This window comes from Halolamina litorea (assembly GCF_026616205.1).
GTDB classification, from domain to species: domain Archaea; phylum Halobacteriota; class Halobacteria; order Halobacteriales; family Haloferacaceae; genus Halolamina; species Halolamina litorea.
In genome coordinates, this window is record NZ_JANHGR010000001.1 from 1381550 (window position 1) to 1493168 (window position 111619).

A 111619-nucleotide genomic window follows, 5' to 3' on the forward strand; every position below is an offset into this window, starting at 1 on the left:
TCGAACGGCTGAACGACGCCGGCCACACGACCGCGATCCTGACCGGCGGGTTCACGCCGGGCGTCGAGGCGGCGCTCACCCGTGACGGCGCCGACGTGGACCGGATCGTCGCCAACGAACTCCCGACCGCCGATGGAGCACTCACGGGCGACGTAACCGGCCCGCTGATCGAGGGGACCAAGGACGACGCGTTGACCGACCTCTGTGGGACGTACGGCGTCGACCCGGCCGACACCGTGGCGGTCGGCGACGGCGCGAACGACCTGCCGATGCTGAAAGCCGCGGGCCACGCGGTCGGCTTCGAACCCAAGGACCCCGTCGAACCGCACTGCGACGACGTCGTCACGTCGATGGACGCGCTCGGCGGACTGTTCGAGCGGACGGGACTGTTGGAGTAGCCCCGCGCGTCGCTACACGTCGAGTTCGTGTTGGACGGTCTCGACGGCCGCCTCGGCGTCGACGTCGACGCCGACTTCTTCGAACGCTTCGCCGATGGTCCGGACCCCGCGGAGCAGTTGCTCGGGCGAGAGGTTCCCCATGTTGCTCACGCGGAAGATGTCGCCGCCGAGGTGGGCCTGCCCCCCGGAGATGGAGACGCCGCGCTCGGAGACGGCGTCGAAGAACGCCGTGCTGTCGTCCCCGCGGGCGCCCTCGGGCAGTTCGATCGCCGTCAGCGTGTTCGAGTAGTCGCTCTCCTCGTTCAGTTCCGGGAAGGACTCCAACCCCATCGCCCACATCGCCTCGCGGAACGCCGCCGACTGCCGGCGGTGGCGGGTGATGCGGTTGCCCATCCCTTCCGACTCGATGTCCTCGACGGCGACCGCGAGGCCGCGGAACAGCGGGACGGCGCTGGTGAAGGGAGTCTGGTGTTGGCTCGCCTTCCGGCTGTGCCAGTCCAGGTCCTCATAGAACGGCGCGCCCTCGCCGTCGATGTGGGCGTCGACGCCGTCGGCGACGTAGAGCGCGGAGACCCCCGGCGGCGCCGCGAGCGCCTTCTGGCCGTCGGTGACGGCGATGTCGACGTTCCAGTCGTCGACGCGGAACTCGTCGCCGCCGATCGAGGTGACGCCGTCGACGACGAAGCGGGCGTCGTGGGCCTCCGCGATCTCGCCGATCCGCTCGACGGGGTTCAGGAGGCCCGTGCTCGTCTCGTTGTGGACGACGGTGACGACGGCGGTGTCGTCGGTGACGGCCTCGGAAACCGCCTCGGTGTCGATGGGGTCGCCCCAGCCGAACTCGACAGGCGTGACCTCACAGTGGCGCTCGGCGATCCGCTTGAACCGGCGGCCGAACTTCCCGTTGACGACCGCGACGAGTTCGTCGTCCTCCTCGACGAGGTTCGCCACGGCGGCCTCCATCCCCATCGTCGCCGTGCCGTTGAGGATCAGCGCCTCGCCGTCCCGGGCGGTCGCGGCCTCGTTCGGCGTCGATCGCTCGAACACGTAGGTCAGTCCGTCCTGTGCACGCTCGTACACCCGTTCGAACGCTGCAGAGCGGTGTGAGACCATCGGCTCGCTCATCGCCTCACGGGCGGCGGCGCTCATCGGTACCGGGCCGGGGTTGAGTAACAGAAACTCCTCGTCCATGTGTTTCGGTAGTTTTGCTCGGGGGTGTTAAGCCCGCTGCCCGTGCGGGACTGTGGCCCACGGACGGCCGCGCTGGCCGGCGGCGAGAGCCGACCTCGCTGAGCCGGGGCCTACGCCTCGATCTCGTCGAAGAGGGCGACGACGCGGGCCTGAACGGTCTCGCGGATCTCGCGCACTCGCTCGGGGTCGGCGCCGTCGGGGTCGTCGAGCGCCCAGTCGCGCACCTCGACGCTCTCGCCGACCTCGCCCACGTCGAGGGTCGAACAGCCCATCGTCGCCACGTAGTCACACGACTGCAGTTCCCCGATGGTGATCTCCCGCGGCGTCCGGTCCGAGAGGTCGATGTCGAGTTCGGCCATCGCCTCGATCACTTCCTCGTGGACGTGGTCCGCGGGGAGGGTACCGCCGGTGAGGATCTCGACCTCGCCCTCGAGGCCGCGGCGCTCGCGTTCGCGTTCGGCGAAGGCGGTCGCCATCTGGGAGCGCCCGGCGTTCTGGACGCACATGAAGGCGGTACAGGTGGGTTCGTCGGCGGTGGCGCTCGATTCGGTCGCTGTCGGTTCGTCGGCCGTGGTGTCGGTGGGTTCGGACATGGTGGATCTGTGAGATCGGTCGGTGGCAGTCAGTCGTCGGTCGGTGCGGTCGTCGTCGACGGCTCGCCGTCGGCGCCGGTCCAGTCGAGCTTCCGCTGGAGGTACAGCGCGGCGTGGACCAGTGCGAGCAGGACGGGAACTTCGATCAGCGGGCCGACGACGGTGGCGAAGGCCACGTCGGAGGCGACGCCGAAGACGGCGACAGCGACGGCGATGGCGAGTTCGAAGTTGTTGGAGGCCGCGGTGAAGCCGATCGCGGTCGTCGTCGAGTAGTCGGCGCCGATGCCGCGCCCCATCCCGAAGCTGACGGCGAACATCGCGAGGAAGTAGACCGTGAGCGGCACCGCGAGCAACAGCACGTCGCCCGGCGCGGCGACGATGCTCTCGCCCTGCGTTGCGAACATCACGATCACGGTGAACAGCAGCGCGACCAGCGTCAGCGGATCGATCTTCGGGACGAAGGAGTCCTCGTACCACGCCTCGCTCTTGAGTCGGGTCCCGAGGTAGCGCGTGAGGAAGCCCGCCGCGAAGGGGATCCCGAGGAAGACGACGATGGCCTCGAACACCTGCATCGGCGTCACGTCGAAGGCCGTGATGCCCGCGGCGAGCGTCTCCAGCCCGAGTAGGCCGGGAAGGTAGAGCGCGAACAGCCAGACGTAGACGCCGTAGGTGGCGATCTGGAACAGGCTGTTGAACGCGACGAGACCGGTGACGTACTCCGTCGACCCCTCCGCGAGTTCGTTCCAGACCAGCACCATCGCGATGCAGCGGGCCATCCCGATGAACACCAACCCGAGGAAGAAGTCCGGGCGCGCGGGGAGGCCGGGGACGACGCCGCCGAAGAACACGACTGCAAGCCCGAACATCAGCGTCGGGCCGATGAGCCAGTTCTGGACGAGGCTGAGCCCGAGCACCTGCCAGTTCCGGAACACCGTCCCCAGCCGGGAGTAGTCGGCCTTCGCCAGCGGCGGGTACATCATCAGGATCAGCCCGATCTCGACCAGTCGGAGTTCCTCGACGGTCCCGGGGACCGAGGGCGCGAAGTACCCCAGCCCGACCCCCAGCGCCATCGCGCCGAGGATCCAGACGGTGAGGTACTTATCGAGGACGTCCATCGACCGCGGGTCGCCACAGACCTCACAGTCGCAGTCCGGGCCGTGGGCGTGGGCCTCAGACATCGGCGACGCTCCCGTCGAGGACGGTGACCAGCGCGACCGCACGGTTGGTCGCGCGGTAGTGTTTCCAGCGGCCGTCCTTGCGCCCCTCTACGAGTCCGGCGTCGGCCAGCGTCGACAGCGCTCGGCTCAGCCCGCTGTCGGTGACGTCGACGACGGCGCCGAGTTCACAGACGCACAGTTCCTCGCCCGCGGCGACGAGGACCCGGGCGAGCGTGTAGCGCGTGTCGTTGGCGAGCGCCCCGAGCACGTCCAGTTCGCGCTCGACGGCGCTCCCGCCGCTGTCGGTTTCGAGGTCGCGTAACTCCGCGAGCCGGTCGTCGACGTCCTCGGGCCGACAGTCCCCGAGTTCGTCGTCGAGGTAGCGTTCCAAGCGGTCGGTGGCTTGTGCCATCAGAAAACGATTGAGTAAACACGCAAGTAACTGTTTCGAGTCGATCGGGGGTATATGGGCGCAATAGCACTATGTAGCCTTCGTCAGTTCGGGGTCTGACCTCGATAGTTGCGCAGCCGTGAAACTGCAGATGGGTCAGTCCTCGGCGCGGTTGTGCTCGAACGCGAGCGACTGTGGATCGACAACTGTCGGTGCGCACGATCCACTCCCGGGCGGGTACTGTCACACCGAAGGAACGCTTACGCCGTGGTCGGCTGGGTCGCCGGCATGGCCCACGACTACGAGCGGGACCGCGACGCATACGTCGAGAAGTGCTGCGAGAACGGGCGCGTGAAACGGCACGCGACGGGCCTCGGTGTGCTGAAGTCGCTACCGCGAGAGCGAGTCCGCCCGTTCGAGGACTTCGTAGCCCTGTGCCCGAAGCGCCGCGTCGCGGAACCGCCGCGCGACGAACCGCTGGGGGAGCCGCCGCAGGCCGAACTTCCGGTCCGAACGTACGTCGAGGACGACCTCCGTCCCCGTTCCGGTCGGCTCGATCCGGGCCGTGTAGGTCCCCCACGAGCGGCCGTCGACGGTACCGGTGATCTCTACGCGGTCGGCGGCGTCGGCGTCGGTGTCGACGCGCATCTCGACGCTCCGCAGTCCGAACAGGTAGCTGATCTCGTAGACGGCGCTGCTCCCGACCGACCGGATGTCGTCGGCGATTCCCCACTGAAGCGCCAACGGCGGCGGCGTCGCCCCGGCGAAGTCCGCACGGACCGCTTCGGGATCGGTGTCGGTTCGGAGTCGGGCACGCCCCCCTGTTCTGAACACCGGGACTCGGGCGAGCGCGAGCAGCGCAAGAAAGGCCACCAGCGCCCACAGCAGCGGGAGCGCGAGGTACGCCGCCGCGCCGAGGAGCCCCACGGAGACCGCCGTGGCGCCGCTGACCAGTCGCTCGATCCGGCGGTAGCGCCGAACGACGGCCACCGCGCCGTCGGGAGGGTCGGCTCGGTCGGTCACGGTCGGGCCGTCGGCGACGACCGGCCTCAGCGTTTCGGTCGTCGGTAGAGCGAAGGTTCCGTAGCGCCAACAGGAGGCCATGACTGTCGTCGCGTTCCTCTCGGTCGCACCGGCTACTGACGGGTCGATGTCGGGCGAGGTGGCGAAAGCCGTCGCCGCGCTCGACGCGTTCGACGTGAGCTACGAGACCACCCCGATGGGGACCACCATCGAGGCCGACGATATCGGCGAACTGTTCGCCGCCGCACAGGCCGCCCACGAGGCCGTCGACGGTGACCGAGTGAGCACGTTCCTGAAGATCGACGACAAGCGGACCAGCGACGAGCCGGCGGCGTCGAAGGTCGAGTCCGTGGAGCGGGAGTTGGGGCAGGACGCGCGCAAGGAGCGTTGAGCCCCGGATCGGCACCGAGCGCTCGTGGAAGATATATACCCGTACAGTGAGCTATTAGCAACGAATTAACCCAGCGAGTGGGTATCCGGATTCGAGCGCCGGAACCCCTCCCGATCGAGAGGACCGTTCCCTCCTACCACAATGTCCACGCCACCGCGGTTCAACGACAGCGTCGAGCCCCACCACCTTCGACTGAACGTCGACGAGTACGACGACATCTACGTCGTCGGCGACGTGCACGGGAGCCACGTCGAACTGGAACACCTGCTCGAGAAGCTCGCTCTCGGGCCGGACGACCTCGTCCTGTTCGTCGGCGACCTCGTCCGGAAGGGTCCTTACAGCCCGCACGTCATCGACTTGGTCCGCCAGCACGACCAGCTACTGAGCGTCCGCGGCAACAACGAACAGAAGGTGATCCGCGGCGACAAGGAGCCCGACTGGCTCCGCGAGGGCGACCGGGCGTTCTTCGAGTCGCTCCCGGTCGTCATCTCCTTCGACGACGCGATGGTGGTCCACGGCGGCGTCAACCCGGCGCGGCCGCTGACGGACCACTCGATCGAGGAACTGCTCAACATGCGCGCCCCGGACGGCGACGGCTACGACGGCCCGTTCTGGTACGAGGCCTACGAGGGTCCACAGCGGGTCTTCTTCGGCCACACCGTCCACGACGAACCGTTCGTCGGCGAGCACGCCGTCGCGCTGGACACCGGCTGTGTCTACGGCGGGACGCTCACCGCCTACGACTACCGCCGCGACCGACTGGTGACCGTCGAGTCGATGGTGACCCACGAGGACCGCCGCGACTCGAAGTTCGTCGAGCCGGGCTGGCAGTCGGTCAGCCCGACCTGAGACCGCACCGCCGCCGCGACCCGATCCCACATGCCCACCCCCCATCCCCATAGCGACGCCGATAGCACCGCACCGCGGTCGGCACAGCGCCGACCGTTGCCGACCGCGCCGTCGACCCCGGTGGTGAGTCGCCGTGTCTGAGCCGGACCTGCAGGCCCCCGAGTACTACCTCAACAGGGAGTTCTCGGAACTCGCCTTCCAGCAGCGGGTGCTCGCCGAGGGGACCGACGAGCGGAACCCGCCGCTCGAACGGCTCCGCTTCCTCGCCTACGTCACCAAGAACACCGACGAGTTCTTCATGAAGCGCGTGGGGGGGCTCAAACAGCAGATCGACGCCGGCGTGACCGAGACGACCCCCGACGGGCGCACGCCCGAGGAGCAGTGGACGGAAGTGCTGGAGGCGGCCCGCCCGCTGCTGGGCGAACAGACCGACTACTGGCAGTCGACGCTCAAACCCGAACTCGCGGCGGCGGGCGTCGAAGTCCTCGAGATGGATGCGCTCGACGACGACGAGGTCCAGTCCCTGCGGACGTACTTCGAGGAGACGGTGCTGCCGACGCTGACGCCGCTGTCGTTCGACCCGGCTCACCCGTTCCCGTTCATCTCGAACCGCTCGCTCTCGCTGGGGGTGCTCTCACGCGGCGCCGACCGGGACCTGACGTTCACCCGGATCAAGATCCCCAAGAACCAACCGCGGCTCGTCGAGGTCCCAGGCCGGGACTGCGGCTTCGTCCTCCTCGAGGACCTGATCGAGGCGAACCTCGGGCTGTTGCTTCCGAACCTCGAGATCGTCGACGTGTCGAAGTTCAAGGTCACGCGCAACGCCGAGGTGCGGCGCAACGAGGAGGTCGCGGAGGACCTCATCGACATGATCGAGGAGGTGATCGAGCAGCGGCGCTTCGCGACGGCGGTGCGCCTGGAGATCGAATCGGGGATGGCCGAGCGCTCGCGCTCGATCCTGAAGCGGAACCTCGACGTGACCGAACGGGAGGTGTTCGAGCGCGAGGGGCCGATCGACTTCGAGGACTTCTTCGAACTCGTCGAGCTCCCTCGCCCCGACCTCAAACTCCCCGACTGGTCGCCGAAGCTCCACCCGCGGCTGCGCCCCGTCGACGACCTGAACGACGAGCGGAGCATCTTCGAGGAGATCCGCGAGGGGGACATCCTCGCCCACCACCCCTACCACTCCTTCGAAGGGACCGTCCAGCAGTTCCTCGACACGGCCGCGAACGACCCGAACGTACTGGCGGTGAAAGCGGCGATCTACCGCACCGCCAGCGACTCGAAGGTGATCCAGAGCCTCATCGACGCCGCCGACAACGGCAAGCAGGTCGCGGTGATGGTCGAACTCAAGGCCCGCTTCGACGAGAAGAACAACCTCGAGTGGGTCCGGCGGCTGGAGGAGGAGGGGATCCACGTCGCCTACGGCACCGTCGGGCTCAAGACCCACACGAAGACCGCACTCGTGGTGCGCCGGGAGGAGGACGGCGTCAAACTCTACTCCCACGTCGGGACGGGGAACTACCACTCGGGCACCGCACAGGGCTACAGCGACCTCGGGCTGTTGACGGCCGACCGCGACATCGGGCAGGACCTCACCCGACTGTTCAACTTCTTCACGGGGCCGTCGCTGGACGAACGGTTCCGGAAGCTGCTGATCGCGCCGGTGACGATGCGCGACCGGTTCGTCGAGATGGTGCGCCGCGAGGCCGAGCACGCCCGGGAGGGCCGCCGGGCCCGGATCGTCGTGAAGGTCAACGGGCTGGAGGACCCGGGAATGGTCGAGGAGCTCTACCGGGCGTCGATGGCCGGCGTCGAGATCGACCTGATCGTGCGGGACATCTGCCGGCTCCGCCCCGGGATCGAGGGGCTGAGCGAGAACGTGACCATCCACTCCGTCGTCGGGCGCTTCCTCGAACACGCGCGGGTCTTCTACTTCGAGAACGCCGGCGACCCCGAGTGGTACCTCGGGTCGGCCGACTGGATGACCCGGAACCTCGACTACCGCGTCGAGGCGATCACGCCCGTCGAGGACCCGGCGCTGCGCGAACAGCTCCGGTTCGTCCTCGAAGGGACGTTCCACGACAACCGGCGCCGGTGGCTGATGGACAGCGGCGGCGAGTACGAGCGGGTCGACGCCGATGCCGACGAGCCGGTGATCGACGTACAGCAGCTCCTCATGGACGCGACGACGGCGGCCGTCGAGGAGGGCTACGGGCCGGGAATGGTCGTCGACGACACTGTGGTCGACGAGGAACTACTGATCGAGCCGATGGAGGGACTGACCGAGAGCGAGCCCGCATCAACGACTACTGTGGACTCACCATCGGCGGCCGGCGCGGGCGATTACACGGAGCCGGCGGTCGATGCTCCAGTAGATGCCGACGCGACCGAGGTCGATGACCGAATCGCATTCGAGACGTATCCGGATCGGTGGTACCGCCCCGACAGCGACGAGTACGGCTGGGCCGTCCGTACGGCCGACGGTGGACGCCGCTACTTCAAGACCGAAGCGGGGGCACTCGATCGCCTCCGACGGGAGTACAGCGACTGACCGGGAGCCGATCGGCCATCCAACGGCGGCTCGCGGCGGTAGCTGACTGAAAACCCCTTTAGGGAGTGACGCGGGAGTAAGGATATGGAGAGCATCAACCGGATGGCGGTCGAGCTGGTCGACGAGGCCCTCGACTTCGCCGACGAACTCAACGTCACGCCCTACGAACTCGACTCCGGCGCGACCGTACTCGACTTCGGCGTCGAGACCGACGGCGGCGTCGAGGCGGGCGTCCTGCTCGCCGAGATCCAGACCGCCGGCTTGGCGACGATCACCACCCGGACCGGCCGGGTCGACGGCGCGCCCGTCCCCCACGTCGAACTGTCGACTGACCACCCCGGGATCGCCCTGCTGTGCTCCCAGAAAGCGGGCTGGGAGCTCGAGTTCGACACGTACGACGGGCTGGGCTCGGGGCCGGCACGCGCGCTGGTCGGCCAGGAGACCGAGTTCCAGTCGGTCGGCTACTTCGACGAGTTCGACCTGACCGTGCTGGCCGTCGAGAGCATCGACCTCCCCGACGACGAGATCGCGAGCCACGTCGCCGACCTCGCGGGTATCGAGGAGAGCGGCGTGTTCCTGCCGACGTTCGCGCTTGGCTCCATCGCGGGCAGCGTCGCCGCCGGCGCCCGAGCGCCCGAGTCGGCCGTCTGGCAGCTGTTCGAGGCCGGCTACGACCCGACCGACGTGCTCTCGGTCTCGGGTAGCGCACCCGTCGCGCCCGTCGGCTACGACGAGAGCGAGGCGATGGCCCGCACGAACGACGCGCTCGCGTTCGGCGGCGAGGTCCACCTGACCGTCGCCCGCGACGACGCCGACGCCTTCGAGTCGATCACCTCGAACGCCGCCACGGAGTTCGACGCGACCTTCGAGGAGATCTTCGAGGCCCACGAGTGGGACTTCGAGGCGCTGCCGGAGTCGGTGTTCGGCCCCGCCGCCGCGACCGTCGACGTGGTCGACGGCCCCACCTACCGCTTCGGCGAACGGAACGAGGCGCTGCTGGCCGAGAGCTTCGGCTTCTGAGCATGCGACTCAAACCGCTGCCGGCACCGCCCGCCCCCGACGCCGCCGACGAGGACGACGAGTCGGCCGCCGACCGGCCCGTCTTCGAGGCAATCGCCGACGCCCAGTCGGCGGTGCCGCTGGTCCCCGGGTCGGAGAACGACTGCTGTGCTCGGCTGATGCGCCGCGAGGGCCACCCCAGCCGGGACGTGGCACGGGAGTGGCTGACGTTCCTCCGCGCGCTGGAGTTGGCCGTCGAAACCGAGACCGGGTTCAAGCGGACCGACCGCGAACCGACGCCCGAGAACGTCCGGTCGTCGTTCCGCGAGCGGGTCTTCGGCGCGAGCGAGGCGCTGGACGTGCTCGCCGACGCTGCGGAACCCATCGACGCCGCCGAGGCGTTCGACCGCCTCCGGGCGACCGTACCGGGCTGGGAGCGCGAGCGCCGGCGGACGTGGGTCGAACACTGGACCGACCGAACCGAGCGGGTACTCGACTGGCTGGTCGCGTTGGACCTCGCCGACCGCGTCGAGGGTGGCTACGTGGCCGCGGAGAACTGAGCGCCGCGTTACTCGGCCGACGCCTCGTCCGTGGTCGGACGACCCACCACCACGGCGCGGGCCGCCGTCCCGCCGACGTACGTCGCCGCCGCGCCGGCGCCCACCGAGAGCATATCCGGGAGGTCAGTCGCCACCAACAGCGCGACGACAGCGGTCCCGACGACGATGGCGGCGGCGGCTTCTGCGCCGATCAGGAGGGCCGGCGAGTCCCCGCTCCCCTCCGTCCGGGGGTACGCGCCGGCGAGCAACAGCGGTATCGAGACCCCGAGGCCGACGACGACCGCGTAGGGTTCGGCGGCGACCACGCTCCGGTCGACCAGGAGTACCTGCGTGAGTGTCGTGACGACGGCCGCCAGCAGCACGCCGGCTGCCAACAGCGTGAGCCGCCGCTTGGTGGCGTCCTGCATTCGTTCGAGGGTCGCCCGCGGGCGCGAAAAGGGTTCGGGCTACGTGTCGGTCGACCTGACGGTCCCGACGCCCTTGCTCCGACCCTCACGGAAGACGAACCGCTGGCCCTCCTCGACGAGGTAGGGGCGGAACTTGAACCGAACCGTAGTGGTGCCGTTGTCGCCGGGAAGCAGGCGACCGCCCTCGGGCGAGAACACGGCGGCCTCGCTTACGGTTTCGAGGTGGACGACCGGTTCGTAGCCGTCGCCGATCTTCGTCGGGTGGTTCAGGACGACTACTTCGGCCTCGAACTCCCGGACCGGATCGGGATCGGCGTCACGGGGCAGCAGCGCCATCCCGCGTTCGATCTCGCTCTCGGCGACGCCCTTCAGGGCGATGCCGACGATCCGGCCCGCGCGGGCCTTGTCGACCCGGTGGTAGTGCATCTCGATCGAGCGGACCTCGACCTCCCGGAACCCCCCGTCGGCCATCGGGCCGAGCAGGAGTTCGTCGCCGGCCTCGACCGTGCCGGCGTTGATCGTTCCCGAGGCGACCGCGCCGACGCCGGTGACGCTGTAGGAGCGATCGACGTACATCCGGAACGGCGCGTCGGCGTCGGACTCGCGCTTGGGGAGCGCCTCGAACAGCGTGTCGAGGTCGTCGAGGCCCTCGCCGCCGACGGCGCTCGTCCGGAGGAGCGGAACGGTCGTGCCGACCTCCTCGATGGCCGCGTCGACGCCGTAGCGCTCGACGGGAAGCGGGGTTTCGCCGACCTCCCGGAGCATCGCTTCGACCTCCGCTTCGACCTCGTCGACGCGCTCGTCGCTCACGGCGTCGGCCTTGGTGATGGCGACCATCGTGGGGAGTTCGGTCGCCAGCAGGATCCCGAGGTGCTCGCGGGTCGTCTTCGTCGGGCCGTCGTCGGCCGCCACGACGAGCAGCCCGTAGTCGAGTTTCTGGCCGACGAGGCCGCGGATCGTCGTCCGGAGCCACGGCTCGTGGCCGACGGTGTCGACGAAGCTGACGAGGCGGTCGGCCTCCTGTACCACCCGCGCCCGGTCGGTCTTCCGGTGGGGGTTGTCCATCCGGACCGGGCCGTGGTCGTCGAAACCGTACACCGCGTAGGAGAGGTCCGCCGAGAGCCCCCGCTCGACCTCGTGGGGCTGTACGTCGAGGAACGAGCGCGTGCCGCCCTCCCCGTCGTCTCGCTCGCCGGTGACGAGCGTGCCCACGAGCGTCGACTTGCCGTGGTCGACGTGGCCCGCGGTGCCGACGACGACGTGTTCGTCGTCCTCGCGGTCAAGCATCGCCCCTTCACGGATCGTGGCGACCCCGACGAGTCCCTCCTCGGCCCCCGCCTCGGCGGAGATGCCCCACGTCTCGACGTCCTCGATGTGGGCGTCGGCCTCCTCGGCCAACAGGGAGAGGACGTCCATCGACTCCGAGAAGGCCTCGGGGGAGATGCCTGCGATCGCCCCGTCGTCGTCGACGCCGACGACGTACGTGGCCTCGCCGTCGCCGGAGAGAACACGATGCCGGAGTTGGGCGGCCAGCGACTCCATGCGGCCCTCCCGCAGGTGCGTGTTGCGGGTGAGTCGCGTCTTGAACTCGATCTGCCCGCCCTCCTCCTCGCCGCGCTCCAAGGCCCGCTGCAGGGGGGCCCGGTCTGCGCTCATGACCCGTGATAGGCGCCGACGCGGATATATGCCTTTTCGTGTGGTGGGACACCATGCCACAGTACAGCTGCGGAACGCTCCGGAGTCCCGGAGGGGAAGCCGTTATAGGTATCGGGAGCGAACCGGGTAACAGATGTCCACCGAACTCGAGGACGGGAACGCGGCGATGGAGGGGTCCACGACCGAGGTCTGCCCGGTCGTCGACGCGGTCGAACAGATCGGCTCCCAGTGGCGACTGGTCGTGCTCCACGACCTCACCGAGGGGGAGAAGCGGTTCAACGAACTCAAGCGATCGACCGAGGCGAACGCGCGGACGCTCTCGCGCGTCCTCGACGACCTCCGAGAGACCGGTTTCGTCGAGCGCCGACTGGAGGAGGACGCCCCGGTGGCGACCTACTACTCCCTGACGAGCAAGGGCGAGTCGCTGGCCCCCGTTTTCGACGAGATCGAATCGTGGGCCAACGAGTGGGTAGAGACCTGTCAGGCCTGACCGCGGCCGCCGTCCTCGATCCGTTTTCACCTCGCTACCGGTTACCACGGCCGCGAAAGGCGTTTGAGGCGTGGCCCCGACGGCCCGCCCATGGACGAGCAACGGGCGACCGTCCGTGACGGCTACGACGCGATGGCCGAGACCTACGACGAGCGCCGCTCGGCGTCGCCGACGGCCAACGAGGGCCTCGTGGCACTGCGGGAGTCGCTGCCGGCTGATCCGCGGGTGTTGGACCTGGGCTGTGGTGCGGGCGAGGGACCGCTCGCCACGCTCCCGACGGAGGGGGCCGTCGGGCTGGACTTCTCGACTGCACAGCTACGGCTGGCGCGGGAGCGGACGGACGCCGCGCTCGTGGCCGGCGATATGACCGCGCTACCCTTCGATGACGGGCGGTTCGACGCCGTCACCGCGTTCTACTCGGTGATCCACCTGCCCGAAGACGAGCACCGGGACTGCTACGCGGAGGTGGCGCGGGTGCTGCGGCCGGGCGGGGAGTTCCTGTTCAGCATCGGCGACGACTGGGCCGGCGAGAACGACGACTGGCTCGACACCGGCGCGCGGATGGCGTGGTCGTTCCCGCCGCTGCGGGAGACCGAACGGCTGCTCGAGGCCGCCGGCCTCGAACTGGTGGAGCAGTACGGGGTTCGGAGCGAGATGGACGACGCCGAGTGGCCGTTCCTCCGCTGTCGAGTGCCGGAGTGAGCGCCGACCCTGCCTGCCGGTTCCTTTTTACTGCCCGGCGCGCTACGTCGGGTATGGCCCAGTGTGAGATGTGCGGCGCGGAGAAGTCCTCGCTCACGACGACGAAAGTCGAGGGCGCCGAACTCGAACTCTGTGACGACTGTGCGGACTTCGGCACGGAGGTCAAGACCGAGTCCACCTCGTCGGCGTCGACCAAGTACTCCGCTTCCTCCTCATCGGGCGGGTCGTCCTCCTCCTCGTCGAGTAGCGGCGGGAGCGGGGGGAGCAGCGGTGGTCGTCGCCGTCGGGACATGTTCGACCAGATGGACGAGATCGCGAGCGACTACGACGAGCGAATCCGGGCAGCCCGCGAACACGATGGGCTGAGCCGCGAGGACCTCGCCAAGGAACTCAACGAGAAGGCCTCCCTGATCGGGAAGCTGGAACGGGGTGACATCCTGCCCAGCGACGACGTGAAGGCCAAACTCGAGAAACGCCTCGGCATCTCCCTCTCGGAGGGGTCGGGCGACGACGACGCCAGTTGGGACTCCGACTCCTCGATGACTCAGACGCTCGGCGACGTGGTCGAGCGAAAGAGCGAGTAGCCGCTCCCGACCGCCACGGACCACCGGCGAACCGCCTATCTATTTGCCCGTCGGCTCCCGCCTCCCGACGTGTTCATCCTCGTCAACCTCAAAGCGTACGACTGTAAGCCCGTCAGCGTCGCCAAAGCCGCCGCCGACGTGGCCGAGGAGACCGGCGCCCGGATCGCGGTCGCCCCGCAGGCCGCCCGGATCGGCGCCGTCGCCGCCACCGGCGTCGAGACGTGGGCCCAACACGTCAGCCCCGTCGAGCACGGCAGCCACACCGGCAGCACGCACGCTGCCGCCGTCGAACGTGCCGGCGCCGTCGGGACGCTGTTGAACCACTCCGAGAACCGCCAGAAGCTGGCCGACATCGACGCCAGCCTCGACGCCGCCGACGCGGCGGCCCTCGAAACGGTGGTCTGTGCGAACAACCCCGATCAGATCGCCGCCGCGACGGCGCTCGACCCCGACGCCGTCGCCGTCGAACCGCCGGAGCTCATCGGCGGCGACGAGTCGGTCGCCACGGCCGACCCCGGAATCGTGACCGACGCCGTCGAAGCGGCAGCGGCGGTCGACGACGGCGTTGAGGTGTTCTGTGGCGCCGGCATCGCCACCGGCGAGGACGTCGCTGCGGCCCGGGACCTCGGCGCCGACGGCGTCCTCCTCGCGTCGGGCGTCGCGCTCGCCGACGACCCCGAGACGGTGCTGCGCGACCTGGTTTCGGAGCTCTGAGAACGGCCCGCAGTCCCCGCTCGCGTCAGTCCCGTTCCTCGATCACGTAGTGGTCCTCGCCCTGCTCGACCAGCGTGCCGCCCGCTTCGAGGGTGACCGTGTAGCCGGTCGGCGTGCGCTCCAGTTCGTGTGGCGCACGCACGCGGACGAGGTTGCCGATGAACTGCGCGGAGGGGGGTTTCTGGGCGGCGCCACAGTCGTAGACGGTGACCAGTTCGTCGCCCGCGTCGGCCTCGTACACCACCAGCCGCGCGTGGCGGTCGAGGTGCCAGCGTCCCTCGCCGGTCCGGGGGAGCGCCCGCATCAGTCGATGTCGGTCGCCGACTCGATGGCGGCGACGGCGTCGGCGACCGTCTGGCCGTCGGCGGTGCCGTCGAACGCTTCGTCGACGAGGTCGGTGAGCGCGTAGCGGTAGCGGCCGGCGCCGGCGTGTTCGATCACGCCGGCCTTTCGGAGCGTTCGGTTCCGGGCGTAGGCGTACTGTCGCTCGCCCGAGCCGCCGGCGGCGACGTGGGCGTCGACGGGGGCAGCGTCGCCGGCCTCGCGGTAGTGCGCGAGCATCCCCCGGGTCAGATCGTCCAGTTCCTCGATACCGCGGACGAGCGTCTCGACGACCGCCTCCTCGCTCCGGAGTTCAGCCCGACGCACGAGCAGGCTCAAGCGCTCACCACGGTCAGCAGTCGGGTCGGGCCGGCCAGCCCCCTCGTTCGACGACTCCTCCCCGCCCGTTGCCGCCGTGTCGCCGGCGTCAACAGCGGCGGTTCTCCGGTCGGCTGAGCTTCCGAGCGAGCCGCCGGTGAGGTTCGAGGAAGTCTCCATGGTGACGCCGAACTCCGACTCGGTCGGCGAGTCGCTCGTGGTGCCTGCCTCCGAGGCACCGTCGTCAGTCCCGCCGCGCTCGTTCCGGCCGCCGGCCGTTCGGACCGGCTTCAGCCCGTCAGCCCCGGCCGCGCCATCGGCATCGACATCGGCCGTCTCCGGCTTCCGCTGCTCGGTCTGTTCGGGGTCCGGATCGTTCGTCGCCGCCGTGGTCGTCGCAGCCTCGGCGGTGATCCCCTCGTGGTCGCCGTCGCTCTCGACGGGGCCGGTGTCTGTCAGCGGGTCGGTCTCCGGCTCCCAATCCTCGTGGGACAGGGGCACGTCGTCGCTCCGTTCGGTCTCGGCCTCCTCGTCGCTCTCGGCGCCGTCGGCCGCCTCGTCGCTCCGGTTCGTCTCGTCAGCGCTGCCACCGGCGTCCGCGTCGCCGGCCGGTTCCAGGTACTCCCGCTCGAGTTCGCGTTCGAGTCGTTCGATCCGGTCCTCCTTGGCGGCGATTTCGGCTCTGAGCGCCGCGTAGGTGTCGATCAGCGGCAGCGGGACGGCGCGCTCTTCCGGCTCGCGGTCGGCGGTGTCTGTGTCGTCGGTCATGGTGGTGGTCGCCGTCGCGCCGCCGTGGGGGGCGGCCGACGGCGTCGGGGCGACCGGTACGGCCGCCCGGGGTTGGCGTACCAGACCCACCGCGGCCACATAGGGTTTCCGCCGGCCTACTCGAACTCGCCCAGCGAGAACTGGCCGGATCGGCTCTCGGCCGGCGTGGACTCCGCCGCGGCGTCTTCTCCTGCCGACTCCGACTCGGTCTCGGACTCGGTCTCTCCCTCGCTCCCGCCGTCGGCGACGGTCGCCGACGCGAAGCCGTCGAGGCTGGCCTGCTCGCCCGCGGCGAAACTCAGCTTCGACACCCGGACGCCGAGCTTTCGGACCGGTTCGTCCTCGAACTCAGAGAGCAGCGAGAGGGCGGTCTCCTCGACCAGTTCGGGGTCGTCGACGGGCCCCGAGAGCGACTCGGCGCGCGTGTTCACGTCGTAGGGCGTCGTTACGGCCTTGATCCCGATGGTCCGGTAGAGGGCGTCCTTCGACCGGGCACGCTCGGCGACCGCGGCCGCCAGCGCACGGACCTTCTCCCGCATCGCCCCGGCGTCGGTCGTCGCCTCACTGAACGAGGACTCCCGCGAGAGACTCTTGGGGAGGCCCGTAGGGGTGACCTCGCGGTTGTCGACGCCGCCGGCTCGGTCGTGGAGTTCGACCCCGCGGTCGCCGAAGCGGTCCTGCAGGACCCCCGGGTCGGCGTCGGCGAGGTCGCCGGCGGTCTCGATCCCCATCTCCCGAAGCTGTCCCGCCCGGACCGGGCCGACGCCGTGGATTTCCTCGACTGGCAACGGCGCGAGGAACTCGGCGACGGAGCCGGGCGGGACGACGGTGAGCCCCTCGGGCTTGTCGTGGTCGCTGGCGATCTTCGCGGTCGCCATGTTCGGCGCGACGCCGACGCTCGCGGGCACGCCGACCTCGCGGGCGATCCGTTCGCGGACGTGCCGGCCCAACCCCTCCGCGAGCGTCCGTTTCTCGGCCGCGCCGGAGGCCCGGGGAGGGTCGTCGACTCGCTCCCAGGAGGTGCGGGCGGTCACGTCCAGGTACGCCTCGTCGATGCTCACCTCCCGGACGGTGTCGGCGCAGTCGTGGAGGATCGCCTTCACCTCGCTCGCGACCGACTGGTAGAACTCCATGTCCACCGGTCGGTAGTGGCCACGGTCGTCGTCGGCGCTCCCGAGGTCGGGCCGCTCGACGGGGGGGAGCCGTTCGACGGCCTGCGAGATCGGTTGGGCGGAGTCGACGCCGTAGGCCCTCGCTTCGTAGGACGCGGTGGCGACGGCACCGATGGTCTCGCCCTCCTCGTAGCCCATACCGACGACGACCGGCTGACCGCGGAGTTCGGGCTCCTTGAGCCGCTCACACGAGGCGTAGAAGCAGTCCATATCGACGTGAAGCACCACGCGGTCGGGGGCGTCGTCGTCGCCGGTCCCCGGGAGGGTGCTCCCGCTCATGGGCGCACTCGGGCCGGCACGGAAAAGAGGGTTTCCCGAGCGGGGTGGAACTGAAACGGCGGCGCACAGCGTTTTCCGTCGGGGCTGCGACACGCCCCCATGGCTACGCCCTCACCTCCCGAGGTGTTCGCGGCCGTCGGCGTGATCGCCGCGTTCGTCGGGCGGTTCTACGCGTGGCACCACGGCCAGCGCCGTCGCCAGCGCTCGCTCACCGCGCTGTTCGCGGTCTTCTTCGGCTTCTGGTGGTTCCTGCACTTCGATCACCCGTCCCGGCACGGCATCGCCGCCCTGTTCGTCGGTATCGGCGGCTGGACGCTGCTCAACGTCACGATGGCGGAGTTCACGCCCGACGACGTCGGGGCGACCTGAGTCACCACGTCAGCCGGCGCTGGACGCCGGCGACGACGCCGTAGAGCGCCATCCCGAGCGCCGCGAGGGCGAGGGCGGCCGCGTAGGTGAGTTCGGGGTTGGTGTCGGTCATCCCCTGTAACAACAGCACACCGAGCCCGTCGCTCGTGAGGAACCACTCGGCGATGACGGTGGCAGTGAAGCCGCCGACGACCGAGAGTTTGAGCCCCGCGAACAGTTGGGGGAGCGCGTATCGTGCCCGAGCCACCAGCACGCGGTGTCGCGGGGCGCCGACCGACCGGAGGAGGTCATACTGGCGTGCGGGCAGCCGGCCCGCCCCGTCGGCGGCGGCGAGGGCGACCGGGAAGACGGCGGCGACTGCGACCAACAGCGCGGCGGTCGTCGGGCCGACGCGGAACCAGACGAGAAAGAGCGGGACGACCGCCACGTCGGGCACCGATCGGGCGGCGACGACGTGGCTGCCGAGCAGCCCCCGGAGCCGCGGGGCCAGTCCGACGACGGCGCCCACGGCGAGGCCGAGCAGCGAGCCGCCGCCCCATCCGATGGTGAACGTGAGCAGCGTCGCCGTGCCGGCGCCGACGAACAACCCGGCGGCGTCGAGGAGCGTCCGACCCACCGCGAGCGGCGCCGGGAGGAACAACGCGAGGTCGCGGGGGAACGCACCGCTGGCGACCTGCCAGACCAGCGCCCCGACACCGAACGTCGCCGCGGCGACGACGGCGTTCGTGGCGGGGTTGCCCGGGAGGTCGGCCGTGACGGTGCCGCCGCCGTCAGCGACGCCCGCCGCTGCAGCGTCCCAGCGAACCGCCGACTCGACCGTCCGTAGGAGCCCGAACAGCGCGATCCCGAGGCCGATCAACACGAGCACGTACGCGAACAGCAGCGCGGTCTCGAACCGGGCTGCCGTCGCCTGCAGTGCGGCACCGATCCCACGGTTACCGACGAGGAACTCCGCGAGCACGACGGTCTGGACGGCGATGGGCGCCGAGACAGTCAGCCCGGTGAACAGCGCGGGCAGCGCGTCGGGCAGGCGGACGTACCGGAGCTGTTGCCAGCGCGAGGCCCCGACGACCGACAGCGTCGCCAGTCGGTCACCGTCGGTCGATCGTAACCCCTCGATCGTTGCCAACGTGACCGGGAAGAACGTCACCAGCACCGCGATGGCGGCCCGAGAGGCCGCCGTCGGGCCGAGCACGAGCACCAACACCGGCAGGAAGACGACGACCGGCACCAGCCTCACCACGACGAGGAACGGGTAGCCGAGCCGGCTCGCGGCCGGGGAGAGCGCGATCGCGGCGGCGAGGGCGACGCCGACCGTGACGCCGATGGTCCAGCCGACGGCGACTTCCGCGGCGGTGTACGCGACGCTCGCGGCGATCGAGTGGGCGTTCGCGCCGAACGCCGCCGCGACGGCGACGGGGGAGGGAAGAAGCAGGTCAGGGAGACCGAGTACGGCAGCCGCGCCGGTCCACAGCACGAGCGCGGTTGCGACCGAGGCGAGGGCGAGCAGCCCTCCAGAGGACCATCGGGACACCGGCCCGTCAGCGCCAGTCGTCCGTGTAGTCGGCCGAGACCTGTCCGGCGAAGGAGCCGACGGCCGCGGCGTCGCCGTCGAGGTACGCGTTCGACCACGCCGCCTCGGCGTCGGCCTCGCCGGAAACGAACCCGGCCGCTGCGAGCGTCTGTTGGACGGACTCCCAGTCCGGACCGGCCTGCCAGCCCCAGCCGTGTTCGCTGACCGCGTCGGTCAACATGAGCTTCGCCACGGTTCCCTCGATCTTTCGGATGCCCAACTCGCGACCGCCCTCCAGTCGCGGCTCGGCGTCGATCATGAGGTCCATCGCGGCGGGCGGGTCGTTCGCCGCCCAGGCCCAGCCACGCGCGATGGCTCGGAGCGCCCCGCGGAGCGCCTCACCCTGCTCCTCGGCGAACGTGGGGTTGGCCGCGACCAGCCGGCCGGTCGAGGCGACGTGATCGGAGAGCCAGAGCATCGAGGCGTCGTAGCCGTCCCGCTCCATGGCGATCCCGTCTGGGAACGCCCCGAGGGCGGCGTCGGCGTCACCCGAGAGCAGCGAGGAGGTCAGCCCGCCCCAGCCGACGCTGAGGAACTCGACCTCCCCAAGCACGCCCGCGTCGTCGAGCAGCGCCTTCAACAGTGCGAGGTTCGACGACGAGGAGGCAGCGGCCACGGTCTTGCCCGCGAGGTCCGACGGTTCCTCGATGGCGCCGCCGAACTGCTCGGCGACGGTGTAGACGACGCTGTTGGGCCCCTGTTGGGCGGCGGCGTAGCTCCGGATCGACACGTCGCCGTTGCGCGCGCCGAGCACCGACGCCGCGCTGGTCAGTCCGATCTCGTACTTCCGCAGTCCGACCTGCTCGGCGGTGGTCGAGCCGCCGGAGCCGGATTCGATCGAGAGCGAGACGCCCTCCTCCTCGTCGAACCCCTTCTCCGCGGCGACGAAGTTGCCCGCGTGAGTGCCGTTGGCCTTCCAGTCGAGCAGCAGGCGAACCGTCGTCGGCTCCGGCGTCCCGCCGAGGACGGCCGAGCGGGCGTCGAGACAGCCACTCAGCGAAGCGGCGGCGCCAGCCCCGAGCGCGCCGAGGAACGCCCGGCGGCCCTGTCGGCGGTTAGTCATCGGTCGATTCGGCCGGCGTTCGGCGCCCCGCGCGGTCGAGAAACTCGGTGATCGCCGGGGAGTCGTCGAGGTACTCGTCAGTCCAGACCGACTCGGCGTCGACGGGGTTCTGTAGCGCGTTCATCTCGGCCATACGGTCGACCAGTTCGGCCCAGCGGTCGCCGTCGTGGGTGCCCCACCGCTCGGCGAACGTGTCGTACTCGACGAAGCGGTCGAGCATCCAATCGAGCTTGCGGCGCTCGATCTCCCGGGTGTAGGCGAGGTCGGCGTTGCGGTCGACGACGGCGTCGATGGCCGCCGTGGGGTCCGCGACGGCGTCGGCCCAACTCCGGGCGCTGGCGCGCAGGAACGCTCGAACCGTCTCGGGGTTCTCGGCGGCGTACTCGGGGTTGGCGACGATGGCCATCCCGTAGATGGGGAGCTCCAGTCCGATCGAGAGTTCGTGGGCCTCCTTGTCGTACTCGCGGGCCAACTCCTCGCCGTTCGTGACGACGCCGACCGCGGCGTCGACGGTGCCGTCGAGCAGCTTTCGCTGCGGCCGGTGGTGGGTGTGCTGGTCGACGCCGAGCAACTGCACCGAGTCCCGGATCCCGGCCTCGCGGAGCAACATCCCCGCGAGCAGCGAGGTCTTCGTCGCCGTCGGCGCGAGGGTCTTGCCGGCGAGCTGTTCGGGCGATTCGAGGGGCCCGCCGAACTCCTCTTCGAGCGTGAACACGGCCGCCGGGGTCCGGTGGGTCGCGCCGGCGACGGCGACGATGTCGTTGCCACGGCTCTTCGAGAGGACGATTCCCGAGCCGCCGGCCCACGCGAACTCACAGGAGCCGTCGGCGACCCGTTCGGTGGCGAACGGCGAGCCCGTGCCGACGCCACCTCCGCGCGCGCCGAGCATCCGTACGTCCAACCCCTCGTCCTCGTAGTAACCGCGCTCGGCCCCGAGGAAGAAGGGCGCCTGGAACCCCGTCGGCTCCCAGTTGAGTTGGAAATCTACTTGGTCCGACATGGATCGAGCTTGTGAGAGCAACCACTTAGTGGTTTCTGCTGAACCTTTATAAGTAACCGTTGGGAGCGAGCCCTTATCACGGTCGACGGGTAAGAGACACCAGATGAAGACGGTCGAGTATCCGGCGCTCGGGGCGGCCGACGAGCCGTTGGTCGATCGGTACGCCGTCGGCCTCGGTACCGACGCCGCGCGAGTGCTCGCCTACCTCCGCCTGCGGCTCGACCGACCCGACACCGCCGGGGAACCGGCGACGCGACTCGATATCCGGATCGGGACCGGGCTGAGCCGTGGTGCCGTCGGCGACGCGCTCGACCGGCTTGGTGATCTGGGGCTGGTGAGCGAGACGTCCGTTCGACGCCACGAGAGCGGCCGTCCACCACAAGCGTGGACGACCGATGCGTCCGTCACCCCCCGCCGGGCCTACGAGTGCCACGCCAATCGGCTCCTCGATCAGACCGGAACCGCCGCCGACGAACCGGGATCGGGCCCCGACAAGCCACCGACGGCCGACGGCGACCCGTTCTCGGTCGCGCTGAACTGGCACCCGAACGCGCTCCACGCGCCGTTGTACGCCGGACTCGCCGGTGACCACTATTCGGACGGGGGGTTGGAGGTGACGTTCGATCCCCGAACCGGCTCGGGGGCGGCACTGGACGCGGTCGCGGCCGGCGAGGTCGACGCCGCCCTCGTCGGCGCGGCGACGTTCGTCGCGGCGGCCCCCCCGGATGTGGTCCCGCTCGGACTGCTGTACGAGCGCGCGATGGCGGTGCTGTACGCCACTCACGACTCCTTCGGGGGCCCGTTCGAACGGGTCAGACAGCTCCGGGGCCGGCGGGTGGGGATGTCCGTCGGCTCCGAGACCGCGCGGCTGGCGCGGCTCCTGCTCTCACAGGTCGACACGCTGGAAGCGGTCGACATCGTCGACATCGGTGGCGAGGAACGCGAGGCGCTCCGCTCGGGCCGGGTCGACGCCGTCACCGGCCAGATATCCGACCCCGACCGGATCACCGACGGGACGGTGGAGACAGTGCCCGTCGCCGAGCAGTTCCCCCTGTACGGGCCCGTCCTCGTGGCCCGTGAGGCGACGCTGACCGAGCGACCGTCGGCGCTCCACGCGTTCCTCGTGGGGACGATGTGTGGGTGGGCCGACGCCGCCGACTCGCCGGGCGAGGCCGTCGCCAGCGTCCCCGGCGTCGACGCCGACGATACCGGGGCTCGGACGACTGTGGAACGAGCGATCGAGGAGTTCGGTTTCGACAGGTCCCACGGCTGGGGTGTGCACGACGAGGACGGCTGGCTCCGCCTCCGAACCGCACTCGCCCAAGTAGAGGGCTCGTAGCCGGTCGCTACGGGCCGGTTCTCGCCGATAGCGGCCACAAGTGCTTTTCAGCGCCCCCGTGAAGCCGACCTATGCCGGTCATCATGCACGCGCTCCCGGAGGCCGACTGGGCCGCCGCCGAGCGTGCCGGGGAGTACCGCCCCGCCTCCCTCGACGAGGAAGGGTTCATCCCGCTACAGGACCCTGCCGACATCGTCGCCCACACGAACGAGCGCTACGCCCGCGAGGAGCGCGACGACATCGGCGTGTTCGCCGTCAGGAGCGAGACGCTCGGCGACGCGTTGCGCTACGAGGACATCGACGGCGGGCGCCGGCCACGGCTCTACGGCTCGGTCGCGCCCGACGGCGTGGCCATGTGGGGGCACTTCCCCCGGGACCGCCACGGCTTCCACCTGCCGGAGTGGGCGGTCGATCTGGTGGCGGCCGATCGGCTCCCGGAGGAAGCGAACGGGGAGTTCCGCTGAGAACGGTCGTCGGCTACTTCAGCCGTTCCTGTAGGAAGCAGGGGTGGGCGGCGGTGACGCCGTCGACCTCGAGGATGTGGTCGTTGATCACTTCCCCGAGAGCGTCGCCGTCGGCGGCCCGGATCTCGGCCATCAGCATGTGGTCGCCCGAGGAACTGTAGAGCGACTCCACGGCGTCGAGTTCCTTGAGATCGTTCGTGGCGTCGACGTACTGCTCGGAGTCCACGTCCATCCCGACCAGTGCGATCGACTGCCCGGTCAGCTTCTTGGGGTCGACCTCGGCGGAGTAGCCGACGATTACTCCGTCCTCCTCCAACTGACGTACGTACTTTCGGACCGTGGGTTTCGAAACGTCGGCGCGCTCGGCGATCTCGGAGACCGACGCCTGCGCGTCCTCTTCGAGGATCCCCAAGATCCGATCTGCCGTAGCCGACGCAGTCATGGAGTAGGGTTCGGCGTGAGGGGAAAAATGCCTTGCGAAGCCGAAAGCGTGAGTCGACTGGGACGAACCGTAGCGGCAGGAACCGCTACTGTGCCCCGGTGCTCACTTGTGGTCGTCGATGAACATGTCCGCGGATCGCTCCCACTCGTAGGAGTCGTCGAAGTACCGCTCGGCCAGCGGCTCCTCGGGCATCTCACCGATCTGCTGTTTCTCCTGCTGGTAGGACGGGCGGTCCTCGTCGACGTAGAACTTCCCGGTGAGCACCTCGCCCTCGTGGAGGGCTTCCTCGGTCTCACGCATCATCGCGGCGGCCTCGTCCCGGTTGGTCGGGTCGAAGTCGTAGTCGTCGTTCTCGTTGACGTCGATGTAGGGGACGTACTGCTTGGCGTCCTTGTTCCAGGTCGGACACTGGGTCAGGAAGTCGATGTGGGCGAACCCGTCGTGCTCGATGGCCTCCTTGATCAGCTCCTTGGCCTGGTTGGGGTTTACCGCGGCGGTCCGTGCCACGAACGACGCCCCCGCGTTGAGCGAGAGCGAGAGCGGGCGGACCGGCTCCTTGGCCGAGCCGTGGGGCTGGGTCTTGGACTTGTGACCCTTCGGGGAGGTGGGCGAGGTCTGGCCCTTGGTGAGGCCGAAGATCTCGTTGTTGAACACGATGTAGGTGAAGTCGTGGTTCTCCCGGGCGGTGTGCATGAAGTGGTTCCCGCCGATCCCGTAGCCGTCGCCGTCGCCACCGGCGGCGATCACTTCCAGTCCGGGGTTGGCGAGCTTCGCGGCCCGCGCGACGGGCAGTGCGCGCCCGTGGATGGTGTGGAACCCGTAGCTGTTGAAGTAGGAGTTCAGCTTGCCCGAGCAGCCGATACCCGTCACCGTCAGGGTCTCGTCGGGCGTGCGCCCGGCTTCCGGCAGGGCACCCTTCAGCGCCTTCAGGACGCCGAAGTCACCACAGCCCGGACACCACGTCGGCTGGGGCTCGATGCCGGGAGTGTACTCCTCCTGTTCGATCTCTCGCTGCTCGCCGATTGCGCTGAATGCACTCATTGTCAGTCACCTCCCGCGGGAACGAACGTCGTCTGGTGCTCCGTCGCCTCCTCGCCGGCGAGGGTGTTGTGGAACCCTTCGACGACCTCCGCGGGCTCGAAGGGGTTACCGTTGTACTTGAGCAGGCTCGACAGCTTCGGGCCGTACTCGCCGAGCTGTTTCTGGGTCAGGCCGCGGAACTGCGCGGTGGAGTTCATCTCGACGACCATCACGCGGTCGACGCTCTCGATGAACTCGCGGACCTCGGTCTCCGGGTACGGCGCCAGTTCGCCGACGGAGAGCGCCTTGACGGACTCGCCGTCGTCGTTGAGTCGGTCGACCGCCTCCTCGACGGTACCGACCATGCTGCCAAAGGCGAGCACGCCGTAGTCGGCGTCCTCGGGGCCGTAGGTCACGTTGAGGCCGTCGCCGTTGAGGTCCTCGCGGATCGCTTCGAGCTTCCGGGTCCGCCGGTCGACCTGCGCGACGCGGTTGTCCGGGTCCTCGGAGATATGGCCGGCCTCGTTGTGCTCGTTACCGGACGCGAGGAAGCGCCCGCCCTTCTGGCCCGGCACCGAGCGCGGCGAGACGCCGTCCTCGGGCTCGTGGCGGAAGCGGTGGAACTTCCCGCCGGGCTCGTGGGGTGCCTCGGCGATCTCCTCCTCGGTGAGCACCTTCCCGATGTCGGGGTTGGGCTCGCGGTCGAAGTGACTCGCGGGGACGTTGCGGTACTCCCCGGAGAGCTTCTGGTCGTAGAGGATGATCGACGGGATCTGGTACTCGTAGGCGATCTGGAACGCCCGTCGCGCGTGGTCGTACGCCTCGGCGGGGTCCGCCGGCGCGAAGACGACGCGGTTCGAGTCACCCTGCGAGGTGTAGAGGACGTGCTCCAGGTCGGCCTGCTCGGGCTTGGTCGGCATCCCCGTCGACGGCCCCGCTCGTGCCGCCTCCAGCAGCACGATGGGCGTCTCGGAGATTTCCGCCAGCCCGAGGGGCTCGGACATCAGCGCGAAGCCGCCGCCGGACGATCCGGACATCGCCTTCACGCCGGTGTGGGCGGCGCCGATCGCCAGCGCCGCCGCGGCGATCTCGTCTTCGACCTGCTCGGAGATCCCGCCGACCTCCGGGAGGTTCTTGGACATGATGGTGAACACTTCCGTCCACGGCGTCATCGGGTAGCCGGCGATGAACCGGCAGCCCTCGTCGAAGGCGCCGTAGGCGATCCCGTCGGAACCGTTAACGAGCACCTGCTCCTCCTCGTGCTCGCCCTCGGGGCAGGAGACCTCGATACCCGTGAGGTCGTACTCCTCGTGGACCTTCTCGTAGGCCGCGTTGAGGATCTCGACGTTGGGTTCGAGGATCTTCTCCGGCATCGCGTCGGCCATCAGCTCCTCGATGGCTTCGACGGGGATGTCGGCGATGGCGCAGGTGACGCCGACGCCGGCGGTGTTGCGCATCACTTCCCGACCCATCTCGCGGGCCATCCCGCGGAGGTCGATCGGGAAGACGTGCCAGTCGTTCTCCTCGGCACGCTGTTCGAAGTTCGGTACCTCGTCGGCGTCGAGCAGTCCGGAGTCGTAGACGATCACGCCACCCTCCCGGAGGTCGTCGAGGTTCTCCGAGAGCGGCTTGATCTCCTCTTTCCCGTAGTAGGCGTTCTCCTGTGGGTTACGGGCGAAGGAGTCCCCCAACGCCAGCAGGAAGTCGTAGCCGTCCCCACGCGAGGTCACGTCCTCGGGGGCAGCCCGGACTTCCGTGTACGTGTGGCCGCCGCGGATCCGCGACGGATAGTGTCGGTGGGTGAAGACGTCCAGCCCCGACCGCATCAACGCTTTCGCGAAGTTCTGGCTGGTCGAAGCGATCCCGTCACCGGAACCCCCCGCGATCCGCCAGATGAGTTCGTCATCAGTCATGAGTGGTACGGCGACCAGCGTGTGGTCGCGTCTTCATGGGCCTTTCAACGCCGAGCCCAAAGCACTTGCTATGAGTTGTCAAGAAAAGACCGTTACAAACCTTCGAGCGGGGACAGAAAGGGAACGGAACCGAACGACAGTTCGTCGTTAGTGACCGGCTTCTTCCTGGTCCGGCAGCCCTTCGAGGTAGCGTGCAAGAAGCAGGATCCCGAGGACGATCACGGCGCCGCCGGCAGCCTGCAGCGGCTGTGCGAGCGCTTCGTTGTGCAGCCACATTTCGGTGCCGAGTTCGACGCCGGCCAGCAGCACGCCTAGCCCGGCGGTCATCGCGCCCGTGATGAGGTAGGGCATCGAGGACTCGTTGTCGATCATGACCGTACTGGGGGCGCGGAGCGATAAATAACGCACGGACACGTCGCAGCCACGACCCCCGGCCCGCCGGGTGGTAAATCTCCGATGGATCATGGAATTTAAGTATTGAAACGGGATGAAGAAACTCATCGGAAGATGAAACGACTCCCCCTCGTGCTCTCGGTGCTACTCGTGACTGCCGCCCTCCCGGGGCTGGGCGCCGGTGTCGCCGACGTCGACGCCGACGGTCGCCCGCTCGCCGATGCCGGTCTCGACCAGTCGGCGACGGTCGGTGATACCGTCTACCTCGATGGCGGCGGCAGTCTCGACCCCGACGGAGAGATAGTCAGCCACGAATGGACGATCAGGACCCCCGCCGGGGACAGAATCACTCCCTCCGAGCCGGAATCCGTCACCACTCGGTTCGTCCCCGACGAACCCGGACGCTACCACGTCCGGTTGACTGTCACCGACGACGACGGCCGAACGAAGAACGACACGCTCTACGTCGACGTGGAGCAGTCCGCGCCGGTGCCGGCGACACCCACGCCGTCACCCTCGCCGTCCCCCACGCCGACCCAGACGCCGACTCAGACGGCGCCGGCCACCACACCCGACGGGACACAGCCACCGCCGACGGCTCCGGTCTCGACCCCCGTCGACCCGCCAGTGCCACAATCGGACAGTAACGAATCCGAGGCGGCATCGTCGAACTTGCCACCATCGGGCGACGTTTCCGGCCCATCGTCGGTGACTTCCGGGTCGAGGGTCACGTACACGCTCGACACCCTGGACCGTGACGGGAACGTTACGGACAGCTGGTGGCTCCCGACGACACTCGCTACAGGCCAGGCCTCCCGGTCCGACCTTGCGGGGAACGCGCGGACGATCACTGTGGACGGTACCCCCGGTACGACGGTCGAAGTCGCCGCCATCGTCGTCGACGACGATGGCGCGACGACGACGGTAACGAAGGCTGTTGACGTGGTGAACACCCCGCCGAGCGCCTTGATAGAGGGCGACGGGACGGCAGTTGTGAACACGACCAAGGAGTACCGGCTGCGCGCGACTGATCCCGACAGCGAAATCACGTCGGTCAGCCTGACGAGTGGTTCGGGGGCTGTCGAAGCGACAGCACAGATGCCGTGGGCCGGGCCGACATCGAGTGGCGAGTGGGCCCGTTCGTTCCGCTTCACGGATATTCCCGAGGAGGATGGGACGGTTACGTTCGAAGCGACCGTTCGGGACGAATTCGGGGGTGTGACGACGGTGGAGAAGTCCGTTACGGTGGTTAGTAGTGGTAAGACGCTTCTACAAGAGCCAACCTCCCAGTCCCCACCCGAGATCATCTCCATCGACGCCTACACCGCAGACGAGGCAGGCCTCAACGACGGCCAGGTCCGACTCAGCGCGACTGCCCGGGACGCCGATTCGGACAAACTTACCTTCAACTGGCAGATCGGGGATCGGGCGCTCCTTCGAACAGCCGACGACGGCGACCCTGCTCGTGGGAACGTCTCTTACGCCTTCACAGACATGGACTTCGACGGGAACGGGATCGAAGTATCCGTCACCGTCTCGGACCAGTACGGTAACCAACGAACTGCGAGTACACGCATCGAGCTACAGAGTACGAGGAGCAACGGCGGTGTCGTCGGTCGGAGCCAACCTATCGAGATTACCAGTGTTCAAGGTCGAACGGTCAATGGCCGCTACCAACTCTGGAACAGACACTCGAGTGAGGAGATCATCATTAACTACGGCGACGACTACACCGAAACGGTCACCCTCAGCGACACCGCCGAGGTCCAGTTCTCCCACCGGTACGAGTTCGCTGGGCGGTACTCGATCAGTATCAACCCGGGCTGGTCGCCGGACGTCTCACGGACGATCGTCGAAGTGGATGCCCAGACGTACGAAGAGTACTCTTACGAGCGTAAGTCGACGACGATCCAGCGGACGAGAGCCGCAGAGAGCCCCGGCGAAGATTGGACCCGCGACGGGATCGCCCGGATCGAACGCGAGCAGACCGGTACGGAGACGATGCGAACTCTCGCGGACGGCAGGAGGGCGATGGCCGATCTCGGTGACGAGTGGCGACACGTCGGAACCGTAACTGAGTACCACACTGAGCGTCGGACGAGGGAGTCGACGACTTCTCCCGGTAGTGCGTGGGATCTCGCGACGAGGAACGTGGACGAGAAGCGAGTGTTCGACGGCTGGCAACGAACGACCATCCCCCATCGGGGGCTGTTGAGTAACCGCTGGGAGTACGTGAGAGCGGTCGAGAAGTCGGTCGACCGGACGGTAACTAAGCGGTCAACCGATCGACCCTCTGGTGCTGGCTGGAGTCGTGAACAACGGGTCGGAGAGGTACAAGTCGGGTTCCGAACGGCGTGGGTTGACTATCGGTTCCATGCGGATCGGGACTGGGAGTACCGCGGCTCGAAGCGGTACGTTAGTCGCTACGAGGAGGAAACGGTCTGTGTCGAGGAGATCGATCTACGCTACTTCACCCACTGTGTCGAGGAGCGTACGGTCCGCCAGCCCGTGTACGACTACCGGTACGAGTACGACGTTCCCCAGTACGACTCGGTGTATGAGTGGGAGCGGACGGTCCAAGAAACTGAGTACGAGTACCGCTATCGGGCCCCGACCTACACGACAGAACCTGTCCACGAGTACGAGCGGGACGTCCGTGTCGGAACCGACTACGCCCAGTGGGAGCGGCCCATATACGACGAAACCGATATCTACCGTTGGAAGAAGACAGAGGAAACGTGGGAACGGTCGACCTCGTTCAGTAAACCGAAAGGGGACGTGCGAAACCTCGAACGGAGCGTCAAGGAATGTGGCGGGTCACGCGATGCGGACGAGCCACCGATCTGTGAAGGAGGTGGGCAGTAATGCGCAGGGGAGCCCTCGTGGTCTGTTTCGTCGTACTCGCGGCGGGCTGTGCGGGGGTGGGTCCACTCCCGACGCCGGGAGACAGTGGCGGCCGGACCGCAACGCCGGCGGTTCCAGAAGAGCCGACGACACCTTCCTCGGCGCGGTACAACGTCGACGTCGAGGAGATCGAGAACCGCATCCACGAGCAGATGAACGAACGGCGAGTGCAGAACGGTCTTGAGCCCCTCACCCGCAACGAGTCACTCGACGCTGTCGCACGCTACAAGTCGTGGGATATGGCACAGCGAGATTACTTCAGCCACGTGGGGCCGAACGGGACTTCGCATGTCGACGTCCGGGATCGGTTTAGAGCTCGTTGTGCGTACTTCGGACAAAATCTCCATTCTCAAAGATTCACTTCTGGAGACGTGTACCCATATCCACAGTCTGAACTCTCCGATCAGGAGCAAATCGCCACAGATTCCGTCAACTCCCTCATGAACTCCTCCGGCCACCGTGAGAACGCGCTCTCGCCGGACTACGATTCCCAGGGAATCGGCGTCTTCGTCGACGAGAACGGCACCGTGTTCGTCACGCAGGAACTCTGCGGGAGCGGTTAGTCGTTCCGCGGGCTGCTCGGGTGGTACGGCGTGTCGTACTCGCCCGGGCGGTCGTCGAGGCGGTCAGGGTTGATCCGGCCGCCGAGCAGCATGAAGTCGAGCACCGTGAGGTAGAGCATCGCCTCCACGACCGGAACCGCACGCGGCGGCAGAACCGGGTCGTGGCGGCCGACGACCTGGATCTCCTTCTCCTCGCCCGTCTCCCAGTCGACGGTACGCTGGGCCTTCGGGATCGAGACCGGCGGGTGCCAACTGACCTCGCCGTAGATCGGCTGGCCGGTCGTGATGCCGCCCTGAATCCCACCGTGGTCGTTGCCGACCGGGACCGGGTCGCCGTTGTCGTCGAACTCCCAGTCCTCGTTGTACTCGCTGCCCGCGGTGGTCCGTGCCTCCCGACCGATGCCGTACTCGAAGTCGTTGACGGCGGGGATGGAGTACATCGCCTGTGCGAGCCTACTGGGGACGCTGTCGAACCGCGGCGCACCGAGGCCCCGCGGGACCCCCCGACACTCGAAGTAGACGGCGCCACCGATGGAGTCACCCTCCGTCTGGTACTGGTCGGCGAGATCGCGCATCTCTTCGGCGGCCTCCGGGTCCGCACACCGGACCTCGTTCTCCTCACTGTGTTCCAGTATCTCCTCGAAGGTGACCGGGCCCGCCTCCACGTCGCCGATCTGATTGACGTGGGCTTTGATCTGCACGTCGTGATCGCTCTGTTCCAGCACCTGCTTGGCGATAGCGCCGGCGGCGACCCAGTTCACCGTCTCGCGGGCGCTGGATCGGCCGCCGCCGCCCCAGTTCCGGGTGCCGAACTTCGCCGAGTAGGTGAAGTCACCGTGGCTCGGCCGTGGCGCGGTGACGAACGGCTCGTACTTTCCCGAGCGAGCGTCCTTGTTCTGGATCGTCATCCCGACGGGCGTTCCCGTGGTGTAGCCGTCCTGCAGCCCCGACTGGATCGAGACCTCGTCGGGTTCGCCGCGGCTGGTGGTGATCATCGACTGGCCGGGCTTGCGCCGGTCGAGATCGCGCTGGATTACCTCCTCGTCGAGTTCGACGCCGGCGGGGACGCCGCTGACGGTGCAGCCCATCCCCGGGCCGTGACTCTCGCCGTAGGTGGTCACCTGAAACAGGCGACCGAAGCGATTGCCGTTCATGGGCGGACGTAGAGAGCCGGGCTTATAGTCGTTGCAGAAGCGGGCCTTGTGTGGTCAACGCCGCGGAGCGCGCGCTGGTGGTTCCGCGGTTCAGCGGAGGTCGCTCGCACGGGCCGCGCCGAACGGTACCAGCATCTCCTCGGGCGTCATGCCGCCGTGGACGCCGATCTTGTCGTCGGGTTCGTGCCACATCGGCGACTCCCGGTGGACCGCAAGCAGGTCGGGCGCGCGGCGGTCGAACAGTGCGCCCGGGTCGGCGTGGTTGCTTCCGAACAGGCCGCGCTCGCGGTACTCCGCCTCCGAGAACGTGAGTACGTCGCCGTCGGCCACGGCCTCGACGTGGTCGCGCAGTTCCTCGACGTGACCGTCCCGGACGTGGAACTGGACGTTCCGCGGCCCACCCATCGGGGGGATCGGCTCGCCGTCGTCGCCGCGGGCGAGGCAGTCCTGTACCTCAGGGACCGAGAGGTCGACCGCGACCGACTGGTCGACGTTCGTGTGCCCGTGATCGGCGGTGACCAGCACGGCGGTCTTCTCGGCGGTTTCAGCGTCGAGAGTGTCGATGAACCCCGTCCGGATCGCTTCGGTGACCATGCGGGCCTGTGCGTCGTAGCGGTGGGTCGCGGTCCCGGTCCGGTGGGAGACGCTGTCAACGTTCGGGACGTACGCGGTGGCGTGGGTCGGGCCGTCGCCGTCGGTGACGACGTCCCGGAGCGTGACGGCCATGTCGGCGACGTTCCAGTAGCCGTGGGTCTCGGCACCGGCGGTCGTGAGTTCGGAGGAGGCCGAGCCGGCGATATGGCCGGGTTGGGTGACGTGGGTGTCGATCCCGGCGGCCTCGGCGTCGTCGTAGATCGCCTCACCCTCGAACAGGTCCCGGGGGTTCGCGAGCGGGTAGCGTTCCTGTACGGGCGTACCGTCCTCCAGCAGGAACGGGAGCGTCTGGATCGACTCGTCGATCGAGTCGAGGTACTGGTGCCAGCCGAGCAGGCCGTGCTCCGCGGGGAGCAGCCCGGTGTGGAGCGTCGTGATCGCGGCGGCGGTCTCGGAGGGGTACGTGGAGGTGAGGGGAGTGACGGTCCCCGAGGCCTCGAAGGCGTCGAGCAGCGGGAGGTCGTCGGCGAGGCGGTTCCACTGATCGAGACCGAAGCCGTCGATGACGAGCAGGACGACGTTCTCGATACCGTCGTCGAGCAGGCCGGCGAACGCCTCGTCGGGGAGGTTCCGTGGGAACGCCGGGGAGAGGATGGAGAGGGCGCTCTCGGGGGTGTCGGCGAAACAACGGTCGCGGTAGGCCGGGAAGACGTAGCCGTCCTCCTCGCGGGCCGCACGGAGGTCGGGTGTGAACTCGGTCACGGCCTCAGTCACGGAGCGACGGCCAAAGAGCTACCGACAACGATCGGAACAGTTCCCGTCAGCGGCCCCTCGCATTCGCCGGCGCGTCTCCGGGGTCAGGCGTTCGTGACCGTCGCGCCGAGGTCGTCGAACACCGTCCAGAAGTCCGGGAACGATACGTCGACGTGTTCGGCGTCGCTGATGGTCGTCGTCCCCTCGGCGACGAGGCCGGCGACGGCCAGTGCCATGGCGATCCGGTGGTCGCCGCGACCGTCGACTTCCGCGCCGACGAGGTCGCTCTCGCCGCCGTGGACGGTGAGCGTGTCCTGCTCTTCGGTGACCTCGGCGCCGAGCTTCCCCAGCTCCTCGGCCATAGCTGTCACGCGGTCGGTCTCCTTCAGCCGCACGTGCTCACAGTTGACGATCCGAGTGTCCCCATCGGCGACGGCGCCGACCGCGGCGATGGTGGGGAGGAGGTCCGGGGTGTCGGCCACGTCGACCTCGATCCCGGAGAGGTCGCCACCGGCGGAACGGAGTTCACCGGCGTCCTCGTCCCAGTCGATCTCGGCTCCCATTCGGTCGAGGATCTCGACGATGGCCGTGTCGCCCTGCGCGCTCGGGTGGGCACCCTCGACGAGGACGCCCTCGCCACCCTCGTCGGCGGCGACGGCGCCCGCGGCGGCGAGGTAGGAGATCGAGGAGAAGTCGCCGGGGACGCTGTAGCTGCCGTCTTCCGGGCTGTACTGCTGGCCGCCGGGGACCCGAAAGCCCGAATCGGTGTGCTCGGCGTCGACGCCGAACGCCTGCAGCACTTCGAGCGTTATCTCGACGTACGGCGCTGACTTGAGTTCGGTTTCGAGGTCGATCGCGATCCCCTCCTCGGTGACAGCGCCGGCCATCAGCAGCGCGGTGATGAACTGTGAGGACACGTCGCCGGGCATCGAGACGGTGCCGCCGGGGAGCGCGTCGCCGACGACGAGCGGCGCTTGCCCGTTCCGTCGGGTGCTCTCGGCCCGGCCACCGAGGTCCTCGATGGCGTCGAGCAGCGGGCCGTGGGGGCGCGACCGGAGCGAGTCGTCGCCGGTGAGCACCGTCAGCCCGTCGGCGAGCGCGCCCGCGGCGGTGACCAGCCGCGTCGTCGTGCCGGAGTTCTCGCAGTTGATCACGTCGACGGGCACGTCAGGGCGCCCGCCGAACCCCTCGACGCGGAGGGTGCCGATGTCGAGGCGCGAGCGGTCGACTTTCCCGCCGAACGCCGAGACCGCGCGCATCGTCCCCCGGGTGTCGGCGCTGACCAGCGGGTCCTCGACGGTGGCGTCCTCAGCGTAGCCCGCGGCGAGGATGGCTCGGTGGGTGTAGCTCTTCGACGGCGGCGCGCGGCAGCGTCCGGCGACCCGGGAGCGCGAGACGTGTTTCTTCATGGCTCCGTCTGTGGCCGCCGAGGGGATGAGTCCACCGGAGGTCCCCCGGCGGGATAGCCGGCTCCGGAACGGACTTGTCCCTTGCCACCAAGCCGCAACTATGTCGATGGCCAACTACAGCCTCTACGACCGCGAGGAGCCCGACCTCTCAGGGTTCGAGCGAGAACTGTACGACACCGTGAACGCCGACGCCCCGTGGGCGCTGGTCGAGCGCTTCGCGGACTTAGAACGGGTTTCCGGCAGCGACGAGGAGGTCGAAGCGGCCGAGTACGTCACCGATCGACTCGCCGACTTCGGCGTCAGCCACGAGCGCTACGACCCCGAACTCTACCTCTCGATTCCCGGGAACGCATCGCTCGCGGCCGCCGGCGAGTCCTTCGACGCCGTCAAGACCGTCTCCTTCGGCGGCGGGAAGGCCGCGGGCGAGATGGTGGACTTCGCCACCGGTGAGGCGAGCGTCGACGACCTGCTCTCGACGGACCTCGGAGAGGTCGGCGACATGACGGGGAAGGTCGCGGTCCTCGACGGGCTACTCCCGATCGAAGCGATCGGCGAACTGGACGAGGCTGGCGTCGAAGGCGTGGTTGTCGTCCACCCCCACGAGCGCGAACCCCACGAGGGGATCGCGACGCCGATCTGGGGCGGCGCGCCCGAGCCGGGAGAAGAGCACCGTATTCCGGACGTCCCCGTCGTCGTCGCCGCCGCACCCGTCGGCGAACGACTGCGTGAACACGGCGAGGGGACCTCGATCGCGCTCACCGCCGAGACGGAGACGGGCTGGTTCGACTGCCCGGTGGTCGAGGCCCGGATCGACGCCGGCGCCGACGACGCCGCGGACGACGACTTCGTGCTCGTCCACGGCCACTACGACTCCTGGCACGTCGGCATCGCCGACAACGCGACGGGCGACGCGGCGCTGCTCGAACTCGCTCGCGTCTTCGAGGAACACGCCGACGAACTCTCGCGGGACGTCCGGATCTGCTGGTGGCCGGGCCACTCCACCGGGCGCTACGCCGGGTCGACGTGGTACGCCGAACAGTTCGGCCTCGATATCGCCGACAACTGCGTGGCGCAAGTGAACGTCGACTCCCCGGGCGCCGTCGACGCCACCGAGTTCGAGGACATGCTCTGCTGGATGCCCGAGGCCGACGAACTGGCCCGGAACGCCGTCGCCGACGTGAGCGGGAAGGACGCCACCGAGGTCCGACCGCCACGCGCGGGCGACTACTCGTTCAACAACCTCGGGGTCACGGGCTGCTTGATGCTCTCCTCGAACATCCCCACCGACGTCCGCGAGGAGCGCGGTTACCACGCCGTCGGCGGCTGTGGCGGCCACAGCAACGCGTGGCACCTGAGCACCGACACCCTCGACAAGGCCGACCCGGACGTGCTCGTTCGGGACATCCGGATCTACGCCACGATCGTCGCCCGACTGGCCCGCGAGGACGTGCTCCCGCTCGACTTCCGACACACGCTCGAACAGCACCGAGAGACCGTACAGGAGTACGATGCCGCCGCTGGCGAGGCGTTCGACCTCTCCGCCGTCAGCGATCGACTCGCCGACCTCGAAAACGTCACCCACGCGTACTACGACCGGATCGACGCCGGCGAAATCGATGCCGACGCCGCGAACGAAGCGATCCTCGGCCTCTCACGAGCGCTCGTCCGCGTGGACTACACCACGGAAGGCCAGTTCGAGCAGGACCCGGCGACCGACCGCCCCTCCTACCCAGGGCTCGCCGCCGCCGCGGAGCTGGACGACCTCGACGCCGACGAGCGGAAGAAGCAGGTAGTCGCCCTCCGCCGACAGCGGAACCGGGCCGTCACGCTACTGGACGAGGCGTTCGACGCGCTCCCGTAGCCCGAGTTCAAGTAGGAAGGCGGGACCACTCCCGCCGTGATCTGAGAACCGCCGCGGGACGGTTCGCGGGTGCGTGGCTACCCGTTCCGCGTCACCGATTTTCTGCCACCTGTTCGCCAGCGATGGCGGGCGAGAGCCACGCGACTACGCCGCTCTACTCCTCGGCGGCGTCGACGCCCGCCACGTCGGCCATCGCACCGGCCAGCACCTGCGCCGCGTTCGCGCAGTCAGCCCAGTTGGTCCACTCCCGGGGGTTGTGGCTGATGCCGTCCTGTGAGGGCGCGAACAGCAGCGCAGCCTCGGTTACGTCTGCGACGTGCATCGTGTCGTGGGCGGCGCCGGAGTGAAGGTCCATCGTCCCGATGCCGGCCGCGTCGCCCGCACGGTGGGCGGCGGCGCGGAGCGATTCGCTCATCGGCGTCGGTTCGAGATCGAACGGCCGCGAGAAGCTCGTTTCGACACCGCGGTCGGCCTCGACGATGGCGAGGCTCGATCGAGTCGCCTCGACAATGGTCTGCATCGACTGGTACTCGACGTCCCGGATGTCGACGCCGAACTCGACCTTTCCGGGGACGACGTTGGTCGCGTTGGGCGACACCGAGAGCGAGCCGACCGTCCCGACCGCGGTCTCGCTCTCCTCGGCGACCACGTCGTTGGCGGCGGCCTCCACGTCGAGGACCACCTCCGAGGTCGCGGCAAGCGCGTCGGTTCGCTCGTCCATCGGCGTCGCCCCGGCGTGGTTCGCTTCGCCGAGGATCTCCGCCTCGCAGTGGGTGATGCCCGTGATCGTCGTGACGACGCCGACCGGGACGTTCTCGCGCTCCAGCCGGGTGTCCTGCTCAATGTGGAGTTCGTACCACGCCTCCCAGTTGCCCGCGTCGAGTCGCCCCTCGCCGCGGAAGCCGATCCGTTCGAGCGACTCTTCGAGGCTGACCCCCTCGTCGTCCTCGATGGCGAGCGCCTCATCGACCGTGCGCTCCCCGACGGCCACCGAGGAGCCGAGCAGCCCCTCCGAGAATCGCTGTCCCTCCTCCTCAGTGAAGGAGACGACGACGAGCGGCCGCGCCGGCTCGACGCCGGCGTCCTGCATCGCTCGAACGGCCTCCAGCGCGGCGTAGACCCCGAGCGGGCCGTCGAAGATCCCGCCCTCCGGGACCGAGTCGACGTGGCTCCCAGCAGCAATCGGGGCGGCGTCGGGGTCCGCGGAGTCAGGGGTCCACGTGCCGGCGATGTTGCCGACGGCGTCGACAGTCACGTCGAGTCCCGCGTCCTCCATCCGTTCGACGAGCGTCTCCCGGGCGGCGCGGTTCGCGTCGGTGCCGGTCAGCACTGTCCGGCCGCGTCCTTCCTCGACCTCGATCTCACCGTGTTCGGCGTTCGTCTCGATGTCCGCCCGGAGGCGATCGGCGTCGACGTGCATACCCGTCGGTGGCGTCGGCGTCGCCTTACGTGTACCCCTCGCGGCGAACGAACCGGGGAGCCGAGAGGGCCGGAGCCGTGGTGCTTAACCCCGACGGCCACCTGCATTCGGCCGAATGGAGAACGCCGGCGTCGACGCCTTCACGCACCTCGGGCCGGCGGTTCGGGCGGCCCTCTCCGAGCGGGGGTTCACCACCCCGACCGAGCCACAGCGCCGCGCGATCCCGCCGCTCGCCGCGGGGGACCACGCGCTGGTCATCGCCCCCACCGGGACTGGCAAGACCGAGACGGCGATGTTGCCCGTGCTGGACCAGATCGCGGCCGCCGAGGAGCGCCACGGTATCTCGGCGCTGTACATCACGCCACTCCGGGCGCTGAACCGGGACATGCTCGAACGGCTGGAGTGGTGGGGCGAGACGCTCGACCTCGAGGTGGACGTGCGCCACGGCGACACCACCGACTACCAGCGGAGCAAGCAGGCGAACGACCCGCCGGACGTGCTGATAACCACCCCCGAGACGGTGCAGGCGATGCTGACCGGGAAGAAGCTCCGGAAGGCCCTCTCGGACGTACAGCACCTCGTGATCGACGAGGTCCACGAGCTGGCGGCTTCGAAGCGCGGCGCCCAACTCACCATCGCCATGGAGCGCGTCCAGGAGCTTTCGGGCCCGTTCCAGCGGATCGGGCTCTCGGCGACCGTCGGCGACCCCGACGAGGTGGCGAAGTTCCTCACCGGCTCAGTCCGGGGCGAGGAACGAACCGACCGCGACTACCGGATCGTCGAGGTCGACGCCGGCTCGAAAGTCGACCTGTCGGTCGTGAGTCCCGAGATCACGAGCGCCGACAAACGGCTCGCCGGCGAACTCGCGACCGAACCCGAGATCGCCAGCCACGTCCGGTTCATCCGGGACGTGGTCGCCGAGAACGAGTCGACGCTCGTGTTCGTCAACACCCGCCAGACCGCCGAGGCACTGGGTGCCCGGTTCAAGAGCCTCGACGCGCCGATCGGGATCCACCACGGCTCGCTCTCGAAGGAGGCCCGGATCGAAGTCGAGGAGGACTTCAAGGCCGGCGAGATCGACGGCCTCGTCTGTACGTCGTCGATGGAGTTGGGGATCGACGTGGGCCGGGTCAACCACGTCGTGCAGTACGGCTCCCCCCGCGAAGTCGCCCGCCTGCTACAACGCGTCGGGCGCGCGGGCCACCGCCGCGGGCAGGTCTCGCACGGAACTGTCGTCGTCTCGGACGCCGACGACGCCGCCGAGGCGATGGTCATCGCCCGCCGAGCGAAGGCCGGCGACGTGGAGCCGGCGGGCATCCACGAGGGGAGCCTCGACGTGCTCGCCAACCAGATCGTCGGCCTGCTGATGGACCAGAGCGAGATCGACGCCCGGGAGGCCTACGAGCGGATCACCCGCGCGTACCCGTTTCGGGACCTCCCCGAGGAGACGTTCCGCGAGGTGGTCCGGGAGCTCTCCTCGAACCGCCTGCTCTGGCTGGAGGAGGACCACGACCGCATCGAGAGCTCCGGGGGGACGTGGCAGTACTACTACGCGAACCTCTCGATGATCCCCGACGAGGAGAGCTACGAGGTGTACGACGTCTCCTCGCGTCGCGGGATCGGCAGCCTCGACGAACGCTTCGTCGTCAACTTCGCCGAGCCGGGATCGGTGTTCGTTCAGCGCGGCGAGATGTGGCGCGTGGACCGCGTCGACGAGGACGAAGAGCGCGTCGAGGTCTCGCCGGTACAGGACCCCGGCGGCGAGGTGCCGACGTGGGTCGGCTCCGAAATCCCCGTTCCCGCCGCCGTCGCGAACGAGGTGGGCGAACTCCGCGAGATCGCGGGGCGGCAGTTCGCGAACGGCGCGGGCCTGTCGGCAGTCGCGTCGGACTTCACGAGCCGCTACCCCGTCGACGCCGCGACCGCGGAGGTCGCGCTGGACCCGGTCGAGCGGCAGGTCGATGTGGAGGCACCTGTCCCGACCGCGAACCGGCTGGTACTGGAGTCACAGGGTCGAACGGTCGTGCTCAACAGCCCGTACGGGCACCAGGTCAACGAGACGCTGGGCCGGATCTGCTCGGCGCTCGTCGGTCAGCGCACCGGCTCCTCGGTCGGGATGGAGGTCGACCCCTACCGCGTCGAGTTCGAGGTGCCAAGCGGCGTCGGCATCGCCGAGTTCCACGACGTGCTGCTGGAAACGGACCCCAGTCACGTCGAAGCGATCCTCGAACTGGCGCTGAAGAACGCCGACGCCCTGAAGTTCACCCTCTCCCACGTCGCCGCGAAGTTCGGCGCGCTCAAGCGCTATCAGGGCCGCGGGCGCTTCGGCGGTGACCGCCTGCTCGCCGCGCTGTCGGACACCCCTGTTTACGACGAGGCGCTCCGACAGGTGTTCCACGAGGACCTCGCGCTCACCGAGACGAGGGACCTCCTGAGCGAACTGCAGGCCGACGACGGCGACGTGGAACTGGCGACGGCCCGCGAGCGCACGCCAATTGGCGCCGGCGGACGCTCGGCGGGCGGGGAGTTCCTCGTCCCCGAGGGCGCCGACGCCAGCGTGATCCAGACGGTCCGGGACCGCTTGGAAGGCGACCGAGTGTTGCTGTTCTGTGTCCACTGCAAGGACTGGAACCGCCGACAGGAGGTCGGGAAGATTCGTGAGCCGATCAAGTGTCCCAAGTGTGGCTCGACCCGGATCGCGGCGCTGAACCCGTGGGCCGACGAGGTCGTCAAAGCGACTCGCGCCGAGGAGAAGGACGACGAGCAGGACCGCATGACGCGCAAGGCGTTCAAGTCGGCCAATCTGGTACAGGAACACGGCATGAAGGCCGTTCGGGCGCTCGCGGCGAGGGGGGTCGGGCCGCAGACGGCGGCGCGGATCATCTCGAAGTTCCGGGAGGACGAGGCCGACTTCTACCGGGACATCCTCGAACAGGAGCGCCAGTACGCGCGGACGAAGTCGTTCTGGTGAAACCGGTCCCGGCGAGTGAGCGTCGCCGACGTCATGTCGGCGAGGACGAACCCATGACGCTATCGTGCAAGACCATCCACGGCACGCGACCGGCGATCCACGTGGTCGTCGTCCGGCACCCCGATAGCGTCGCTCCGGCAACGCTTTGGGGCACCCGCGCGCAGGCCCGGCCATGAGCGACTCCCTCCGTCTCACCGTCCGCGCCGCCGAGAAGCGCGACGCCGGGCGCGGCATCGCCCGCCTCCCCGAGTCGGCTCGCCGGAAGCTGGGCCTGCTCTCGGGGGACACCGTCCTCGTCGAGGGCGAACGCGAGACCGTCGCGAAACTCTGGCCGGCCCGCGGCGACGTGCCCGACGGCGTCATCCTCATCGACGCCGACAGCCGCGCCAACGCCGGCGTGAAAGTCGGTGACACCGTCCGCGTCGCCGCCACCGACCTCCCCGAAGCCGACTCGGTCACGCTCCGGGCGCCGGCGGCGCTCGGGACCGTCGACGTGGAGCGCGACACGATCGAGCGCCTCGTGACCGAGGACGTACGGAACCGACCGGTCGCGCCGGGCGACCAACTCCACCTCGAACGGCTCTCAGGCATCGGCTTCACCGTCGACGGGACTGACCCTGACGGCCGGGTCCGCGTCACCGACGACACCGAGGTGCGGGTCGTGATCGAGGGCGAATCCACACCTGACCAACTCAGCGGGACCAGCCGATCCAGCGAGTCAGATGACGGCCCCGTGCGTATCGACGTCGGCGGGGGCGACGAGGCCGACGACGCTGACAGCGCTCCCACGGGTGCCAGCGAGGACGTGTCGGGCGGCGCCGTCGAGGTGTCCGGGGCGGGCGGGGCCTCGACTGGCGTCGCCTACGAGGACATCGGCGGCCTCGACGACGAACTCGATCTGGTGCGCGAGACCGTCGAACTGCCGCTCTCGAACCCAGAACTGTTCGCACGGCTGGGGATCGACCCGCCGAAGGGGGTGCTGTTGCACGGCCCGCCCGGCACCGGGAAAACCCTGATCGCCAAAGCCGTCGCCAACGAGGTCGACGCCACCTTCATCAGCATCTCCGGCCCGGAGATCATGAGCAAGTACAAAGGCGAGAGCGAGGAGCGCGTCCGCGAGGTGTTCGAGGCCGCCCAGAAGGACGCGCCCGCGATCATCTTCTTCGACGAGATCGACTCCGTCGCGCCCAAACGCGAGGACGGCGGCGACGTGGAGAGCCGCGTCGTCGGCCAACTGCTCTCGCTGATGGACGGGCTGAACGCCCGCGGGGAGGTGGTCGTCATCGGCGCCACCAACCGCGTCGACGAGATCGACCCCGCGCTCCGCCGCGGCGGCCGGTTCGACCGCGAGATCGAGATCGGCGTCCCCGGCGAGACTGGCCGACGAGAGATACTCGACGTCCACACCCGCAACATGCCGCTGGCGGACAGCGTACGGATCGACCGCCTCGCCGAGCGGACCCACGGGTTCACCGGTGCCGACCTCGCCTCGGTGGCCAAGGAGGCGGCCATGTCGGCGCTCCGGCGCGTTCGCCGGCACGAGACCGAGTCCGCCGACCCGGCGACGGCCATCGCGGCCGCCGACATCGAGATCACCCGCGAGGACTTCGAGTCGGCGCTCGCGGCCGTCGAACCCAGCGCGATGCGGGAGTACGTCGCCGAGTCCCCCGACGTGGGGTTCGACGACGTGGGCGGCCTGGACGAGGCCAAGGAGACCCTCGAACGGGCCGTCGCGTGGCCGCTCTCCTACGGGCCGCTGTTCGACGCCGTCTCGGCGTCGCCGCCCTCGGGGGTCCTGCTCCACGGCCCGCCCGGTACCGGGAAGACGCTGCTCGCTCGGGCCATCGCCGGCGAGAGCGGCGTGAACTTCCTCCAGGTGGCGGGGCCGGAACTGCTCGACCGCTACGTCGGCGAGAGCGAGAAGGCCGTCCGCGAACTGTTCGAGCGCGCCCGGCAGGCCGCCCCCGCGGTCGTGTTCTTCGACGAGATCGACGCGGTCGCCATCGCTCGTGGCTCCGGCGGCGACTCCGGCGTCGGCGAGCGCGTGGTCTCTCAGCTACTGACCGAACTCGACCGCGCCGCCGAGAACCCCAACCTCGTCGTGCTGGCGGCGACGAACCGCAAGGACGCCCTCGACCCGGCGCTGCTCCGACCCGGACGCTTCGAGTCCCACGTCCTCGTTCCCGCGCCCGACGAGGCGGCGCGGCGGGCGATCCTCCGGGTCCACATCGAGGGGAAGCCGCTGGCCGACGACGTGGACCTCGACGGGATCGCGGCGGCGATGGAGGGCTACACGGGCGCCGACGTGGCTGCGGTCGTACGCGAGGCGACGATGGGGGCCGTCGAGGACGTGGCGAACCGCTACGACGGCGAGGAGGCCAACGAGCACGCCGACGAGATCCTGCTGACGGCCGCCCACTTCGAGCGGGCGCTCGAACGGGTCGACCCCTCGATCTAACCGCGCCGGTGTCGGGCCGTTTATCCCCGTCGCCCCGAACGTCCGAGCAATGGCGTTCGGACTCAGCAGACAGGCCACGCTCGCCGCCGGCGCGGTCGGGCTGACCGTGCTCGGCATGACTCTCGGGACGGTGTTACTGCTTGCCACCGGCCGCCGTGACGCCGGATGGTTCATGTTCCTGCTCTCTTTCGGCGCGTGGATGTTCGCCGCCGTCGCCGGCATGCTGTTGGTCTGGGAGTCCGGCTATCTGGACCGATAGCCAGCCACGGCTCGCGACCACGCACGGCCCCCGTGTCGTTCGTCGGCACCCCGTGTCGCGGCCCAGCGGACGCTGCCGCGGTTCCGATAGGCCAAAGTACGACCCGGCCGGAGCCGACGCCATGGACGACCACGACCACGGCGACGACGCGGGGCGCGTAACCGCACCGATGCAGGAGTTCACCACCGGACAGGTCGGCGTCGGTCTCGCCGTGCTCCTCGTCGGCCTCGTGCTGACGTTCGGCCTGGCACTCGGCCTGGTCGGCATCTGACTCGGCCGTTCCACCCTACGGCGCCGCTCGGTCCGACCGACTAACGCCGACTTTGACCACGTCCCCGAGCGTCGCGTTCACCGTTGCCCGGCGGACGAACGACTCGTCGCCGAGCAACACGACCGTCGTCTCCTCGTTCGGTTCGACGACGCGGTAGGCCGTCGCGTTCCCGCTCCCGTTCTCGTTCCCGGACCAGACCCCGCCCTCCCGGGTCGCCTTCGCGTCGAGGTAGCGCCGGAAACTCCGCTCGAACTCGGTGGCGTTGGCGGCGTCGTCCCAGTGAAGCGTCCACGCCGTCGCGGTCCGGTTCCCCCGCTCGAACGTGATCCGTCGGTCCTCACCCCACCCGGCAGCGGCGTCGACGGCCGCCGATCGGTTCAGTTCCGTCCGGAGGGCGATCCGCAGGAACAGTTCGCCCTGCCGGTCGCGGTGTCGCTCCGACCAGTTCCCGGTGTCGCCGGTCGTCACCGTCAGCGACTCGACCGGGTCCGTGGAGTTGTGGAGCACCTGCTCGCTCGACCGCGGCGGGGAGCGATGCACCGAGGCGAGTTCCCCCGGTGAATCGACCCGGTCGGCGACGTACTCGGCGCCGAGGACGTAGCGCGCGAGGTTCAGTCGCTGGTATGCCGAGCCGTTACGGTAGGCCGCCCGCAGGGAATCCTCCCCCGCGCGTTCGGGGAGGAACTGTTCGACGTAGTCGTCCTCGACGTACTCGGCGGCCCCCTCGATGACGAGGTAGTAGGTGAGCCGGCCGTCGTAGTTCATCCCGCCCCTGACCGCCGGGTCGACGAACCACACCGAGTCGGCCCAGCCGCGCCGGAACTGCACGACGTGGACGAACTCGTGAGCGACGGTCACCTCGGCGGCGACAGGGTCCGAGAGCGTCTCCTCGTTGACGTGGACCGAGTTGCCGTCAGACGCGGCGTAGGCGGCGAGAGTCAGCCGCTCGGAGTCGTTCCGGGCCGGTGGGTCGATGCCGAGCGCCGCGCGGAACGACGATCGGCGGGCGTCGAGGACGCTCGTGGACATCTCCGATGGCGGTTCGACGTACACCACCGGCCCGTCGACGCGCTCGCCGGTGAGTGTCGTCACGCGCTCGAACACGGTCGTGGCGTCGAACGGGAGGTCGCCGAGGACGGTGACCGAAGTCGAGGGCGTCGACGGTTCGTCACTCTCGGTCGCCGCCGGCGTCGTGGCGTCCATCACCCCGCCACAGCCGGCGAGGACGATCAGGAGGGCACAGGCGATGGGGGCCAGTCGCATGGCAGAACGTACAGGAGGTCGACCAAAAGGGTTCGGTGGCGACGGCTGCGCGAGTCAGTCGAGTTCGCGGGCAAGCACGTCCCGGAGGTCCGCGATCCCTGCGGCGTCGTACCGGATCGACTCCTCGCCGACCGTGATGGAGAGGTCGCCCGTCCCGGTCGCCGTTCCGAGTTCCGTCACCGTGGCGTCGTCGCCGACCGCCTCGGCCAGCGCGTCGGCGTCGGTCGTCTCGACCACGATACGACCCGGCGTCTCGCTGAACAGCGCCGCGTCGTCGTCGACGGCCGCGTCGACGCCGGCGGCGTCGGTGACCATCTCGGCGAGCGTCACGGCGAGCCCACCGTCGCTGGTGTCGTGAGTCGCGAGCGTCGAGTCGAGGTCGGCGACGCGGACGAGTGCGTCCACGAGGGCGCCCGGGTCGGCGGGCAGCCCGGGGAAGCGGTCGGAGCCGCCGAACGCTTCGAGCAGCAGCGAGCCACCCAGCGCGTTCGGGTCGTCGCTGCCGATCCCGGAGCCGGCGACGTACGCTGCGGGCTCGACGAGCACGAGGTCGCCCTCGCCGGAGACCGTCGCCGGCGGGGCCTCGTAGCCCTCCCGCGTCCCGAGCACCGCGAGCGTCGGCGTCGGCGCGACGGGGCCGGTCTCGGAGTCGTTGTACAGCGAAACGTTCCCGCCGACGACGGGGACCGAGAGGTCTGCGCAGGCTTCGGCGAGGCCGTCGACGGCCGCCGCGAAGCCGTCGTACGTCTCGGGGTCCTCGGGGTTGCCGCCGTTGAGGCAGTCGACCGCCGCCAGTGGGGTCGCGCCCTTCGCGGCGAGGTTGGTGGCGTTCTCGACCGCGACGGCGCGGGCGCCGGATTCGGGGTCGGTGTCGGTCCAGTGGGGGTTCGCGCCCGAGGAGAGCGCGATGGCGTGTTCCTCGTCGGCCTCCCCGGTCTCGTGGAGCGCGAGCACGGCGGCGTCGTCGCCCGGCGGCGTCGCCGTTCGCAGGCCGACCTCGTGGTCGTACTGGCGGTAGACCCACGCCTTGCTCGCGGCGGTGGGGTCGGCGACGACGGTCTCGAAGGCGTCTTCGAGGTCGAACTCCGGGAGGTCACGCTCGGGCGCGGCTGCCGGCTCGCGGCCGAGGTCGTTCATCGGCGCGCCCTCGGCGAGGTACTCCGCGGAGGCGTCGACGACGGTCTCGCCCTCGAAGCGGCAGACGTAGTTCCCCTCGACGACCTCGCCGATGTCCGAACAGCCCAGGTCGAAGCGCTCGGCGATCTCGGCGACGCGCTCGACGTTCTCCGGGGCGACCTCGTAGCACATCCGCTCCTGTGACTCCGCGAGCAGGATCTCGGTCGCGTTCATCCCCGGCTCTCGCCGGTGGACCGCTTCGAGGTCGATGTCGGCCCCGAAGCCGCCCTTGGCGACCAGTTCGGAGGAGGCGCCCCCCAGTCCGGCGGCGCCGAGGTCGCGGGCGGACTCGATCAGCCCCTCGTCGATCAGCGCCTCGTTGCACTCGATCAGGAGCTTCTCGGAGTACGGGTCCCCGACCTGCACGGCCGGCCGGTCCTCGGTTTCGGCGTCCTCGGCGAGGTCCTCGCTGGCGAAGGAGGCGCCGCCGAGTCCGTCCCGACCCGTGGCGTTGCCCAGCAGGACGAGTCGGTTGCCGGCCTCCTGCGCTTCGGCGGTGACGAGCCGGTCGGGCGTCGTCTTCCCCACGCAGGCGACGTTGACGAGGGGGTTGCCGATGTGACCCTCCTCGAAGGCGACGCTGCCGGCGACGGTCGGGACGCCGATGGCGTTGCCGTAGTCGGCGATCCCTTCGACGACGCCGTCGAGAAGGTAGCGGGAGTGTTCCCGGTCGAACGGGCCGAAGTAGAGCGAGTCCGCGAGCGCGATGGGGTAGGCGCCCATCGAGAGCGTGTCCCGGACGATGCCGCCGACGCCGGTGGCGGCGCCGTCGTACGGATCGACGTAGCTCGGGTGGTTGTGGCTCTCGATCCCGAAGGTCAGCAGTGTGTCGGTCCCGGGGACCCGGACGACCGCGGCGTCGTCGCCGGGCCCGATCTCGACGTGCTCGCCCTCGCTCTCGAACGCCGAGAGCAGCGGGCGCGAGGATCGGTAGGCGCAGTGTTCGCTCCAGAGGTTCTCGAACAGGTGCTGTTCGGCCCGAGTGGGCTCGCGGCCCAACTCCCCGACGACGAGTTCGTGGTCCGCATCCGCGAGAGGCATTCAGCTGTGTGGTCAGCGTCGGGGTGCAAAGGGGTTTCGTTATGCACGTTCGTGGGTCAAAGACGGTGCCCCCTCGGCCGGATCAGACCGACAGGAGCGGGACCATCGCCAGCACGCCGGCGAGGAACCCCCCGACGAGTTCCCGACGGCCGTGACCGTCGAGGCCGGCGCCCGTATCGAGGGCCTCCGGGATGAACTCCGTGACCACGAGGTAGATCATCGCCCCTGCCGCGAAGCCGTAGCCGAACGGGAGGAACGCCCTGGCCCACCTGACGAACGCGAACGCGATGACGGCGCCGATGGGCTGGGGGAGACTCGAGAACACCGCCGCGCCCACCATCCGCCAGTTCGAGAGCCCCATCGCCCGCATCGGGATGGCGATGGCGGTGCCCTCGGGGACGTTGTGGATGGAGATCGCGACGGTCATGAACACGGCGAGCACGGGAACGGCGATGCCGAGGACGGGGATACCGCCCTCCAGCCCCAACTCCGCGAACGAGACGCCGACGGCGACGCCCTCGGGGAAGCTATGGACGGTGAGGATGCCGAGGATCAGGAGGAGCTTCTTCGGGTCGCCCTCGGCGAACGCCTCCGCCTCCATCCGGTGTTCGTCGTGACCGTCGTGGCTGTCGTGATTCGGCCCGTGCTCGTCGTGTTCGTCATCGTCGTCGCCGAGTTCCACGCCGTCGAGCACCCGATCCGAGACCTCCACCAACACGACCCCGGCGAACACGCCGACGACGAGCATGAGCGGCAGGTCCGACGTGTAGGCGAGCCCCTCGTTGAGCAGGCCGAACATCGACGCCGAGACCATGATGCCCGACGCGATACCCCAGAGGCCGACGTTCCAGCGGTCGCTGAACTCCTCGACGAAGAAGAAGGGGATCGCCCCGAGCCCCGTCGCCAGCGCGGTGAGTAGCCCGGCGACGAACACCAACACGAGACTGGCCGTCTCCACCATACTCGCAGTTGGGAACGGCGGAAGATGAGGGTTCCGGATTCGCGAAATAAATTTGGCGTTCCTAAAAATTCGGCACTATTCCGCCGGTATCGGGGTCTCGCGCTCCGCCTACCGGTCCCCTTTTGAACGATAACCGCCAAGAACGGCCATGCTTTCGGTCGAGCTTCACTGCCACTCGGAGCTCTCCCACGACGGCCGGGACCCGGTGGATCTGTTGGTCGAGCAGGCCGCCGCCGTCGGCATGGATGCCATCGCCGTCACCGACCACGACGCCATCCAGGCCAGCAAGGACGCCGCCGCGCTGGCCGGGGAGTACGGCCTCGTGGGCATCGTGGCGATGGAGGTCACCTCCGCGGCCGGCCACGTACTCGCACTCGGGATCGAGGAGGAGATACCCCCGGGGCTCTCCTACGACGAGACGCTCGAACGCATCCACGAGCAGGGCGGGATCGCCATCGTTCCCCACCCCTTCCAGAGTTCGCGCCACGGCGTCGCCGCCCACATCACCGACGAACAGCTCGCCAGCGCCGACGCCATCGAAGTGTACAACTCCCGGCTCCTCACTGGCCGGTCGAACCGACAGGCCGAGCGCTTCGCCACCGCCCACGGGCTGCCCAAGACCGCCGGCAGCGACGCCCACATCTCCGAGATGGTCGGGCAGGCGGTCACCGAGGTCGGCGCCGAGGAGCGATCCGTCGAGGCGATACTTGACGCCATCGCCGATGGCCGCACGAGCGTCGTGGGCCAGAAGACGCCGTGGCGAATCTCGTTCCGGCAGGCAGCCGGCGGCGTCAAGCGCCGGCTCCAGCGCGGCGCGCGGGAACTGTTCTGATGGTCGACGACCTCCGCGGCGCCGACGCGGCGACCGTTCGGGGAGCGATCGAAACGAGCGACCCGCTCCCCGGCACCGCGGGCTTCGCCGGCGAGGTCGACGGTCGAATCGTCCGGGACGTACTGGGCCGGCAGCCGATCTACCTCGACACAACGGGCGACGACTGGAGCTTCGACCCGAACGACCTCGACCGGCCCGAACTGCTCGACGCCGGCACCGTCGTCGACGGGGGCGAGGGGCGGCAGGTGTGGTCCCTCCCCGACCTCGAGGTCGAGACGGACTCCGACGCGGCCGTCGACGCCGTTCGTGAGGCCGTGCTGACGAGCGTTCGGGAGCCCGGTTCCGAGGGGCTCGCAGTCGCGTTCTCGGGCGGCGTCGATTCGGCGGTCGTCGCCGCGGGCGTGTCGGAAGCACCCTGCTACGTCGCCGGCTTCGCCGACGCCGAGTCCCACGACGTGGCCGCCGCGCGGGAGGCGGCCGAGGCGATGGGCCGGGACCTCCGGGTTGTCGGGTTCGACCACGCCGACATCGAGCGAGCGGTGCCCGAGATTGTTCGCGCGACGGGGCTGGCGAACGCGATGGACGTGGGGATCGCGCTCCCGCTGTACTTCGTCGCCGAGCGCGCCGCCGCCGACGGCTACGACCGACTCGCCGTCGGGCAGGGGGCCGACGAACTGTTCGGCGGCTACCGAAAGGTGGTGACCCCCGCCGAGGACCACCGCGTCGCGGCCGAGACGGTTCGTGGGGCCACGCGGGAAGTGATCGCGACGCTCCCCCAGCAGCTACCGCGGGACGTGCTGACGCTCCGCGCCGCGGGGGTCGAACCGGTCGCACCCCTGTTGCACGACCGCGTCGTCGACGCCGCCCTCCGATTACCGGCCGACCTGCTCGCCACCCCCGACGAGCGGAAGGTCGCGCTGCGTCGGGCCGCCGACGGCGTGGTTCCGGAGCCCGTTCGCTCGGCGGAGAAGAAGGCGGTACAGTACGGCACCTACGCCGCGCGGGAACTGGACCGGCTGGCCCGGCAGGCCGGCTTCAAGAAGCGGATGGAGGACCACGTGGGGCAGTACATCGACGCGCTCGTGGCCGGCGAGGCCTGAGGCGGGCCCCGACGGGCCGAACCGGGGCGAACGCGTTTTCGGGAGTCCCGTGCCGTATCGGCCGTGTAGGAGAAACTGCCCGGGAGCACGCTGCTCGACTGGGCGACCGACGTGGGCAGCCGACTGACGACGTTCGACATCCAGTACTTCGCCGAGGAGGACATGCGCGACGCGTGGGAGTGGGTGAACGAGGACGAACTGCCGTTCGCGTTGGGTTCAGTCCTCAGTGGCGTCGATCGCTCGGAGCGCCAGCGCCCGCGTGTCGTCGTCGATGTCGCTCTCGTGCAGGTCCTCACGGTCGTACCACTCCCACGCGTCGACGCCGGCCTCGCCCGGGGCGGGGTCGATCTCGCGGGAGGGGACCGTCGCGAAGTAGACGTGGTCGATGTGTTGGTGAAACACCTGCCCCTCGTCGCCGTCGATGTCGTAGAGCAACTGCTCGCGGGGTCGCGGGAGGGTCTGACCGGCGGGGGCACCGACGGGGTCGGTGTCGTCGAGCAGCGTCGGTTCCAGTCCGGTCTCCTCACGAGTCTCGCGGAGGCCGGCTTCGTGGGGGAGTTCGTCCCGGTCGACGTGGCCGCCCGGCGGGACGTGGATCCCCAGTTTGGGGTGGAAGTGTAGCGCGGCGGCGCCGTCGTTGACGACGTAGACGGTGGCGGTGAAGTGGCGCGTGGTCTCCATGGCTCGGGGTTGCCGCCGCGGGCTTTCGGGGTTGTGGTTCGGCGCCGGTACGGCCGCAGCGCGTTGCCGAGTCGGTGGGGCAGTGGTGGCCGTTGACGCCCGCCGCGAACGCAGTGAGCGGGCCGACGAACGACCGCAGGGAGTGAGGAGGCTTTTGATCGAGCTTTTGCCAGGGCCCCTCTGGGGGCCCGCAGCAAAAGGTCGAGTTGCAAAAGGTCGTTCGGAAGAACTACCTTCGATGCCCTCACAGGCGTGGGTATGGCACACGACTCTTCGTCGGACCTCGGCCTCGGCGTCGGCGTCACCCTCTCGGTGGTCGCGCTGCTGGCCGCGGCGTGGCTTGCGGTGACCGACCCGAGCGCGACGTTCGAGAGCGGCACCCACGAGGCGGCGGTCCCCTTCGCCCTCGCACTCGGGGGCGGCATCGCCGCCATCGCGGCCATGCACCTCTTCTGGGGCGAGTAACCCGGGAAACCGTTAAGACCGGGAATCTCCTACGGGAAGGTGAATGACTGACTACACAGAGGAGGAGGCGCGCATCGTCGCCTATCTACGCCACAGCGTCTCCTCCGGGGACCGGTACTTCCGGGCCAAGAACATCGCCGAGTCGATCGGCCTCTCGGCCAAACAGGTCGGCAGCCGCCTGCCGACGCTGGCCGAGAAGTCGGAGGACGTGGAGATCGAGAAGTGGGGGCGCTCGAAATCCACGACGTGGCGGGTCACGCCGCAGGGCTGAGACCGCGCGGTCCCCACGAGTCGTCGCGAACCCCGCCTTCTCCGCCGTCAGTTTCCACCTGCGTCGCCGGGCCACCGGGCTCCGGAGTCCCCATCCGTTATGACCCCCCGTCTCCTAGCCCGGACCATGACCGTCCGTGTCGAGCGGACCTTCACGTTCGAGGCCTCGCCCGAGGACGTGTGGGCGTTCATCGCCGACCCAGAGAAACGAGCCCAGGCGATCAGCGTCGTCGAGTCCTACGAGATCACCGACGAGGCGAACTACAAGGCCGTCTGGCACGTCAGCCTCCCGATCCCTGGACTCGGAGCCACCGTCCCCATCGAGACCGAGGACGTGCGACGTGACCCGCCAACGGAGGTCGAGTTCGTCGGCCGCTCGAAGGCCCTCCGCGTCACCGGAACCCACGTCATCGACTCCGACGGCGGGACGACGACGCTCCACAACGAGTTCGTCGTCGACGGCCGGATCCCGGGCGTCGAGCGCTTCTTCAAGAAGAACTTCGAGGCGGAACTCGACAACCTCGAAGCCGCCCTCCGGGAGGAACTGGAGCAGACAGTATGACCGACGGGATCGGCGTCGCCGACGACGCGATCACGATCGCGCTCGCCCAGCACCGGGTGAAGGCCAGCCGCGTCGGCGCCAACGTCGACCGTGCGGTCGCCGCGATCGAACGTGCGGCCGCCGACGGTGCCGACCTCGTCTGTCTGCCGGAACTGTTCAACGTCGGCTACTTCGCCTTCGAGAGCTACGCCCGGAACGCCGAGGGGCTTGACGGGCCGACGCTCGACCGGATTCGCGATGTGGCCGCCGACCACGGCGTCGCTGTGCAGGCCGGCAGTATCGTCGAGGACCTAGAGGCCAGCGCCGCCGCCGGCTTCGAGACGCCCGCGCCCGACGGACTGGCCAACGCCTCGGCGTTCGTCGGCCGCGACGGCGAAGTCGAGGCCGTCTACCGCAAACAGCACCTGTTCGGCTACGACTCCGCGGAGACCGAACTGCTCACGCCCGGCGAGTCCCTGTCGACCGTCGAGTTCGAGGGGTTCACCGTCGGAATGACGACCTGCTACGACCTGCGGTTCCCCGAACTCTACCGTGACCTCGCCGACGAGGGCGTCTCGCTGATCCTCGTCCCGAGTGCGTGGCCCTACCCGCGGGTCGAACACTGGCAGACGCTCCCCCGGTCGCGGGCCATCGAGAACCTCGCCTACGTAGCGACGGTCAACGGCGCCGGCGAGATGGAGGGGGACCGACTCGTCGGCCGTTCGACCGTCTACGACCCGTGGGGGACACCGCAGGCGACCTGCGACGACGACCCGGCGCTGGTGACCACGGAGATCGCTCCCTCGCAGGTCGAGGCCGTCCGTGAGGAGTTCCCGGCGCTTCGGGACCGTCGGTAGCGCCCCGTTCGGGACTGGTCGCCCCCGTGACGTCCCGGTACCCGTGCCTTTATGTCGCTCAGTCAGGTAGCCTATACCGTCGACCGATACGGCGCTTTTCTCGCCGTCACGTCGACAAGCCAACAACAGCCGCTTGGTCGTGTGGCGAGGGGTCCGCCACCCGTCGAAGCCTCGTCGGGCCGCTTACGGGGGCCACCGGTCCGACACATCCGCCTCCTCCGCCTTTCGCTCACTCAGCGACGGCTCGCGTCCGTCCGTCGCCCGGTTGCTGCGGCCTCGTACACCGCGTCCATCACGGCCACGTCGGTCAGCCCGTCCCGTCCGTCTGGTTCGGGCGGCGTCCCGGTCAACACGCAGTGGGCGAAGTAGTCGAACTCCTCGACGGTCTCGTCGGCGCCGATGCCCGAGAGTGTCACGTCCCCGGCGTCGGTGCTCACCCGAACGGTCCGCTCACCGTTCGGGACGAACGCGTTCTCGATCCGGATCCGGCCGGACTCGCCGACCAGTTCGAGCCACGAGTCGGCGTCGCCGCTGAAGCTGGCGGTGAACTCGCCGGTGGTCCCCTCGGGGAACTCCGCGAGGAAGTGGACGTGTTCGTCGGCCAATCGCGGGCTCTCGGGGTCGTCAGGCCGGTCACCGAACGGCTCGCTCGCCCGGGCGGTCGCGTCGACGGCGACCGGGTCCGACCCGAGCAGGTACCGCGCCGTGTTGAGCGGGTAGACGCCGACGTCGACCAGCGCGCCGCCGCCGGCGAGTTCGGCGTCGAGACGCCACTGGTCGGGGCCTTTCGAGCCCGCGAGCACGGGGAAGGTGAACTCGCCCATCGCCTTCGTCGGCTGGCCGATCCTACCCGCCGAGACGAACGAGCCGAGCGCCCGGATCACCGGATCAGCCTGCATCCGGTAGGCCGTCATCAGCGTCACGCCGGCGTCGTCGCAGGCGTCGACGGCCGCCGCGGCGCGCTCGGGCGTCGCTTCGAGGGGCTTCTCACAGATCACGTGTTTCCCCTGATCGGCCGCGGTGCGGATGCCGTCGAGGTGGAGTCGGTTCGGGGTGGCGACGTAGGCGGCGTCGTAGGCGTCGACGGCCTCGCCCTCGGCGTAGCCCTCGTAGGTCAACGCGGCCGCGTCGTGCTCGGTGGCGACGCGCTCTGCTTTCTCGGGGTCGCCCGAGACGACGGCGCCGACGGTCGCGTAGTCGCCGCCCTCGATCGCGGGGATCGAGACGTTCCGCGCGTAGTTGCCGAGGCCGACGACGGCCAGCGAGACGGTTCCCTCGGGATCGGTGTCCCAGTCGCGTGTCGAGGCGGCATCGACGAGTGCTTGGAGGTCCATACTCGGCCCTCGGCGCGGTCCGGGAAAACCGTTGGCGAACCGGGGGGAGAGCTTTGGACCCTCGGAGCACAGCCCCGGGCATGGAGCCCGTGAATGAGGCCGATCTGGAATGGGTCACGACCGAACACGGCGAGACGGCGTTCCGCCGGAAGAAACTCGCCGCGGCCGCCGCCGGGGGCGCAGGTGGGGCAGAACCACCAGCCACGGACCCCGAACTCGGCTGCAGCCTCTACGAACTCCCGCCGGGAAAGCGCTCGTGGCCGTTCCACTACCACACGGGCAACGAGGAGGCGTTCTACGTCCTCGCCGGCGCGGGCACGCTCCGGGCGGCAGACGACGAACACCCCCTGGAGGCCGGCGACTTCGTGGCCTGTCCCGCCGGCGCCGAGGGCGCTCATCGGCTGGTCAACGACGGCGACGAACCGTTGCGGTACCTCGCGTTGTCGACGATGCGCGAACCGGACGTGACGGTCTACCCCGACAGCGACAAGATCGGCGTGTTCACCGGGGCAGCACCGGGTGGTGAGGGCGACCGGGACGTGTCGGGCTACTACGAGCGCGGGGCGAGCGTCGACTACTGGGACGGCGAGGCCTGAGTCGCCGGATGCCGGGCACCGAACACTCTTTGTCGCGTGGTCGTAGAGTGTAGCTATGAGCGAGCGGCTTCAGTCGGTAGGCGAGAGCGGCGAGCGGGTAGACCCGGCCGACGCGTTCGGGTTGGTCGCCAACGAGACGCGGCTGTCGATCCTGGAGGCGCTCTGGACCGCTGACGCATCGCCGGTCCGGTTCTCGGAGCTCCGAGAGGCCGTCGGGATGCGCGACAGCGCACAGTTCAACTACCACCTCGACAAGCTGACCGACCAGTTCGTCCGGAAGCTCGACGAGGGGTACGAGCTCCGCCACGCCGGCGAGAAAGTGGTACAGGCGGTGCTCGCGGGCTCGTTCACCGAACATCCGACCCTCGACCCCATCGACGTGGGCGACCCGTGTGTGAACTGCGGCGCCGACCTCCGGGCGACCTACGAGGACGAACGCCTCGCGATCACCTGTCCCGACTGTGGCTACGGCCACGGCGAGTACGCGTTCCCGCCGGGCGGCCTGACCGACCGCGACGACGAGGAGGTCCTCGCGGCGTTCGACCAGCGCGTCCGGCACCTCCACTGTCTCGCCAAGGACGGCGTCTGTCCCGAGTGCAGCGGCCGGATGGAGACCACCGTCGAGCGCGCCGACGACTGCTGTGTCGGCAGCAGCCTCACCGCGACCCATCGCTGTTCGCAGTGTAACCACCAACTCTGTTCGGCGGTGGGGCTGGCGCTACTCGACGACAGCGAGGTCGTCGGATTCCACCGCGAACACGGCGTCTCCCTCTCCGAGCGGCCCTACTGGACGCTCCCGTGGTGTGTCACCGACGACCCGATCACGCTGGCCGGCGAGGACCCACAGCGCTTCGAAGTCGCCATCGACTGCGAGGACGAGACGATGACGGTCACCCTCGACGACGACCTCTCCGTCGTCGAAACGGCACGTTCGGACTGATCGGGCGCCCCCCGGCCCCAAAACCTATACCGCGACCAGACAGCCACGCTACATGGCGAATCAGTCCCCGCCAGCCGTCCGTATCGACGGCCTCCACAAGCGGTTCGGCGACGTGACCGCCCTCCGCGGTATCGACCTCACCGTCCGGCGCGGCGAGGTGTTCGGCTTCCTCGGCCCCAACGGCGCCGGGAAGTCGACGACCATCGACTGCCTGCTCGACTACCTCCGACCCACCGAGGGTCGCGTCGAGGTGTTCGGTATCGACGCCCAGCAGGAGTCGGGGCGTGTCCGGCAGCGCGTCGGCGTGCTCCCCGACGGCTACGACACCTTCAGCGAGTACACGGCTCGCCAGCACGTCGAGTACGCCATCGAGTCGAAGGGTGCCGACGACGACCCCGACGCACTGCTCGACCGGGTCGGCCTCGCCGGCGACGAGGAGCGCGTCGCCGACGACTTCTCGAAGGGCATGACCCAGCGGCTGATGCTCGCGATGGCGCTCGTCGGCGACCCCGACCTGCTCGTCCTCGACGAACCCTCGACCGGGCTGGACCCCAACGGCGTCCGGCTGATGCGCGAAATCGTCCGCGAGGAGGCCGAACGCGGGACGACGGTGTTCTTCTCCAGTCACATCCTCGATCAGGTCGAACGGGTGAGCGACCGCGTGGGCATCCTCGCCGACGGCGAACTCGTCGCCGTCGACAGCGTCGAGGGGCTCCGCGGCGCCGGCGCCGTCGCCGAACTCACGGTCCACTGTGACCCGTTGCCGGCCGCGGCCGTCGAGGCTACCGCTGAACTCCCCGGGGTAGACCGCGCGAACGCGGAGGACGGCCGGCTGAGCGTCACCTGTTCGGGGCCGGCCAAAGTCGACGTGCTCGACGCGATCCGGGACCACGGCGCGGGGGTACAGGACTTCGAGGCCGACACCGGTTCGTTGGAGTCCGTGTTCGCGTCCTACACCGGCGCCGACTACGAGGCGGTGGCCGGGAACGGTGACGGGGGCGGTGATACCGCCGCGGCCCCGGAGGTGGGCGAATGAGCCTCCGAACTGTCGCTCGGAAGTACGCCGCCGACACCCACCGCACGAAGTCGGCGTGGGTGGTGACGGCGCTGTTCGCGGTCGTGTTCGGCTTCATCGGCTGGTCGAGCGGCTACAGCTACGGCGGCGAGGTCAACCCGCTCGTGGCCGGCGGCATCACGAACGCCGCGGCCGTGTTGGTGCCGCTAGCGACGCTCGCACTCGGCCACGGCGCCGTCGCCGGCGCCCGCGAGTCGGGGTCGCTCCGCGTGCTGCTCGCCTACCCACACTCCCGCCGTGACGTGGCGGCCGGCGCGTTCCTCGGCCGTCTGGGGCCGATCCTCCTCGCGGTCACCGTCGGCCTCGTCGTCGCGCCGATGACCTACGCGCTCCGCGTCGGGCAGCTCCCGAGCGCCGATTACCTGACGCTCGTCGGCTTCGTCTACCTCTGGACCCTGTTCGCGACCGCGCTCGCGGTCGGCGTCTCGGCGCTGGTCACGACGGGTCGCCGCGCCATCGCCGGCGGGCTCGGGACCTACATCGGGTTCCTGTTCGTCTGGGACTGGCTGCCCTCTGAGATCGTCCGCCGAACGGTTCCGCGCGACCAGCGGTACCCGCGTCCGGAGTGGGCGCAGCTGTGGACGTCGCTCGACCCCGTGTCGGGCTACACCGACGCGACGCGGCTGCTCCGGTTCCGCCCGGACGAACCGCTGGCAGTCTTCGAGACGATGCCGTTCTTGGCGGCCGTCATCGCGGTCTGGGCGGTCGTCCCGATGGCGCTGGCGCTGTGGCGGTTCCCGCGGACGGACCTCTGAGGCCGCGCCGACATCGGGGTCGTCGACGACGGCGCGCAGCCAATCGGTTTATACCGTCTCGGGTAATCGTAGCGCCAACGACGGATGCAACTAGTTTTTCTCGCCCACGTCGGCGTGTTTGCTCTCGCCGCGGTCGGGTGTCTGGTCAGCGTGCCCCGCGCACTCGAGATCCGTCACCCGCGAACCCGGCAGGGGATGGTCGGGCTCCTGCTGTCGGTGACGCTCTGGGCGGGTGGCTACGTCGGCTACCTGCTCGCGCCGAGCGACTGGCTCCGGGCCGCGTTCTACACACTCGGGTTCGTCTTCGCGTTCGTCGCCGTCGCCGCGTGGTTCTTCTTCTGTGCGGCCTACACCGGCCGGCCGCCCGAACGGATGCCCTACCGTCGGCTGCTCGTCGGGGCGTTCCTCGCGCTGACGGCGCTCAAACTCTTCAACCCCTACCACCACCTCTACTTCACGACCGCGTGGACGGTCGAACCGTTCCCGCATCTCGCGATCAACCACGGCCTGCTCTACTGGATCGTTCTGGGACTCTCCTACGCCGTCACCGCGGTGGGTTTTTTCATGCTGGTCGAGCGCTTCGAGCAGACCGGCGCCGACAGCCAGCCGCTGCTCGTGCTCGCGGTGGTGACGGCCGTTCCGGCGGTCGCGACGGTCATCGGCGAGCAGGTCGACTGGCTGCTGCCGCTGATGTACGAGCCGCCGGGCGTGGCCGTCTTCTCGATCGGTACGCTGTTCGTCTACTTCCGGCGCTTCGAGGCGGTCCAACTGACCGGCGAGCGCGCGGAGCCGTCGGTCTTCCTCGACCGCGACGGCCTCGTTCGGGACTACAACCGGGCCGCGGAGTCGCTGTTCCCGGCGCTCGCCGGCTCGGTCGGCGAGCCGATCGAGTCGACCGTCGCGCCGCTGGCCTCCCGGGTCGACGACCCCGGGGTGGTGTCGGTCGACGACGACGGCGACGGCGACCGGTACTTCCAGATCGCCTCCACCGCGTTCACCTCCGGCGGGGTCACGACCGGGCGGCTGGTAACGCTGACCGACGTGACCGAACGGGAGCGCTACCGCCGCCGGCTGGAGGAGAAGACCGAACAGCTCGAGGCGCTCAATCGGGTCGTCCGCCACGACATCCGCAACGACATGGCCGTCATCAACGGCTGGGCCGGGACGCTCCACGAGCACGTCGACGAGGAGGGTGACGAGGCGCTCGAACGCGTGCTCCGGAAGTCCGAGCACGTGATCGAACTCACCGAGACCGTCCGGGATTTCGTGGAGTCCCTCTCCGGGGAGGCCGTCTTCGAGCCCGAACCGACCGACCTCCATCGCCACCTCGACACCGAGGTCGCGGCCACCCGGGAGACGTTCCCGGAGGCGACGATCCGCGTCGACGGCGACCTCCCGACCGTGACGGTGCTGGCGAGCGAGATGCTCTCCTCGGTGTTCCGGAACCTCCTCGAGAACGCGGTTCGCCACAACGACAGCGACGCCCCCGAGGTCACGGTCAGCGCCGTCGACGCCGGCGACACCGTCCGCGTCCGGATCGCAGACAACGGCCCGGGCGTCCCCGACGAGCAGAAGGAGACCGTCTTCGGCAAGGGTGAGAAGGGCCTCGACAGCCCCGGTTCGGGGATCGGCCTCTACCTCGTCCACACGCTGACGGAGGGGTTCGGGGGGCGCGTCTGGATCGAGGACAACGAGCCTCGGGGCGCCGTCTTCGTCGTTGAACTGCCGAAAGCCGACGACGCCTGAGTCGGACGGTCGCCGGCGCTACTCGTCGTCGTAAGCGGAGAGGAGAGTAGCGAGATGTCTCCCTATTCGGTCGCCGGCGCTACTCGTCCTCTCCGGTCTTGATGTCCGCGCTCAGGCCCTGTGCCATCTCGATCTCCTTCGAGTTGTTCAGGGTCCACGCAGTGCGCTCGGTGACGGCCTCGATGACCTCGCGGGCCGAGGGGTAGCCGTTGCCGGACTTCTTGACGCCGCCGAAGGGGAGTTGGACCTCCGCGCCGATACAGGGGAGGTTCCCGTAGGCGAGGCCGACCTCAGCGTTGTCGCGGTAGTAGTTGATCTGTCGGTAGTCCTCCGAGATGATCGCGCCGGAGAGGCCGTACTCGGTGTCGTTCTGGATCTCGACGGCCTCCTCGATGTCGCCGCTGTACTTCAGCAGGGCGACGTGCGGGCCGAAGACCTCCTCGTGGGTACAGCGCAGGTCCTCGTAGGGGTCGGCCTCGTAGACGAACGGGCCGACCCAGTGGCCGTCCTCGTGGCCCTCCGGGATCTCGCTGTCGTCGAGCTCCTCGCGGTCGACGAGCACGTTCACGCCCTCGTCCTTGGCGAGTTGGTTGTAACGCGAGACCTTCTCCTCGTGTTCGGTCTCGATCAGCGGGCCCATGAACGTGTTCTCGTCGAGGGGATCGCCGACGGCGACCTTCTTCGCGTTCTCGACGAAGCGCGTCTTGAACTCGTCGTACACGTCCTCGTGAACCACGAGACGCTCGGAGGAGACACAGCGCTGGCCGGTCGTCTTGAAGGAGGACATCGTCGCCGCGTGGACGGCGATGTCGAGGTCGGCGTTCTCGGTGATCACGATGTTGTTCTTCCCGCCCATCTCACAGGCCGCGAGCTTCCCCGGCTCGCCGCCGACCTTCGAGGCGATCTCGTGGCCGACCTCGGCGCTGCCGGTGAAGAGGACCGTATCGACGCGGCTGTCCTCGGTGATGGCGGCGCCGGCGTCGCCGAAGCCCTGCACCATGTTGAACACGCCGTCCGGGAGGCCGGCGTCCTCGAACATCTCGGCGATGACCTGCCCGCACCACGGCGTCTGCTCGGCGGGCTTCCAGACGACGGTGTTGCCCTCGACCAGCGTGACGGCCATGTGCCAGAACGGGATGGCGACCGGGAAGTTCCACGGCGTCACGCAGCCGACGACGCCGCGGGGTTTGCGCCGCATGTAGGCGTCCTTGGCGGCGATTTCGGAGGGGACCACGTCGCCGTTGGGGTGCCGGGCGTCGCCGGCGGCCCACTCGACCATGTGCCAGGCCTCGGTCACGTCGGCTTTCCCCTCGGAGATCTCCTTGCCACACTCCTTGGAGACGATCTCGCCGAGTTCCTCGTGGCGCTCCTTGAGTTCGTGGTAGATGTCCCAGAGGTACTCCGCGCGCTCGATGCGGGAGAGCGAGCGCCACTCGTCGAAGGCGTCCTCGGCGGCCGCAAGCGCCTCGTCCACGTCGGCTTCGGTGCCGCGCTGGAACGTCCCGAGGCTCTCGCCGGTGGCGGGGTTCTCGCTGGTGAACGTCTCGCTGCCGGTACCGTCGACCCACTCGCCGTCGATGTACTGTTGGTAGGTGTCGCTCGACATGTGTCGGGGAGGTCCGGCCGTTGACGTGATAAACCCTGACGGTTGGGAGCGAGCATCGGCGCTCGACGGACAGACCGGTTCAGAACGCAGCCGACTGCGGGCTAGTCGCCGCGCTCGGCGGCGTCGGCGCGCTTCTCGATCTCGCCTTTGAGTTCGGCGGCGGCGAAGGTGTGGTCCGGCCGGACCGAGACGAAATCGAGGAACTCCCGCGCCTCGAGCAGTTGCGTCTCGTCGTAGTGCTCGAGCGCCGCGTCGACGGCGGCCTTGGCGCCGATCAGCGGTTCCAGCGCCGCGAGCGCACACGCGAGGTCGTAGGAGCGCGCCGCCGCCATCGACGGCCCGCCGTCCTCGTCCTCGCGGACGTTCGTGGCGTCGATGACGTACACCTCGCCGTCGACGACGAGGACGTTCTCCGCCCGGAGGTCGCCGTGAGCCAGCCCGTGGTCGTGCATCGTCCGCAGCGCGGCGAACACGTCCGGGGCCAGTCGGCGCTCCTGGGCCTCGGGCACGTCGTCGAGCACGTCGAACTCGGGGAGGTACTCCATCACCAGCACGCCCATCCCCTCGACCTCCAGCGCCTCGACTGGTTCGGGGACGTTCAGCCCTACGTCACGGAGCCGCTCGGTCGCGTCGAGTTCGTGTTCGGCCATCTGGTAGGGCGTGCCGTAGTGCCCGAAGAACCCCTCGGTCCCCGAGGAGAACGCCCCGAGGTTCCGGGTCGCGGTAAAGAGCGCGTGGACCAGCGAGTTCTGCTCGGTCACCAGCTTCACGAAGTACTCGTCGTCGAGCACCAGCGGAGTCGAGAGCCAGTTGTCCGCGTCGAGAAAGCGGACGTGCACCTCCTCGCGATCGTAGCGGTCGGCCAACTCCCGGACGACGGACTCGATCAGGGACCACTCGGGCTGGCCCCGGACGAGCTTCCGCAGTTCCATCGAGCGAACGTTGGGCCCCGACCAGTATAAACGGCGGTGGCCGACCAAGTTCGAACCGTCCGAACCACTCAGACTGTTCAGAATGTGTGGACATTTCTGACAGTCCGAACGGCGCCGACGGTGAGGGTCGGACGGGTCGTGGACGGGCACGACGCCGGGTCCGGGGAAACGGCCGCGTCGACCGCATTTCGCGGGGGAGGACAGTCAGTCGTTGGCGAACGCTTCGGCGACCAGCAGCGGGAACACGAGCGTCGCTTCGGCCTGGACCTGCGTGTAGTTCGTTCCCTCCTCCTTGATCTTCCCCCACGAGACCGCCTCGTTGGGCGGCGCGCCGGAGAGCGAGCCGTCGCCCTCCATCCCGGTAGAGATGTAGACGGCGTAGTCGGCGCCGCCACGGAAGAGGTTCGTCATGATCGCGTGGTGTTTCGGGATGCCGCCGCCGACGACCAGCAGCCCCGTGGTGTCGGCGAGCATGCCGTTCTCGATCAGGTCGTCGTAGTCGGCCATGATCTCGATGCCGATGTCGGTGTCGTGCTGCTTGCGGTAGTAGTAGAGGAAGTTCCCGACCTCGGCGTCGTTGAGCGCCGGGCAGTAGATGGGCACGTCGTTGTCGGCGGCCTGCTTGAGGACGGAGTCGGGGTCGTCGAGGGTCTCGCCGAGTTCGCGGGAGAACTCGGTGGGGGTTCGGACCTTCTCCTCGGCGAAGAAGTCGTCGAAGAAGTCATAGAGGTACTCCTCCAGCCAGACGTAGCGATCCGAGGGGACGTAGATGTTGCCGAGTCGGTTGATCCCTTCCTCGCGGAGCGCGGCCTCGTCGGCGTCCCACTCGCCCATCTTGAACGGCTTGGCGGTCTTGATCACGTCCTCGGTCAGCGAGCCGGAGGTGGTGATGATCACGTCGACGAACCCCTCGCGGACGAGGTAGGCGACGACCTCCCGCAGCCCCGAGGAGATGATGTTCGAGGTAAGCGTGAGGTAGATCTGTGCGTCGTTCTCCTGCATCTGCTTGGCGATGTCCACGGCCTCGGCGAGGTGGGTCGCCTGGAAGCCGGTGGTCGCGTAGGCGTCGAGCATCTCGCCGAGGTCGAACTGACCGCGGAAGTCGTAGCCGCGCACGTCCTCGCCGGCGATGTCGGCCTCGCTGCCGGGGACGACGTGGTCGTGGCTGTCGTCTTCGTCCATACCGGCGGTAGCTGGGGGGGACTCTTGAACTGCGTGGGTTGGGCCGGCGGCGGGACAGCGGCGGTGGGAAAGGAGTCTGCCGCGAGGGGAACGCCGAAACCCCCCGCTCGCGTACCCCGACCGTGCACCTCACGATCCGCCGGTTCGAGCGCGTCGACCGCGACGCCGTCGACGACGTCGTCGAGAGCGCGCTCCGCAGCGCCGACGCCTACTTCGAGGACGTCCCCGCGCTGGAGGACGGCGACATCATCGCCGAGTACGTCGACGCCGGCGGGGCGTTCCTCGTGGGCGAGCGCAACGATGTGGAGGCGAGCGAGATCGTCGCCACCGCCGCCTTCCGACCGCCGACGGGCGTCGCCGCGGTGTTCGTCGACGACGACGGCTCGACGGCCGAGGTAAAGCGGATGCACGTCCACCCAGACCACCACCGCGAAGGGGTCGGGCAGCGGATGTACGACGAACTGGAGGCTCGGGCACGCGAGATCGGCTACGACCGGTTGGTCCTCTCGACGACCGGCCGGCAGACGGCCGCTCACGCCTTCTACGAGTCGAACGGCTTCGGCCGGATCGGCTCGACGACGGCGGCCGTCGCGGACACGACGCTCTCGATCCTGGTCTTCGAGAAGTCACTCGACTGAGTCACGACGGCCAGCGTCTGCACGGCCGTCGCTGCTCGCGGCGACGACACGGCGGACTCGGCAGTGGTTATGCCCGGTCGGCGGCGTTCACGTAACAGTCCGCGTGTACGGGCGACGCCTCGTCAACCCCGATAAACGGCGCGAGTGGGTCCGCCGCGTCGACGACGTGGGACTCCTCTGCATCACTGACCCGTTGTAGACAGTACGGACACCGGTAGTCTTCAACCATCCCCACCAGCCCCACCGAACCCAGTCGGATAACTGTGGTCACGGGACGACACGATGGCGGCGACTCCCGCCCGAGCGCGCCCACGGTCCGTACGAGCGACATCTTGATACCGCTGGTAGTGTCAGTTCCAAGGAGATGCCCGCCATCCGAACCGACGGCCTGACCAAGTTCTACGGCGACGTTCGCGGAGTCGAGGACCTCACCCTCTCCGTCGAGGAGGGGGAGGTCTTCGGCTTCCTCGGCCCGAACGGGGCCGGGAAGACGACAACCATCAGGACCCTCATGGGCTTTCAGTCGCCGACGGAGGGGTCGGCGACGGTGCTCGGCGCCGACGTGACCGACGCCGCCGCCCTCAGGGAGGCTCGGGCCCGCGTGGGCTACCTCCCAAGCGAACCCGGCTTCGACGAGCGCGTGACCGGTCGCCGACTGCTGGCCTACCACGGCGCGCTCCGGGGCGACTCCCGGAGCGAGGAACTGCTCGAACTGTTCCACCCGCCGCTCGACCGTCCCGTCGGCGACTACTCGCGGGGGAACCGACAGATGCTCGCCATCGTCATGGCGTTCATGCACGACCCGGACCTCCTGATCATGGACGAGCCGACGTCGGGCCTCGACCCGCTGAAACAGGAGACGTTCCTCGAGTTCATCCGGGCCGAGAGTGACCGCGGCACGACCTTTTTCTTCTCCTCGCACGTCCTGAGCGAGGTCCGGAAGGTGTGTGACCGGGTGGGGATCATCCGACAGGGTCAGTTGGCGGAGCTCTCGTCGGTCGACTCCCTGCTCTCCCGGAGCGGCAAACGGGTCCGGGCGACCGTCGACACCCTCGACCACGACGCCTTCGACCTCCCGGGCGTCCACGACCTGACCGTCGGCGGCGGCTCGCGCCGGAGCGGGGACGGCGGCTCGACGACCGTCTCGTTCACCTACACCGGCGCGTACGAACCGCTGCTCGAACGGCTCCTCGAGTTCGACCTTCAGGACCTCGCCATCGAGGAGGCGCCCCTGGAGGACGTGTTCATGCGGTTCTACGACGAGGGGATCGACGAGCGCGTCGAGGCCGTCGAGGACGGCCGGGACGGGGAGGCAGAGGATGCTTGACACCGCCCGCTACGAGGCCGAGCGGCGCTTGACCGGTTCATTCGTGCTCGCGGTCGGGCTGGCGGCGTTCGCCGGGATGATGACCCTGATCGCACCCGGCGTGATCGGCGAGGTCGACCTCGAGGCGCTCGCCGAACAGCTCCCGCCGGGCATGGTCGCGGCGTTCGACCTTCGGGTCATGGGGACGATGGCGGGGTTCATCGCGCTCGAACTGTACGAGTTCCTCTGGCTGGTCGGCCTCGGGGCGTACATCGCCTACATCGGCGGCGGGACCATCGCCGGCGACGTGGCGACCGGGCGGATGGACACCCTGCTGTCGGCACCGATCTCCCGGGAGCGACTGCTGGTCGAGAAGTACCTCGCCCTCCTCACGCCGATCCTGTTGGCGAACGTCGCGGTGTTCCTGACCGTGTTCGCGGCCTCGCGGGTGGTGAACGAACCCATCGCCGCCGCCGACCTGCTGGCGGTCCACGCGCTCTCGATCCCGTACTTCCTCTGCTGTGGCGCCTTCGGTGCGCTCGCGTCGGTCATGACCGCCGAGCGTGCCGTCGCCGAGGGGATCGCCGCCGGGGGCGTCGTCGGCGCGTTCCTGCTCGAAACGATCGGCGCCGGGGCGAACGTCGACTGGCTCGGCACCCTCTCGCCGATGCGCTACTACGACCCGCTGGCAGTACTGACCGCCAGCGAGTACGACGTGGCGGGTGCAGGCATCCTGCTGGCGGCGGCGGCGGTGATGCTGGTCGCCGCCGCCGTGGTGTTCCGGGAGGTGGATATCGCGTGAGCGCCGACTCCGACGGCTCGGCGCTCCGGACGGTCGCCCGCTTCGAGGCCGAGCGCCGCCTGCGGACCGCCGTCGTAGCCGCGGCCGTGCTCTCGGCGTACGGCGTGCTGTTCGTCTGGGTCGGCCCGGAACTGGTCGGCGGGGAGGAGATGCAGGCGCTGCTCGACGCGATGCCCGCGGTGCTGACGGCGATGCTCGGCTTCGAGAGCCTCGCCTCCCTCTCGGGGCTGCTCGCCGGCGAGTACTACACGTTCGGCTGGCTGGTCGGTCTTGCCGGCTACGTCGCCTACAGCACCGCCGGCGCGGTCGCCGGCGACGTGGAGCGCGGGCGGATGGATACCCTGCTGTCGGCGCCGGTCTCGCGGCCGACGGTACTCGTGGGCTACTTCCTCGCGCTGTTGGTCCCGATCGTCGTCGTCAACGCCGTCACGGCGCCCGTGTTGTACGTCTCGGCGGTCCTCTTCGACGCGACGCTATCCGCCGAGCGACTGGTCGCGTTCCACGTGCTGTCGATACCGTACCTCCTCTTCTGGGCCGGCGTCGGCCTGCTGCTCGGGTCGGTGACGGATCGGAGCCGTGTCGCCGGCCGGGTGGCGCTCGCGCTGGTGTTCGGGTCGTGGTTGGCAGAAGCGGTGTTGGACGTCACCGACTACGCGTGGGTCGGGGCGGTCCTGCCGACGCGGTACCTGGATCCCTCCGGGATACTCGTCGACGGCGAGTACAATCTCGTGGCAGCGGCGGTCCTGCTGGCCGGGACGGCCGTGATCGTCGGGCTGAGTCGTGCAGCGTTCGCTCGGCGCGACCTCTAACTCTCGGCGGAAGCGGGGGTCTCCTCGTCGTACTTCTCGCCGAACTCCCCGATCAGGTTCCCCACCTTCGCGTACCAGTCGTTGAGGGTGCGCTGCATCTCGCCCGCGATCTCCTGGGCGTCGCGCGGGTGGTAGACGTGGTGGTAGCCACCCTGCTCGTAGTTCACCTGCTCCTTCTGGAGGAAGCCGGCGGTGAGCAGCCGCTGGACCGAGCGGTAGGCCGTCGAGCGCTCACGGTCGACCGCGTCGGCGATCTCGTCGACGGTCAGGCCGCCGCCGCGCTCGTTCAGCAGGCGGAACACCTCCTTGTCGATCCCCTTCAGGTCGTGGAAACACTCCAGCAATCCCTCACACTGCATGTCCGAGCGGAGCATCTCCTGCATCGAGTCAGCCATGTCTATCTAAGTGTAGCGTTCGGACGCTCAAAAGTGTTTGCATAGTCGGCACAATACTGCCGGATACGCGGCGGGCTCGCGCCGGCGTCGGCATGGCTGTCGCTGGGGTATCGATCACTCCGAAAAAATCACGCGGAATGGCGTTCAGTCGGCCGTCGAGGTCGTCGTCGTCGTCGACTCGGCCCGGAGCTCCCGGATCGAGCTAACGACGACTGCGCCGGCGACCAGCACCGCGGCGCCGACGATGATGACCAGCGACACCGTCTGAAGGACCGGGACGTCGATCGCGTTCCCGACCTGTCGGACCGCGACCGCGATCGAGCCGAGCAGCAGCATCACGCCGAAGTACACCTTGATGTCGTCCTCGTTCACCAGGTCCGTCGCTGCCGCTCCCAGGCGCGCACCGAGTGCGCTCCCGGCCAACAGCGGCACCACGATGGTGAGGTTCACCGCGCCGTCCATGGCGTACAGGAAGCTCCCGATCCCGCCCGAGAACACGATCTCGAACAGGTCGGTCCCGACCGCAATCGGGACCGGCACGCCGATCAGGTAGAACAGCGCGGGCATCCGGATGAAGCCGCCGCCGACGCCGAGGAAGCCCGACAGCAGCCCGGTCGCGAAGGCGACTCCCAGGATCAGCCACAGCGAGACCCTGATGCCGCCCCGGAGCTTCATCATCGGCGGGATGTTGTAGGACTGGATCTTCTTGGCGATGTCTGGGATGTCGTCGGCGTCGATCTCGCCGTCGGCCTCGTCGTGGTCGGGGCTGAGCCCGCCGCCGTCACCGTCCCCCATCGCCGTGTAGGTGACGAACAGGCCGATCCCACCCAGGAGGAGCACGTAGATCACGCTCACGACGGTGTCCGCGAGCCCGAGGTCCTGGAGGAAGTGCAGGCCGATCTTCCCGACCTCGATCCCGCCGGTCGTCCCGGCGATCATCAGCACCCCGAGCTTGTAGTCGACCTGCCCCAAGTCACGGTGTTTCAGGGTCGCAATCACTGAGGTCGCGAACACGAACGCGAGGCCGGAGGCGACCGCCACGTCGGTCTCGTACCCCATCACCATCAGTGCGGGCGTGACGAGGAACGACCCCCCCATCCCGAAGAACCCGAACAGGAGGCCGATCAGTACGCCGAACCCGGCGAACAGCGCGAGAAACGTCACGCTCACGCCGAACAGTTCCATCATTCTCCGCTCACCATCTTCACGAGCGTCGGTCCGAAGAGCCGCTCGAGCGCTCCGTACCCGATGTACAGAATGATGGCCTCGAGCAGTACGACTCCCATCACCAGGCCTGCACCCTGCAGGCCGGTGGCGTTCTCAAGCCCGAACATCGATCGTCCCTCCACGCAGTCTTGTGCAGTTCATGGGTTTCTACTCACATCGACGTAACCGGGTGACCTATTTAACGGTTTTGGGATTACTGTGCAATACTGGCCCCCTCCTCGTTCCCGACGGTCAGGGAAGTATCGCCGCAACGCCGTAGGCGAGACCGAACGCCAGCACGAACGAGCCGGCCCACGCGCCGACTGTAACCACGATCTTTCGCCCGCTGATGGCGTCACGGCCGCCGACGGCGGCGCCGCTCCCGATGATCGCACTCACCACGATCTCGTTGAACGAAACCGGGACGCCCAACAGGACGGCGGTCTGGGCGATCAGGAACGACGGCACGAGCGCCGCGATCGAGCGCCGCGGGCCGAGCGACGAGTAGTCTTGGGCCAGCGACTTGATCATCCGTGGTGCGCCCGTCCACGACCCGACCAAGATGCCGAAACCACCGCCGACGAGCACTGCGAGCGTCGAGACTGTCTCGATGCCGTCCAGCAGCGGGAGGAGTGGACCGACTGCGAGCCCAACCTGGGATCCGCCCGCGGAGAACGCGACCAGCGAGCCGAGCCCGAGCAGAACGCGACTCAGCCCCGCGGAGGGATTGCGCTGGATATCGATCGAGACCGCGGCCGCGACGCCGACGAACGCGAGCAGAGTGACTAGCAGGATGCCGGCCCACCCGAGTCCGATCAACCCTCCCACAACGGAAGCGATGGAGCCACCCCCCCGGCTCGAACCGAGGAACGCGAACTCGATGTTCATCGTCACCGCACCGACCAGCCCCGCGAGGGCCGCGACGCTGAACCGCTCGGGAACGTCGGGCCGCGGGAGTACGCTCGCGATGGCGTACGCGATGCCGCCGCCGACGAAGGGGGTAAACACCCAGACGGCACCGATCTGCGTGTACTTCGGCCAGACGGGCTCGCCGCCCATGGCCAGCCCGATCCCGATCACCGATCCGGTGACGGTGAACGCGGTCGCGATCGGGTAGCCGGTCTTGATACCGACCGCCATCAGCCCGGCGCCGATCACGAGAACCCCGATCACGCCCGACAGCGGGAGACTCACGCCGCCGACGAGCCCACTTCCGACCGCTTCGGAGACGTTCGCGCCCTGTGTTACAGCGCCGGTGAAACCCAGGATGCCGACCACGAACGCGGCCCGCATGGTGGATATCTCGTTTGCGCCGACAGCGGGGGCAAACGGAGTAGCACCGCTCGAACCAGCGCCGATGACCCACGCCATGAACAGACTGGCGATACCTGCTGCCACGAAGAGGGCGATGAATGCGAGGTCCATCGAGGAAAACGAGGGGTTAGTTCGACCCGCGCGAGCGGATGTACCCCTGGCCGTACGCGCCGAGGAACATCCCGGCGATCGCCCAGAGGATCGGGAGGTTCCCGATGCCGACGCTGGCGTAAGCGGCCCCGGGACAGATCCCCGAGATCCCCCAGCCGACGCCGAAGACCACGCCGCCGACGATGACGTTGCGGTCGAACTCTTTCACTCGGCGAGTGTACTCGCTCCCGGTCAGGGGCGCAGTGCTGTCGAGGCGCGTCGCGACGGCGAAGACGATCCCCGTCACGACCGCGGCGCCACCCATCACGAACAGGAGGCCGAAGTCCTCGAACTGCAGGAAGTCGAGGACGACCTCCGGGCGGGCCATCCCGCTGATGGCCAGCCCCAGCCCGAAGATGAGCCCGCCGGCGTAGATCGCCGCCGTGAACAGCGGGTGTCGGCCGGCGTCGCTCATGGCGACACCCCCACGGCCTGCACGAGCTGTGCGGTCCCGATGGCGAACGCCATGAACGTCGCGACGTTCACCAGCGACGTGTTAGAGACGGAACCGACGCCACAGACGCCGTGGCCCGACGTACACCCCTTCCCGAGTCGGGTGCCGACGCCGACGAGGACGCCGCCGCCGAGCAGTCGCCACCACTGGACGTCGGTGGTCCACGCGCCCGCCTCGGTCGCGAGCCCCGCCGTCGACGCGAACGAGGGCATCGCCGCGGTGAGTTCGGGGCCGAGGAGGAAGCTCCAGAGCGCGGCACCGCTGACGATCCCCGCCGTGAAGACGACGCGCCAGCCCCGCGACTGGACGTACTTGAACCGGTTGAACCGGTCCACGTCCGAGACGTACGACAGCGTCGACTCGAGGAACGTGCTCGCGCCGGCGATGATCCCCGTCGAGAGGTAGATGACCGAAGCGCCGGCGCCCACGAGCAGCCCCCCGAGGAGGTACGGCAGTACCCCTCGCGGGAAGAGCTCACCCGCCGCGAGCAGCGGTGTCAGCGCCGTCATCAGTCGGTCATCGCCTCTTCGCTGGCGGCACAGTTGTTCGGCCCGAGTTCGAGTTCGAACGCCGTTTCGTCGTCGGGCGCCTCACGGCCGAGGTTCGAGGCGATGATCTCCTCGTAGTTCGCCGGCCGCGGGGGCATCCCGTCGACGATGAACTCGACGAACGACTCCTCGTCCATCGTCAGCGCGTCCATGCGCTCGACGAGGTCGCCCAGTTCGGCGGTGTAGGTGCCGTCGTCGTTCGGCGTCGCCGAGTCGCTGAAGTGTGCCGGTGCGATCACGGTGTCCTCCGGCAGCGGCAGGACCTTCTCCTGCAGGCTGTCGTACAGCGTGCGGGCGGCGTCCTTGGCGGCCTCGGGGTCCTCGAGGTCCGGCCGCGCGACGCTCTCGGTGAACAGACCGTCGCCGGTGAACAGCACGTTCCCGACCTTGTAGGCCGTCATGCCGGTCGTGTGGCCGGGTGTGTGGACGACCTCGATCTCGGCGTCACCCACGGAGAGCGTGTCGCCGTCGGCGACGGTCTCGTACTCGCGGTCGTAGTCGACGCCGCGTGCGTCCGCCGCCTCGGGGATCACCGCGGTCGCGCCGGTCTCGTCGGCGAGGTCGCGGATGCCCGAGATGTGGTCGGCGTGGATGTGGGTGTCGACTGCGTAGGTGAGGTCGACGCCGAGGGTCCGGGCGTCCTGGACGTACTCGTCGGTGAACGCTCGGAGCGGGTCGATCACGGCGGCCTCGCCCTCGGAAGCGACGAGGTAGGCGAGACAGCCACTGGAGGGTCGTCGGTACTGTGCGACGGTCGCGTCGGCGTCGGTCTCGAGCTCCTGGTACTCGTAGATCCGCGCCCAGCCCTTCATCCCGCGCTCGAGGTGGTCGACGTCGAACCCCTCGTCCTGGAGGTTCTCGGCGATCATCTCGCTGGAGCCGCCCTTCGCACAGAGGACCGTGATCCGGCGGTCCTCGGGCAGCTGTTCCTGCAGCTCCTCGGGGATCCCGTCGAGGAGGTCGAAGTAGGGGTGGTTGATCGTCTCGGCACCCTCGATGCGCCACTCCGCGAAGTCGGCCTCGGAGCGCACGTCGAGGAGGAACACGTCCTCGCCGGCGTCGATGCGGTCTTTCAGCGCTTCGGGCGTGATCGACGCGACTGCAGCGTCGGTCGTGGATTGATCGGACATCGTCGTTCCCGAGTACCGGCCGCCCCGCAATAAGGGTTTGGATAGATTTTCGCTAACTACACAAGACCGGTACAGCGAACACGGCCATTTTGACTCTTTATTGTTTGTTTACGCGCTAGCGTGCGATGCTTCGGCGGCCCGGTTGTGCGCAGTTACAGAACAGCTATCGATATGCTTTTACCGCCGGGTCCAATATTGGGCGATGAAGCCAAAACCATGACCGAGTACGACATCACCGAGACCCTCGACGTGAAAGGAGAGAACTGCCCGATGCCCGTCGTCAAGACCAAGCAGGCCATCGACGGCCTCGCCGGCGGCGACGTGCTCGAGGTGGTGGCCACCGACTCCGGGAGTATGAGCGACCTGGGCGGCTGGGCCGACACGACCGAGGGCGTCGAGCTTCTCGAACAGGAGGAGGGTGACGGCGTGTACAAGCACTACGTGCAGGTGACCGAATGAGTACCGACACGACCGGCGGCGACGCCGCCGCGGCCGAGGACGCCCCGACCCGTGCGGAACTGGCCGCGCGCGTCGAGGAACTGGAGGAGTCGCTGGCGGCCGTCGAGGACGACGGCGAGAAGAAGATGTCCATCATCGCCACCAAGGGCACGCTGGACATGGCCTACCCGCCGCTGATCCTCGCCAGCACCGCGGCCGCGTTCGGCTACGACGTGACCGTGTTCCACACGTTCTGGGGGCTGGACATTCTCCACGAGAAACACTCGAAGAACCTCAAGATGAGTTCGGTCGGCAACCCCAACATGCCCGTACCCAACGCCATCGCGGCGCTGCCCGGGATGGACCGCATGACCACGCGCATGATGGAGGGTCGCATCGAGGACAACGACACGGCCACCATCGAGGAGCTGCTGGAGACCAGCCTCGACATGGGCGTCGAGTTCCAAGCCTGTCAGATGACCATCGACCTGATGGACTACGACGAGGACGACTTCTTCGACGGCGTCACCACCGGCGTCGGCGCGGCGACGGCGATCCAAGACATGGCCGACGCCGACATCCAGCTCCTGATCTAACGCCCCCTTTTACGGCGCCCGGGCGACCAGCAGGAACGTCTCGGGCCGACTCGCCCCGAACTCGACCTCGAAGCCGCCGGCTTCGAACTGTTCGATGGCGTCCTCCAGACCGTAGCGCTCCGACACCGGCGGCCCGGCCTCACCCTCGCCGTCGGCGGCCCAGTCGGCGATGCCGATACGCCCCCCGCTGGCGACGACGCGGGCGAGTTCCGCGATCGCCTCGTCGGTCGCGAACTCGTGGAACGTCATCGTCGAGAACGCGCCGTCGAGTTCGTCGTCGGCGAAGGGGAGGTCCGCGACGCCCGCGGTGACGAGTTCGACGTTCTCGGGGACCCCGGACTCCCGGTGGTACTCGTGCATGGCCTCCTGTACGTCGACGCCGTAGACGGTGCCGGCACGCTCGGCGACCTCGCGGGTGTAGAAGCCGGTCCCGCTCCCGAGGTCAGCCAGCGTCGACGAGTCTGTCGGCGAGGCCGCCCAGACCAGTTCGTCGACGGAGACGTATCTGAACCGCGTTGCCGGGTCTTCGAGCGCCGACGCCTTCTCGGGGTCGAACGTGTGGTGTCCCATCGTCGAGAAGGCGGGAGCGAGGGACCATAGGGCTGCCGACGGGAGCCCGAGGAACAGATTTATGGATGCGTATTGTGTAGTGATGCACGTAATGAACAATACCATCTCGGCCGACGAGGTCGCACGGCGACTTCAGGACGAGTCCGACGACCTGTTCGTCCTCGACGTCCGCAACGAGGACGACTTCGAGGAGTGGCAGATCCCGGGAAGCACGAACCTCCCGGTGTACGACGAGCTACTCGACCACGAGTTCTCGACGTTGGAAGCCCACCTCGACGAACTGCCCGAGGACCGCGAGATCGCCATCGTCTGTGTCGGCGGAGTCACCTCCTCGCGCGCCGCGGCGGTGCTGCGCGACAACGGCTTCGAGGCCGCGTCCGTCGCCGACGGGATGAACGGCTGGGGCCGGGTTCACCGCGCCTACGAGGCCGACGGCGTCGAGGGCGTCGTCCAGATCGTGCGGCCCGGGACCGGCTGTCTGTCCTACCTCGTCCACGACGGCGAGTCTGCCGTCGCGGTCGACCCGAGCCAGTACGTCGACGTGTACCTCAACGCCGCCGAGGAGCGTGACCTCGACATCGTCGCCGTCGCGGACACCCACGCCCACGCGGACCACGTCTCGGGCGGCCCCGATATCGCCGCCGAGCACGACGTGCCGTACTACCTCCACGAGGCCGACGCGGGGGATCGAGACGACGTGACGACGGTGACTGACGGGGACTCGATCCCGGTCGGGAGCCGCGAACTCGACGTGCTCTACACGCCGGGGCACACTCCCGGCAGCGTCTCGTTCCAGTTCGGCGACGGCCTGCTCTCAGGTGACACGCTGTTCCTCCGGAGCGTCGGCCGCCCCGACCTCGAGGACAGCGACGAGGACGCCGTCCGGACCGCAGCCAGCGAGCTGTTCGACAGCCTCAACGGCCTGCTCGCGCTCGACGACGACGCCGTCGTCCTGCCCGGCCACTTCACCGACGAGACCTACCGGCCGCTCCAGACCGACCTCGGCGCGCTCCGGGACGAGACGACCAACGAACTGTTCAGCTACGCCGCCGACGGCGACCGTGAGTCGTTCGTCGAGACCATCGTCGAGAGCCTCGCCGACGAGCCGGCCAACTACAACCAGATCAAGCAGATCAACTGGGGCAACGAACGCGCCGGCGAGGACGCCGAGGCGCTCGAACTCGGCCCGAACAACTGCGCGGCCAACTGAGCGTGCCCGACCGCTTCCGCAACACGGCCCAGCCCGACCGTGACTGGTGGGAAGCGCTCTGGGAGGACCCGGCTCGAGTCGTCGAGCGTCTCGGGGTATCGACCGGGGACCGCGTCGCCGACGTCTGTGCCGGTGACGGATTGTTCACGCTCGCACTCGCGGAACGGACCGATGAGGCGGTCTACGCGGTCGACCTCGATATCGACCACCTCTCGACGCTGGAAGGGAGCGCCGAGGGAGCCGGGCTATCCGTCGAGACGGTCGAAGCCGACGCACGCCAACTCGACGACGCGCTGCCGGAGCCGGTAGAGTTCGTCCTGCTGGCGAACACGTTCCACGGCGTCGCCGACCCGACGGCGTTCGCCCGAACGGTCGCGACGACCCTGACAGACGGCGGGCGGTTCGCCGTAATCAACTGGCGTGATCAGCCCAGAGCCGAGACGGCGGTACTGGGCGAGCGACGCGGCCCGCCGACTGACCTGCGGATGCCGGCCGGCGAGACCATCGACGCCGTCGGCGACGCGGGGTTCGAACTCGACGCGGTCATCGACCTACCGCCGTACCACTACGGTGCCATCTTCTGCCCGGCCCCCTGACCGATCGGTCACAACACATAAGGGGACTGCAGCGGTATTGTGCGATATGGTCTATACTCTAGACGAGACGGTCGATGGTGCGTTCGACGACGTAGTCGAGACGACGATCGACGCCCTCGACGACGAGGGGTTCGGTGTCCTCTGTGACGTGGACGTCCAGGCGACGTTCGCGAAGAAACTCGACGCGGAGTTCCGCCAGTACCGGATTCTCGGGGCCTGCAACCCGCCGCTGGCGAAGCAGGGTCTCGAGGCCGACGTCCGCCTCGGCGCGCTGTTGCCCTGTAACGTCGTCGTCTACGAGACCGACGAGGGCGACGTGGGCGTCAGCGCCGTCGACCCGGAGACGCTGCTGTCGGTCGTCGACGACCCCGAACTCGACGAGATCGGCGCCGAAGTGCGCGAGCGCTTCGAGCGCGTGCTCGATGAGGTGAGCGCCTAACGCAGATGGCCGACGGCTCGCCCGAGGACGACGACGAGACGGGGCCCGCTCCCCACGAGATCGGAGCGGGGCTGTTGGACGAGGAGATGGGGCCCAGTTCCGCGATGGCCCACCTCTACCGCGGGGAGGTCCACCGGATGAAGTTCTGGCGCGAGCGGCTGGACCGGACCACCCGCTGGGCGGTCATCGTCGTCGCCGCCCTCATCACGTGGGCGTTCGCCAGCCCGAACAACCCCCACTACGTGCTGCTCGTGGGAGTGGTGACCATCGGGGTGTTCCTCACGATGGAGGCCCGTCGCTACCGCGGCTACGAGATCTGGCGGACCCGCGTGCGGATTCTCCAGGAGAACGTCTGGTCCTACGGGCTGGACCCGTCGCTGGGCGTCGACGACCCCGAGTGGCGCGAGAAGCTCGGGCGTGATTACCGGACGCCGACGGTGAAGATCAGCGCCGAGGAGGCCATCGCCCACCGACTCCGCCGGATCTACCTCCCGCTCTCGGGCGTGGTGCTCGGCGCGTGGCTGCTGCGCGTGACGGCGTTCACGAGCGAGCCACTCCCCGCGAGCGCGTCGATCGGGATGATCCCCGGCGTCGTCGTCATGGGCGTCGTCGCGGTGGTCTACCTCGGCGCACTGTTCGTCGCCTGTCGCCCCCGGACGTGGCACGCGAAAGCCGAACTCCGGGCCGAGGAACTGCGGGAGCGGCAGGGGTAGTCACCGACGGACCCAGTCGGGCCCTCGGGCGGTGGCTCAGGCGTCGTTCCCGTTCCCGTTCTCGTTCCCGTTCGCGCTTGCCGACCGTGTCTCGGACGGACAGAGCACCACGTTCCGCTCCCGCGACTCGTAGACGCCGGGTCGATCCTGCTGGGTGAAAAAGGAGACCAACACGACCGCGTCCTGGTAGTCGTGGTTGTCATCGTTGAAGTCGAAGAGGTAGATCGCCTGGTTGTCCCGAAGCGAGATCGAACCGTTCTCGACGTACGGGTCGACGTACGCCGCGGCGGACTGCTGTTCGTCGGCGCCGCCGAAGTCGGGGGCGTCGTCGCCGTCGCGGTACACCCGGACGTTGTCGGTGTTGTCGGTGCTACTCACTCGGACCCAACTGGTGGTACAGCCGAAGAAGAAGGAACACTGGCGCTGCTGGCCCGCGGCCCCGATCTCCAGGCTGGTCCCCGACTCCTGTCGGGAGACGCCGTAGGCGCCGACCAGCGTGTCGCTGTCGCCGACCATCCGCCACGCGTGTTCGAGGGCGTCGTCGACGCTGACGGTGACGTTCACGTACGCCTCCCGGTTCGGGGCCGACCAGCCGGTGCCGACGAACTTCACGTTCGCCGTGTAGGGGGCGGTGGCCCGGACCTCGGCGCCGTCGATGACGAACTGCCCGCGTTCGATCGGTACCGTCTGCGTCGAGAGTTCGTAGCCGGTACCGCCGTCACCGCGGTAGGTCAGGGTGATCGACGCCGAGTCGGCGTCGCCCGCACAGAGCACCGACTCGTTCAGGTCGAGGGTGAGCCGTTCCCCGACGCTCCACCGACCGTCGTTCAGCGCGCCAGCGTCGCTCTCGGTGGCGGGAATGCTGACGGTCCGCCCGCCGACATCGACCGTCGTCGTCAGCGCGTCGGCGTCGACGGGGTCGCCGCCACGGTGGACGACCTCCAGCGTGTGTCGGGTCTCGTTGCCCTGGATGGCGACCTCGACGCTCTCCTCGCTGGCGGCGAACGGCGGCGGCGCCTGTAGGGAGTCGCTGATGCCGAGGGCCATCACCCCGACCGTGGCCGCCAGCGCAACGATGATCACGATCATGAGGGCCGCGCCGATGACGGGCGAGATCGCACGGTCCTCTGACTGGGACGGCATAGGGGTGAACAAACAGTCAACCGCCATAACTCCCCGTGGCGCAGTTCTCAGGAACGATACGGGTGCACGGGACGGCAGAGCCCCGGGCCGCCACGGCGCGGAGTTGTTAGGAATCAAGTACTACCGACTTTATACCTGACGGGGCGGAGCCACCACCAGAGAGCGTGATGCCGGCAATCCAGACACATCGCGTCTCCAAGCGATACGGGGACGTCACGGCGGTCGACCGGGTCGACCTCACGGTCGAGAAGGGAGAGATATTCGGCTTCCTCGGCCACAACGGCGCCGGGAAGTCGACGGTGATCAACATGCTGCTCGACTTCGCGCGGCCCACCGAGGGCCGCGTCGAGGTGTTCGGCATGGACGCCCGCGAGGAGAGCGTCGCCGTGCGGGAGCACATGGGCGTGCTGCCGGAGGGCTACGACGTCTACGACCGCCTCACCGGTCGCCAGCACCTCCAGTTCGCCGCGGAGTCGAAGGGCGTCGAGGTGGAACCGGTGGCGCTGGCCGAGCGCGTCGGCATCCGGGACGCCATCGACCGCCCGGCCGGCGGCTACTCGAAGGGGATGGCCCAACGGCTGGTGCTCGGAATGGCCCTGATCGGTGAGCCCGACCTGTTGATCCTCGACGAACCGACCTCGGGGCTCGATCCGGGCGGCGCCCGACGGATGCGCGAGATCATCCACGAGGAGAACGAACGCGGCGCGACCGTCTTCTTCTCCAGTCACATCCTCGAACAGATCGAGGCGGTCTGTGACCGCGTGGGCATCATGCACGAGGGGCGGCTACAGGCCGTCGACACCATCGACGCGCTGCGGGACGCCGTGGCGGGCGGGACGAAGCTCCGCGTGACCGTCGACGACCCGAGCGAGGCCCACCTCGACACGATAGAGGGCGTCGACGGCGTCGACGCGGCATGGATCGAGGACGAGGCGTTCTCGGTCACCTGTCCGAACGACGTGAAGATGGACGTGCTGGTCGCGCTCGACGACGCCGGCGTCGACGTGCTCGACTTCTCCACCGAGGAGGCCTCGCTGGAGGACCTGTTCGTGGAGTACACTCGCGAGGGAGGGCAGTGAGTTGGGCCGTCGTCGCCCGCAAGGAACTGCGGGACGTGCGAGGCTCGCGGCGCACACGCTGGCTGCTCGGCGCGGTCGCGTTGCTGTTCGTCGTGGGCGGGTACCTGCTCCCGATATCGGGGTCCCCCGAGCCGACGAGCGCCGACTACGCCTCGTTCATGGTGAGCGTCGTCGCGCTGGTGGTGCCGCTGGTCGGCCTGCTGCTCGGCCACCGAACCATCGTCGGCGAGCGCGCCTCGGGCCGGCTGACGCTGTTGCTCTCGCTGCCGTACGACCGGCTGGACGTGGTGGTGGGGAAGTTCCTCGCTCGCACGGCCGCGCTCGGCGCCGCCATCGCCGTCGGCGTCGTCGCCGGCGCCGCGCTGGTGAACTACCCGTTCGGGAGCTTCGAGGCGGGGACCGTCGGCGCGTTCCTGCTCGGGACGCTGCTGTACGGCGCCGCGTTCGTCGGCGTCGGCCTCGCGGTGTCGACGGCGACGACCTCGACGGCCGTCGCCAGCAGCGCCGCGTTCGGTGTCTTCGTCCTGTTCGTCGCGGTCTGGTCGCAGCTCCGCGGGGTGTTCCTGGCGCTGCTCGACTATCTCGGACTCGCCGACGGCACGATGCCCGACTGGGCGCTGTTCCTCTACGGCGCCGAGCCGGGGATGAGCTACCGCCGGCTCGTCGACGGCTTCTTCGCCGGCGTCGAGACGGGTCCGTACCTCGGTCCCGAGGCACCGTGGTACCTCGGGGAGTGGGTCGCCGCGGCCCTGCTGGCCTGCTGGGCGCTCGGCCCCGTGACGCTCGGCTACCTGCGGTTCCGGAGTACTGACCTATGACTCGGTACAGTCACCGTTCCGGATCCGGACCGGCGACCGGCCGACTGACCGGGGGTCGCCGATGAGTTGGCGCGCTATCGCCCGGAACGACCTCCGCGGGGCGCTCGCCACCCGCGGGGTCTGGACGCTGACGGCCGGACTGCTCGCGCTGTTCGCGGGGCTGGGTTACGCCATTCCGCGACTCGCCGGCAGCCCCGAGGTGCCGTTCTCTGCGTACCTCGACCTGCTGGTCGAAATCATCGTCCCGCTGTTCCCGCTGATCGGCCTCGTACTCGGCTCCCGAGCGGTCGTCGCCGGCCGGGCGTCGGGGACGGCCACGCTGGCGCTCTCGCTGCCGAACTCCCGGCGTGACCTGGTGATCGGCAAGTTCGTCGGGCGCGCGGCGGCGCTCGCCGGCGCGATCGCTGTCGCGGGCGCCCTCGCCGGCGCCTACCTCGTCGCTAGCTACGGCGACTTCGCGGCCGGCGACTTCCTGCTCGTGCTGCTGGCGACGTTCGGCTACACGCTGGCGTTCCTGGGACTGGCAGTCGGCCTCTCGACGGGCGTCGCCAGCCCACGCCGGGTCATCGGCGCCGCCTTCGGCGCGTACGTGGCGTTGGCGATGCTCTGGACCACGCTGGTCGACGCCGTGATGCTCGTCGCCTTTCGGTTCCGGGCGCCGATGGAGACGCCCACGTGGGTGGAGTTCGCCCGCTTCGTCGAACCGGGGACGAGCCTGCGCTACCTGCTGGCGACCGGGATGGGGGTCGGGACGGCACCCCCCGACGCCGTCGTCGGTACCGAACCGTTCGTCTCGACGGCCGGCGCGCTGACGGCGGTGATCGCTTGGACGGCGGTGCCGGTGCTCCTGGGCTACGCTCGCTTCGAGCGCAGCGAACTCTGAAAAGGCGGTTTTCGGGCGAATTAGGCGCGCTCGAAGCGATGGCGGACGATCCGGCTGTCGTCGTCCCACTCGAAGTCGTCGTGGGACATCTCGAGGATCTCCTTGTAGTGGTCGAGGTCCCGGGCGCCCTCGGCGCGGGCGTCCTCATCGGTCATGTCGCCGAGTTTCCGCTCGGTCACGTCGACGATCTCGAAGGTGACGCCGTCGATCTCGAAGGTGTCGCCCTCACTGGCGTAGGCCTGCCCGCGGTGGATCTGGGTGACCTCGCCCTCGAGGGCCTGTTGTCGCATTCGTTCGCTCGGGATCAGTTGTGCGGAGTGGTCGCTGCTCATCGTCGGACGTGGGGTCTCGCGGCGTAAATACCTCAGGACGGCGGAGAGCCAGCGGCCCGGAGCGCTCCCGGCGCCGACCGCCGCGGTCGCGGGACGTAAGCCCCCCCGGTGCCTACGGTGGGTATGAGCGAAGCGTACGAGAAGCCCCACCGACTCGACACCGGCGACGAACTGGACGCCCTCGTCGCCGAGTGTGACGTGCTCCTCGTGGATTTCTACACCAAGGGCTGCACGCTCTGTCAGTCTATCGAGCCGATCGTGGGCAACGTCGCCCGCGCGACGACGGCGACCGTGGCGATGCTGAACCCACAGACCGACCTCGACCTCGTCGACGAGTACGACATCAAAGGCGTACCGACGCTGCTGCTGTTCGAGGACGGCGAACTCGTCGGCCGGATGGCCAGCGGCTTCGAAGGGACCGAGGTGGTCGTGACGTTCGTCACCGAGAACAGTTCGGCCGAGCGGCGGTAGGGCTCTCCTCGCCGACGACATCCCTCGAACCACCGCGGGATTCATGGCCACGGACCTCCTACTCCGGTGTATGCACGGAACCGGGGTGACCGCCAGCCATCCCTACTGATCGCGCCGTCGTCGCCAAGCGCGTCGACGAAGGCGAGGCCGACCTCGAAGAGATCGCCGAACTGGCCCGCGCGGCGGGCTACGACGTCGTCGGTGAACTCACCCAGCGACGTACGCAGGACGCCGCCTACCACTTCGGCGAGGGGAAAGTCGACGAACTCGCGGCCCTCGTGCGTCGGACCGACGCCGACGCCGTCGTCGTCGACAACGAGATGGGCCCGTTCCAGACGTACAACATCGGCCAGAAACTGCCGGAGGGCGTCGACGTGCTCGACCGTTTCACCCTCATCCTCGAAGTGTTCGGCCAGCGCGCCCAGACACGGAAGGCCCAACTCCAGGTCGAACTCGCGGAACTGCGCTACGAACTCCCCCGGGCCGAGGCCAAAGCCAGCCTCGCGAAGCGCGACGAGCGGCCGGGGTTCATGGGGCTCGGGGAGTACGACGAGTCCCGCGAACAGGACATCAAGAACCGCATCTCGCGTATCTCGGAGGAACTGGACCGGATCGCCGAGAAGGAGGAGAAGCGCCGGTCCCAGCGCCGCGATCAGGGGTTCGACCTCGTCGCCCTGGCGGGGTACACCAACGCCGGGAAGTCGACGCTGCTCCGGCGCCTCGCCAGCGAACTCGATGTGGACGAGAACGAACAGCGTCACCCGGATTTGGACACGACCGCCGAGTCCGAGGACAAACTGTTCACCACGCTCGGGACCACGACCCGGAAAGCCGACACCGGCACCAGGGAGGTGCTGCTGACCGACACCGTCGGGTTCGTCTCGGACCTCCCCCACTGGCTCGTGGAGTCGTTCAAGTCGACGCTCGATTCGGTGTACTACGCCGACCTCGTGCTGCTGGTCGTCGACGCCTCCGAGCCCGTCGAGGCGATGCGCGAGAAGCTCGTCACCTCCCACGACACCCTCAGCGACCGCAACGAAGCGCCGATCGTGACGGTGTTCAACAAGGCAGACAAGCTGAACAAGCCCGAGATCGACCGCCGCAAGCGCGCGCTCTCGGCGCTGGCGCCCGCCCCCATCGTCGTCTCGGGGAAGACCGGCGAGGGCGTCGACGCGCTCCGGCGCCGGGTCGAACGAGAGCTTCCGGATTGGGAGCGCGAACGGCTGCTCCTCCCCGTGACCGACGAGGCGATGAGCGTCGTCTCGTGGATCCACGACAACGGGAACGTCCACGAGGAGAGCTACGGCGACGAACAGGTGACCGTGGAGTTCGAGGCGCCGCCGGCGGTGGTGTCGAAGGCCCGTTCGAAGGCCGCCGACGTGGAGCGCCCGACCGTCGACGCCGACGCCGGCGGGGCCTGAGGATCGTTTCGGCGGCTACGTTCTTCGAAAAACACAATATTCGGGGCGGCGAGCGTCGTCGTGGATGCCCGACGATATCCCGATCGAGTGGCCGCTGTACGGTGCTACACCGTCCCGGGCCGGCCGCGGGGCCGACACCGACGGCGGCCCCTCGGGGAACGAGTGGCGCTTCGAGGCCGGCGGGCCGGTGTTTTCGTCGCCGGCAGTCGCCGATGGGACCGTCTACGTCGGCAGCTACGACACCCATCTGCACGCCATCGACGCCGAGGACGGCACCGAACGCTGGCGCTTCGGGACCGGCGACTGGGTGAACTCCTCGCCAGCCGTCGCCGGCAACAACGTCTACGTCGGGAGTAACGACGGCTCCCTGTACGCGGTGGACTCAGCGGAGGGAACCGAACGCTGGCAGGTGGAGACGGGCGACCCGGTTTACTCGTCGCCGGCGGTCCGCGACGGCACCGTCTACGTCGGGAGCCACGACGGTTGCGTCTACGCGACGCCCGTGTCGGAGTAGTCGACGCCGCGCCAGTCTGTCAGTCGCTACAGCTCCCGCTTCTCCTTACTCACGACCTCGACGCCCGAAATCTCGGTTCCGGGGTAGCCGCTCGCTTCGACCTCGTCGCTCTCGTCGACGACCTCCTTCTCGGCGGCTTTCACCATGTCCCAGACGACGCCGAGCCCGGTCGTCACGCCCTGAATCGCCTCCATCTCGCAGCCGGTCTTTCCCGTCGTCTCGACGGCGACTTCGAGGTCGATCCGGCCGTCCTCGACGGCGAACTCCGTCTCGACGTTCGTGATCGGGATCTGGTGACACATCGGGATCGTCTCCCAGGTGTGTTTGACGGCCTGAATCGCGCCGATCCGGGCGGTCGCGAGCACGTCGCCCTTCCCGAGTGCGTCGTCACGGACGGCGTCGATCGTCGACTCGGTCAGGTGGATCTCCCCCCGAGCGACCGCGCGCCGGCCGGTGTCGGGCTTCTCGCCCACGTCGACCATCTGCACGTCGCCGTCGTCGGTGGTGTGGGTCAGTTCGTCGCCGGAATCGGCGCCGGTAGCGTCACCGGCGGCGTCTGAATCCTCACGCATCGTCGTCCCCTTCGAGGGCCACCGGGATGGTCTCTTGGAGTTCCGTCGCGCGGAGGCCCTTCCCGCGGTCGAGCAGTTCGGCGGCGCGGCCGTTGACGTAGCTGCCGACGCAGGCCGCCTCGAACGACTCGGCGCGGGCCAGCAGCGCGGCGACGACGCCGGCGAGCGTGTCGCCGGTGCCCCCGACGGTCATTCCCGGCGTGCCGGCCCGGCAGCGCCGCACCGTCTCGCCGTCGGTGATCACGTCGACCGTCCCCTTCGCGAGGACGGTGTGGCCCAGTTCGGCGGCGAGGTCGCGGATCTCCTCGGCCGCGGCAACGAGGTCGTCCGTCTCGGGACCGCCGAGTTCGGCCAGTTCGGATCGGTTCGGCGTGAGCAGCAGTTCGGCGTCCGTGTCCACCTCGGGCACCAACGCCAGCGCGTCGGCGTCGACGACCGCGGTGCCTGAGTAGTCGGCGAGGAACTGCCGGGCGGCTTCCTCCGTCTCGGGATGGCGGCCGAGACCCGGGCCGAGAACGACGGTGTCGTCGTGGCGCTCCGCAGTATCGACGAGCGCCGGGACCTGCGCGGGCGTGAGGTGGTCCGCCGCGTCGTCGGTGTCGCCGCCGTCGCCGTAGGGCTGCACGATCAGGTCCTCCGAGTAGCCGGCGATCGGTTCGAACACCGACTCGGGACAGGCGACGAACGCCAGGTCGGCACCCGCGGAGAGCGACGCGCCGGCGGCGAGGGCGGGCGCGCCGGTGTAGGGCCCGCCGCCGATCACGAACGTCCGCCCGCTGTCGCCCTTGTGGTCGCCGACGCCGCCGAGGACGGCTACGTCGCCCGGTCCGACGACCTCCTCGGCCGCGGCCGGGATGCCGATATCGGCGACGGTCACGTCGGGGTGGTCGGCGAGACCGGGTTTCAGGTCGTGGAAGGTGACGACGTGCTCGGCGTCGACGGCGCCCGGTGTGGCGTCGCCCGAATCGGGGTCGACGCCGGAGGGAACGTCGACGGCGAGGACCGGCGCCCCGGCGTCGGTGATCGCACGGGCGACGCTGGATTCAGGCTCCCGGAGGTCGCCGGTGATCCCCGTGCCGAGCATCGCGTCGACGATCAGGTCGGGGTCGTCGAGGGCGAACTCGCGGGAGTCACCGACGGCCTCGGCGTCGATCCCGGCGCTGTCGAGAGCGTCCCAGTTCGCCCGGGCGACGTCGGTCGTGATGCTCTCGGGACGGCCGAGCAGGTGGACGCGAACGTCGCGGTCCGTGAGGAAGCGCGCGGCAACGAGCGCGTCGCCGCCGTTGTTGCCGCGGCCACAGGCGAGCGCTACGCGGTCGCCCGGGTCGGTGAGGTCGCGGACTCGCCGGGCGACGGCGTTGCCCGAGGACTCCATCAGCGCGCGCAACGGGACGCCGAGCGCCGAAGCGTTGCGGTCGACGGCGGCCATGCGTCGGCTCGTGATCATGTCGGCGGCTTCGGCGTGGGGCGGATTAAGGGTAGTGGGGAGTTCGGTCCGGCGACGGCGCCGGAACGCATACCCGACCCGCGCCCTGACGGGGGGTGTGAAGCAGTACCCGCCGATCCCGACCGTCGGCGATGACGACGCCCCGGCGTTCGCGGGACACCGCTGGCTGCTAGAGGCGGTCGAGGGGTCGCCGCTGCGGTTCCAACTGCAGGCGTCGGGCGCGATCCGGTTCGGCGGCGAGCGCCGGGTGTACCGGGACGACGACGCGGTGCCGAGGGAGTGTCGTCGGGCGGTTCAGCACGTCCGCGAGCGACTGGATCGGGAGGCCCTCCGCGCTGCCGTCCCGGACGTGACGGCGCTCACCTTCGTCGGCTGGGCGACCCACCGCGAGCGGATCGACTACGAGTGGGCGCGGCTCCCGCCGTTCCTCGGCTTCGACGTACTCGCGGCCGACGGCGGCCCTCGGCCGCCCGACGCCGTCGAGAGCATCTTCGACCGATTGGGGCTCGACCCGATCAACGCGGTCGAACGGGAGGTCCACGGACGGGATTTCGACCCCGACAGCTACGCCTTCCCGGCGTCGGCGTGGTACGACGGCCCCGTGGCCGGGGTGTTGATCCGGGACAAACACGGCGGGTGCGCACGCCTCCCGAACGACGAGCTATCGGTGGCTCCCGCAGAACCGATCGGTGCGGAGGACCCGGAATCGCTGGCCGACGCGGTTGCGACCGAGCGCCGGTTCGAACAGGTCGCCACACGGCTCCGTGACCGGGGACAGGAAGCGACCGTCGACCGACTGTGTGACGGGCTACTGGCGGACGTGTACCGGGAGGAACACGGGCGGCTGTTCACCGATGGGAACATCGAGGAGTCCGCCCTCCGGACCGCCGTCGTGCGGCGAGCACAGCGCTACCTCGGCGGCTGAGTCGCGGGCGCCGAAGACTCCGGAGCCGTCAAGAGCCGTCCCAAACGGCGGCTGTGGGGTCTGTCGCGGTCACGAGGCGATCGATGGCGTCGGGTGAGAGTGCGACCTCGTAGAGCCGGGCGTCGTACAGTCGGCCCTCGTAAGTCGGGTCGTGGACGCCCGCGTCCCGGTTCCGGTAGTGGTAGCCCAGCGCCGCGCCGATCTCGTCGATCCTGAGCGGGTAGTCGTCCTCGGTCTCGTCGACCCGTTCGCCGTCGACGTACAGGCGGGCGCGGGACTCGTCGTAGGTGTAGGCGACGTGCTGCCAGCGGCCGTCCGGGATGTCGGGGGTCGGGACGGCGGTGTAGGCGCGGCGCTCCTCCTGATCGGGGTCGTACACCATCCCGTGCAGTTCGCCGCGTCTGAGTGCGACCACGAGGTGGTCCCACTTCAGGAGGATCTGCCAGCCGGCGCCGCGGTCGGTCGGCTGCATCCAGAACGCCACCGTACAGGCCTCCCGCGTGCCGAACGCGGGGGTCCGGAGCTTCCCGTCGTCGATCGCGTAGCCGCTTGCGAGCAGGCCGTCGGTCCGCTCGTCCCCCTCGTCGGGGATGCTCTCGGCGACGGCCGAGGCTTCGCCGAACGGTGGGGTGGCGTCGCCGACACCGGTGAACCCGGCGTCGGCGTCGAGGTCCTCGATCCGCTCCCGGCAGTCGCTCGCGCCGGCACGCACCGCCGCGATCCGATCTGCGGCCCACGCCGCCGCCTCGCCGTCGTTCCGGAGGACGGCGTGGAGCCGACCGTCGTCGTAGACGAACAGGTACGCCTCTCGCTCGTCGCCGCTCCGACAGACGATGAGGCCGTACTCCGGCACCGGCCCCACGGCGAGGTCTCCGTTCCCGTCGACGGCGACCTCACGGAGCCACCCCGGGAACGTCGAGGCGAGCGTCTCGAACAGCGACCGCGAGAGCGTGAACGTCACGTCGGCACCCGCACCGGCCCGTGAACGGATCGGACCCAGTAGGGAAGGGCGAGCGATCTGGGGGAACGTCCCCTCGATCTCGTCGGTGTTCCGGATCGACGACCCGAGGTCAGCGAGCAGGCCGACCGCGTCGGCGTTGCCGATGGACGAGACGTCGGCGCCCCGGATGAACGTCACGTCGATCACGCTCTCCTTCCAGAGCGGGGCGAGCGCCGGCGCTGCCGTCGAGATGGCGTCGGCGTCGCGGTCGAACGCCCGGGAGCGTTCGAGCGCCAACACCCCCGCAGTCGTGGCCTCGTACCCGCCGTCGACCGCCCGGGCGAGTTCGGTGTCGAGCAGTTCCTCGACCGCTCGGTCGACCGTGGACCGCGAGGCGGCGACGCGGTCGAGCAGGTCGCGCTTGTCGAGCGGGCCGTCCCGCAGGTGGTCGAGGATGGCTGATCGCCGCCGGGCGGTGTGGAGTATCGTCGTCATGGGGACGTGGCAGGACGGTTCCAACGCCATGTCGGAGGGACATAAGTTCGTTGACGGCACAGTCATCGCGTGACGAACTTCGCCACCCGATGACCTATCGGGTGTTCCCCACCGAGAGCCGGGATGCCAACGTGGCCGGACCCAGTTCCGGGGTGCCGAATCTCCGACGGACCACCGAAGCGACCACCCCGGGAGGGTTCCGTACGCCGTCTCGCAATAGCTGTATGTACCATCGGTTCCTCGACACACTCGTGAACACGAGTGGACGCTTCGGGCTGGCCGGCGCCATCGTCGCCGCCTCGGCGGCGGTGGGGGTTCTCGCGGCCCCGTCGCTCCCGGCGGAGATGGCGACCCACTGGAACGCCGCGGGGCAGCCGGACGACACACTGCCGAAAGCAGCCGCACTGGCAGTTCTCCCGGCTGTATCGATCGGGCTTCTCGCCCTCTTTGCGGCGCTGCCCCGGATCGACCCGCGGAGGGAGAACGTCGCGTCGTTCCGCGCGGCGTACGACTGGTTCGTGGTGCTGCTGGTCGGCTTCCTGAGCGTCATCCAGGTCGGCATCGTCGCCTACAACCTCGGCTACCGCTTCCCGTTCGTCTCGCTCGTACTGCTCGGGGCTGCGGGGCTGCTCTACTACGCCGGCGTGCTCGTGGGGCGGGCCGAACAGAACTGGTTCGTCGGCATTCGGACGCCGTGGACCCTCGAGAGCGAGGAGGTCTGGGAGCGGACCCACGAGGTCGGCGCACCGCTGTTCAAACTCTGTGCGGCGTCGACGCTGCTGGCCGCGGTGTTCACCGACTGGGCCCTCCTGCTGACCGTCGCGCCGGTCCTCCTGACGGTCGTGATCACGGTCGGCTACTCCTACCGACTCTCCCAGCGCCTCGAGGCCGAGTGATTTCGGGGCAGGGGAACGTATTTGCCGGCCGCTTCGCAAGCAGGGGGCATGCCAGACCGGTGTGGGTACGACCTGAACCTCCGTGCCGCCGAAGAACGGTGCGCACGGTGGCTCGCGACCGAGTACGACTACATCCACGACGACTCACCGGTCGAGGAGGTTCAGGCCTTTTCGGACCTCCCGCGTGACGACGACGGCCGGTGGCAGTGTCCCCGGGTTCCCCGAGAGGGGGGCCGCTGCGTGCTCCACGATCAGGACGCCAGCGACGCCGATGTCCGGGCGGCGGTGTTGGCGACGCTCCGCGGCGAGTACAGCGCCGAGGAGTTCGGCGTCGACGCCCCGGACGGCGACTACCGCACCCTCGCCTCGCGGATGCTGGGCGTCGAACTCGACACGCTCGACCTCCACGGCTGCCGACACGCGGCGCCGGACGTGCCCGCCCTCGACCTGCGGTGTGCAGACATCGACACCCTCAGGCTGGGCGACGCGACCATCGACGCCCCGATCAGGCTGGACGGCGCGACCCTCGGCTCGTTGTCGGGCATAGGGGCCGACATCGGGGGGTCGCTGGGCGCGCGGTTCGTGACGGTCGAAGGCGACCTGACGCTCGACCGCGCCACCGTGGACGGCCGGGTCGACTGCCGGTTCTCGCGGATCGGGGGTGACGCGTCTGTCGCTCACACGACCGCCGGGAGTCGCTTCGACTTCGGGTTCAGCCACGTCGACGGCGTGGTCGACGCCGCCGGCGGGGACTGTGGCGGGCGGTTCACGCTCAAGGAGGCGGTCGTCGACGCGGTCTCGGCCGCCGGCGTCGCCGTCTCGGGGGCCGATCCGGAGAGCGACATCCCGGGCCTCCAGTTCCGCGGGCTAACGACCCGGCGGTCGGTGGACCTGACGGGCGCCGACTGTGTGGGGCAACTGATCGGCTACCGGATGGCCATCGGCGGCGATTTCGACGCGAGCGGGGCGACGATCACCCAAGGCGTCTCGTTGGCGACGCGGACCGGAACCCGGCTGGGCGAAGCGACCATCGACGGCACGCTCTCGTTCAGCGAGGCGCGGATCGACGACGAGACCAAACTCCGCGGGCGCGACCGGCGTGACGCCACGCTCGCGGTCGGCGGCCGACTCGACCTCTCGGAAGGGACGTTCGAACAGCTACAGGCGCTCCCGAACATGACCCACGACCGCCTCTCGGTGGTGGACTGCCGCGGGGCGACCATACACGAGGGCGTGCTGGCCGGACATGATTCGGGGGAGACGGTGCTCTACGACCTCGAAGAAGCCGAACTGGGGGACGTGCAGATCAGGCCCGGCGGCGCGTCGGCGCCGGCGATGCTTTGGCTCGACCGCACGGCGTTCGCGGGGTTCACCTTCGTCGACGAGGCCCGGCGGGGGTTCGAACGCGCCGACTGGACGCTGATCGACGAGTCGCCGGAGCGTCGCGAGACAGTCGCGTTCGCCCGCGCGTTCGGGGACGCGACCGAGTACGCGCGGGACTTCGCGGCGCTGTGTGTGGCCCGCCCCCGCCTGCGCGAGTGGCTCGCGGAGACCGATCCACCCTACGACGCCGAGTCGCTCGCGAGCGCCGTGTTCGACGGCGCCGGCGAGCGCGCGTTCGAACGCGTCGCGAAGAACGGCCCCGAGAACCCCGAACAGCTGGGTGTGGCACCGTTCCGGCGCGAGCGCTACCGCGTCGGCGTCGCCACGCTCCTCGCTCGGGCGGTCCGTTCTGACGACGAGGACGACCGACGGCTCGCGGCGACGGTGGCCGACGGCGCGGGCGACGCCCTCGCCGCGCTCGCCGGGCGGGTCGACGGCGACACCGACCCCGAGAGCGTCGACACCGCAACGCTCCGTGACGCGTTGGCTGACGCGCTCGCGGACCCGGACGCGGCCTCCCGGTCGCTGGAACAGCAGGAACTGACGTACATCGAGGCTCGAAAAGGGGCCGACGACGTGGGCGACAGCAGCACCGCGGGTAACCTCTTCGTGAACGAACGCCGGATCAGGCGGGAGATCCACCGGCGTGAGGGGGACTGGGTGGATTTCTACGCCAACCGGACCTTCGACTGGGTCGCCGGCTACGGCGAGCGGCCCCGCCGTGCGCTCCGGTCCTCGCTCCTGCTCGTCGGCGGCTTCGCGGCGGTCTACTGGGTGCTGTGGTACCTGTTGCCCGGCTTCTCCTCGCCGACCTACGGGGGCGTCGACGGCGCGCTGTTGCTGAGTTCGGCGTCGTTCACGGCGTTCGTGTTGGGGGGGACGACCGTCGAGGCCGTGCCGATCCGACTGTTGGCGAACGTCGAGGCGCTGCTCGGCGCGTTCATGATCGCGCTGTTCGTGTTCACGCTGACGCGGTCGCTCCACCGGTGACGGTCGTGCCGACGGCGTCCGATCGACAGTCGTAACACGGCCGTCGTCGACCGACCGGGCATGAGCGACTCGAAGACCGTGTACCTCGTGCGCCACGGGCAGACGCCGTGGACCGCGGCCGAGCGCGTCCAAGGGTGGGCGCCGGTCCCACTCACCGAGGCAGGACGCGAACAGCTCCGGGCGACGGGCGCGTACCTCGACGACCGACTCCCCGACGAGCCGGTGGGCATCGAGACATCGGACCTCCGCCGCGCGAGCGAGAGCGCCGAGGTCGTCGCCGACTGTCTGGGCGAGCGGGCGACGATCACCAGCCACGAAGCGCTCCGTGAGCGTGACTTCGGCGTGCTCCAAGGCCTCGACGACGACCGCTACCACCGAGTCAAGCGTGACCACACCGGCGACGGCGCTGACTCGCTCCTCCGGGCACCGGAGCGGGGCGAGTCCTGGCGCGCGGTCGAGACACGCACGCTGGAACGCTGGGCCGATATGCTCGACGAGATGGCCCTCGGCGAGTCCCGGGTGCTGGTCTCCCACACCGGGCCGCTCTACTGCATCCTCGCGGCCGTCTCGAACCGCCGGCTGGAAGCCGAGATGCGCGCGACCGACCTCCCCGAGGGTGGCGCCTTCGAGGTCGCCATCGAGGACGGCGAGAGCCGACTGGTCGGCGAGGGATGGGCGCCCGAGTGAACGAGGCCGGAGGCTCAGACTTCGACGACCCCGTTCGATAGCTCGCCGATCCCCGCGATCTCGATGGTGACTTCGTCGCCCGGCGTGAGCGTGAACTCGCCCTCGGGGACGAGCGACGTCCCGGTGAGCAGCACACCCATCTCCGGGACCGCGTTGTGGGCACGCCACGCTGCAGCCAGTTCCTCGCAGGTGCGGGCCATCTCGGCCGTCGAGGTGGCGTCCTCGTACACCGTCTCGCCGTCGCGTTCGATCCGCATCGACATCCCGAGATCGTGGGGGTCGTCGACGGCGTCGGCGCCGACGACGCAGGGGCCGATCGCACAGCAGCGGTCGTACACTTTCGCCTGCGGGAGGTAGAGGGGGTTCTCGCCCTCGATGTCGCGGCTGCTCACGTCGTTGCCGACCGTGTAGCCGACGATCTCGCCGTCGTAGCACACCAGCCCCAGTTCGGGTTCGGGGACGTTCCAGTCGGAGTCACCGCGGACGCCGACGGCCTCCCCCGGACCGACGGTCCGACTCGGCGTCGCCTTGAAGAATATCTCCGGCCGCTCGGCGTCGTAGACGTCGAGGTACACGTCGGCCATCCCGCTCTCCTCCTCCCGGGCCTGCTCGCTGATCTCGTAGGTGACGCCGGCGGCCCACACCTCCTCGGGGACCAGCGGGAGCGCCGCCTCGGCGTCGTCGGGGCGCTCGACGGTCGGCGCGTCGGCGACGAGGTCTGCCGTGAGGGCATCGACGCCGGTGCCGGCGACGTTCGCGGCCGCCGCGAGGTCCCGGAACGTCCGGAGCCGGGGTTTGACCGCAGTGAGGTCGTACGCGGCGGTTCCCGAGGCGTCGTCGACGGCCAGCAGCCGCGACGCGTCGTCGCCGTCCTGTCGGTAGTACTGCATGCGGGGGCCGAGGGGCGACGCCGGCATAAATCCCCGTCGCAGGGGAGGGTTTTTGCTCCCATCCGCGGAACGGCCCCGTATGACCGAAGTCGACGACGGTGCGGGTGAGCGGACGGTGATCCAGTTGGCGTCGTGGGACGATCGTTTCTGGGCGTGGCTGATCGACGTGATACTCGTCGGCGCCGTGGTGTCGGTGTTCTCGGAGGGGGTTTCGGGGCTCCCCTTCGGGCTCTCGTTCACGCTGCCGACCGTCGGCGCGAGCGGGGCCGCGTTGTGGCTCTACTGGACGGTCCTCGAGGGGACCCGTGGGCAGTCCGCCGGAAAGCTCGTGATGGACGTCGCCGTCGCCGACCACGGGGGTGGGGAGATCAGCTACGTGCAGGCCGCGGTGGAGAGCTTCGGCAAGGCGTTCCTGCTCCCGCTGGACGCGCTGATCGGCTGGATCGCGATGGAGGGGGAGTACCTCAGGCTGTTCAACCGCCTCTCGAACACTATCGTCGTCGAGCGCCCCGACGACGACCGAATCCCTCCGGGCGTCGAGTACGTTCCGCCGGAGGGATAGCCGACACGCGCCGGGCGGCTGACCCGGCCGGTCCGGGCTAAAGGATTATCACTGAACCACCACAACACGGAGTCATGACTGAGTACGCGAACTTCATCGGCGGCGAGTGGGTCGACGCCGAGGGCGGCGAAACGTTCGAGACGTACAACCCCGCGGCCCCGGACGAGGCCGTCGCCACCTACCCCGAGTCCGGCGTCTCCGAGACCGACGCGGCCGTCGCGGCGGCCGTCGACGCTGGCGAGGCGTGGGGCGACACCCCCGGACCCGAGCGCGGTCGGGTGCTTTCGCGGGCCAGCGCGCTGCTCGCCGACCGCAAGGAGGATATCACCGACCACCTCGTGCGCGAGGAGGGGAAGACGAGGCCCGAAGCCGGGGGCGAGGTCCAGCGCGCTATCGACATCTTCGACTACTACGGCGCGAAGGCACGGGACCTCGGCGGCGTCGTCAAGGGTTCCAGCGGCCGGAACACGACCCTCCGGACGAAGAACGAGCCGGTGGGCGTCGCCGGCCTGATCACGCCGTGGAACTACCCGGTCGCCATTCCGGCGTGGAAGATCGCCCCCGCACTGGCGGCGGGCAACGCCGCGGTCATCAAGCCCGCGACGCTCGCGCCGGGCTGTACCCACGAGATCGCGGAGGCGCTCGCGGAGGCGGGGCTCCCCGAGGGCGTGCTGAACGTCGTCACCGGTCCCGGCAGCGAGGTCGGTGACCGACTCGCGAGCCACCCCGACGTGGACGCCGTCTCTTTCACGGGCAGCACGGCGGTCGGGAACGCGGTCCGGGACGCCGCCGCCGAGGACGGCAAGCGCGTCCAGTTGGAGATGGGCGGGAAGAACCCCACCGTGGTCTCCGACACGGCGGACGTGGCGGAAGCGGCCGAGATCGTCGCCGCGGGCGCGTTCGGCGTCACCGGGCAGGCCTGTACGGCCTGCTCGCGGGCGATCGTCTACGAGGACGCCTACGACGACTTCGTCGAGGCCGTCGTCGACGCCGCCGAAGCGATCGAACCGGCACCCGGCCTCGGCGACTCGGACATGGGCCCGCAGGTCAGCGAGTCGGAACTCGACGCGACCCTCGACTACGTGGACGTGGGGCGGACCGAGGCGACCATCGAGACGGGCGGCAACGCGCTCGCCCACGAGGGTCACTTCGTCGAACCGACCGTCTTCTCGGACGTGGCACCCGACGCCCGGATCGCGCAGGAGGAGATATTCGGCCCGGTGCTCTCGGTGATCCCCGTGAGCGGCTACGAGGAGGCCCTCGACGTGGCCAACGGCGTCGACTACGGCCTCTCGGCCAGCATCGTTACCGAGGACCACTCGGAGGCCAACCGCTTCGTCGACGACATCGAGGCTGGCGTGGTGAAGATCAACGAGAAGACCACGGGCGTCGAACTGCACGTCCCGTTCGGCGGGATGAAGGCCTCCTCCAGCGAGACCTACCGCGAGCAGGGCGACGCCGGCCTCGACTTCTACACCATCTCGAAGACGGTGTACGACAACTACTGAGGGTCGGGTCGGAGCCGGCACAACGCCTTTGCCGTCGCCGCGAGACGACGACGGCATGGATATCGAGACGCTCGCCGACGAGTTCGACCGGCGGGACTGGCAGGAACTCGAGGAAACCGACGACCCGGTCCGGATCGCCATGGTCGGTGTCGGCTGGTGGACCCGCGAGCAAGCGATGCCGGCCGTCGAGAGCGCCGCCCTCTGCGAGACGACCGTACTCGTCAGCAGCGATCCGGAGAAGGCCAACGAGGTCGCCACGGACTCAGCGACCGTCGAACGCGCGATCACCTACGACGACTTCCACGAGGGCGTCGCCGCCGACGCCTACGACGCCGTCTACGTCGTCACCCCGAACGCGCTCCACCTGCCGTTCGTCGAGACGGCCGCCGAACTGGGGAAGGCGGTCCTCTGTGAGAAACCGATGGAGGCGACCGTCGAGCGCGCCGAAGCGATGATCGAGGCCGTCGAGGCGCACGACGCGACGCTGATGGTCGCCTACCGGATGCAGACCGAACCCGCCGTCCGCCGGGCAAAGGGGTTCATCGACGAGGGGCTGATCGGGAAGCCGGTGTTCGTCAACGGGAACATGACCGAACCGATCCTCGACCTCGTCCCCGACCCGGACCAGTGGCGCCTCGACGGCGACCTCTCGGGGGGCTGTGCGACGATGGACATCGGGATCTACCCGCTCAACACGGCACGCTTCCTGCTCGACGCCGACCCAGAGCGTGTTCGGGGGAAAGTGGCATCAGTGAACCCCGAGTTCGACGACGTGCCAGACGAGCACGCGGCGTTCCAACTCGACTTCCCCGACCACGTGTTCGCGGTCTGTACGGCCAGCCAGAACGCCCAGATGGCCAGCCACATCGAGGTGATCGGCACCGAGGGTCGGATCCGGGTCGAACCGGCGTTCTACCCGTGGGACGACCGCGCGCTCACCCTCCAGCGCGGTGAGACGACCATCGACGTTGGCTTCGAGCAGGTCGACCAGATGGAGGAGGAGTTCGAGTACTTCGCCCACTGCCTGCTGACAGACACTGAGCCCCATCCCGACGGCGAGCACGCGCTGCGGGACATCCAGACGATCAAGGCGGTGTACGAGGCCAGCGAGCGCGGGGAGACGGTCGAACTCTGAGCGGCGCCGGCTATTCACAGCGATAGCTGCGTACGAACCCTTTTCAGTGGTCCCGGGGGAAGCGACGAGCGTGACGGACGATTACGCCCTCGAAGGGATCGAACTCGCCGACGACAGCTACACCGTCGAACAGGGCCTGATCCGGACCAAGTTCCGGGCCCTCGACGAGAACGGCGAGGTGGTGCTCCGGGGGAAACAGAAGATGCTGAAGCTCAAAGAGCAGTTCCCGTTCGTCGACGAGAACGGCGAGGACGTGTTCGAGGTCAACGCCGGCGGCATCCTCGACGTGGCGGGCGACTACACGCTGACCGACGCCGTGACCGACGAACCGGTCGTGGTCCTCGACAACGACTACTCGATCATGCAGGACACCTGGAAGATCCGCGACGCCGACACCGAGGCGAAACTCGCGGAGATCAACTCCCGCGGCGCGCTGACGACGCTCGCCCGGAACGTCGTTCCCTTCGGCGAGCTGATCCCTCACAAGTACGAGATCACCGACGCCGACGGCGACCACGTCGGGAGCATCGAGGGCCAGCTCTCCCTGCGCGACCGCTACGAGGTGACCATCGACGACGCCAGCGACGTGCCGACCGAGCCGGTCGTCGCCGCCGCGATGGTGATCGACGCGATCCAGGGGAACTGACCGTCGACTCCCCGTCAACCGTCGGGCGCGATCCGATCCCGGCGCTAACACTTTCTCCCCGCCACCCGAACCCGGCGAGCATGGTCCACTCCACGTGGGGCGACTGGTTCGTACGCGAGGAGGTCGAAGCCGCCGACCCCGGCGACGGCGCGATCGGATGGTACCTCGGCTGTAACGGGTTCGTGCTGCGGTCGGCGTCGACGACGCTCTACGTCGACCCGTACTTCGGCGAAGGCGACCCGCCGAACCTGATCCGGATGATCCCCGTCCCGGTCGACCCCACCGACGCGACCGACTGCGACGCGGTGCTCGCCACCCACGAGCATATCGACCACATCCATCCGCCTTCCTACGGCCCGTTCGTCGAGGACCTCGGCGCCGACCTCTACGCACCCAGCGCGTCCTACGAGTCACCCGACTACGAGGGCGACCTGCGCGCACCCGACGAGCAGCGCCGCGTCGTCGCAGAAGGGGCGGACTTCGAAGTCGGGGACTTCACGGTCCACGTCCGCGGGGCGAACGACCCCGACGCCATCGAGCCGGTGAGCTACGTCGTCGAACACGCGTCGGGGACGTTCTTCCACGGCGGCGACAGCCGGCCCGCGCCGGAGGCGTTCCCCGCCGTCGCCGACGAGTTCGACATCGACGTGGGCGCGCTGGCGTTCGGCTCGGTCGGGCATATCTACGAGCCGGAAACGGGCCATGGCGAGCGCACGCGCTGGTACATGGACGAAAACGAGATCATCGAGGCGGCGAACCAACTCGAACTGGACCGACTCCTCCCGAGCCACTGGGACATGTGGCAGGGCGTCGGTGCCGACCCGAAAGTGCTCCACGAACACGCGGCCTCCCACGCGTACCCGCGGACGCTCGACGTGCCCCACGTCGGCTGTTCGTTCCGGTTCGGGGACCCGGGCATCGGCCGACTCGGCGTCTTGGGCGACGAGTAGTTCGGTATTCCCCAGCCGGCTCTCCCGACGCCGTCGACGCCGTCCGGCGTGGGGGTTTTTACTGTCGGCCCACGGAGAGGAAGGCTATGCCACCGACTATCACGAGGATCGAGAGCCGAGAGTTCGAGTACCCGCTGGAGGACGTGGGCACCGACGAACACGGCTTCAACCTCGTCTACGAACCCGGCGAGACCACCTACCGGAAGCTGTTCGGCGTCAAAATCCACACTGACACGGGGGTCACCGGCGAGTACGTCGGCGGAAACTCCCCGGCGGCGGCCCAGTACAACATCATCGCGAAGTACCTGATCGGCAAGAACCCCCTCGAACGCGAGAAACACTGGTCTGAGATCAAGCGCGCGCTCCGGAAGTACGACCGGATGGGGATGGGCCCTATCGACATCGCGCTGTGGGACTTCGCGGGCAAGTACTACGACGCGCCGATCCACGAACTGCTCGGCACCTACCGCACCGAGATGCCCGCCTACGCGTCGACGTACCACGGCGACGACGCCGGCGGCCTCGACTCCCCGGAGGCGTTCGCCGACTTCGCCGAGGACTGTCTCGACGCCGGCTTCGGCGGCTTCAAGATCCACGGTTGGGGCGGCGGCGACTCCTCGCGCGACCTGGACCGGGAGGTCGAAGCCGTCCACGCCGTCGGCGAGCGCGTCGGCGACGAGATGGACCTGATGCACGACCCCGCCTGTGAGTTGGAGACGTTCGCCGACGCGCTCGAACTCGGGCGGGCCGTCGACGAACAGGACTTCTTCTGGTACGAGGACCCGTTCCGCGACGGCGGCATCTCCCAGCACGCCCACCGGAAACTCTCACAGAAGCTCGATACGCCGATCCTCCAGACCGAACACGTCCGCGGGCTGGAACTCAAGTCCGACTTCGCCGCCAACGACGCGACGGACTTCCTCCGAGCGGACCCCGAGTACGACGCCGGCATCACCGGCGCCATGAAGGTCGCCCGCGTCGCCGAGGCGTTCGGCCTCGACATCGAGTTCCACGCGCCCGGGCCGGCCCAACGCCACTGCATCGCCGCCTGCCGCAACTCGAACTACTACGAGATGGCGCTGGTCCATCCCTACTGCCAGAACACCCAGCCGCCGGTGTACGAGGGCGACTACTCCGACATGATGGAGGCCGTCGAGGGGGGGACCGTCTCGGTGCCCGAGGGCCCCGGCCTCGGCGTCGAGTACGACTGGGACTACATCGAGTCGAACACGACGGGACAGGTCCACACCTACGAGTAGTTCTTTCTCGCCGGCTCCCCTCACGGGGAGACATGTCGAGTGACACGAACGCCGACACCACCGGACTCGGGGTACTGCGAACGGTCGGCAGCTACGTCAACCACGACGACGTGCTGGTGCGGTTCGTCTCGCTGTGGCTGCTCGTGGCGACGGTCTTCACGCTCTCGTGGGTTGTGAGCTACTACCTCCTCCCGCAGGGGCTGCTGCGCGGCGGGAACCCCGTCGCTGAAGCCGAGTACGCCGGGAGCGTCAGCCGAGAGTTCCTGACGCTGTTCGGCTGGAACGTCGCCGTCTCGCTGATCGCGGTCGCCGCGAACACCCTCCGGTCGGTGAACACGCCGATGGGCTACGTGATCGAAGTCGTGCAGGCACCGCGGTACGGAGCGGTCTGGGGTACCGGCTCGCTCGCGATCGGGAGCGGGGAACGGATCGTGCCGTCGTTGGCCGTGCTCGTCGAACGCAGCGGGCCGATGGAGATCACGGCGGTCGTCGCCATCGTCGTCTCGACCCGCGGGCTGATGCTCTGGCACCAACGGTCCGGGCCACGCTGGCGCGAGGAGTTCGAACGCGTCCGGTCGCCGCAGGACTGGTCGTTGGACCGGCGCGAGTGGGCGATGCTCGTGGGCGGGTACTCGCTGCTCGCGGTCGCGTGCTACCGCGAGGCGGTGGCTATCGCGGCGGTCGCCGGCTGATCGGTACCGGCAGGGACCGGGAACCGCCGACGGTTATTTCGTCTCTTGGACACAATCGTAACTGCATGAGCTCGGAGAAAGTCATCGACCTGCTGCGCAAGGCCTACGGCGACGAGATGGAGACCGTGATGAACTACCAGACGAACGCCATCGTCCTCGACGGCGTCCGTGCCGAGGAGATCAAGGAGAGCCTCCAGACGGACATCCAAGAGGAACTCGGCCACGCCCAACAGCTGGGCAACCGACTCAAGCAGCTCGACGCCCGACCGCCCAGCTCCGCCGACTTCGTCGCCCGGCAGGACTCCCTCCAACCCCCCGAGGACTCGACGGACGTGCTCTCGGTGATCCGGGGCGTCCTCGACGCCGAGGAGGACGCCATCGACACCTACCGCGCGCTCATCGCCGCCGCCGAGGACGCCGACGACCCGGTGACCGAGGACCTCGCGGTGACGGTCCTCGCCGACGAGGAGGCCCACCGGACGGAGTTCCGCGGCTTCGAGAAGGAGTACGCGAACGAGTGAGGAGTGGGCGACGGCGGGGTTGTAACGGACCGACCGGGGCCGGAACGGAAGCGTAACTTTACCCCGCCTCGCTGAACGATTCGCTACTACCAATGTCCACCGAGGTGCAGATTCAGGAAGCGCTGCCCGACCGCTCACTCACTGTCTCGGAGGCCGAAGCACTCGTCGACTCTTCGGACGACGACCCGGTCTGGCCCGTCGCGATACGTGCCGACGAGGCGGGGGACAACGAGGTGCTCGCCCTCCTCGCAGAGACGCCCGAGACCGTCTACGCGCTCGGGTTCGACCCCGAACGGACCGTCTGGGTCGCCTTCGAAACGTGGGAGTCGACCGAAGGGTTCGACAGGGGGCAGACGGACGAGACGGTCCGTGAGTGGGTGACGAGCCACCACCCCGACGTCGTCCGGGACGACATCTGGAACCCCTCCGCGTAGCGTCGAGTGTCGGGGAGTGGTCCGTTCGCGGATGGTGCTGAGCCGGGACGCCGCGGTTTGTGTTAGTAGAGCTCGTACCGGGCCGCGGCCTCGTCGACCAGTCGTTTTTGGCGGCGGAACGTGACGGAGAAGGATGGGCGCTGCAGGAACCCTCTGCACCCCGTGACAACTTAGTATCAGTCAACAGGTCGGCCCCGTTCCCGCTCCTCCTGACTGGGATTCACTGGAACAGACATGGACGACCTCGAACCAATCGCACCCGACGAAGCACTCGAACTGTACATCGACCATCGCCGACGCGAAGTGGCCAAATCGACGCTTCGCTCACACAAGTCCCGGCTCGGCCACTTCATTCGCTGGTGTGAGGACGAAAAGGAGCTCACCAACCTCAACGAGCTCACGGGGCGACTTCTCCACGAGTTCCGTCTCTGGCGCCGGAACTATGACACCGAAATCAAGCCAGTCACCGAGAAGACTCAGATGGATACGCTCCGCGTGTTCATCCGCTTCCTTGAGACAGTCGACGCAGTCAAACCCGACCTCAGCGAGAAGGTCCTCTCCCCCGACCTCGATGCGAACGAGAACGTTCGAGACGAGCGTCTCACAGCAGAGCAGGCAGAAGCTGTCTTGACCTACCTTGGGAGGTACAAGTACGCCTCGCGGGCACACATCGTTCTCACACTCCAGTGGCACACCATGCTCCGTCGAGGCGCAGTCCGAACGCTTGATTTGTCGGACTACCACGCGGAGGAACAGTCACTAGAGGTCCGACATCGGCCAGAGTCAGGAACGCCAATCAAGAACAAGGAGGAAGGAGAACGATTCGTCGCGCTGTCGACGGAGGTTTGTGGATTGCTGGATGACTGGATAGACACTCGACGCCCCGACGTTGTCGACGAATACGGGCGGGAGCCGCTCATCGCCACATCGAGTGGCCGCATGCACGCTACCACGCCAACATCGATTGTGTACAACTGGTCGCGACCGTGCAAAATCGGCATCTCCTGTCCCCTCAATCGAGACCCGGATGACTGCGAGGCGGCGGACTACACTCACGCATCGAAGTGCCCGGAGAGTGTCTCGTCACATGCGGTTCGTCGCGGAGCGATAACGAACCACCTTGCTTCCGATGTTCCGGTCGAAGTGGTCTCAGCACGTGCGAACGTCGCTCCAGCGACACTCGACAAGCACTACGACCGTCGTGATGAGCGAACGAAGATGGAGCAGCGTCGAAAGTACCTCGACAACCTCTGAGGGGGTATCCAAACCCCCGTTCATCCCCCGAATCAGCTACTAGGAATTCCGAACCAGTACCGCAGAATCGACGTGAATAGTTCAACCAGTGAATACTAGTCAGTTCGACTACAACTTTCGTTGAGCCCGGATGAGTAGGAATGTTGTCTCGTTGAAACTACCTTCAGCAAACAGCTATAGTATCTACCCCGCCCTAAGTACACTGTATTCAAAATACACTGATTTTATCCCACTTCGTAATGAGTTATTGACATCAGGGTAGACCATCTAATGGCTGAAACTACTCCGGTGGCCGAAGAACTCCCTCGGCTGAACGATTCACTGTTCATTCCCTGTCTCCAGCGGGATTACTGTTGGAGCCAACAGCAGGTAGAGATGCTCTGGGACTCTCTATTACGTGGGCTCCCGCTCGGGTCTATTTTAGTCTGGGACAGAGCTGTCAACGAACGTGAAGACCCTGCGTATAAATTCATCAGGCACTACGTTGACGAGAGGGGATATTCACATGAGGAAGAGGTCCGCCGCTACAGCAAGCGACTCCCCGGATTCCCAGACTCCTACACCCTCATTCTTGATGGTCAACAGAGGCTGACTTCGTTCTATATTGGCCTCTATGGGAGCTACACGACGCGAATCCATGGCGCGTGGAAGAAAAATGCGAGTTCCTACAATCGTCGCCACCTATATTTGGACCTCCTATCTGGAGAGGAGGGTGACAACCACGACCGTGAGTTGGTTTACGAGTTCGACTTCAGAAAGAGTGGAGGGCTGAACAGTGCTGGCGATAGATATTGGCTAAGAGTGGGGTCTCTCTTGGAAGCTGGCTCCGGACTTACGGAAGACGCCTTTCTCGATGAGAGTCAATTCGTTGAACAAGTCGAGGGTGAACTCCCATCATCACTTAGCGACACTGAACGCTCTGACGCGATAGACACTGCGGAGCAACTCTGGTGGGGAGTAAACCAACGAAATGCCATCCTCTATGAGAGAACGTTAGCTAACGAAAAGACTGCCCGCGAACTATTCATCCGACGAAACAAAGGCGGTATAGAGCTCTCGGGAGTGGATATTCTGCTTGCACTTCTCACTGGGTACTGGGAGACGGTGGAAGAAGAAGGCACGCCGACAGACGCGAAAAACGAGATTGAGCGATTCACCGAACGTCTCTCTGGAAACGAGCGACTCTCCGAGGAGGGGTTCACATTCGGTAAGCGGTTCACGCTCAGAACTCTGTTACTGCTATCCGGCGAAACACCGTCGTTCAGGAGGGATGGGAGATATGACGGCGAGCTTCTCACCGAGGCAGAGGACATATTCCGTGATGAAGAGTTTGAGGAGGCAGTCGTGAATGCGTTTGAACTCGCTGCAGACCTCGGATTCCACGACGCCGCACTTTCCAGTAAGACTGTCGTCACCCCAGTCATCCAATTCCTCTACGAGAGCGACTACGATACATCGGGAGAAAACGAGAAAATCCACTACTGGCTAGCTACGACGGTTCTGAACAGTATCTTCGGCGACATCGGGTCACAGCAAGTGCTGGAAACTGCGCGACAACACATCTGGGAATCTGATGGTGATGAGTTCCCCGCGGTAGACATCTTGGAAGAGTTGAGTGGACGGGGGGCTCCGACACAGCTTGACGAAGGGAGACTTGACCAATTGCTGGACGAGATTGGCTATCAGTCGGGGTCTCGGCGAAATGTGTTGCTCACGCATCTCTATCGGGGGGAGCGGCGGGCTGGTCACGCAGAATACGAGGTAGACCACATATTCCCCCGAAAGAAACTCGGAGACAGGGACTACTTAGAGAATCACGGTGTCGAGCCAGAACAGGTCGAGTGGCACAAGGACCATCGAGACCACATCGCGAACCTACAGCTGCTGAGTAGTGAGGGGGAGAACCAATCGAAGAGTGACCGCGACTTCAGTGATTGGTTAGAACGAGTTGAGGAAGGCGAGGTCAAGAGCCTGTCCGGGACGAATGAATATTTCGAGACCCATCTGATTCCACAGGATGAGGCGAAACATGAGTACCCCCAATTTGAAAGCTTCTTAACGGGTGAATCGGGACGGAAGCGGTTCATGAAGCACGTGCTGAAAGAGACATTACCGCTCAGCAGTTCGGCATAATAACGAGAGTAACTCAGACTACCAAATACAGTAGATTCAGGCTGATGTAGCAGTCCCTGCTACTGTTTCGACGGGCCCGGGTGACTGAAGTTCAGTATCGGTCGATGCTGGATTGTGACTGTAGACCCGAAGCCGACTCCTCCTCTTCCTGATTCCACTTGTTCAGACCTTCAACAGCCTCATCACTAACTTGCACCTTTGCAGCGCTGGAGGAAGAATCGGGACCCCACAAGCCAAAAACACGCTTCCCGGACTGATACTCATCGTACTCTTCCGGTAGGAGATATACCCAGCCAACCTCTTCGTGTTCGCTGCCCCGGCGCCCACAGATTAGAGAAGTCTCCGGATAGCCTACCGGCTCAACTGCGATTGCATAGTTGGTGTTTCTCGGGGGATGGTCTTGACATCGAACAATTGCCATAGTACCATTTGCACGGTGAATATCAAGAATTCAGTGGGTCGGTTCGAATTGTGAGCGAGCACTCGTACGAAAGACGGTGGTCCAATAGTCAGAACATGAAATGACAGGTACTATTCCTGCATCAACCTCCGGAGGTTTTGCTGAGTGTTACTTGTCTCATCGGTCTAAAAGTCGGTTCCGTCTGCGATACTTCTCATTGAATCCATCAGACCTCGATACACCGGTGAGATTTCCGATATCGCGAGGTCGCTGCGGCTTGATTGTTTTTCAAACACCACACCGCTGCCGTCCTCAAACTGCATCATCAGATAGTGGCCGCCGCTACCATCGCTGAATTCTTTGAACGAGCTCAGTTTCTGCTTGAATTCCTCAGCATCACTTCCCATGGTCATATGTGGTAGTGCTAATAACTCATATCATGGCAGGGTATCAACTCGACAGTATGGAAGGTCCTCCTCGTCAGGGAGAAAATCAGAATTGAGCTTCCGCTATTCACTGACTGGCTACACCACGGCCACTATCGGTTCAGGAGAACGCTATTCGCCATATCCCCGACCCATTTTGCGGCTCATCTTCATCATCTCCCTCCGAACCTGCATTTTCTCTTGCTCGGTACGGTGGTCGTAATGCTTTTCGAGGATTTTCTCGGATACGTCACAGCGTTCTGAGAGGACCGTCTGCGGAACTCCCCCCTTGAGCTCGGCCGTGATGTATCCTTTCCGGACCGGGTGGGTACTCAGGCTATCGGGGCACTTGAAGGCCCAATTGTTCCGCTGTGCACCTTCACACTCACGCGGGTCTCGGCCATACGGACATCCGCTTCCAGTAGCACACGGGCGAGTCCACGCGTAGAAGTAATTCCGAATCGTGGATTTCGAAAGTCGCCCGTGCACAGTCGTTAGCAGTGGCTCTCGGTCGAAATCGTCAGTCTGGTCGACCCGCTTGTCTTCGAGATAATCGTCCAGCACTTCACACAGCCGGGAGGAGATACTGACGTTCCGTTCTCCTTCCTCCCCGTTCTTCAGCGTCGTTCCCGTTTCCGGCCGGTGTCGCAACTTGAGGTAGCCACCCTCTCTCTCGGGAACGTAGTCATCAACGTCGAGGGAGTGGACACCCCCTAGCCGTGCTCCACTTTCCGCACACAGGAACCAGACAACGTGGTGTAGGCTTGCGTACTCGTACCGGCCGAGCCAGTCCAGAATGTGTTTAGCGGTCTCCGAGTCCAAGAATTCCTCACGAACTTCGTCGCTTCGGCTCAGTTTCGGGATGATGACGTACTTTCGGAGGTTCGGAGCAACGACACCCCACGACTCGCATCGCTTGATGAAGACTCGAAGAATCTTCTGTTGGGTCTCCTCAGATTTCGGGGCGAGCTTCTCTACTTTCGTCGGAGCCACCTCCCGTCGCCATACACGGTACTCCGCGATGTCACTGCCCGTGAGCTCGCTCATATCATCGATTCCTCGCACCTCGTCGCACCAGACGAGGAAGTGATTGTACAGGGACGAGCGGTGAGTGTTTGCGGTCCCGTTGGGGAGGTTACGAGTTCGGAAATATTTGTCAATGGCATCTCGGGGAGTCATTGACTCCAGCGACGGCGTCGAGGTCATCGAGGACAGCGACGGAGACATCTTCTCCACCAACTCCTCCGCAAGTTTCGTCAGGTCGTCATTAGCCGCCTGTTCAACATTCTCGATTGGAGAGTCGTCAGCGGCGCTCATTCCTGCGCCACCCCATTGAAAGACTGCGGCACTTCACAGAAGGTCGTATCACGGCCGAAACCGGGGAATTTGTTCGTTTTCATCAATAGTAGAGACGGCTGTTTGGGATATAAATTCACCTAGTTTTCAGACTCCAAAAGTAGTCAAACTCATATAGTAGAAGAGCAACGAATTTCAAAACTAGAAGAGACTAAATAGGTGAATCAGTGACTGTATCCCCGGTCCGCGGCCGAATCTCTCCTCTAAGAAAGGTCTCCACGAACGGGTACTCGCCACGTAAGAACTCTACCAACAGTTCTTATTCTACTTTTCGGGCTCGAAACTCACGTAAGAATTCCATCGCCAACTTCCCTCATCGAATCCTTCGGCGAGTGCCTCACAGAGGTCGTCTGGCAAGAGACGATGTGGGTTCTCGTCAGTCATAGTCATCCCAAGATTGGGCCTGTTCAAGGAAGTCTCCTCGCCGCACCCGCGTAAACAACTCCTCTTCCTCAGATACTGGTTTGTGCTCTTCACACCATGCGTAGAGCTCTGGTTCGCGTGGGATGACGAGACGTGCGACGTGTATCTTCAATCCCTTGTCGCCCACGACGGCGCCACACACGCCGCAACGTAGGTCATCAGGCCACTCAATATCGGGCAGGTCGACCATACATCCCCTACGTGCTCAGGCCCGATATATGTCAGCTTACTGTATTGAAACACCACTATCTTCCTTATTGATTGACTGTCGCTGCGTTCTCGACTGCCGGACTTGCGTGCACTCCACGTTCAACAGAGCCTTTCCAACACGTCTCCTATCTAGAGTGATAGGTAGGGCTCTCAACCTTCGCTCGCAATTCGGGAGAGCTACGTCTGCATGTGAGGTGCGTTACTACACCAAGATGTGCCTATCCCGTGGGACCGCTACTTACGGGGGAACTGTGAGAAGTTACGCATAGACGGGGGTGTGTCTATGGGTAGTAGTCGGAAACCATCACCAACCCTCTCGAACCCAATCACGGACCCTTCGAACCATACCCTTTGGTGGGCTCTTACATCCTGTTCTCACGGGGTTCGACACAAACCCTTTGCAGAGGGTTCGCGCACCTGTGAGTATGAGATTCACGCCAGAAACTATCGCGTTCATTGAGGCCATCGACGCGAATGACGGGCGCGCATCCATGCGCGAGATTCGAAACCGAACCGATTTGACCAGCGGTCAACGCCAACACCAATTTAGAAAGCTCGAAGACGCCGGGTATATCGAGGTAGAGTACACTGATTGGGGGTCGTCGTCGACGGCTCCGATGAAAGTCGCTGTGTTGACTGAGGAGGCAGTAGAGGCTAAGAAAGCCGGGTGGTATCAGTCGCGCGCCGAGAAAGTTCGTGACCGGACGAACGTCGATGTAGCCGACCTTGCAGTCTCTGTCGACGAGCTCGAAGACAGAGTCGAGATGACACAGACCTACGTCTCGGAGAGACTGTACGATAAGCTTGAGGCGCTCGAAAGGCGCGTCGACGAACTGGAGGCGGCGAGTGGTTGAATCGAACCACAAATAGCGCTGTTTGTAGGATTAAGTGAGTCGGGGGTAATCGCCACGTATGGATATCCATCATAATCCGTCTCTCGACCAACGGGAGCCACGAGACGGCGATTTAGCGTTGTTCGAGGGCTTGGAACCGGGAGACACGGTCTCGTTCTTCGAGTGGCCCGTGGAGCCACTCACAGTCCTTGCTCGCGAAGAGGATGCGAACGTTGGCGAGCGAGTACGGGTTAAAGCGGAGGGGAGCGAATCGTTCCTGTACGAAGTAGACGGCTATCTCTGGCATTACGTCCCCGAGGAGGAATATGCCGGCGAGGATAATCCATTCCCCGTCGAGAACCTCGTCTACGATTCTACGGATTGAGGAAGGTAGCTAGACCTAGGCCACTCACCGATAAATAGCGATGGGAGTAACCGAAATAGAAGGATAGGAGACCATGAGACCCATCTGTGAAGCAAGACCATCTACGAGATGGTGAAGCATCCCCAATTGGTCTGAATCAAGTTCCTCCGAGTTTCCGAGCTCGCTAGGGTCGTTGGTGATTGTATCTACACGTGCAATAAGGGTACAATTTGGAATGTCGCGCTTTTCATACTTCGCCATTAGTTCGACAGGTTTCCCTTCGAGTTTCTCCCCATCCAGTATTGACCAGACGGTGTGCTCTCGGTTCCCATCCAAGGGGAACAACTCCGCAATTATCATGTTCTCATACTCTTCTGGGAGAATAGCGGAGAACATATCCAGAAATGCGTTGAATGCCTGTTCTCGGGTATTCCAATCCATTTCTGCGAACTTTGAATCGTCGTCGAAGGCTCCTTCCATGTCAAAGGACTCAATTCCAAGGCTATCGAGTTTCTGCATCGTACTCATCATCGATACGAACCCACCGAGGAGGTCAAGGCTGGTGGATACGTCGGAGAGTTCCATATCTGCCTGAACACGGATGATGTCACCTTCGGAGATACGGTCTCGGAATACGCTTGTGTACATCCGTTCCCGAGCACTCTCGCCGGACATCTCTGATTCTCTCATAACCGACTCCAAGTCGTGGAACCAGTCTCCCTCTGCATCTTCAAGCTCTGATTCGAGAAGAGTGAAATGGTAGTGGTGAAGTCCCTTCACCGATTCCGACCGCGAGGTGTCGGCCTCGGTTCTCGTTATTTCTCCTTCGACATCCGCCCCGATGTTGAATATCGAAGCCATCAGCCGAGCTCGAAGGCTCTCAGATTCTTCCTCAAGCTCCTCCTTCCCCTCGATTTGTTCCTTGATGTAGCCGCCGCCCATACGGGCTGATATTGACTTCACTTGGTCCATATCAAGATAAACGAAACCGGGGACATATCGTGGAGTGAGACTCTCTCTGCCATCTTCATCGGACATATAGTGACTTGTGTGTTCGAAAATACATGAAACTTAGTGACGTGGTTGCGAAAAAGAATCGTCAGCCTGCTTCAGACGGTGCCCCAACCCCGGCATCGTCGAATGAGGGCGGCGTGAAGTTATATGTTGCAAATCGAATATTTCACAAATACCTTGATACTGGTCTCGTGCAACGGTTGAGGTGTGACAGAACCAAGATACGGCGACGACCTCGAACGGTTCCGCGCGGGAGTCGAAGAGAAGACTGGACAGGAAATCCACCCAGACACAGAGGTGGGAGACCACATCTGCTGGTTCTTCCTCAATATCCCGCTGGAACTAAACGGTGAAACATTCGACGCCGAGGTAGACTTCGACCTCTCCGAAGCCGAGGTGCATCCGATGTATGCTGAGATTTATGTCGAGAGTGGCACCGACCGAGAGAAGATACTCTCTGAGGCAGGTGGAACTCGTATTGAAAGTGGTGACGTAGCCCTCTACGAATACTATCTCGATGAGGGTAAGGTCGAGGGTATGATGGCCAACCTACGTGATGCCCATACCGAAGTCTACGGAAAGTAATCTCGCCGGAGGAGAATTACGACAACAGTCGCAATGACCCAGACGACCGCACTAAACACGGAGAACAGTTAATCCACTAATTGACGGTATCCTTATCTGAACCCCGAATGTGGAATCGCTGTGGGCCTCGATTCACTCGTGGTACCGTTGGCCTCGCTGTTTGTGAGTACGTTGGTAGCGACTATCACCTACCTAAGATATATCGAGTATCGGAATAGCGTTCAGAGGTCTCTATATTCGGAGTTAGTTGGCGATACATACGAATATGATTATTTTGAGGAGAAACGACAGTTCACTGTTGAGAACATAGATTTAATCGGTAATCGGAGTCCCACTACGTGGAAAACGATGGTCGTTATTCAGTTCGAATTTGAGGAGTTTCCTTGGGACCAGCACGGCAAGGACTACTCAGATGAGGCAAGAGAGGACTTACTTCGGCTATTCTCAATAGCTACAAAAGATAACTATACGGCTGACGTTGAATTCATGGATACGTACAGGTCTCCCTCGATGCTGGTGACTCTCCCCACGACAAATCTATTCAAAATACGTCACGTTCTGAGAAAGTCTGAGTTCTTAATGGGGGACATAATGGAACACTATGAGCAATATCCCATCAGTCAGGGCCGTTTACTTGATTATGCAAAAGAGCACATCGAATTCTTGCTACAACACGGGGAGGATGAGGATGAAGAGACCAGTGTATAAAGAATCGAACTGTGAACGGAATCATAGGGTCCGATGCTATAGCATCCGGTAATCAGAGGGGTCGTCGGAAAGCTCCTCAAGCCGACTCTTTCGGATTCGTACGGTGAACTCTGCGCGCCCTGACCGAAGCGTCTGTATATCGGATACGACACATTCCAGTGGTTCTTCAATCGTGTCTATCGTCATCACCGTTCCTTTCGAACTACTTGGGTATTCTACCCCATTCTCGTCCAGAATCTCGGTTGCCTCCAACTGATTCAAACTCGGTGCGTTGTGATTTCTCCACGACGTAATCGTTATTTTGTCACCTATGTTTGGCTGGAAGTTCCCCTGAAATCGTATATCAACTGATTGGAACAGTGAGCCATCTTCTCCTTCCCCCCACACATCAGACTCCCTATCATCTTCATTTACAACTCGATAAATACTCGTGGCGACCGATTCTACATTGTCCTCAGTAATCGTCTCAGACACAAGGTCGGCCAGACTCGGACTGTGGTCAAACACGTAACTGTGGTCTACGCCGTGGAGCAACGGGAGAATCACATCGCCTTCCTTGATATGCTTCTTTACCAGACCGTTGAATTCCCACTCCGAGGTGCCCTCGAAGTAGCTTTCTGAACAAACGACGATTCCATAGCGTGAGTTGCTGAAGCCTTCATCGATAGACTCTCGGATACTATCTCCCAGTGACATCGAGATGTCGTCTTGCCATACGTCCAATCCCATCGTCTGCAACTCCTGAGTAAGTTGCTTAACGACTTCCCGCGAATCGTCGTGTGCATATGAAATGAATACGTCCTTCATCGAATCAGCGTCCGGCATAGTTAGTCATAGTTCTGTCATCACATAAGCATCGGTACTATTGAGGATTCAGGGATACGGAGACATATCTCCAATGATGGTTCGAGAACCTGACCCAGATAGATATGTTATACTACTTTTAATTAAGTGTATTTGTCCATGTCGAAATCAGCTTGCACTCACGAACTTTGGAGAAACAACAGACAAGTCGGTATACTCTCTTACTGGTTCTCACGAGCTAGCTCTGAAGCCAGCTTCCGAAACGGGTTTGATTTCAGGAAGGCCACTGTATCTGTCTTGGTTGGCTCAACACCTTCATCGGTGATGGTGTAGTCTACATCCCCTGCTGCCTTCAACAGGCGGAGAGTCTGTGTATTCGCCCCCTCAACCGCATAGAGGTCATCTGTGAAGTCAGCGGCCTCCTGCTTGAACTGCTCCAGAAGTAGCGTTCCGATTCCCGTTCGTCGGAATGTAGGGAGTGTGAATATCTGCCTGAGGACCGCCACCTTTCCGGACCGCGTATCTTCGGCCGGTTCGGCGGTCCACGTCAGGTATCCCACTGCCGTTCCATCGTGATACGCGAGGAATGCGTTTGCGTGCTCTGGCTTGTAGAGACTGAACGTTGTGTCCTCGTTCTTCGCCTCTATATTCAGCAGTTGTACTGCGGCCTTTTGTTCCCTAGTTTCGACAACAGTGACTTGCTTGTTTTGTCTGACACTATCAACCTCCCCAACACATGCATCACTCAAGAGGTCGTTCGGGTCCTTGTACACGCCATTATCAAGCATCGCTGCGACGATGTAGTCACAGTCCTCGTTTGAGCAGTTGAGAACTGAGACATCCCCCACGTGACCAAGGTGTTCGTAGAACGGTGGCGTCTCTTCACCACAGGCTCCGCACGTGAACACGGGCAGTCGCTCTTCCTCCAATGTGAGGTCGCGCCCGAGCGGCTCGTCACAGGCTATACAGGCGTGCATCTCTCCATATCTCGTCGCGCTATTCGACCGCTCTCCACAATCAGGACAGACAATCAGCTCCACAGTCTCAACCGACTTTGAGCTAGTAGTCAACTTCTGACACCCGTCTGATGCTGACATAATAGACGTTAGCCGACACGATGAGATAACGTTGCCCACTTTCGCT

The 111619-nt window shown here is 67.3% G+C and carries 116 protein-coding genes (1 of these 116 only partly in view); 66 read left to right on the plus strand and 50 right to left on the minus strand.

The genetic code is table 11. The annotated features are described in order from the left end of the window. Nucleotides 1–398 carry the 3' portion of a phosphoserine phosphatase SerB gene (gene serB / locus NO998_RS07220; protein WP_267646433.1) on the plus strand. Its footprint begins 241 nt before the window's first position, so only the last 398 of its 639 coding nucleotides appear in the window; its start codon lies beyond the left edge, outside the window; the stop codon is at nt 396–398. Nucleotides 399–410: 12 nt separating this feature from the next. Here serB and NO998_RS07225 read toward each other — a convergent pair whose 3' ends face one another. The 5 genes from NO998_RS07225 to NO998_RS07245 form a co-directional block, all read right to left on the minus strand. After that, entirely contained in the window at nt 411–1586 is a 1176-nt protein-coding gene (locus NO998_RS07225; protein ID WP_267646434.1) for a pyridoxal-phosphate-dependent aminotransferase family protein, read from the minus strand. 110 nt (nt 1587–1696) lie between these two features. Then, nucleotides 1697–2092, minus strand: coding sequence for an arsenate-mycothiol transferase ArsC (locus NO998_RS07230; protein ID WP_267647195.1), 396 nt, complete (start codon nt 2090–2092; stop codon nt 1697–1699). A gap of 116 nt (nt 2093–2208) precedes the next feature. Next, nucleotides 2209–3357: an ACR3 family arsenite efflux transporter gene (gene arsB, locus NO998_RS07235; protein WP_303648147.1), complete on the minus strand. Its 1149-nt coding sequence runs from the start codon at nt 3355–3357 to the stop codon at nt 2209–2211. Beyond that, complete coding sequence (locus tag NO998_RS07240; RefSeq protein ID WP_267646435.1) at nt 3350–3748, minus strand: ArsR/SmtB family transcription factor; 399 nt, start codon at nt 3746–3748, stop codon at nt 3350–3352. The genes arsB and NO998_RS07240 overlap by 8 nt, the downstream gene beginning before the upstream one ends. A gap of 369 nt (nt 3749–4117) precedes the next feature. Beyond that, the gene (locus NO998_RS07245) at nt 4118–4750 is read right to left on the minus strand and encodes a hypothetical protein (protein WP_267646436.1); all 633 of its coding nucleotides are present in this window, start codon (nt 4748–4750) and stop codon (nt 4118–4120) included. A 79-nt stretch (nt 4751–4829) separates the two neighbouring features. On the opposite strand from NO998_RS07245, the gene NO998_RS07250 reads away from it, so the two are divergent. The 5 genes from NO998_RS07250 to NO998_RS07270 all read left to right on the plus strand — a co-directional run bounded on the left by NO998_RS07250 (nt 4830) and on the right by NO998_RS07270 (nt 10103). Then, nucleotides 4830–5141 carry an MTH1187 family thiamine-binding protein gene (locus NO998_RS07250; RefSeq protein WP_267646437.1) on the plus strand — a complete coding sequence of 104 codons (312 nt, stop codon included), beginning with the start codon at nt 4830–4832 and terminating at the stop codon, nt 5139–5141. Nucleotides 5142–5282: 141 nt separating this feature from the next. Next, on the plus strand, nt 5283–5990 hold the full coding sequence (locus tag NO998_RS07255) for a metallophosphoesterase family protein (protein ID WP_267646438.1): 708 nt from the start codon (nt 5283–5285) through the stop codon (nt 5988–5990). 133 nt (nt 5991–6123) lie between these two features. Next, nucleotides 6124–8544 carry a polyphosphate kinase 1 gene (ppk1, locus tag NO998_RS07260; RefSeq protein ID WP_267646439.1) on the plus strand — a complete coding sequence of 807 codons (2421 nt, stop codon included), beginning with the start codon at nt 6124–6126 and terminating at the stop codon, nt 8542–8544. A gap of 84 nt (nt 8545–8628) precedes the next feature. Beyond that, complete coding sequence (mch, locus tag NO998_RS07265; RefSeq protein WP_267646440.1) at nt 8629–9564, plus strand: methenyltetrahydromethanopterin cyclohydrolase; 936 nt, start codon at nt 8629–8631, stop codon at nt 9562–9564. A 2-nt stretch (nt 9565–9566) separates the two neighbouring features. After that, the gene (locus tag NO998_RS07270; RefSeq protein WP_267646441.1) at nt 9567–10103 is read left to right on the plus strand and encodes a double winged helix-containing putative transcriptional regulator; all 537 of its coding nucleotides are present in this window, start codon (nt 9567–9569) and stop codon (nt 10101–10103) included. 8 nt (nt 10104–10111) lie between these two features. Here the strand turns inward: NO998_RS07270 and NO998_RS07275 are convergent, their stop codons facing one another. Continuing rightward, nucleotides 10112–10510 carry a hypothetical protein gene (locus tag NO998_RS07275; RefSeq protein ID WP_267646442.1) on the minus strand — a complete coding sequence of 133 codons (399 nt, stop codon included), beginning with the start codon at nt 10508–10510 and terminating at the stop codon, nt 10112–10114. A gap of 39 nt (nt 10511–10549) precedes the next feature. Then, a complete protein-coding gene (locus NO998_RS07280) occupies nt 10550–12166 on the minus strand; it encodes a GTPBP1 family GTP-binding protein (RefSeq protein WP_267646443.1) in 1617 nt (538 codons plus the stop codon). A 133-nt stretch (nt 12167–12299) separates the two neighbouring features. Here NO998_RS07280 and NO998_RS07285 point away from each other — a divergent pair, with 133 nt between their 5' ends. The 4 genes from NO998_RS07285 (at nt 12300) to tpiA (ending at nt 14656) form a co-directional block, all read left to right on the plus strand. Then, the gene (locus tag NO998_RS07285) at nt 12300–12656 is read left to right on the plus strand and encodes a winged helix-turn-helix transcriptional regulator (protein WP_267646444.1); all 357 of its coding nucleotides are present in this window, start codon (nt 12300–12302) and stop codon (nt 12654–12656) included. A gap of 90 nt (nt 12657–12746) precedes the next feature. After that, a complete protein-coding gene (locus NO998_RS07290; RefSeq protein ID WP_267646445.1) occupies nt 12747–13358 on the plus strand; it encodes a class I SAM-dependent methyltransferase in 612 nt (203 codons plus the stop codon). Nucleotides 13359–13411: 53 nt separating this feature from the next. Further along, nucleotides 13412–13942 (plus strand): multiprotein bridging factor aMBF1, encoded by a 531-nt coding sequence (locus tag NO998_RS07295; RefSeq protein WP_267646446.1) that lies wholly within the window; start codon nt 13412–13414, stop codon nt 13940–13942. A gap of 69 nt (nt 13943–14011) precedes the next feature. After that, a complete protein-coding gene (gene tpiA / locus NO998_RS07300; protein ID WP_267646447.1) occupies nt 14012–14656 on the plus strand; it encodes a triose-phosphate isomerase in 645 nt (214 codons plus the stop codon). Between the two features lie 25 nt (nt 14657–14681). Here the strand turns inward: tpiA and NO998_RS07305 are convergent, their stop codons facing one another. From NO998_RS07305 to dinB, 3 genes are all read right to left on the minus strand, one after another. Beyond that, a complete protein-coding gene (locus NO998_RS07305; protein WP_267646448.1) occupies nt 14682–14960 on the minus strand; it encodes a hypothetical protein in 279 nt (92 codons plus the stop codon). Next, nucleotides 14960–16063, minus strand: a complete 1104-nt coding sequence (locus tag NO998_RS07310) for a hypothetical protein (protein ID WP_267646449.1) — start codon at nt 16061–16063, stop codon at nt 14960–14962. The genes NO998_RS07305 and NO998_RS07310 overlap by 1 nt, the downstream gene beginning before the upstream one ends. 116 nt (nt 16064–16179) lie before the next feature. Beyond that, nucleotides 16180–17514 (minus strand): DNA polymerase IV, encoded by a 1335-nt coding sequence (gene dinB / locus NO998_RS07315; protein WP_267646450.1) that lies wholly within the window; start codon nt 17512–17514, stop codon nt 16180–16182. Between the two features lie 99 nt (nt 17515–17613). Between dinB and NO998_RS07320 the strand changes: the two genes are divergently transcribed. Next, on the plus strand, nt 17614–17883 hold the full coding sequence (locus NO998_RS07320; RefSeq protein ID WP_267646451.1) for a hypothetical protein: 270 nt from the start codon (nt 17614–17616) through the stop codon (nt 17881–17883). A 1-nt stretch (nt 17884) separates the two neighbouring features. Here the strand turns inward: NO998_RS07320 and NO998_RS07325 are convergent, their stop codons facing one another. Genes NO998_RS07325 through NO998_RS07335 form a run of 3 tightly spaced genes read right to left on the minus strand, consistent with a single transcriptional unit; the run spans nt 17885 to nt 21519 of the window. Beyond that, nucleotides 17885–19417 (minus strand): ABC transporter permease, encoded by a 1533-nt coding sequence (locus NO998_RS07325; RefSeq protein WP_267646452.1) that lies wholly within the window; start codon nt 19415–19417, stop codon nt 17885–17887. Nucleotides 19418–19424: 7 nt separating this feature from the next. Further along, nucleotides 19425–20519 carry an ABC transporter substrate-binding protein gene (locus NO998_RS07330; protein WP_267646453.1) on the minus strand — a complete coding sequence of 365 codons (1095 nt, stop codon included), beginning with the start codon at nt 20517–20519 and terminating at the stop codon, nt 19425–19427. Further along, nucleotides 20512–21519 carry an ABC transporter substrate-binding protein gene (locus tag NO998_RS07335; protein ID WP_267646454.1) on the minus strand — a complete coding sequence of 336 codons (1008 nt, stop codon included), beginning with the start codon at nt 21517–21519 and terminating at the stop codon, nt 20512–20514. The genes NO998_RS07330 and NO998_RS07335 overlap by 8 nt, the downstream gene beginning before the upstream one ends. Nucleotides 21520–21622: 103 nt before the next feature. On the opposite strand from NO998_RS07335, the gene NO998_RS07340 reads away from it, so the two are divergent. Next, on the plus strand, nt 21623–22858 hold the full coding sequence (locus NO998_RS07340) for an ABC transporter substrate-binding protein (RefSeq protein WP_267646455.1): 1236 nt from the start codon (nt 21623–21625) through the stop codon (nt 22856–22858). Between the two features lie 71 nt (nt 22859–22929). After that, complete coding sequence (locus NO998_RS07345) at nt 22930–23322, plus strand: DUF952 domain-containing protein (protein ID WP_267646456.1); 393 nt, start codon at nt 22930–22932, stop codon at nt 23320–23322. 13 nt (nt 23323–23335) lie between these two features. Here the strand turns inward: NO998_RS07345 and lrpA1 are convergent, their stop codons facing one another. From lrpA1 to NO998_RS07365, 4 genes are all read right to left on the minus strand, one after another. Continuing rightward, entirely contained in the window at nt 23336–23764 is a 429-nt protein-coding gene (lrpA1, locus tag NO998_RS07350; RefSeq protein WP_267646457.1) for an HTH-type transcriptional regulator LrpA1, read from the minus strand. A 102-nt stretch (nt 23765–23866) separates the two neighbouring features. Further along, on the minus strand, nt 23867–24805 hold the full coding sequence (locus tag NO998_RS07355) for a thiamine pyrophosphate-dependent enzyme (protein WP_267646458.1): 939 nt from the start codon (nt 24803–24805) through the stop codon (nt 23867–23869). A 2-nt stretch (nt 24806–24807) separates the two neighbouring features. Further along, nucleotides 24808–26697 carry a 2-oxoacid:acceptor oxidoreductase subunit alpha gene (locus NO998_RS07360; RefSeq protein WP_267646459.1) on the minus strand — a complete coding sequence of 630 codons (1890 nt, stop codon included), beginning with the start codon at nt 26695–26697 and terminating at the stop codon, nt 24808–24810. 147 nt (nt 26698–26844) lie between these two features. Beyond that, a complete protein-coding gene (locus NO998_RS07365; protein WP_267646460.1) occupies nt 26845–27069 on the minus strand; it encodes a hypothetical protein in 225 nt (74 codons plus the stop codon). A 135-nt stretch (nt 27070–27204) separates the two neighbouring features. On the opposite strand from NO998_RS07365, the gene NO998_RS07370 reads away from it, so the two are divergent. Both NO998_RS07370 and NO998_RS07375 read left to right on the plus strand, forming a co-directional pair. Further along, nucleotides 27205–29955: a PKD domain-containing protein gene (locus tag NO998_RS07370; RefSeq protein ID WP_267646461.1), complete on the plus strand. Its 2751-nt coding sequence runs from the start codon at nt 27205–27207 to the stop codon at nt 29953–29955. A gap of 17 nt (nt 29956–29972) precedes the next feature. After that, complete coding sequence (locus NO998_RS07375) at nt 29973–30557, plus strand: CAP domain-containing protein (RefSeq protein WP_267646462.1); 585 nt, start codon at nt 29973–29975, stop codon at nt 30555–30557. Here the strand turns inward: NO998_RS07375 and aroC are convergent. The 3 genes from aroC to aroA form a co-directional block, all read right to left on the minus strand. Continuing rightward, nucleotides 30554–31711, minus strand: a complete 1158-nt coding sequence (aroC, locus tag NO998_RS07380) for a chorismate synthase (RefSeq protein WP_267646463.1) — start codon at nt 31709–31711, stop codon at nt 30554–30556. The genes NO998_RS07375 and aroC overlap by 4 nt on opposite strands. Before the next feature lie 90 nt (nt 31712–31801). Next, nucleotides 31802–33067, minus strand: a complete 1266-nt coding sequence (locus NO998_RS07385; RefSeq protein ID WP_267646464.1) for an alkaline phosphatase family protein — start codon at nt 33065–33067, stop codon at nt 31802–31804. Nucleotides 33068–33162: 95 nt separating this feature from the next. Then, complete coding sequence (gene aroA / locus NO998_RS07390) at nt 33163–34467, minus strand: 3-phosphoshikimate 1-carboxyvinyltransferase (protein ID WP_267646465.1); 1305 nt, start codon at nt 34465–34467, stop codon at nt 33163–33165. A gap of 100 nt (nt 34468–34567) precedes the next feature. On the opposite strand from aroA, the gene NO998_RS07395 reads away from it, so the two are divergent. Further along, a complete protein-coding gene (locus NO998_RS07395) occupies nt 34568–36328 on the plus strand; it encodes a M28 family metallopeptidase (RefSeq protein ID WP_267646466.1) in 1761 nt (586 codons plus the stop codon). Between the two features lie 154 nt (nt 36329–36482). Here the strand turns inward: NO998_RS07395 and NO998_RS07400 are convergent, their stop codons facing one another. Then, on the minus strand, nt 36483–37748 hold the full coding sequence (locus NO998_RS07400; protein ID WP_267646467.1) for a Zn-dependent hydrolase: 1266 nt from the start codon (nt 37746–37748) through the stop codon (nt 36483–36485). 115 nt (nt 37749–37863) lie between these two features. Between NO998_RS07400 and NO998_RS07405 the strand changes: the two genes are divergently transcribed. From NO998_RS07405 to NO998_RS07420, 4 genes are all read left to right on the plus strand, one after another. Beyond that, nucleotides 37864–40719 (plus strand): DEAD/DEAH box helicase, encoded by a 2856-nt coding sequence (locus NO998_RS07405; RefSeq protein WP_267646468.1) that lies wholly within the window; start codon nt 37864–37866, stop codon nt 40717–40719. A gap of 172 nt (nt 40720–40891) precedes the next feature. Further along, a complete protein-coding gene (locus tag NO998_RS07410; RefSeq protein WP_267646469.1) occupies nt 40892–43177 on the plus strand; it encodes an AAA family ATPase in 2286 nt (761 codons plus the stop codon). Nucleotides 43178–43226: 49 nt separating this feature from the next. Next, nucleotides 43227–43436: a hypothetical protein gene (locus tag NO998_RS07415; RefSeq protein WP_267646470.1), complete on the plus strand. Its 210-nt coding sequence runs from the start codon at nt 43227–43229 to the stop codon at nt 43434–43436. A gap of 52 nt (nt 43437–43488) precedes the next feature. Next, entirely contained in the window at nt 43489–43707 is a 219-nt protein-coding gene (locus NO998_RS07420; RefSeq protein ID WP_425601455.1) for a DUF7550 family protein, read from the plus strand. A 15-nt stretch (nt 43708–43722) separates the two neighbouring features. Here the strand turns inward: NO998_RS07420 and NO998_RS07425 are convergent, their stop codons facing one another. From NO998_RS07425 to NO998_RS07435, 3 genes are all read right to left on the minus strand, one after another. Continuing rightward, a complete protein-coding gene (locus NO998_RS07425) occupies nt 43723–44970 on the minus strand; it encodes a hypothetical protein (RefSeq protein ID WP_267646472.1) in 1248 nt (415 codons plus the stop codon). A 54-nt stretch (nt 44971–45024) separates the two neighbouring features. Next, on the minus strand, nt 45025–47187 hold the full coding sequence (purL, locus tag NO998_RS07430) for a phosphoribosylformylglycinamidine synthase subunit PurL (RefSeq protein ID WP_267646473.1): 2163 nt from the start codon (nt 47185–47187) through the stop codon (nt 45025–45027). Between the two features lie 82 nt (nt 47188–47269). After that, the gene (locus tag NO998_RS07435; protein WP_267646474.1) at nt 47270–48148 is read right to left on the minus strand and encodes a ZIP family metal transporter; all 879 of its coding nucleotides are present in this window, start codon (nt 48146–48148) and stop codon (nt 47270–47272) included. Between the two features lie 148 nt (nt 48149–48296). Here NO998_RS07435 and NO998_RS07440 point away from each other — a divergent pair, with 148 nt between their 5' ends. Together NO998_RS07440 and NO998_RS07445 are read left to right on the plus strand one after the other, a co-directional pair. After that, nucleotides 48297–48980, plus strand: coding sequence for a PHP domain-containing protein (locus NO998_RS07440; protein WP_267646475.1), 684 nt, complete (start codon nt 48297–48299; stop codon nt 48978–48980). Then, the gene (locus tag NO998_RS07445; protein ID WP_267646476.1) at nt 48980–50080 is read left to right on the plus strand and encodes an asparagine synthase C-terminal domain-containing protein; all 1101 of its coding nucleotides are present in this window, start codon (nt 48980–48982) and stop codon (nt 50078–50080) included. Before NO998_RS07440 ends, NO998_RS07445 begins: the two co-directional genes overlap by 1 nt. A gap of 216 nt (nt 50081–50296) precedes the next feature. On the opposite strand, the gene NO998_RS07450 is transcribed toward NO998_RS07445, so the two are convergent. Further along, nucleotides 50297–50761: an NUDIX hydrolase gene (locus tag NO998_RS07450; protein WP_267646477.1), complete on the minus strand. Its 465-nt coding sequence runs from the start codon at nt 50759–50761 to the stop codon at nt 50297–50299. Nucleotides 50762–51019: 258 nt separating this feature from the next. On the opposite strand from NO998_RS07450, the gene NO998_RS07455 reads away from it, so the two are divergent. The 4 genes from NO998_RS07455 (at nt 51020) to NO998_RS07470 (ending at nt 52894) form a co-directional block, all read left to right on the plus strand. Next, nucleotides 51020–51226 carry a hypothetical protein gene (locus NO998_RS07455; RefSeq protein WP_267646478.1) on the plus strand — a complete coding sequence of 69 codons (207 nt, stop codon included), beginning with the start codon at nt 51020–51022 and terminating at the stop codon, nt 51224–51226. Nucleotides 51227–51269: 43 nt separating this feature from the next. Then, nucleotides 51270–51497 carry a DUF7123 family protein gene (locus NO998_RS07460; protein ID WP_267646479.1) on the plus strand — a complete coding sequence of 76 codons (228 nt, stop codon included), beginning with the start codon at nt 51270–51272 and terminating at the stop codon, nt 51495–51497. Between the two features lie 126 nt (nt 51498–51623). Next, nucleotides 51624–52058 (plus strand): SRPBCC family protein, encoded by a 435-nt coding sequence (locus NO998_RS07465; protein ID WP_267646480.1) that lies wholly within the window; start codon nt 51624–51626, stop codon nt 52056–52058. Between the two features lie 29 nt (nt 52059–52087). Beyond that, entirely contained in the window at nt 52088–52894 is an 807-nt protein-coding gene (locus NO998_RS07470; protein ID WP_379821616.1) for a nitrilase-related carbon-nitrogen hydrolase, read from the plus strand. Nucleotides 52895–53127: 233 nt separating this feature from the next. Here the strand turns inward: NO998_RS07470 and gfo6 (NO998_RS07475) are convergent, their stop codons facing one another. Continuing rightward, complete coding sequence (gene gfo6, locus NO998_RS07475; protein WP_267646482.1) at nt 53128–54228, minus strand: D-xylose 1-dehydrogenase Gfo6; 1101 nt, start codon at nt 54226–54228, stop codon at nt 53128–53130. An 80-nt stretch (nt 54229–54308) separates the two neighbouring features. On the opposite strand from gfo6 (NO998_RS07475), the gene NO998_RS07480 reads away from it, so the two are divergent. The 5 genes from NO998_RS07480 (at nt 54309) to NO998_RS07500 (ending at nt 59340) form a co-directional block, all read left to right on the plus strand. Continuing rightward, nucleotides 54309–54824, plus strand: coding sequence for a cupin domain-containing protein (locus tag NO998_RS07480; protein ID WP_267646483.1), 516 nt, complete (start codon nt 54309–54311; stop codon nt 54822–54824). Nucleotides 54825–54879: 55 nt separating this feature from the next. After that, the gene (locus NO998_RS07485) at nt 54880–55764 is read left to right on the plus strand and encodes a winged helix-turn-helix domain-containing protein (RefSeq protein WP_267646484.1); all 885 of its coding nucleotides are present in this window, start codon (nt 54880–54882) and stop codon (nt 55762–55764) included. A 52-nt stretch (nt 55765–55816) separates the two neighbouring features. Further along, nucleotides 55817–56800, plus strand: coding sequence for an ABC transporter ATP-binding protein (locus NO998_RS07490; protein WP_267646485.1), 984 nt, complete (start codon nt 55817–55819; stop codon nt 56798–56800). Then, the gene (locus tag NO998_RS07495; RefSeq protein WP_267646486.1) at nt 56797–57594 is read left to right on the plus strand and encodes an ABC transporter permease; all 798 of its coding nucleotides are present in this window, start codon (nt 56797–56799) and stop codon (nt 57592–57594) included. The genes NO998_RS07490 and NO998_RS07495 overlap by 4 nt, the downstream gene beginning before the upstream one ends. Nucleotides 57595–57678: 84 nt before the next feature. Then, entirely contained in the window at nt 57679–59340 is a 1662-nt protein-coding gene (locus tag NO998_RS07500) for a sensor histidine kinase (RefSeq protein ID WP_267646487.1), read from the plus strand. Nucleotides 59341–59419: 79 nt separating this feature from the next. Here NO998_RS07500 and NO998_RS07505 read toward each other — a convergent pair whose 3' ends face one another. The 3 genes from NO998_RS07505 to NO998_RS07515 form a co-directional block, all read right to left on the minus strand. Further along, entirely contained in the window at nt 59420–60946 is a 1527-nt protein-coding gene (locus NO998_RS07505) for an aldehyde dehydrogenase family protein (RefSeq protein ID WP_267646488.1), read from the minus strand. Between the two features lie 101 nt (nt 60947–61047). Then, nucleotides 61048–61878: an RIO1 family regulatory kinase/ATPase domain-containing protein gene (locus NO998_RS07510; protein ID WP_267646489.1), complete on the minus strand. Its 831-nt coding sequence runs from the start codon at nt 61876–61878 to the stop codon at nt 61048–61050. Nucleotides 61879–62082: 204 nt separating this feature from the next. Then, nucleotides 62083–63060, minus strand: a complete 978-nt coding sequence (locus tag NO998_RS07515; RefSeq protein WP_267646490.1) for a deoxyhypusine synthase — start codon at nt 63058–63060, stop codon at nt 62083–62085. 122 nt (nt 63061–63182) lie between these two features. On the opposite strand from NO998_RS07515, the gene NO998_RS07520 reads away from it, so the two are divergent. After that, a complete protein-coding gene (locus tag NO998_RS07520; RefSeq protein WP_267646491.1) occupies nt 63183–63698 on the plus strand; it encodes a GNAT family N-acetyltransferase in 516 nt (171 codons plus the stop codon). A 67-nt stretch (nt 63699–63765) separates the two neighbouring features. On the opposite strand, the gene NO998_RS07525 is transcribed toward NO998_RS07520, so the two are convergent. Next, nucleotides 63766–63927, minus strand: a complete 162-nt coding sequence (locus NO998_RS07525; RefSeq protein WP_267646492.1) for a hypothetical protein — start codon at nt 63925–63927, stop codon at nt 63766–63768. Nucleotides 63928–64062: 135 nt separating this feature from the next. On the opposite strand from NO998_RS07525, the gene NO998_RS07530 reads away from it, so the two are divergent. The 3 genes from NO998_RS07530 to NO998_RS07540 are packed head-to-tail and all read left to right on the plus strand — an operon-like array spanning nt 64063 to nt 66615. Beyond that, complete coding sequence (locus tag NO998_RS07530) at nt 64063–65025, plus strand: ABC transporter ATP-binding protein (RefSeq protein WP_267646493.1); 963 nt, start codon at nt 64063–64065, stop codon at nt 65023–65025. Then, nucleotides 65018–65806, plus strand: a complete 789-nt coding sequence (locus tag NO998_RS07535) for an ABC transporter permease (protein WP_267646494.1) — start codon at nt 65018–65020, stop codon at nt 65804–65806. The genes NO998_RS07530 and NO998_RS07535 overlap by 8 nt, the downstream gene beginning before the upstream one ends. Next, a complete protein-coding gene (locus tag NO998_RS07540; RefSeq protein WP_267646495.1) occupies nt 65803–66615 on the plus strand; it encodes an ABC transporter permease subunit in 813 nt (270 codons plus the stop codon). Before NO998_RS07535 ends, NO998_RS07540 begins: the two co-directional genes overlap by 4 nt. Here the strand turns inward: NO998_RS07540 and NO998_RS07545 are convergent. The 7 genes from NO998_RS07545 to NO998_RS07575 form a co-directional block, all read right to left on the minus strand. Beyond that, complete coding sequence (locus NO998_RS07545) at nt 66612–67010, minus strand: helix-turn-helix domain-containing protein (RefSeq protein WP_267646496.1); 399 nt, start codon at nt 67008–67010, stop codon at nt 66612–66614. The genes NO998_RS07540 and NO998_RS07545 overlap by 4 nt on opposite strands. 144 nt (nt 67011–67154) lie before the next feature. Continuing rightward, nucleotides 67155–68195, minus strand: coding sequence for a sulfite exporter TauE/SafE family protein (locus tag NO998_RS07550; protein WP_345781127.1), 1041 nt, complete (start codon nt 68193–68195; stop codon nt 67155–67157). After that, the gene (locus NO998_RS07555) at nt 68195–68344 is read right to left on the minus strand and encodes a DUF7512 family protein (RefSeq protein WP_267646498.1); all 150 of its coding nucleotides are present in this window, start codon (nt 68342–68344) and stop codon (nt 68195–68197) included. The genes NO998_RS07550 and NO998_RS07555 overlap by 1 nt, the downstream gene beginning before the upstream one ends. Nucleotides 68345–68468: 124 nt before the next feature. Next, a complete protein-coding gene (locus NO998_RS07560; RefSeq protein ID WP_267646499.1) occupies nt 68469–69641 on the minus strand; it encodes an inorganic phosphate transporter in 1173 nt (390 codons plus the stop codon). Between the two features lie 16 nt (nt 69642–69657). After that, on the minus strand, nt 69658–70095 hold the full coding sequence (locus NO998_RS07565) for a DUF6691 family protein (protein WP_267646500.1): 438 nt from the start codon (nt 70093–70095) through the stop codon (nt 69658–69660). Beyond that, complete coding sequence (locus tag NO998_RS07570) at nt 70092–70643, minus strand: YeeE/YedE family protein (RefSeq protein WP_267646501.1); 552 nt, start codon at nt 70641–70643, stop codon at nt 70092–70094. The genes NO998_RS07565 and NO998_RS07570 overlap by 4 nt, the downstream gene beginning before the upstream one ends. Further along, the gene (locus tag NO998_RS07575; protein ID WP_267646502.1) at nt 70643–71812 is read right to left on the minus strand and encodes an MBL fold metallo-hydrolase; all 1170 of its coding nucleotides are present in this window, start codon (nt 71810–71812) and stop codon (nt 70643–70645) included. The genes NO998_RS07570 and NO998_RS07575 overlap by 1 nt, the downstream gene beginning before the upstream one ends. A 216-nt stretch (nt 71813–72028) precedes the next feature. Here NO998_RS07575 and NO998_RS07580 point away from each other — a divergent pair, with 216 nt between their 5' ends. Both NO998_RS07580 and NO998_RS07585 read left to right on the plus strand, forming a co-directional pair. Continuing rightward, nucleotides 72029–72271, plus strand: coding sequence for a sulfurtransferase TusA family protein (locus NO998_RS07580; protein WP_267646503.1), 243 nt, complete (start codon nt 72029–72031; stop codon nt 72269–72271). After that, entirely contained in the window at nt 72268–72846 is a 579-nt protein-coding gene (locus NO998_RS07585; protein ID WP_267646504.1) for a DsrE/DsrF/DrsH-like family protein, read from the plus strand. Before NO998_RS07580 ends, NO998_RS07585 begins: the two co-directional genes overlap by 4 nt. Nucleotides 72847–72855: 9 nt before the next feature. Here NO998_RS07585 and NO998_RS07590 read toward each other — a convergent pair whose 3' ends face one another. Continuing rightward, nucleotides 72856–73416, minus strand: a complete 561-nt coding sequence (locus NO998_RS07590; protein WP_267646505.1) for a class I SAM-dependent methyltransferase — start codon at nt 73414–73416, stop codon at nt 72856–72858. A 91-nt stretch (nt 73417–73507) separates the two neighbouring features. Here NO998_RS07590 and NO998_RS07595 point away from each other — a divergent pair, with 91 nt between their 5' ends. From NO998_RS07595 to NO998_RS07610, 4 genes are read left to right on the plus strand one after another with little or no spacing between them, the layout of a single operon-like run. Then, nucleotides 73508–74626, plus strand: a complete 1119-nt coding sequence (locus NO998_RS07595; protein WP_267646506.1) for an MBL fold metallo-hydrolase — start codon at nt 73508–73510, stop codon at nt 74624–74626. 2 nt (nt 74627–74628) lie between these two features. Then, complete coding sequence (locus NO998_RS07600; protein ID WP_267646507.1) at nt 74629–75222, plus strand: class I SAM-dependent methyltransferase; 594 nt, start codon at nt 74629–74631, stop codon at nt 75220–75222. A 46-nt stretch (nt 75223–75268) separates the two neighbouring features. After that, nucleotides 75269–75661 (plus strand): DUF302 domain-containing protein, encoded by a 393-nt coding sequence (locus NO998_RS07605; protein WP_267646508.1) that lies wholly within the window; start codon nt 75269–75271, stop codon nt 75659–75661. Nucleotides 75662–75666: 5 nt separating this feature from the next. Next, complete coding sequence (locus NO998_RS07610; RefSeq protein WP_267646509.1) at nt 75667–76374, plus strand: DUF2270 domain-containing protein; 708 nt, start codon at nt 75667–75669, stop codon at nt 76372–76374. A 36-nt stretch (nt 76375–76410) separates the two neighbouring features. On the opposite strand, the gene NO998_RS07615 is transcribed toward NO998_RS07610, so the two are convergent. Next, entirely contained in the window at nt 76411–77517 is a 1107-nt protein-coding gene (locus NO998_RS07615) for a type IV pilin N-terminal domain-containing protein (RefSeq protein ID WP_267646510.1), read from the minus strand. A 167-nt stretch (nt 77518–77684) separates the two neighbouring features. On the opposite strand from NO998_RS07615, the gene NO998_RS07620 reads away from it, so the two are divergent. From NO998_RS07620 to NO998_RS07630, 3 genes are all read left to right on the plus strand, one after another. Next, nucleotides 77685–78596, plus strand: coding sequence for an ABC transporter ATP-binding protein (locus tag NO998_RS07620; protein ID WP_267647198.1), 912 nt, complete (start codon nt 77685–77687; stop codon nt 78594–78596). Next, nucleotides 78593–79414 (plus strand): ABC transporter permease, encoded by an 822-nt coding sequence (locus NO998_RS07625; RefSeq protein WP_267646511.1) that lies wholly within the window; start codon nt 78593–78595, stop codon nt 79412–79414. The genes NO998_RS07620 and NO998_RS07625 overlap by 4 nt, the downstream gene beginning before the upstream one ends. 61 nt (nt 79415–79475) lie before the next feature. Then, on the plus strand, nt 79476–80297 hold the full coding sequence (locus NO998_RS07630; protein ID WP_267646512.1) for an ABC transporter permease: 822 nt from the start codon (nt 79476–79478) through the stop codon (nt 80295–80297). 20 nt (nt 80298–80317) lie between these two features. Here NO998_RS07630 and NO998_RS07635 read toward each other — a convergent pair whose 3' ends face one another. Then, nucleotides 80318–80629, minus strand: coding sequence for an ASCH domain-containing protein (locus tag NO998_RS07635; RefSeq protein WP_267646513.1), 312 nt, complete (start codon nt 80627–80629; stop codon nt 80318–80320). Nucleotides 80630–80752: 123 nt separating this feature from the next. Here NO998_RS07635 and NO998_RS07640 point away from each other — a divergent pair, with 123 nt between their 5' ends. The 3 genes from NO998_RS07640 to NO998_RS07650 all read left to right on the plus strand — a co-directional run bounded on the left by NO998_RS07640 (nt 80753) and on the right by NO998_RS07650 (nt 83035). Then, the gene (locus NO998_RS07640; protein WP_267646514.1) at nt 80753–81100 is read left to right on the plus strand and encodes a thioredoxin family protein; all 348 of its coding nucleotides are present in this window, start codon (nt 80753–80755) and stop codon (nt 81098–81100) included. Between the two features lie 98 nt (nt 81101–81198). Continuing rightward, nucleotides 81199–82521, plus strand: a complete 1323-nt coding sequence (gene hflX, locus NO998_RS07645; RefSeq protein WP_267647199.1) for a GTPase HflX — start codon at nt 81199–81201, stop codon at nt 82519–82521. Between the two features lie 64 nt (nt 82522–82585). Next, nucleotides 82586–83035 (plus strand): outer membrane protein assembly factor BamB family protein, encoded by a 450-nt coding sequence (locus NO998_RS07650; RefSeq protein WP_267646515.1) that lies wholly within the window; start codon nt 82586–82588, stop codon nt 83033–83035. Between the two features lie 26 nt (nt 83036–83061). Here the strand turns inward: NO998_RS07650 and moaC are convergent, their stop codons facing one another. Both moaC and NO998_RS07660 read right to left on the minus strand, forming a co-directional pair. After that, nucleotides 83062–83607 carry a cyclic pyranopterin monophosphate synthase MoaC gene (gene moaC, locus NO998_RS07655; RefSeq protein ID WP_267646516.1) on the minus strand — a complete coding sequence of 182 codons (546 nt, stop codon included), beginning with the start codon at nt 83605–83607 and terminating at the stop codon, nt 83062–83064. Then, complete coding sequence (locus tag NO998_RS07660; protein ID WP_267646517.1) at nt 83600–85054, minus strand: NAD(P)H-hydrate dehydratase; 1455 nt, start codon at nt 85052–85054, stop codon at nt 83600–83602. The genes moaC and NO998_RS07660 overlap by 8 nt, the downstream gene beginning before the upstream one ends. A 97-nt stretch (nt 85055–85151) precedes the next feature. Here NO998_RS07660 and NO998_RS07665 point away from each other — a divergent pair, with 97 nt between their 5' ends. Continuing rightward, nucleotides 85152–85979: a hypothetical protein gene (locus NO998_RS07665; protein WP_267646518.1), complete on the plus strand. Its 828-nt coding sequence runs from the start codon at nt 85152–85154 to the stop codon at nt 85977–85979. Between the two features lie 28 nt (nt 85980–86007). Here the strand turns inward: NO998_RS07665 and NO998_RS07670 are convergent, their stop codons facing one another. Continuing rightward, a complete protein-coding gene (locus NO998_RS07670) occupies nt 86008–87444 on the minus strand; it encodes a LamG domain-containing protein (RefSeq protein WP_267646519.1) in 1437 nt (478 codons plus the stop codon). A 221-nt stretch (nt 87445–87665) separates the two neighbouring features. Between NO998_RS07670 and NO998_RS07675 the strand changes: the two genes are divergently transcribed. From NO998_RS07675 to NO998_RS07685, 3 genes are read left to right on the plus strand one after another with little or no spacing between them, the layout of a single operon-like run. Continuing rightward, nucleotides 87666–88310: an SdpI family protein gene (locus tag NO998_RS07675; protein WP_267646520.1), complete on the plus strand. Its 645-nt coding sequence runs from the start codon at nt 87666–87668 to the stop codon at nt 88308–88310. 48 nt (nt 88311–88358) lie between these two features. Then, the gene (locus NO998_RS07680; protein ID WP_267646521.1) at nt 88359–90683 is read left to right on the plus strand and encodes a hypothetical protein; all 2325 of its coding nucleotides are present in this window, start codon (nt 88359–88361) and stop codon (nt 90681–90683) included. Nucleotides 90684–90743: 60 nt separating this feature from the next. Beyond that, nucleotides 90744–91370 (plus strand): histidine phosphatase family protein, encoded by a 627-nt coding sequence (locus NO998_RS07685; RefSeq protein WP_267646522.1) that lies wholly within the window; start codon nt 90744–90746, stop codon nt 91368–91370. 14 nt (nt 91371–91384) lie between these two features. Here NO998_RS07685 and NO998_RS07690 read toward each other — a convergent pair whose 3' ends face one another. Next, complete coding sequence (locus NO998_RS07690; protein ID WP_267646523.1) at nt 91385–92260, minus strand: fumarylacetoacetate hydrolase family protein; 876 nt, start codon at nt 92258–92260, stop codon at nt 91385–91387. A gap of 79 nt (nt 92261–92339) precedes the next feature. Between NO998_RS07690 and NO998_RS07695 the strand changes: the two genes are divergently transcribed. The 11 genes from NO998_RS07695 (at nt 92340) to NO998_RS07745 (ending at nt 103354) form a co-directional block, all read left to right on the plus strand. Beyond that, entirely contained in the window at nt 92340–92822 is a 483-nt protein-coding gene (locus NO998_RS07695) for an RDD family protein (protein ID WP_267646524.1), read from the plus strand. A 74-nt stretch (nt 92823–92896) separates the two neighbouring features. Continuing rightward, complete coding sequence (xacF, locus tag NO998_RS07700) at nt 92897–94330, plus strand: 2,5-dioxovalerate dehydrogenase (RefSeq protein ID WP_267646525.1); 1434 nt, start codon at nt 92897–92899, stop codon at nt 94328–94330. A 55-nt stretch (nt 94331–94385) separates the two neighbouring features. Continuing rightward, nucleotides 94386–95465, plus strand: a complete 1080-nt coding sequence (gfo6, locus tag NO998_RS07705; protein WP_267646526.1) for a D-xylose 1-dehydrogenase Gfo6 — start codon at nt 94386–94388, stop codon at nt 95463–95465. Nucleotides 95466–95535: 70 nt separating this feature from the next. Next, nucleotides 95536–96111 carry an LURP-one-related/scramblase family protein gene (locus NO998_RS07710; RefSeq protein WP_267646527.1) on the plus strand — a complete coding sequence of 192 codons (576 nt, stop codon included), beginning with the start codon at nt 95536–95538 and terminating at the stop codon, nt 96109–96111. An 80-nt stretch (nt 96112–96191) separates the two neighbouring features. Next, complete coding sequence (locus NO998_RS07715) at nt 96192–97061, plus strand: MBL fold metallo-hydrolase (protein ID WP_267646528.1); 870 nt, start codon at nt 96192–96194, stop codon at nt 97059–97061. Nucleotides 97062–97147: 86 nt separating this feature from the next. After that, entirely contained in the window at nt 97148–98320 is a 1173-nt protein-coding gene (locus tag NO998_RS07720; protein ID WP_267646529.1) for a mandelate racemase family protein, read from the plus strand. Between the two features lie 32 nt (nt 98321–98352). Then, nucleotides 98353–99012 (plus strand): hypothetical protein, encoded by a 660-nt coding sequence (locus NO998_RS07725; RefSeq protein WP_267646530.1) that lies wholly within the window; start codon nt 98353–98355, stop codon nt 99010–99012. 65 nt (nt 99013–99077) lie between these two features. Beyond that, nucleotides 99078–99533, plus strand: coding sequence for a ferritin-like domain-containing protein (locus NO998_RS07730; protein ID WP_267646531.1), 456 nt, complete (start codon nt 99078–99080; stop codon nt 99531–99533). A gap of 92 nt (nt 99534–99625) precedes the next feature. Beyond that, nucleotides 99626–99967: a DUF7964 domain-containing protein gene (locus tag NO998_RS07735; protein ID WP_267646532.1), complete on the plus strand. Its 342-nt coding sequence runs from the start codon at nt 99626–99628 to the stop codon at nt 99965–99967. A 234-nt stretch (nt 99968–100201) separates the two neighbouring features. Beyond that, nucleotides 100202–101221: a tyrosine-type recombinase/integrase gene (locus NO998_RS07740; RefSeq protein ID WP_267646533.1), complete on the plus strand. Its 1020-nt coding sequence runs from the start codon at nt 100202–100204 to the stop codon at nt 101219–101221. Nucleotides 101222–101491: 270 nt separating this feature from the next. After that, the gene (locus tag NO998_RS07745; protein WP_267646534.1) at nt 101492–103354 is read left to right on the plus strand and encodes a DUF262 domain-containing protein; all 1863 of its coding nucleotides are present in this window, start codon (nt 101492–101494) and stop codon (nt 103352–103354) included. Between the two features lie 585 nt (nt 103355–103939). Here the strand turns inward: NO998_RS07745 and NO998_RS07750 are convergent. The 3 genes from NO998_RS07750 to NO998_RS07760 all read right to left on the minus strand — a co-directional run bounded on the left by NO998_RS07750 (nt 103940) and on the right by NO998_RS07760 (nt 106148). Next, nucleotides 103940–104167 carry a hypothetical protein gene (locus NO998_RS07750; RefSeq protein WP_267646535.1) on the minus strand — a complete coding sequence of 76 codons (228 nt, stop codon included), beginning with the start codon at nt 104165–104167 and terminating at the stop codon, nt 103940–103942. Between the two features lie 144 nt (nt 104168–104311). Then, entirely contained in the window at nt 104312–105496 is a 1185-nt protein-coding gene (locus NO998_RS07755) for a tyrosine-type recombinase/integrase (RefSeq protein ID WP_267646536.1), read from the minus strand. Between the two features lie 415 nt (nt 105497–105911). Beyond that, nucleotides 105912–106148, minus strand: a complete 237-nt coding sequence (locus NO998_RS07760) for a hypothetical protein (protein WP_267646537.1) — start codon at nt 106146–106148, stop codon at nt 105912–105914. 445 nt (nt 106149–106593) lie between these two features. Between NO998_RS07760 and NO998_RS07765 the strand changes: the two genes are divergently transcribed. Both NO998_RS07765 and NO998_RS07770 read left to right on the plus strand, forming a co-directional pair. Then, nucleotides 106594–107022, plus strand: coding sequence for a helix-turn-helix domain-containing protein (locus NO998_RS07765; protein ID WP_267646538.1), 429 nt, complete (start codon nt 106594–106596; stop codon nt 107020–107022). Between the two features lie 58 nt (nt 107023–107080). After that, nucleotides 107081–107386, plus strand: coding sequence for a hypothetical protein (locus tag NO998_RS07770; RefSeq protein ID WP_267646539.1), 306 nt, complete (start codon nt 107081–107083; stop codon nt 107384–107386). A gap of 24 nt (nt 107387–107410) precedes the next feature. Here NO998_RS07770 and NO998_RS07775 read toward each other — a convergent pair whose 3' ends face one another. Beyond that, on the minus strand, nt 107411–108403 hold the full coding sequence (locus tag NO998_RS07775) for a DUF6414 family protein (RefSeq protein WP_267646540.1): 993 nt from the start codon (nt 108401–108403) through the stop codon (nt 107411–107413). A 183-nt stretch (nt 108404–108586) separates the two neighbouring features. Between NO998_RS07775 and NO998_RS07780 the strand changes: the two genes are divergently transcribed. Continuing rightward, nucleotides 108587–108964, plus strand: coding sequence for a hypothetical protein (locus tag NO998_RS07780; protein ID WP_267646541.1), 378 nt, complete (start codon nt 108587–108589; stop codon nt 108962–108964). 120 nt (nt 108965–109084) lie between these two features. After that, nucleotides 109085–109672, plus strand: a complete 588-nt coding sequence (locus NO998_RS07785) for a hypothetical protein (protein ID WP_267646542.1) — start codon at nt 109085–109087, stop codon at nt 109670–109672. A 36-nt stretch (nt 109673–109708) separates the two neighbouring features. Here the strand turns inward: NO998_RS07785 and NO998_RS07790 are convergent, their stop codons facing one another. Further along, nucleotides 109709–110497 carry a toll/interleukin-1 receptor domain-containing protein gene (locus NO998_RS07790; RefSeq protein ID WP_267646543.1) on the minus strand — a complete coding sequence of 263 codons (789 nt, stop codon included), beginning with the start codon at nt 110495–110497 and terminating at the stop codon, nt 109709–109711. Between the two features lie 200 nt (nt 110498–110697). Next, complete coding sequence (locus NO998_RS07795) at nt 110698–111573, minus strand: GNAT family N-acetyltransferase (protein ID WP_267646544.1); 876 nt, start codon at nt 111571–111573, stop codon at nt 110698–110700. Between the last annotated feature and the right edge of the window lie 46 nt (nt 111574–111619).

Bases quoted from the DNA above. Each gene is read 5' to 3' on its own strand.
- NO998_RS07755 (WP_267646536.1), bottom strand. From the start codon at position 105,496: ATGAGCGCCGCTGACGACTCTCCAATCGAGAATGTTGAACAGGCGGCT.
- NO998_RS07320 (WP_267646451.1), top strand. From the start codon at position 17,614: ATGGCTACGCCCTCACCTCCCGAGGTGTTCGCGGCCGTCGGCGTGATC.
- NO998_RS07295 (WP_267646446.1), top strand. From the start codon at position 13,412: ATGGCCCAGTGTGAGATGTGCGGCGCGGAGAAGTCCTCGCTCACGACG.
- NO998_RS07415 (WP_267646470.1), top strand. From the start codon at position 43,227: ATGGCGTTCGGACTCAGCAGACAGGCCACGCTCGCCGCCGGCGCGGTC.
- NO998_RS07465 (WP_267646480.1), top strand. From the start codon at position 51,624: ATGACCGTCCGTGTCGAGCGGACCTTCACGTTCGAGGCCTCGCCCGAG.
- NO998_RS07590 (WP_267646505.1), bottom strand. From the start codon at position 73,416: ATGGGACACCACACGTTCGACCCCGAGAAGGCGTCGGCGCTCGAAGAC.
- NO998_RS07650 (WP_267646515.1), top strand. From the start codon at position 82,586: ATGCCCGACGATATCCCGATCGAGTGGCCGCTGTACGGTGCTACACCG.
- NO998_RS07500 (WP_267646487.1), top strand. From the start codon at position 57,679: ATGCAACTAGTTTTTCTCGCCCACGTCGGCGTGTTTGCTCTCGCCGCG.
- NO998_RS07570 (WP_267646501.1), bottom strand. From the start codon at position 70,643: ATGACGGCGCTGACACCGCTGCTCGCGGCGGGTGAGCTCTTCCCGCGA.
- NO998_RS07620 (WP_267647198.1), top strand. From the start codon at position 77,685: ATGCCGGCAATCCAGACACATCGCGTCTCCAAGCGATACGGGGACGTC.
- lrpA1 (WP_267646457.1), bottom strand. From the start codon at position 23,764: ATGACTGCGTCGGCTACGGCAGATCGGATCTTGGGGATCCTCGAAGAG.
- NO998_RS07715 (WP_267646528.1), top strand. From the start codon at position 96,192: ATGGTCCACTCCACGTGGGGCGACTGGTTCGTACGCGAGGAGGTCGAA.
- NO998_RS07750 (WP_267646535.1), bottom strand. From the start codon at position 104,167: ATGACCATGGGAAGTGATGCTGAGGAATTCAAGCAGAAACTGAGCTCG.
- NO998_RS07410 (WP_267646469.1), top strand. From the start codon at position 40,892: ATGAGCGACTCCCTCCGTCTCACCGTCCGCGCCGCCGAGAAGCGCGAC.
- NO998_RS07560 (WP_267646499.1), bottom strand. From the start codon at position 69,641: ATGGACCTCGCATTCATCGCCCTCTTCGTGGCAGCAGGTATCGCCAGT.
- purL (WP_267646473.1), bottom strand. From the start codon at position 47,187: ATGCCTCTCGCGGATGCGGACCACGAACTCGTCGTCGGGGAGTTGGGC.
- NO998_RS07270 (WP_267646441.1), top strand. From the start codon at position 9,567: ATGCGACTCAAACCGCTGCCGGCACCGCCCGCCCCCGACGCCGCCGAC.
- NO998_RS07610 (WP_267646509.1), top strand. From the start codon at position 75,667: ATGGCCGACGGCTCGCCCGAGGACGACGACGAGACGGGGCCCGCTCCC.
- NO998_RS07555 (WP_267646498.1), bottom strand. From the start codon at position 68,344: ATGTTCGGGCTTGAGAACGCCACCGGCCTGCAGGGTGCAGGCCTGGTG.
- NO998_RS07240 (WP_267646435.1), bottom strand. From the start codon at position 3,748: ATGGCACAAGCCACCGACCGCTTGGAACGCTACCTCGACGACGAACTC.
- NO998_RS07460 (WP_267646479.1), top strand. From the start codon at position 51,270: ATGACTGACTACACAGAGGAGGAGGCGCGCATCGTCGCCTATCTACGC.
- NO998_RS07695 (WP_267646524.1), top strand. From the start codon at position 92,340: ATGACCGAAGTCGACGACGGTGCGGGTGAGCGGACGGTGATCCAGTTG.
- NO998_RS07495 (WP_267646486.1), top strand. From the start codon at position 56,797: ATGAGCCTCCGAACTGTCGCTCGGAAGTACGCCGCCGACACCCACCGC.
- gfo6 (WP_267646526.1), top strand. From the start codon at position 94,386: ATGGATATCGAGACGCTCGCCGACGAGTTCGACCGGCGGGACTGGCAG.
- NO998_RS07230 (WP_267647195.1), bottom strand. From the start codon at position 2,092: ATGTGCGTCCAGAACGCCGGGCGCTCCCAGATGGCGACCGCCTTCGCC.
- NO998_RS07480 (WP_267646483.1), top strand. From the start codon at position 54,309: ATGGAGCCCGTGAATGAGGCCGATCTGGAATGGGTCACGACCGAACAC.
- NO998_RS07725 (WP_267646530.1), top strand. From the start codon at position 98,353: ATGTCGAGTGACACGAACGCCGACACCACCGGACTCGGGGTACTGCGA.
- NO998_RS07795 (WP_267646544.1), bottom strand. From the start codon at position 111,573: ATGTCAGCATCAGACGGGTGTCAGAAGTTGACTACTAGCTCAAAGTCG.
- NO998_RS07720 (WP_267646529.1), top strand. From the start codon at position 97,148: ATGCCACCGACTATCACGAGGATCGAGAGCCGAGAGTTCGAGTACCCG.
- NO998_RS07685 (WP_267646522.1), top strand. From the start codon at position 90,744: ATGAGCGACTCGAAGACCGTGTACCTCGTGCGCCACGGGCAGACGCCG.
- NO998_RS07255 (WP_267646438.1), top strand. From the start codon at position 5,283: ATGTCCACGCCACCGCGGTTCAACGACAGCGTCGAGCCCCACCACCTT.
- NO998_RS07580 (WP_267646503.1), top strand. From the start codon at position 72,029: ATGACCGAGTACGACATCACCGAGACCCTCGACGTGAAAGGAGAGAAC.
- NO998_RS07585 (WP_267646504.1), top strand. From the start codon at position 72,268: ATGAGTACCGACACGACCGGCGGCGACGCCGCCGCGGCCGAGGACGCC.
- NO998_RS07345 (WP_267646456.1), top strand. From the start codon at position 22,930: ATGCCGGTCATCATGCACGCGCTCCCGGAGGCCGACTGGGCCGCCGCC.
- aroA (WP_267646465.1), bottom strand. From the start codon at position 34,467: ATGAAGAAACACGTCTCGCGCTCCCGGGTCGCCGGACGCTGCCGCGCG.
- mch (WP_267646440.1), top strand. From the start codon at position 8,629: ATGGAGAGCATCAACCGGATGGCGGTCGAGCTGGTCGACGAGGCCCTC.
- NO998_RS07640 (WP_267646514.1), top strand. From the start codon at position 80,753: ATGAGCGAAGCGTACGAGAAGCCCCACCGACTCGACACCGGCGACGAA.
- NO998_RS07545 (WP_267646496.1), bottom strand. From the start codon at position 67,010: ATGGCTGACTCGATGCAGGAGATGCTCCGCTCGGACATGCAGTGTGAG.
- NO998_RS07440 (WP_267646475.1), top strand. From the start codon at position 48,297: ATGCTTTCGGTCGAGCTTCACTGCCACTCGGAGCTCTCCCACGACGGC.
- moaC (WP_267646516.1), bottom strand. From the start codon at position 83,607: ATGCGTGAGGATTCAGACGCCGCCGGTGACGCTACCGGCGCCGATTCC.
- NO998_RS07275 (WP_267646442.1), bottom strand. From the start codon at position 10,510: ATGCAGGACGCCACCAAGCGGCGGCTCACGCTGTTGGCAGCCGGCGTG.
- NO998_RS07735 (WP_267646532.1), top strand. From the start codon at position 99,626: ATGTCCACCGAGGTGCAGATTCAGGAAGCGCTGCCCGACCGCTCACTC.
- NO998_RS07250 (WP_267646437.1), top strand. From the start codon at position 4,830: ATGACTGTCGTCGCGTTCCTCTCGGTCGCACCGGCTACTGACGGGTCG.
- NO998_RS07595 (WP_267646506.1), top strand. From the start codon at position 73,508: ATGAACAATACCATCTCGGCCGACGAGGTCGCACGGCGACTTCAGGAC.
- NO998_RS07535 (WP_267646494.1), top strand. From the start codon at position 65,018: ATGCTTGACACCGCCCGCTACGAGGCCGAGCGGCGCTTGACCGGTTCA.
- NO998_RS07400 (WP_267646467.1), bottom strand. From the start codon at position 37,748: ATGCACGTCGACGCCGATCGCCTCCGGGCGGACATCGAGACGAACGCC.
- NO998_RS07515 (WP_267646490.1), bottom strand. From the start codon at position 63,060: ATGGACGAAGACGACAGCCACGACCACGTCGTCCCCGGCAGCGAGGCC.
- NO998_RS07770 (WP_267646539.1), top strand. From the start codon at position 107,081: ATGGATATCCATCATAATCCGTCTCTCGACCAACGGGAGCCACGAGAC.
- NO998_RS07790 (WP_267646543.1), bottom strand. From the start codon at position 110,497: ATGCCGGACGCTGATTCGATGAAGGACGTATTCATTTCATATGCACAC.
- NO998_RS07355 (WP_267646458.1), bottom strand. From the start codon at position 24,805: ATGAGTGCATTCAGCGCAATCGGCGAGCAGCGAGAGATCGAACAGGAG.
- NO998_RS07225 (WP_267646434.1), bottom strand. From the start codon at position 1,586: ATGGACGAGGAGTTTCTGTTACTCAACCCCGGCCCGGTACCGATGAGC.
- NO998_RS07550 (WP_345781127.1), bottom strand. From the start codon at position 68,195: ATGGAACTGTTCGGCGTGAGCGTGACGTTTCTCGCGCTGTTCGCCGGG.
- NO998_RS07680 (WP_267646521.1), top strand. From the start codon at position 88,359: ATGCCAGACCGGTGTGGGTACGACCTGAACCTCCGTGCCGCCGAAGAA.
- NO998_RS07455 (WP_267646478.1), top strand. From the start codon at position 51,020: ATGGCACACGACTCTTCGTCGGACCTCGGCCTCGGCGTCGGCGTCACC.
- NO998_RS07660 (WP_267646517.1), bottom strand. From the start codon at position 85,054: ATGATCACGAGCCGACGCATGGCCGCCGTCGACCGCAACGCTTCGGCG.
- NO998_RS07310 (WP_267646449.1), bottom strand. From the start codon at position 16,063: ATGACCGACGACACAGACACCGCCGACCGCGAGCCGGAAGAGCGCGCC.
- NO998_RS07395 (WP_267646466.1), top strand. From the start codon at position 34,568: ATGTCGATGGCCAACTACAGCCTCTACGACCGCGAGGAGCCCGACCTC.
- NO998_RS07760 (WP_267646537.1), bottom strand. From the start codon at position 106,148: ATGGTCGACCTGCCCGATATTGAGTGGCCTGATGACCTACGTTGCGGC.
- NO998_RS07335 (WP_267646454.1), bottom strand. From the start codon at position 21,519: ATGTCGGACCAAGTAGATTTCCAACTCAACTGGGAGCCGACGGGGTTC.
- NO998_RS07290 (WP_267646445.1), top strand. From the start codon at position 12,747: ATGGACGAGCAACGGGCGACCGTCCGTGACGGCTACGACGCGATGGCC.
- NO998_RS07730 (WP_267646531.1), top strand. From the start codon at position 99,078: ATGAGCTCGGAGAAAGTCATCGACCTGCTGCGCAAGGCCTACGGCGAC.
- NO998_RS07370 (WP_267646461.1), top strand. From the start codon at position 27,205: ATGAAACGACTCCCCCTCGTGCTCTCGGTGCTACTCGTGACTGCCGCC.
- NO998_RS07280 (WP_267646443.1), bottom strand. From the start codon at position 12,166: ATGAGCGCAGACCGGGCCCCCCTGCAGCGGGCCTTGGAGCGCGGCGAG.
- NO998_RS07425 (WP_267646472.1), bottom strand. From the start codon at position 44,970: ATGCGACTGGCCCCCATCGCCTGTGCCCTCCTGATCGTCCTCGCCGGC.
- gfo6 (WP_267646482.1), bottom strand. From the start codon at position 54,228: ATGGACCTCCAAGCACTCGTCGATGCCGCCTCGACACGCGACTGGGAC.
- NO998_RS07340 (WP_267646455.1), top strand. From the start codon at position 21,623: ATGAAGACGGTCGAGTATCCGGCGCTCGGGGCGGCCGACGAGCCGTTG.
- NO998_RS07405 (WP_267646468.1), top strand. From the start codon at position 37,864: ATGGAGAACGCCGGCGTCGACGCCTTCACGCACCTCGGGCCGGCGGTT.
- NO998_RS07485 (WP_267646484.1), top strand. From the start codon at position 54,880: ATGAGCGAGCGGCTTCAGTCGGTAGGCGAGAGCGGCGAGCGGGTAGAC.
- NO998_RS07565 (WP_267646500.1), bottom strand. From the start codon at position 70,095: ATGAGCGACGCCGGCCGACACCCGCTGTTCACGGCGGCGATCTACGCC.
- NO998_RS07630 (WP_267646512.1), top strand. From the start codon at position 79,476: ATGAGTTGGCGCGCTATCGCCCGGAACGACCTCCGCGGGGCGCTCGCC.
- NO998_RS07510 (WP_267646489.1), bottom strand. From the start codon at position 61,878: ATGGAACTGCGGAAGCTCGTCCGGGGCCAGCCCGAGTGGTCCCTGATC.
- NO998_RS07765 (WP_267646538.1), top strand. From the start codon at position 106,594: ATGAGATTCACGCCAGAAACTATCGCGTTCATTGAGGCCATCGACGCG.
- NO998_RS07775 (WP_267646540.1), bottom strand. From the start codon at position 108,403: ATGTCCGATGAAGATGGCAGAGAGAGTCTCACTCCACGATATGTCCCC.
- NO998_RS07490 (WP_267646485.1), top strand. From the start codon at position 55,817: ATGGCGAATCAGTCCCCGCCAGCCGTCCGTATCGACGGCCTCCACAAG.
- NO998_RS07525 (WP_267646492.1), bottom strand. From the start codon at position 63,927: ATGGTTGAAGACTACCGGTGTCCGTACTGTCTACAACGGGTCAGTGAT.
- NO998_RS07575 (WP_267646502.1), bottom strand. From the start codon at position 71,812: ATGTCCGATCAATCCACGACCGACGCTGCAGTCGCGTCGATCACGCCC.
- NO998_RS07445 (WP_267646476.1), top strand. From the start codon at position 48,980: ATGGTCGACGACCTCCGCGGCGCCGACGCGGCGACCGTTCGGGGAGCG.
- NO998_RS07435 (WP_267646474.1), bottom strand. From the start codon at position 48,148: ATGGTGGAGACGGCCAGTCTCGTGTTGGTGTTCGTCGCCGGGCTACTC.
- NO998_RS07305 (WP_267646448.1), bottom strand. From the start codon at position 14,960: ATGCGGGCGCTCCCCCGGACCGGCGAGGGACGCTGGCACCTCGACCGC.
- NO998_RS07530 (WP_267646493.1), top strand. From the start codon at position 64,063: ATGCCCGCCATCCGAACCGACGGCCTGACCAAGTTCTACGGCGACGTT.
- NO998_RS07365 (WP_267646460.1), bottom strand. From the start codon at position 27,069: ATGATCGACAACGAGTCCTCGATGCCCTACCTCATCACGGGCGCGATG.
- xacF (WP_267646525.1), top strand. From the start codon at position 92,897: ATGACTGAGTACGCGAACTTCATCGGCGGCGAGTGGGTCGACGCCGAG.
- NO998_RS07285 (WP_267646444.1), top strand. From the start codon at position 12,300: ATGTCCACCGAACTCGAGGACGGGAACGCGGCGATGGAGGGGTCCACG.
- dinB (WP_267646450.1), bottom strand. From the start codon at position 17,514: ATGAGCGGGAGCACCCTCCCGGGGACCGGCGACGACGACGCCCCCGAC.
- NO998_RS07615 (WP_267646510.1), bottom strand. From the start codon at position 77,517: ATGCCGTCCCAGTCAGAGGACCGTGCGATCTCGCCCGTCATCGGCGCG.
- NO998_RS07745 (WP_267646534.1), top strand. From the start codon at position 101,492: ATGGCTGAAACTACTCCGGTGGCCGAAGAACTCCCTCGGCTGAACGAT.
- NO998_RS07450 (WP_267646477.1), bottom strand. From the start codon at position 50,761: ATGGAGACCACGCGCCACTTCACCGCCACCGTCTACGTCGTCAACGAC.
- NO998_RS07505 (WP_267646488.1), bottom strand. From the start codon at position 60,946: ATGTCGAGCGACACCTACCAACAGTACATCGACGGCGAGTGGGTCGAC.
- NO998_RS07670 (WP_267646519.1), bottom strand. From the start codon at position 87,444: ATGGCGTTGGAACCGTCCTGCCACGTCCCCATGACGACGATACTCCAC.
- NO998_RS07635 (WP_267646513.1), bottom strand. From the start codon at position 80,629: ATGAGCAGCGACCACTCCGCACAACTGATCCCGAGCGAACGAATGCGA.
- arsB (WP_303648147.1), bottom strand. From the start codon at position 3,357: ATGTCTGAGGCCCACGCCCACGGCCCGGACTGCGACTGTGAGGTCTGT.
- NO998_RS07690 (WP_267646523.1), bottom strand. From the start codon at position 92,260: ATGCAGTACTACCGACAGGACGGCGACGACGCGTCGCGGCTGCTGGCC.
- NO998_RS07740 (WP_267646533.1), top strand. From the start codon at position 100,202: ATGGACGACCTCGAACCAATCGCACCCGACGAAGCACTCGAACTGTAC.
- NO998_RS07330 (WP_267646453.1), bottom strand. From the start codon at position 20,519: ATGACTAACCGCCGACAGGGCCGCCGGGCGTTCCTCGGCGCGCTCGGG.
- aroC (WP_267646463.1), bottom strand. From the start codon at position 31,711: ATGAACGGCAATCGCTTCGGTCGCCTGTTTCAGGTGACCACCTACGGC.
- NO998_RS07605 (WP_267646508.1), top strand. From the start codon at position 75,269: ATGGTCTATACTCTAGACGAGACGGTCGATGGTGCGTTCGACGACGTA.
- NO998_RS07360 (WP_267646459.1), bottom strand. From the start codon at position 26,697: ATGACTGATGACGAACTCATCTGGCGGATCGCGGGGGGTTCCGGTGAC.